The organism is Bradyrhizobium sp. 195 (assembly GCF_023101665.1).
Lineage (GTDB): Bacteria > Pseudomonadota > Alphaproteobacteria > Rhizobiales > Xanthobacteraceae > Bradyrhizobium.
In genome coordinates this window covers 1656418-1771760 of the sequence record NZ_CP082161.1, presented here as the reverse complement: position 1 = coordinate 1771760, position 115343 = coordinate 1656418, and the positions used below count along the sequence as shown (strand labels likewise).

The window sequence follows — 115343 nt, the reverse complement described above, 5'->3', positions numbered from 1 at the left end:
CGGGCGCGCAGCGAATTCAGCATCACCAGGATCGACGATCCGCTCATGGCGGCAGCGGCGATCAGGGGCGTCACGACGCCACTGATCGCGACCGGCACCGCGAGGACGTTGTAGCCGATCGCAAGCCAGAGATTTTGTCGCATCAAGTGCAGCGCCTTGCGCGAAGCATCGATGGCGGCAACGACCGGGGCCAGCGGCCGGCCGAGGAAGACGAGATCGGCGGTGGCCTGGCTCAAATGCGCGGCCGAGATCGGCGACATCGAGACGTGCGCTGCCGCCAGCGACGGCGCATCGTTCATGCCGTCGCCGACCATCAGGACCTTCATGTCCCGCTGCTTCAATTCCTCGATCCGCGCGATCTTGTCGGCCGGCGTGACACCGGCGCGCCATTCGGCGATGCCCAGCGCATGAGCGGCGGCTATCACCGCGGGCTCGCGATCGCCGGAGAGAATTTCCATACCGATGTTGCGCGCCTTCAACGCCGCGATCACAGCCTGCGCATCGGGACGGAGGCCCTGGCGCACCGAGAGGATGAATTTTTCGCTGCCCTTGCTGAAAGCCACGACAGAGGCTTCAGGGTCGAGATCGTCGATCAACCCCACGAGGCCCTCGGCGCCGCAGAAGGATGGACGGCCGAGGCGAAGCTCGATGCCGTCGACCACAGCGCACACGCCCTGCCCTGCTTCGTCCACCGCCCCCACGATCGGCGACCTGGCTCCGGCAGCCTGCGCCACGGCGGCGGCCACTGGATGATGGCTCGACAGCGCCAGCCGGCCAGCGAGTTCAAAGATGTCGGCGGGGATATCGACCGCATTCATCACTTCGAGATCCGGCAGCGTCAGCGTGCCGGTCTTGTCGAAGATGACGTGATCGGCTTCGGCGAGCCGCTCGATGGCATCGCCGGAATTAAGCAGGACGCCGGCTTTGAACATCGCGCCCGAGGCCACCGTCTGCACCGTCGGAATGGCGAGCCCGAGCGCGCAGGGACAGGTGATGATCAGGACCGCGACGCCGGCGACGATGGCATCATGCCAAGGCGCACCCGCGATGACCCAGCCGAGGATGGTGACGAGCGCGGTTGCATGCACCGCCGGCGCGTAGAGTCGCGAGGCGCGGTCGGCAAGCCGCATGTAGCGCGAGCGCGCCTGCAGCGCATTGTCGAGCAGCCGCGTGATCTCGGCGAGCAGCGTCGCCTCTGAGGCCGCCGAGACCCGCACCCGCAAGCTGCCGGAGATGTTCATCGAACCCGCATAGACCGGTGTGCCCTGCCCGGCCGTGACATAGAGCGTCTCGCCGGTAATCAGGCTCTGGTCGATCTCGGAGCGTCCCTCGATCACGGTGCCGTCGACCGCGCAGCGCTCGCCCGGCCGGAGCAGCACGATGTCGCCGGGCTGGATCGCCGCGACCGGCACCTGCGAAATCTCGTCAGGCCCGACGAACTTGGCCGCGGTCTCGGCCTTGAGTGCGGCGAGATTGCCCGCGACCGCGCGCGTCCGCCGCCGCATGTTCTGGTCGAGGACGCGGCCGACCAAAAGAAACGTGAGCAGCATGATCGCCGCGTCGAAATAGGCATGCTCGGCGTGGTGGATGGTCTCCACCACGGACATGCCGAGCGCAAGGCACACGCCGATCGAGATCGGCACGTCCATGTTGGTGGTCTTGTTCGATAGCGCGCGCCAGGCCGAGCGGAAGAACGGCTGCCCCGCATAGGCTGCCGCCGGCAGCGCGATCAGCGCCGACAGCCAGTGGAAGAAGTCGCGCTGCTCCGGCAGCATGTCCGAAACGTTGCCGGACCACACCGGGATCGACAGCATCATCACGTTCATGGTGGCGAACGCGGCGACGCCGAGACAGCGCAGCAGGAAGCGCGATTCGGCAACTTCCGTCGCCTCCGCGCTCTCGGTCTCGTAAGGATAGGCCTTATAGCCGAGCTCTTCCAGCCGATCGATGAAACGGCTTGGATCGAGCGTGCCCTGCTTCCATTCCAGCGCGACGCGCCGGTCGGTGAGGTTCACCCGCGCCAGCGTGACGTCAGGAATCGCCGACAGTCCGCGCTCGATCTTGGCCATGCATCCGGCGCAGTGAACGCCCTCGACGGCGAGATCGATGTGCTGGACGCCTTCGCCCGCGGTCCGGACGTAGTGCGAAAAATCCCGCGTGACCTGCATGACGGATTCCCTCAGTTCAGGATCACGCGGTTGCGCGACAGGAAGACGCGCGTCCCCCGCGCCTCGCCCTCGATCACCAGGTCCCACTGGCCCGGCGCGACGGCCGCGGCGTTGCCGCGATAGATGCCGATGCCGGACTCGGCAAGCTCGACCACGAGATCGGCGCGCTTGTCGGCCGGCCGCTCCAGGCGGCCGCCAAATTTCAGCCCGGTCATCGGCCGGCCGCCGGCGTCGCGCACCTCGACCTCAAGCGTGGCAGCGCCATCGGCGCGGCGCCCGATATGCGCGTTGACCTGCCATTTGCGCGCCGCCTGGTCGTGCGCCGCCGAGATCTCCCGGTCATAGCTAAGGCCCGCCGCATACGGACTGTCGACGTCGGTGCCGGGCAGCGTCGCGATCGCAAGCTTCGCCATGGTCGCGTTGACGCCGATCACGACGCCGAAGAAGGCGACCAGCATCAGGAAGACTTTGGTCCCGGTCAGTGGCTTCGGTGCGGGCGCCATGGCGGTCTCCTGATCTTACGGCGAGACGAAATTGTCGGTGGCATTGGCAACTTCGCCGAGTCCGATGTCGGTGACGTGGAAGCGGACCGGGATTGACTTTTCCGGATTGCTGTCCGCAGGCGCGGTGACCAGCAGCCGCAGCTCGCTGGTGGAGTCGCGGGCGATTACGATCATCGGCCGATCCGGCGTCACGGAATCCACGCCGATGACGTGGATTGTGGCGTTGACCGGACCCTCCGCGTCGATCGCGATGACGCGGTCATAGCCGCTCTTGTTCAGCAGCCGGACCGTATAGGCGTTGCGAATCGAGCCGTCGCTGAGCTTGACCGCGACCGGATTGCGGTCGTGCAGCACGTTGACGTCGAGCAGGCTGCGTGTCGCCAGCGTATAGAGCATGATGCCGCCGACGGCTGCGATGATCGCGCTGTAGACGACGGTGCGGGGCCGGACGATGCGATAGACTGGCGCCTTGCCTTCCTGGCGGCGCTGGATGTTGATGTCATTGTCGTAGCCGATCAGGCGGGTCGGCCGGCCGATCTTGGTCATCACATTGTCGCAGGCGTCGATGCAGAGCCCGCACTGAATGCATTCGAGCTGCGCTCCGTCGCGGATGTCGATGCCGGTCGGACAGACTGCAACGCACTGGTAGCAATCAACGCAGTCGCCGGCGTGCTCACCGAGCGCGCGCAGCTCGGCGGCCTTCTTGACCGAGGTGCGCTTCTCGCCGCGATCGTAGCGGTAGGTGACGTTGAGCGCCCATTCGTCGGTGAGTGCCGCCTGGATCCGCGGCCACGGGCACATATAGGTGCAGACCTGCTCGCGCATGTAGCCGGCGAGGACATAGGTCGTCGCGGTGAGGATGCCGATCCAGGCATAGGCGACCATCGGCCCCTGGAAGGTGACGAGCTGCTTCACCAGCGTCGGCGCGTCGTTGAAATAGAGCACCCAGGCGCCACCGGTCCACCACGCGATCAAGAGCCAGATCGAATGCTTGAGCACGATCTCGGAGATGCGCTGGAGCTTCATCGGGTCGGATGCGGCGTCCTTCTTCATCCGCTCGCGGCGGTCGCCCTCGACCAGGCGCTCGACGGCATAGAACAGGTCGGTCCAGACCGTCTGCGGACAGAGATAGCCGCACCAGATGCGGCCGCCGACGGAGTTCATCAGGAACAGCGCCACGGCGGCGATGATCAAGAGGCCGGTGAAGTAATAGACCTCCTGCGGCCACAGCTCGATGAAAAAGAAATAGAAGCGGCTGTTGGGGAGATCGATCAGGACCGCCTGGCTGGGCGCGCCGAGACCGCGGTTCCAGCGCACGAAGGGCAGGAAGTAGTGGACCCCCAGGCAGAACGCCATCAGGCCCCACTTGATCCGGCGGAACGTGCCGGAGACGCTCTGGGGATAGACCTTCTTGCGGGCGGCGTAGAGCGGCCCGTAATCGTCGTCCGATGTGAGCTCGTTCGGGTTCACGGCCTTGTTCATCGCCTGACATTCTCGATAGGTGCGATTGAGCCTAGACCCGACGCCGCCGCATCAGTTGATCCAGCGCAAGCGAGCGTGTTTTTGTTCGCCCCGGTTTTACGCCGATCCGCTATTTTCCGCCGCCCAGAGAGTGGACGTAGACCGCCATCGCCTTGATGGTGGCGGGATCGAGCCGTCCTTCCCAGGCCGGCATGACACCGGCGCGGCCATTGGCGATGGTCTCGACAAGAGTCACCTCGTCCGAGCCGTAGAGCCAGATCTTGTCGGTCAGGTTCGGCGCGCCGAGCTCCAAATTGCCCTTGCCCGCGTCGCCGTGACAGGCGGCGCAATTGTCGGCGAAGATCTTTTCGCCCTTGGCGGCGTCATAGCCCTTGCGGGTCGAGAGCCCCGACAGCGACCGCACGTAATTGGCGACCGTGACGATCTCGTCCGACTTCAGCACGCCGTCCTTGCCGAAGGCGAGCATCTGGCCCTCATGCGTCTTGGCGTGACCAGCACGAGCGCCGAACTGGATGGTCTGCATGATCTGGTCGAGCGTGCCGCCCCACAGCCAGTCGTCGTCGTTCAGGTTCGGATAGCCCTTGGCGCCGGCGCCGCCGCTGCCGTGACACGGTGCGCAATTGTCGCCGAACACGGTCTTGCCCTTGGCGCGGGCGAGCGCCAGCAGTGCCGGGTCCTTCTCGATCTCGGCGAGCGAGGCCGCGCCCAGCGCCACCATCTTGGCTCCGCGGATCTTCTCGAGGTTGGCGAGCTCGACCGCGACGTCGGCACGTGTCGAGTAACCGAACAGCCCTGTGGTATTGCTGGAGATCAGCGGCCAGGCCGGATAGACGATCCAGTAGCCGATCGCCCAGACGATGGTGAGATAGAAGGTGATCACCCACCAGCGCGGCAGCGGCGTGTTGAGCTCCTTGATGCCGTCCCACTCGTGTCCGGTCGTGGACCTGCCGGAGACAGGATCGATGTCGCTATGATGGTCGGTCATGATGTCTCACTCCTCCCGCAACGGCAGGCGTGCTGCTTCGTCGAAAGCGGCCTTGTTGCGGGGCCAAAATGCGTAGGCGATGATCGCGAGGAAGATCGCGACGAAGACCGGCGTCCAGAGCGTGGTCACGAGACCGGACGCAAGATTGTCGAGTGTCAGGATGGCTTTCATCGTTCATGCCTTCTCAGCGAAGATTGGCTTTCTCGTTGTAGAGCTTGAAGTCGACCAGCGTGCCGAGCATCTGCAAGTACGCGATCAGCGCGTCCATCTCGGTCGGCGTTCCGGTCTTGCCGTCGAAATTGCGCACCACGGCCTTGGCGTAGCGCTTGCCGAAGCCATCGCTGCCGGAATTGTCCGGATCGGCCTGGGCCTTCATGTCGGCGCCTGCATTGGCGATCTGGTCATCGGTGTAGGGCACGCCGACGGTCCTCAGCGTGCGCATGTGATCGGCAATCGTGTCCGGATCGACCTCGGTCCGGCTGAGGAACGGGTAGCCCGGCATCACCGACTGCGGCACGATCGCGCGCGGATTGATCAGATGGGTGACGTGCCAGTCGTCGGAATATTTGGCGCCGACGCGGGCGAGGTCCGGGCCGGTGCGCTTCGAGCCCCACTGGAACGGGTGATCGAACATGCTCTCGGCGGCGAGCGAGAAGTGACCGTAGCGCTCGACCTCGTCGCGCAACGGGCGGATCATCTGCGAATGGCAGAGATAGCAGCCCTCGCGAACATAGACGTTGCGCCCGGCGAGCTCCAGCGGCGTATAGGGCCGCACCCCGTCGACCGCTTCGATCGTGCTCTTGAGGTAGAACAACGGCGTGATCTCGACGAGACCGCCGATCGCGATCACCAGCAGGATGCCGACGATCAGGATAATCGAGTTCTTTTCGAGGACTTGGTGGCGTGTCCAGAACGACATGGGGAAGCTCCTCATTCCGCCGGCTGAAGAGCGACGGGCATCTGGACTTCCGCCTCGCCGACGCGAACGGTCATCCAGAGATTGTAGGCCATGATAAGTGAGCCGATCAGGAACAGCCCGCCGCCGGCCGCACGGATGATGTAGAAGGGATGCATCGCCTCGACGGTCTCGATGAAGGAATATTCGAGGAAGCCGAGCGAGGTGTAGGCGCGCCACATCAGCCCCTGGAGGATGCCGGACACCCACATCGCCGAGATGTAGAGGACGATGCCGAGAGTGGCGATCCAGAAGTGCCAGTTGACGAGCTTCAGGCTGTAGAGGCCCTTGCGATTCCAGACCCACGGCACCAGGCAATAGAGCGCGCCGAAGGAGACGAAGCCGACCCAGCCGAGCGCGCCGGCGTGCACATGGCCGATGGTCCAGTCGGTGTAGTGGCTGAGCGAATTGACCACCTTGATCGACATCATCGGACCCTCGAAGGTGGCCATGCCGTAGAAGGCGACGGAGACGACGAGCATGCGCAGCACGGGATCGGTGCGCAGCTTGTCCCAGGCCCCCGACAGCGTCATCAGGCCGTTGATCATGCCGCCCCAAGAGGGCATCCACAGCATGATCGAGAAGGTCATGCCGAGCGTCTGCGTCCAGTCCGGCAGCGCCGTGTAGTGCAGATGATGCGGACCGGCCCAGATATAGAGAAAGATCAGCGCCCAGAAGTGAATGATCGAGAGACGGTAGGAATAGATCGGCCGCTCGGCACGCTTCGGGATGAAGTAGTACATGATGGCGAGGAAGCCGGCGGTGAGGAAGAAGCCGACCGCGTTGTGGCCGTACCACCACTGGAACATGGCGTCCTGGATGCCACCCCAGGCGACATAGGACTTCGAGCCGAACACCGAAACGGGGAGCGCGGGATTGTTGCCGAGATGCAGCACCGCGATCGTCACGATGAAGGCGAGATAGAACCAGTTCGCGACGAAGATGTGCGGTTCCTTGCGCTTGATGATCGTGACAAGGAAGACGAGCAGATAGGTCACCCAGACGATGGTCAGCAAGAGATCGGCGTACCATTCCGGCTCGGCATATTCCTTGGACTGGGTGACGCCGAGCAGATAGCCCGTGCCGGCGACCAGGATGAAGAAGTTGTATCCGACGACAACGAACCAGGGCGCGAGATCGCCCGCAAGGCGCACGCGGCAGCTCTTCTGAACGACGTAGAAGGATGTCGCGAGCAGCACGTTGCCGCCGAAGGCGAAGATCACGGCCGAGGTGTGCAGCGGCCGCAAGCGGCCGAAGCTGGTCCAGGGCAAATCGAAATTCAGTGCGGGCCACGCCAGTTGCGAGGCGATGATGAGGCCGACGAGGAAACCGGCGATGCCCCAGAACATCGCCATGAAGGAGGAGAACTTGATCGGGCCCATGCTGTAGTTGGGGCGGCCGTTGATCTCGGCAGGCGGCAGCGCCGCCGGCCGATCGTAGCAGCGGTTGATGATGCAGAACACCACAGCCAGGCTCGCCACCGCGCTCAGCGCGGCGTGGAAGGCGAAGGGCGCATCGAGCGCCTTGGCCGCGGCAATCACGCAGAGAAAGGCGGTGACCGCGAACAACGCCGCCAGGCCGCTTTCACCGAAGGTCATGGATTTGGAGATGGAGGGCTGGCTCATGCGGATTCTCTCTGAAAGAACACAAGGCCAGAAACCACATTCACGCTGGCGGGGAATTGATTGAAATCAAGACAAGTGGATTTCCGTTGAGTGAGACCGATGCGGATCAGGGAGTAGTATCAATTGCTTGCGCACGGCACGGCGCACACCACGAAGCATTGCCTCCGGGAAATCACGGAGCTTGAAATCGCGGGAATCAAGGCAGCTTCGTCAGTCCCGCGCGGTGGCCTTGAGCGCCGCGATGACGTCCTCGCGGGCGATGATGCCGACCAGCGTCTGTGCGCCGTCGAGCACGATGATGCTCCTGATGCGATGCTCGACCATGATCTGGAGCACGCGCGTCAGCCTTGTGTCGGGGCTGACATAGCTGAACTCGGGCGTCATGACGTCGCCGATCTTGCGGCTCATCAGGTCGGGATAGCGCGGCAGCATCTGGCTCGGCGTGAAGGCGAAACACTTCAGGATGTCGAATTTGGTGACGATGCCGACCACCTGCCCGTCATCCTCGACTGGATAGGAGTTGAAATCGTCGCGCTCGAACATCTCGCTGAGCTCGAGCAGGTCGAGATCGCACTGAGCCGTCCGTACGTTGCGTGTCATGTAGCCGCCGACGGTCTGTTCAAGAAACTTGTACACGGCGCGTCCTCCTCGATTGGTCTGGATTCGCCGGCCGTCAGTGCGACAGCAACACGCAGCTGGCCGATTGCGTCATCAGATGATGCGTGGCGCCGCCGAGGATCAGCTCGCGGAAGCGCGAATGACCGTAGGCGCCAGCGACGATCAAGCCGGCGCCGATGTTATAGACGATCTTCTCTAATTGCGCGGCGGCGGTTTGGTTTCTCGCGGCTTCCGGGATGCGCGCGATCGCAGCGAGGCCGTGGCGAGCGAGCCATGCGGTAACGTCCGTGACGCGCCCCATCGCGGCCGAGCCGTCGCCAGCGTCTTCCGGAAGCTCGACGATGGTTATGTCCTTCGCCTTGCGCAGCCTCGGCAATGCATCGACAACCGCCCGCCGTGCCTCGGGCGCGTCCTTCCAGACTATGAGCACGCTACGCAGATCGAGCCAGTTGACTCCGTCGGTTACCATCAGGGGCGGCCGGCCAGCCTGCATTACCAGATCCTTCGGGCTTGCAAGCGAAAAGGCATCGGAGAAAGCGGGCTATATCCGCCGCTGACGACGATGTCGGCGCACCGCACCTGCGCCAGGACAAACCGCCTGGGAAAATCCACGGCGCTGCGCCATTCCGAGTGTCCGCCGCGCGCCTTCGTCGCGGCGCGGATTTGCGCCTCCAGCTCGGCAAGGCCTTCCTGACGAAAGCCTGCTCCCGATCAATCAGCCCTAGGGCCTCGGCGCCATCTGCGAAATAGAGCGGCGGAGCGAACTGCGCCGCGGCAACGCCGACAGCTCGAACCGCTCGGCGAGTTCGCCCGCGACCTGAAGACGCGCCTCGTTGGGCTGATCGAGCGCCAGGCTGACCACCAAGGGTCGCATATGTCATCGGGAGCCTCCGGGCAGTACGTTGCTGTGGAAATCTAGCCGCGCCGACGCAAGGCAGGATGAGGTAGATCAATTTTCGCCGGCCAGTTGGGAGAAATCCGCCAGTCAGACATCCGAACTTGCCTCCGGTACGGCCTTGGGCGAAATTGCCGCCACGGGACCCCGCCGCGGGAGAATGGGAGCAATAGCTTGTCGCCGAGCCGCGTAACGCATCAGCCAGACGACGCTCGCGGCGAGCATTTCGGCGTCCGGATCGAAGGCTTTGGCGTCGGCACCTGGGATCTCGATCTCTGGACGCGCGAGCTGGAGTGGTCGGCAACCGCCAGAATGCTGCTGGGCATCGAACGGAATCAACCGGCGAGCTATGAGCTCCTTCTCTCGCGCCTGGGTCCCGCGGACCGCGCGCGCGTGGAGAGCGCGATCGAGCATGTCGTCGACCACGGCGGCGGCTTCGACGTATCCTTCAGAGTTGCCAATGCCTCAGGCCTGGGGCGCTGGATTCGCGCCCGGGCAGGTCTCATTCGGGACGACGCCGGTGCCGCCCGCCATCTCAGCGGCATCTTTCTCGACGTCAACGAGGAGAAACAGGTCGAGGAAGCCCTGCGCACGCGTGAGACCCACCTCCGCTCGATCCTTCACACCATTCCTGATGCAATGATCGTCATCGACGGCCAGGGCATCATCCAGCTCTTCAGCACGGCGGCCGAGCGCCTGTTCGGCTGGCCCGAGCAGGAGGCCATCGGCCAGAACGTCAGCATCCTGATGCCTGAGCCCGACCGCACCCGCCACGACGGCTACATCGCGCGCTACCGCACCACCGGAGATCCGCATATCATCGGCATCGGGCGTATCGTGACAGGCAAGCGCCGCGACGGAACCACCTTTCCGATGCATCTGGCGATCGGCGAGATGCAGTCGGGCGCCGAGCCTTATTTCACCGGATTCATCCGCGACCTCACCGAGCATCAACAGACCCAGGCGCGGCTCCAGGAATTGCAGTCCGAGCTCGTCCATGTCTCGCGGCTGACCGCGATGGGCGAGATGGCCTCTGCGCTCGCCCACGAGCTCAACCAGCCGCTGGCGGCGATCAGCAATTATATGAAGGGCTCGCGACGGCTGCTCGCCGGCAGCAGCGATCCGAACACACGGAAGATCGAAAGCGCGCTGGACCGCGCCGCCGAACAGGCGTTGCGCGCCGGCCAGATCATCCGGCGCTTACGCGACTTCGTGTCTCGCGGCGAGTCCGAGAAGCGGGTCGAGAGCCTGTCCAAGCTGATCGAGGAAGCCGGCGCGCTTGGGCTTGCCGGCGCCCGCGAGCAGAGCGTTCAGCTTCGCTTCAGCCTCGATCCCAACGCCGATCTCGTGCTCGCCGACCGGGTGCAGATCCAGCAGGTGCTGGTCAATCTGTTCCGCAACGCGCTGGAGGCGATGGCGCAGTCGCCACGGCGCGAGCTCGTCCTCGCCAATACCCGCGTCGGCGCTGGCATGATCGAGGTCGAGGTCTCCGACACCGGCTCCGGTTTCCGGGACGACGTCATGCCAAACCTATTCCAGACCTTCTTCACCACCAAAGACACCGGCATGGGCGTGGGACTGTCCATCAGCCGCTCGATCATAGAGGCTCACGGCGGCCGCATGTGGGCCGAGAGCAACGCGTCGGGCGGCGCGACATTCCGCTTCACCCTCCCGGCAGCCGACGAGAACTGATTCATGACAACCAAGGGACATGTCTACGTCATCGACGACGACGAGGCGATGCGGGACTCGCTGAACTTCCTGCTGGATTCCTGCGGCTTCGGCGTCACCCTATTCGACAATGCGCAAGGCTTCCTCGGCGCCCTGCCCGGCCTCGCCTTCGGCTGCGTAGTCTCGGACATCCGCATGCCGGGCCTCGGCGGGATCGAGCTATTGAAGCGGATGAAGGCGCAGCAAAGCCCGTTCCCGATCCTGATCATGACCGGCCATGGCGACGTGCCCCTCGCGGTCGAGGCGATGAAGCTCGGCGCGGTCGACTTTCTCGAGAAGCCGTTCGAGGACGACCGCCTCACCAGCATGATCGAATCGGCGATCCGCCGGGCCGAGCCGGCGGCCAAGAACGAGGCCATCTCGCAGGACGTCACCGCGCGCGTCGCCTCCTTGAGTCCCAGGGAGCGCCAGGTCATGGAGGGGCTGATCGCGGGCCTCTCCAACAAGCTGATCGCCCGCGAATACGACATCAGCCCGCGCACCATCGAGGTGTACCGGGCCAACGTGATGACGAAGATGCAGGCGGGCAGCCTGTCGGAACTGGTGCGGCTGGCGATGCGGGCCGGCATGCTGAAGGATTGAGACAGGTCAAGGGCCCGCCCGCGGCGCTATGCTAACCAAGCCGCATGATTGAGATTAGCCCGCATGGTGAGCGGCTGCCGTCCCCCACAAAACCTATCGTGATTGTGGTGGACGACGACGCTGCCGTCCTGGGGTCCCTGCAGTTCCTGCTGGAGACCGACGGCTTTGCCGTGCGGACCTTCAGGAGCGGCACGGCGCTGCTCAATGCCAGCGGCGCGCCGGGGGCGGACTGCTACGTGATCGACTACAAGATGCCCGACATCAACGGCATCGAGCTGGCCGGCCGCCTGCGCCAGTCTGACGGCGCGACCCCCGTGATCCTGATCACCGGCTATCCGGACGAGAACATCTCGGCCCGTGCCGCCGCAGCGGGCGTAAAAGACGTGGTTTTGAAGCCGCTTCTCGATGAAAACCTGGTCAAGCGCATCCGCCACGCCATCCAGAACAGCCGCGGAAATTGACCTGCGGGATTCTACGTAAGGAATCCCCCTTAAGATATCTCGCGAAATTTTCGAAGCACCCGATACCGCGTACCAAAGCGTCATCACAACGGAGATGGCGCAGATGCTAACCCAGCCGATCAACACCCAGCCGATCAACACCCAGATCGGTCGCAAGATTGCCGCCGCCCATCCCGTCTGCGACCAGTTCGGCGCGATCACCGGCCATGTCGGCCTCGTCGCCACGGAATTCTCCTACCGCAAGGACGAGGAGATCTACGGCGAGGACGAGCCGGCCGAATATGTCTACCAGGTCATCACCGGCGCGGTGCGCAGCTACAAGCTGCTCTGCGACGGCCGCCGCCAGATCGGCTCCTTCCATCTTCCCGGTGACGTGTTCGGCCTCGAACCCGGCCAGACGCATCGCCTTGCGGCCGAAGCGATTATCGCCACCAGCCTACGCCTCGTGGAGCGAGCCAGCCTCGAAAGGTCCGCCAGCATCGACGTACAGGTCGCGCGCAAGCTCTGGGTCATGACGGCGGGCGAGCTGCGTCACGCCGAAGATCACATGTTGCTGCTGGGGCGCAAGACGGCGATGGAGCGTGTTGCAACCTTCCTGCTCGAAATGGATCGCCGCCTCGCCGTCGCCGGCATGATGGCACTGCCGATGTGTCGGCGCGATATCGGCGACTATCTCGGCCTCACGCTCGAGACCGTGTCGCGCGCGCTCTCGCAGCTTCACGCAAAGCGCATACTCGGCTTCTCCGGCGCCCGCCAGATCGTGCTGCGCAACCGCCAGCGCCTGCACAATCTCGATGCCTGATCGCTTTCACCCGGCCGCGTTTCTCCTCTCCGACTTGGCCCGCCGAACGCATTTCGGCGGGCCTTTCTTGCCGCAATCAAGCCGCGGGCTGCGTTTCCGGCCAAGAGGATCAGAGTTGCCAAAACGTGTGCCAACTGCTGCGGCGGAGTTGAAGCCCAAAACGACCAACTAGCAGCCGGCCCGACGTTACCGTGCGCGCAGGCGAATGCGGCGCTGGATGTTGACGTCCTGTAGATCATCCTGATTTTCGCGGCACTGGCCTGCTGGCAGCTCTCGCACCAGTGACCCTGATCTGGATCTCAATCCGGCTCCTTCAATGCCGAATCCTGAAGACAGCTTTGTCGAGCCCGCCGCAATCTCCCCTATGAGGCCGACTGGACGAGAAATAGGACCCTCGGCTTGGACCGACTTTCCGCCGCAAGACGCTGCGGGCGTCCAATCAAGTAGCCTTGAATCTCATCGCAGCCCTCCTGGACAAGGAGCGACATTTGGACCTTCGTTTCGATCCCTTCAGCAAGCACCGGCACACCAACACCCTGAGCGAGCCCGATGACAGCGCGAACGATGGCCAACGATCGCTCGTTCTGTCCAACCGAGGCAACGAATGCCCGATAGATCTTGATCCGGTCGAGAGGGAAGGCCTCGATTTAGGACAACGAGGAATACCCGGTCCCGAAGTCGTCCAGCGCGATCAGGATGCTGAGGCTCTTGAGCGATTGCATCGTCTTCTTCGCGCGCGACATCCTCGATCAGCACGCCTACGGTGATCTCGAGCTCGAGGCCGGCCAGCGACAGCCCGCTTTCGCCCAGCTCCTTGCGGACTTGCACATCGAGGTCCTCCGGAATTGCGCGGCCGAGACGTTGACGGCGATCCTCAAGAGTCGGTTCCACGACGCGGCCTCACGGCAAGCCTCCATCAGCACCCGGTCGTCGATCTGGGCAATCGAACAGCCTCAGAGCGCCGCTCACGGCGCTTAAGCGCGATCAGCCTACCGCCAAAAATGGCCTTGCCGGGGCCGTCGGATCGCGCATGTCGAGGGGGCTTCGCGGAGAGAGCCGATCCGCTCACCATCCCACCAAAGGTGAACGCGAGCGAGCGTTTCGCCCAGAACGAGGCGAGAGGGCCGCTCGGCGGAGCACAACCAGGACACAGAAAGCGAGGGCCGTCGGAGGTGGTACCAGCGGTGGCGCGATGAGTATCGCAACCGCCCGGCCAAGGTCTTCGGCGGGATAGCGACGCTGTGGCCCTGCGGCAATCTTCAAAACACTCAGACGCCCGTAACGCAACCCCGGTGAACTTACCGAGAGAACTGGTCTCCACGAGGTCCTAACCGGTTCTGCACGATATGACCAGTGTTGAATGTCGCTCGCAACCGAGACTAACCTGGAATCTGCACCGGCAGTGCGGAATAACCGTGCACAAAATTGGATTGAACTCGCTCCGGTTCGCCGACCACCTTTACCTCCAGAGATCGCTTCAGCATCTCCTGCCACAGGATTTTCAGCTGCAGCTCTGCAAGATGCCTACCCACGCAACGGTGAATCCCAAAGCCAAAAGAGAGATGTTGCCGTACATTTTTCCGATCGATGATGAAGCTGTTGGGGCTAGCAATAACCTCGTCGTCTCGGTTGCCAGAGATGTACCACATCACAACTTTATCGCCTCGCCTGATTTGCTTGTGCCCTATCGTGAAATCGTCCGCAGCGGTTCGGCGCATATGCGCGATAGGCGTTTGGTATCGTATGATCTCGGATACCGCCCCGGGCACTAGCGAAACATCATCGCGGAGTTTTCGCAGTTGGGACGGATTTTGACTCATGAACAAGACGCCACCGGTAATTGAGTTGCGAGTAGTATCGTTACCTCCAACAATCAGCAGAATGAGGTTGCCCAGGAATTCACATGGCTCCATGTTTCGGGTCGCCGGTGAATGCGCCATCATAGAGATTAGGTCAGCGCGCGGCTCGGATTTTGCCCGTTCGCTCCAAAGCCGTGTGAAATAGTCCAAGCACTCGGACAGCACCGCCTTTCGCTTTTCCCAGCTGTCGATCTGGTGGCCCATTTGTGGACTCAAGGCGGCTACGTCCGACCAGTAGGTCAGCAGCCGTCGATCTTGAAATGGAAAGTCGAACAGCGTGGCCAGCATTTGGGTCGTCAACTCGATCGAGACTCTATCGACCCAGTTGAAGGTATCATTGCGCGGCAAACCGTCCAAGATCTTCCGAACCCGCGAGCGGATCAAGCCTTCAAGCTTGGCCAGGTTCTCCGATGCCGCGATCGGGCTGACAGTCTTACGCTGCTGAGCATGGACAGGAGGACTCATCTTAATAAAACTGGGAGTCCAATACTTCCGCGGCGGGTCCACAATTGTGACGCTTCGCTCTGACGAGAATATTGTGTGATTTGAATCCACGGCTACGATGTCGCGGTATTTTGTTATCGACCAATATGGACCGTACGGGCTGTCTTCGCAATAATGGACGGGATCTTCCCTTCGCAGCCGCTCGAAACAAGGCCAAATGGTATCATCTTCAAAGCGCTTGGGCTCGCTTATATCAAGGCGGCTCAGCGGGATGTCAGCCTCCTCGCAAGCGTTCTCTACCGATAAGTCTGTCATGATTGTCTCGCGGACATTGGCGTGCAATTTTGAAAGCTCGGCTCATGCGCTATTTTTCGCTCGCATGGAAGCTCGGCCGAAACACAACGAGCTCGGCCCTAGAGTAACAATGTGTGACGCATGTCCATGGCTGGGCTTCGCGAGAGCTCGCACAATCGTCAGAACTCTGAAATTATCTTACGGCCGAAGTTACTTGGGAACTTGGTTCGGCCCCGGTCGATGAAGAATAGTGGAACGGCGAGCGAAGCTCCCCTATCAAGATTGGGGAGGCGCGCGAACTCGCTTTTGTGTTAGTCAACATCAGACGCAAGCACTCGCCGCGATGGCACCCAGCGGCACGCCCGGTTCCCACTCGACTACTTATATTGCGCGAGCAGATGGGACCCTAATCACGGTAGGGACTAAGAAGAGAGCGCGGTGTGCCAAGGAGACTCGTTTTTCCTTCACTCGCGATGCGGGCTTTCGTAGAATGAATGAACAGGAGACCAAACCGGCGGTCGTGCGCGAGCCCGGACGAAGAGTAAACTAACCTGACGTCACAACTGGCACTAAAGTATCTTCCATGCGCTGGAATAGAAGAGAATTGGCACAGCTGGAAACGCTCTGGGCCGCGGGACAGAGTGCCGCGCAGATCGCGCGTCATCTCGAGTGCAGTCGCAACGCAGTTTGCGGCAGGCTAGCTCGGTTGGGCCTGACTCGAGGTCACAAGCCACCAACACAAAGCCGAAGATTAGACCCGCCCCGAAGCGAGGCCCGACGGTGATGGCGGCCGGTTGCGATTGCGCCAGAAAGAAGCTGTCGCAAAAGGCGCTAGATAGCCAACCTCAGGAAATGAGCAAGCGGCAGCTTTACGCGATGCTAGCTGAGGCAGTCAGGAATACCGCGTAGAACTATCAGGCGCGCCGCGAACTCCCGGGCTATGCGGCGCACTTGGTCCATCCGGACGATTTGCTTGTTGGATTGCGCGCTTTGTGGCTATCCGACGAACAGTGGCGTCGAGTAGAATGTTCGCGGCGGAGGGATCGATCGTAGGTCAAGTCATCCAATCTCAAGAGGCTGGATGCACTGAATTAGAAGAAGAATGCGTTCTGGTTCTTGAGCCTCGTTTTCGGCTATGCGTCTTCGGGGAAGCGCCCGACGTCCTGGTTTGCGCCGGTGTTTGGAAGTTTCTGCACACGCCGTGCCCGACGAAGTACACGAGCTCGGGTGAAGCCGCTTGACCGTGAGCCTCTCCCGATGGAACCTCCGACAGTTACCGCCCCGGCGTCGGTGACAAGCTCAGCCTTGGAGCAACTTCACGGGACCGCCGAGCTCTCGAGATATTGTCTGACGTCGGTCAAAAATAGACTCCTGCCTACCCGGCTCATTACTTTTTCCATACCAACTCGAGAACACACTCACGCCAACAGCCGTGGCGCCGCGCGACACCGACGATCCTCGCATTGGTGAAGTTCGACTACGTACCGGGATGTCCCCGAGCCGGCGCAGGATCCCTGGGTGGATGGGGAATACGCCAGGCAGAAGTCAACTATCAAACCTTGTCAGTTGATGGAGATTGCGAGGGGTCATATCAATTTTGATCGATGAACCTCCCACGAGTCAGGTCGTGGAGCAGTTCGAGCTCTAGCAGCGTCAACGGCCCTGGTGGATGTCTCGTTGGCGAACGTCGGAGATTAGCGAAGCGGAGTTGAATCTGGAGCCCCGTCGTCGTGGCCGTGTTGATTCGAGTATCTCGCCTGCAGCAGTTGTTCTCTGTCTTCGAGAGGAACGGCTTGCTATCCCACACCGTGTTTCGTCAGCAGATCGGCCGTCACGCAAGCTTCCAATTGTCTAGCGACATTCCGGATTACTGTCGGCAAAAAGGAATGCAAAGACTTCGCTTGCGACCACAAACTTCGTAAACATAGGATACCAATCGTTGCAGACCTCGGTCCTGGAAAAGTATTGCGATGCTCGCCTTCCTTGGTACACCATCTATCCAACTGTAGCCCAGTTCTCCACGGTGGTCGGCGCCGAAGCCTCTGAGAAATGGCTGCAGCGCCTGCCGGTTAATGAGTCCGTGTCGCTCTATTTCCACGTTCCGTTCTGTCGATCGATTTGCTGGTATTGCGGCTTCGCTCGAAGCATTACTCGCCGGGATTCACCCATCCTAGAATTTTTGGCGGTTCTTCGTAAGGAGATCGAGTTGGTCGCGGCGCAGTTGCCGCAACGGCTGCCTGTGAGCGACGTGCACTTCGGCGGCGGAACGCCGACCCTTATCGAGCCCGCGCAGTTCGGGGCACTGATGGAACTTCTGCGCCGCCGCTTTGCGGTTTCGAAAACGGCCGCCATCGCTGTTGAGATCGACCCGCGTACGTTCACGCTCGCCACATCCGAAGCGTTAGCGGCTGCCGGCGTGAACCGCGCGAGCCTGGGCGTCCAGAGCTTCGATCCAATTGTTCAAAAGGCCATTAACCGCGTTCAGAGTGAGGCACAAACAGAGCGCGCTGTCGAAATGCTGCGGCAGCATGGAGTAATGCGCATCAACTTCGACCTCATCTACGGTCTGCCGAATCAGACGGTGCAGTCCTGCGTTCAGACCGCGACTACGGCGGTGGCCATGCGACCAGACCGGTTTGCGGTATTCGGCTATGCGCACGTTCCTTCCTTTAAGAAGAATCAGCGCCTCATCGACGAGGCAGCGCTGCCAGACAACCCTGCCCGTGCAGAACAGGCCGCGGCGATGGCCAATACACTGATTGCTGCGGGCTACCGCCAAATCGGACTCGACCATTTCGCCTTGCCGGACGATGAGCTCGCGCTGGCGCAGAAAGCCGGTCGCCTGCGGCGGAACTCACTGGGTTACTCGGCCGACACCTGCCATAAAGTCATCGGCTTCGGCCCGTCGGCCATCGGCCGACTTGGCGATGGTTACGTCCAGAATGAAGTTGCAGCGGGTTCTTACAGCGGCCAAATCAAAGCCGGCCGTCTGGCGACGTCAAAGGGCTACTGTCTCAGCCTCGAAGACCGCGTCCGGGCCGCAATCATCGAGCGGCTGATGTGCGATTTCGAGGTCGACGTGCCGGCAATTTGCATTGCTCATAGATTTGACCCGGTCCCGTTCCTCGGTTCACCCGAACGCTTGGCAATGCTCGCCGAGGATGGGATCGTGGAGTTGGAAAAGGGATTCATCCGCGTGAGGCAGGAGCATCGTTTTCTAACTCGCGCTGTGGCCGCCGCATTCGATGCTTATCTTGGCGCGCCGCTCTATTAAGACCAGCCGACGAGCGTTGATCGTATGAATGCATTACCTTCCGTTACGCGCCCAGAAGCCCGGGTAACGAGTTTCGCTCACCTGGTGCACTCACGTACAGCGCCAAATTCGTAAAGGACGCCGTGCGCAGCTGCGCGACGAGAGCCGACCCCGCCCTAGCCGCGAAGACAGCTGGGCGAGTTGCTGCCGGGAATTGGACGCCCCCGACTGCAACGCTGTCCGCTCAAGCGGCGTGTCCGACAAAGTTCATCACATCGCCACCATTGCCCGTGTGGCCGCGGGCCTCGACCAGGACGACAACTGGCTGCGGGACGCCCCCAACAAAATGGCTATCGGGGATGGCTTCATCTGGGTCTACCGCGTCGGAGAAGATGAGATCTAGGCGTTCAGCGACTTCTGTATCCAAAACCTGATCGAGCTCGTCCAGATGTACGAAGATATTTCGACCTGGCTCAAGCGCTGGCAGCCCGGGATACCGCAATCAGCCTGCGGTCTACGCCGGATACGAACTCCTAGCAAAGCGGAGCGCTTCGTGGTGATGACACAACGGATCCTATTGATGCGCATGGTCGCCGCTCGACCGGGATCGCTACGGACCGCCGCGTGCAATCCATAGCAGCAACTGGTCCACGCGATGAGCTAGACCAAAGAGCACAAAAGGACCAGCGCCGGCGCGACACGGCGCCAACGACAATCGAGCACCACAGTTAGAACCGGATCCCGCGGGATCACGGCCTCGAAACAATCGTGTCCTGTAAGAGCCTCGCGCAACGGGATCGAAGGGACTTTCCCGAATTGCCCCCTCGATACTGCCATACCGGAGTTCGTCCCTGACGCCGGGACAGTCTCGCGCCGAGCGGCACGATACCTACGATTCGCACAGCGAGGCCGACGTCCCGCGCCCGGTCAACCTACCAAACCTAGCAATTGATGGAGATGACGGACACATGCCAGTCAGTGCCGGTGAAACTCGCTCGGGCCACATCAAGGACGAAGTCGCGATGCGATATAGATCCGGTAAATCCAATCGAGCTGATGGATGTTCTGTCTGGTCCCGCAGCTATCAAAACGCCTCCAATCGCGGTCTCCATCTTCCCATGAGAGCCAATCAAGGCCTCGTGCCGGCCTCAGCGAGCTTACGGGCGTCAAAAGATGTTAGCCCCTTCTGCCCGCCTGTGTATCATCCCATGGACCGAGCTGCGGGCGCTTCTAGGGTCCGGCGTGTTCTTATGCGAGCTCAGCTACTGGCGCGGCTCTCTGTTGAAGAACATCCTCGTGGCAGCGGATTTGTCGCGAGAATCCCTGGGCTCCGTGCGCTGGCCGCCAATCTCTTGCCAGCGAACGCCACATCGAGCAGGCCACTCTCCGTCTCGACACGGTGTAGCAGATGCTTGCACTCGATTAGCGATCGAGCGGCTGGGTTGCGTCGCGCTGGGTACCACCACGTTGGCCAAGCTGCGCCAGCAGTGGTGATAGCGCGGAAGGCTGAGCGGGTCTCGTTGGCATAGAGATGCCCCCTGGCCTCAAGCGTCACCTAGACCGCCTTGAGCCCAAGGATCGCGAACCGCTCTAGGCCGTCAGGTGGACGTGCACCTTATTCAAATCGACGGACGTGGAAATCACGATGCATTGTTGCGGTATAGCGCCAGTATCCATGCGGGCATACTCGGCTGGCGCAGTTGCTTTCATCTCTCGACCAAGTGCGAAGCCAAGAGGGCGTATTCTCCTTTCCCTGATAGCTAGTCTCGCCTGCAGTTCGGCGGAGGCAGAACCTCGTGATATCTCTGGCCCTAGAAGTCACAGCTCCGATGAGCTCGCCGAGGCAAGACGCCAAACAATCTCGAATCCGGCTGTAACCTTCCGAAGCGGCCGGCCCAAAGGAGCAGCGCGCCTTTCTGGGAACTCGCTGCCAAAAGCAGCTAGGTCTACCACAACGCGCGACAGTGCGGAGGTCACCGCCAAGAGCAGAAGTCAAAAGCAGATTGACCCATTCGCAAAATTCGAGAAGCTCCGCGAAAAAGGTGCGGCGTTCACTGGGCCTGGTCCTGCGGACACCATAGATCAGGATACAGCTTCTGTCAGATCCGAGCTTTCGGATCTCGGGATTGGATTCGCTGGCTGGACCCTAAACACGTTTGTCAACAATCAACTCGGTAATGCGGCCAGAAGCACCATCGCCAATCAACAATATGTCGGCCAGGATCCGACATTTAGTACGGTCAACTCTATGATCGTGACCTATGACCTCGCTCGGTTTGGAATTCCCGACGGTCAGATCGTCGTGGGAGCCGAGCATCAATATTGGACATGGAAGAGCGCCGGGCCAGACCGACTGGGAATCAATGCAGTTTCCTACTATCAAACGTTCTTCGAAAGGAAGATCGAACTCAAAGTGGGTTACCTCAGGAACCAACATGAGTTTGCGGGTGCCGGAGAAAAAGTTTTTGGACCCTCGTCGAAGATGCTGTTCCAAGCAGGCATGAGCAACAATTGGGCGCCAACCCCGGCTCTTAATCTGAAGTACAATTTTGACGATCGCTTATATAACAAGCTCTCAATCCAGCGCTCGCTCAGTCCAGCCGGTCAATATACGCATGTAAGCGAAAATCCTACTGGCTTGAACTGGAGCACGCGCGACGCGGGCATTCTTTTACTTGATGAAGTTTGCTATAAGAACAAGCCTACTCCCGGGGTACCCGAGACTTGGCTGCGGGCTGGCGCGGGCTTTAACAACAGCAGCTACACGGACCTACAGCATCCGACGCAACCGACAGCCAAGGCGAACAGCGTCTACTATGTAGCTGCGGATAGGCAATTCTGGCAGTCTGCCGTCCATGGCTCGGCATCTCGCGGAATCTATGGCGGGTTCTCTGCGATGTACGCTCCGCCTGACCTAAATAGGGCTAGTCAGTACTACGAGCTTCGCCTGTATGCGAAGGGCCTGTTTGACAGCCGGCCCACTGATCAGATGAGTCTTGTTGTCAACAACACCATCTGGAGCCATTTCGCGGTGGACGCTGCATTGGCGAAAGAGCAGCTGGCGCACCGGGACAGCACAGCAATTTCGGGACTGTATACGGCGCATCTGGCACCCGGGATATATACAACCGTAGGACTGACGTACATCAATCACCCGACAAGCATTACCTACACGCCGCAAACAGGACACGCCCTGAATATATTGGTATCTACGTCGGTATTCTTCTAGGCTCTCAGGACTGCGCGGACCGTCATGTAGTCGATATCCCACTCGCCCTTTTCAACGGTGTGGGCCACCCATCACGGCGATTTTGGTATCCGCTGTGCTCCTGACGCGAAGCCGGGTACCGCGTAAATTGAGCCGTGATATCCAACGTAGCATGCTGTTGGGAATGGTAGGTTAGAGCCTTTGCTGCTTCGGTCTATGAGCGATAGGCCGACGTCGTACTTGCGCAAGAGCTATACCCTCCGGCCGCGGAATGATCTCCGATGCTCATTTGTTCAATCGAGTGCTGAGCTTGCGGCAGCGACATTGCTTTTGGATGATTGCTGGTGCAGCTCGTCAGACTCGCGTCCGAACTCGTACTCTGCCATGACAAGCCGAAATCGTGCCCTCGGAGCTTAGTTCACGCCGAAGAGGTGGTAAGCGGAACCGCGACACAGATGCCAAAGCTACCCAACTACGGCAATCGCTATATCTGTCCGACGGTCGTGGCGCTGGCCGAAGGGCGATGCGCGAGGTCGGCGGACACGTGCCCCCTTCGGCGGCAAATCGACCGGACGCGGCCGGATGACTTGCGCCACTCGAATGCTGACTCATTTTCGCCGGTCGAGACGAGCTTTAGCATCTTACTCCAGCAAGGAGGCCGCCTCCCGAGTCTGCGGCGCGTTAGCCCTCCCATCCAATTGCGCGTGGCGTTCTGCTGGGTTCACTTCTCTTCTCAAACATCTATTCGCGCGAACATGCGATAAGAGCAGTGCATGATCGGTGAATTTGCCGAGCCTAGCTAGGCAACCTTCGTGGACGGGTGCTTCGTCGTCTTGAGGCGCGTTACACTGCATCGACCGTCGACGCTGACGGGCGCGTCACCATCGATTGTGGCACGATGAACGACGCGATGCTGGTCACCGTAATCGTTGACCGCATAATGCTGCGTTGCGCGGTTATCCCAGATCGCGACATCGCCTTCTTTCCAGCTCCAGCGTACGGTGTTTTCGGGTGCCGTGATATGAGACTGGAATAGATCAAACAGCTTCTGACCGTCGCGTTTTGGGATATCAATAAACCTTTGCACCAGATCGCCGAGCACCAGCGCGCGCTCGCTGGTCTCGGGATGTACACGGACCACCGGGTGCTCCGTCTCATAGATCGTTTTGGTAAAGACCTCATCAAAATGCTTCTGGTCGATTTCGCGAACACGGCAGGTCCCGGCGTAGTCGAAGGCGTTGCTGTGAACAGTCCAGAGTTCGTCGGCAAGCCGTTGGAGCGGCCGCGGCAGATCCAGATAGGCGGCCACAGCGTTCGACCAAATCGTATCGCCACCGGACGATGGGACCACAATGGCTCGCAGCACCGCAAGTCTAGGATACGCCGCGAGAAAGGTTCCATCGGCGTGCCATACATCAGCCCGGCTACCTCCGCGCGCGGAATCAAGCTCGATGATCGAGGTCGTTCCATTGATCGTACCGAGTGTCGGATGCGGCACCAGCCTTCCCAAACAAGCAGCAAAGCGCTCCTGCTCCGCGTCATCAAGATGCCCCTGATCGCGGAAGAAGATCACCTTGTGTTCGAGCAGCAAGCTGTTGATCCCAGCGATGGTTTGGCTCGGTAAATCACCCGAGAGCCTGATATTTCTGATTTCAACACCGATGCGCGCTGCGCGCTTGACGACGTCGGTCAGTGGAATGACACTCTCGGTCGAAGCCGTTTGTTTCATTGCGAATATTTCCAAGCTTTGCGGATTCTTCAAGCGGACAAGGGCGCGTGCGACTCGGTTTCGAAGGCGAGCCTCGCGCTACGGGTACTCTCGAGCAAGCACCATGCCAGTCGGAAAACGGAGCTGTGAACGTCCGTCAAGTACAGGATCGGATTTGAGTCGAACAGTTTGCCAGGAACTCGATGCCACCTCCACCCTATTTCCAACGCCACCGGGCTCGGCGGCGAAAGGCATAGGGCGCATAATGGACAGGAAATGTACCACTCGGCACCCGAAGAGAAAGGCCATACGGTCCTCGTGCAACGTCGGGCAGCCAGCTGTGCGTGCTGTTCTCGTCCAGTACGCGCCCTCCGCTTAACAGTTTGCGGACGTCGGCCAGTCTCGAGCCGCCTCTGCGAACGGGCCATCACCGGCTCTCAAGGTGTCCGGGGCCTGCCCTGGCCGTGACCACTGCCGAAACTTCATCGGCTGGAAATGGAAGAGGAATAGATGACCTTGGAAGAGCTCCAAACGATTGAACTACGGCTTCATCCAGGCGAAAGCCATTGATCCGCGGCACTGGGATCGCGATGTTCTCGATGCACCGACGTCCGAGCACGGTGAGGCAGATGTTCTGCGCGGCCCGGCTGGGTTTTCCCAACAAGCCAAAGATATGTCCACTACCAGTCTTTATAGGTGTTTCAATGTTATCAAAGTAGTTGCCCTCGATCAGTACTTGCACAGATGGTCCAGCATCCACTGCATGGAAGAATCCGCCGCTCTGTTGCGCATTCGTGTTGTGGAAGTAATTGTTAAGGAGATGAATAATAGCCTGCCCACCGTCAATGTGCGGCGCCCGCCCTGAGATCTCATGGAAATAGTTATTTGCGATGGTGATCGTCTGCGGGACACCAAGAAACAGGAGATTCCAATAGTGCTCCCCGTTACAATAGGAGGAATAGGTATCGCTGCCATCGAAGTCGTTCCAGGAAATCGTAATATTCGTCGTAGGGCCAAAGCCGCCGGCAATCATCTGCCGCCCGATATTATGAAATCGGTTGTGATCGATCCAAACCAGGTCGGCTCGTGCAATTGCAATAGCATCGCCGGCAAATATCACGCCTTGATTGATATCACTGATGGTCAGGTTGCGAATAACGACGTTGCTGACCCCATTTAGGCGTAGCCCCTTCCCTTTGATTGTAGCGCTCGGGCCAACGCCGATCACCGTCTTGTTTGAGCCAATCTCCAGCGGGCGCTTGCCGGCCCTGTCGAAGCCGATCAATGTCTTCTCCTTGCCATCGCAATGCGCATCGTTGCCATCCATAAGGAGAAGGGACTCACTCTTGTAAGGTGCCGAACAAGCACGGCCATATTGGCAACCCTGCCCCTCGCCTTGCCCTTCCGTACCGGTAAAGTCTATGGTTCCGGCTACCTGGATCTCGCGCGGACTATTGTCATTGCAGTGCCCGAAGCTGTACGAACGACATAACTCATACTTCAGAGCTTTGGTCGATCTGACCTGAACTACCTCGCCTCCAAGGCCGCCCGTCGCTGCAGAGCCAAAGCCCTTGAGGGCTTCCGATCCCACATTGTTCGATCCGAGCACGGAAGAGACGCCGACGACGACAGCAAGTCCACCGAGCACGCGCAACGACCGTTTGATGTGCTTCATCGCGCCCTTCATAGGCATGTGCTCTCTCTTACCCGGAAAACCCACACGAGGATTTGAACTCTCGAACTCAAATGATGAACTGGAATAGGCCATCAGCATGCGGCGTTAACGCCATCAGATCGTCCTCAATAAGGCAGGATCGGAATATCGGAACCATGCTACGCAACAGCGGAAGTGCGCAGCCGCAGGCTCCGCACCAGCTGTGATGGATCTGGGCAGCCATTGAGCCAATCACGGCCGATGAAAGCAGCGGTCGATGTTTCGAGAGCCCCGTCAGAGGAATACTGTAGCGTGCAACACGTCTGGCCTGGGAGGATGGGCCGTCGATCCTGACGTGCTGGACCGGCGGGAGGCGCTTGAGCTCTTCGGCATTTTCGACCAGCACCAGAACGCGTGGTGCATGATAATTCGCATCCCGCGGGAAACAGATGGGCGGCGCGGCTGGGATCCTCGTCTTCCTGGATTGCACGTCAGATGTCAGGCCCCTTCTTCTGCGATATAGATGGGCCAGATTGGCCCCGTATGTCGCGTGCCAGACACATCACACGGACGGACACCTCCTATCGATTTCATGACCGGCAATCATCACGCCGCCGGAATGGCTACGATTTCCTTGTTTTTGATTGTCCGCCCAGTGCCAGGGGCGGATCTAGCACAGCCAGTCACCGCCAACCTGCGACTCGCGGCGCGGCGAGCTGATGCGGCAGGGCTCAGCCGCAATTCTGGTCGTCCCACTCATAGCCCTAAGGTGAAGCTGCTCATGTGCTGCAGTCATCGCCACGAACAGCCGAATTCGTCTGCAAGCGGCGCATAGAAGGCAACGGCTGACCAGCGTGCAAACGCACCCTCCGAGCTGCACCTGCACCTTTGAGGCATCATAGGTTTACTGCCCCCAGGGGCCTAGCGGGCGCGGAGGAATGAAACTACCCACCAAGACTGATCGTTTTTGTGATCCAGCATGAGGTGTACCCCAGTCCGAATCATGAGTCGCCCGGCTTTCCGTCCGGCTGCCGGGGAGCTTCGCCGATGTACACGCCGCCCTCCTTCCAAGTTGTCGATGTCACCGACGTTCATCGGACGATGCGCCAGGCACGCTCGGCGACACTGATCACCGCTACTCACGAAGGTCTTGTTGGAACGATGCTGCCCGTCGTACTCGACGAGAGCGAAGGCTCCATGGGCACGATTTACGCCCACGTGGCGCGTGCGAATCCGCAGTGGAAGCTGACACCGACTGGCGAGGCGATGGCCATTTTCGCTGGAGCGGAGGCCTATGTCAGCCCCTCCTGGTACGTGACCAAGCACGAGAGAGGCGAGGCCGTACCGACGTGGAACTATGTCGCTGTGCATGCCTACGGGCCGGTCGAATTCTTCGATGATGCCGATCGGCTGCGAAAGGTGGTCACGCGGCTGACCGATGTGCATGAGCGCTCGGGCAAAGACCGCTGGGCGGTGTCTGACGCCTCTGCCGATTTCATCAAAACGGAGCTTAAGGGGATTGTCGGTCTGCGATTGCTAATTACACGGCTCGATGGCACGCGGAAGATGAGCCAGAACCGCAACGCGGCGGATCGCGCCGGCGTCATCGAAGGGTTATCGAAGAGCGACCGTGACAAAGACCGTCGTGTGGCTCACCTCATTACGAAAGGATGACGAACTCGAACGACGTATTGTGAACGACGCGGTATCACCTGGATTTTCTCCATATCCTCGACTGCTCTCCTTCTGCGCAGCGATGCGCCGGCGGCGGTCGGTTCCTGCTCGCGTCAGGCGCTTTTACAGAGCACAGAAAACCATACACGACGCCATCGCTTGCGCGTCAGCTATTGCGATCGGCAGCAGCGGCGCGAGGCCAGCGACAGGCGACGGTTGCATGCAATTAAAGTAAATCTCCGCATTGATATCGCCCTTCCGACTCAAACAAAAATGCTTTGGAGGGCGATCGCCGTCATTCTCTCGAACACTGCGTGTGCAGCTTTCGTCTGATTCCGCTTGACGCCCTGCAAGTCTCAAGAGACTTGCAGGAAGCCCTCAAAGCGTCTCGAATCCGACGTTAGGGTCAGATTGCAGATCTTCTGACAATTCGCGACAATCTGCGCACGCTCCAACACTCCCCGATGGGCAGCAAGAAACGCGAATGTCTCAAATCCTCGAGGTCTCGCCGCTCGCTTCTGTCACGCTGATCGGGGCTCCCGGAGCGCCCTGCTCGATATCGAACTCGAGCCTAAGACGTTGAAGAGACCTGTTCCGACCGATCCACGCCCTCCGGCGCAACCGGCATGCTGAACTGAAAGACGGCCCCGCGAGGATCATTGGCGCCCGCCCACATCCGGCCCCCGTGCGCCTCAATAATAGAATGGCAAATGGCCAGCCCCATGCCCATGCCTTCGGACTTGGTGGTGTAAAACGCCTCGAACACGCGGTCAGCGCTGTTCGGATCGAGTCCTGGACCCGTATCCCGAAAAGTGACCACTACGTTATTCGAGTCATCTGTCCGCGCATTGATGAGTAACTCGCGGTCACCTTCGTTGATCTCGCTCATGGCCTCGATGGCGTTCGTGATCAAATTGAGAATCACCTGCCGGACCTGGACGCGATCTGCGCGGACGAGCGGCAACGCCTCAGTCCGTCGCGTTTGCACCCATACATCATTTTTCGCAAGTTCCGCGCGGACTAGGGCCAGCACCTCTAAGATCAATTCGTCAATTGCGAGAAGCTCCGTTTGCATAGGAGCCTTATTCATAAGAGCGCGGATCCGACGGATCACGTTCCCTGCACGCATACTGTCACGGACAATCAAACCGAAGGTCTGCCGAACTTCTTCCAGATTTGGCGGTTTAGCACCGAGCCAATTTAGCCCCGCCCCCGCATTACTGCTGATCGCGGCAATCGGCTGGTTGACCTCATGGGCGATTGAGGCGGCCAGCTGTCCCATTGTCGTGATCCGATTGGCGTGTGCCAGCCCCATCAGAGTCTCGCGATACCGTCGTTCGCTTTGAAGGGCTTCCGCTTCCGCTCTCTTTCGCTCTGTCAGGTCTAGGACGAAGCCAACACCTTGGTCGTCTCGCGCATCGAAGACGGCGAGGCCAATTAGCACCGGCACGCGGCTGCCATCCTTGCGGACATACTCTTTCTCGAACTGCTGAACAGCTCCAGTCCGTTTTGCTTCTGTTACAGCATCCAGTGTGCGCTCGTGCCATTCTGGCGGCGTCAGGTCGAGACCGTTCACTCGCCCCGCGACGAGATCCTCTCGGTCGTATCCAACCATCGTGAGGAAGGTTTGATTTGCCTCGATGATCTCGCCTCCTTCGCGAATGATAAATATTCCGATGATGTTAGCGTCGAGTAAGCGCCGGATTTTCGACTCCCGTTGCTGAACTTCGCTGTACAACCGGCTGTTTTCCAGCGCTGTTGCAGCTTGCGAGGCAAGCATTTTCAGCACCGAGTTGCGGGCAGCCGAGAATATGCGCGCGGCGAGATTGTTCTCCAGATAAAGTACGCCGATCAGCTTGCCCTGCGTGATCAGTGGCAGGCAAAGAATAGAACGCGCGTTGCGCTCGCGGATATACGGATCTTCCGCAAATGAAGGCTCGGCGGCAGCATCTTCGAGAATGACGTTTTCGCGGACACGTAGGACGAAATGCAGCACGGACTCGGGAAGTGCCATCGGAGTTACGGGCTGTTCATTCACCTTTACAAGCAGCGCATCCGCTACCGTTGTGGCTTCCGCCTCGATCCGCGGCTCGCCTCCATGCAGCAGAATTAACAAACCACGTTCGGCCCCGGCCTGCTCAATGGCAGTCCGCATAAGCGTGTCGATTAGTTTTTGAAGAACAATCTCGCCGGAAATCGCCTGCGACACTTTTGTCACCGTCGCGAGATCAAGATGCTCAACCGGAGCTCCGATCCTCATTCCATTCGCGGCAGGAGTGGTCTCCTCATGGTTGAGATGGGGATTCAGCTCGTCGAGCTGACGCACTTTGCCATCTGCTCCCCAACGAAGGTAGCCGCGCCGCGCGTCCTGCAGGTAGACCCGGGAGATTCTGTCAAAACCGCGCGCAGTATAAAAGCGCGCTGCAAGTTCGCAAGCGATTCCCTCGTGGTGGGCGAAACCGTTACGTGCTGCGGTCTGGATTGAGTGTTCATACAGTCGCATTGCGTCTGTATCGCGGTATTCCCGCCTTGCAATTTCAGCGCCGACCAAGGCAGCCCGATTCTCAAAATTTTCGGGGCAATTCGTCGCCCATATCTGCAGCTGTCTGTAATGGGCATCAATGATATCCCAATGTTGCTGTTGTTCGCTTTCGCCTAGCTTGTCGCAGTAACATGAGTGAGACAGCGCACCATAGAAGTGAAACTCCGCGATCAAGGGCTCTGTCGGCATAGTCCATAATTTGGGCTCCGCCTTGGAGCGAGCATCAACAGCCGCAGCATAATCGCCGGCTAGAAATCGCGCCTGAAGTTTGCGGATCCAGTAGACGGTTTCGCTAGGTGACAGCTCCGGACTCCGTGCCAACGATCGCTCGACCTCTAGCTCGTCAAATTGTTGGTCATCCAAGCAACCGAATGAGCGCGTGAGGCCGCGCATGCTTCTAATGATTGCGAGCTGAGCGGCTACGGTATCAGCAGCAAACTGCACCTTTCTATTCCGTATCGTAGCAAAGCTTTTCTCTATCTCGTTCTGTACCTCTTTCAGGGGATCTCCGGCCATCATCATATTTGAGGTTAGATGAAGCAAGCTGTACGCCTCATAGATGACATCGCCGCTGCTGACCGCAGCTGCGAGCGCTCGCCGAATCAAAACTCGGCTACCTCTTAGGGGCTTCGTCCACGGGATCACGTTGCACCCGAAGGCCAAATAGACGGGAGCCCGAAAGCGGGAGAACTCACCGCGATCAACCAGGTCGCAAGCAAGACGACCAAATTTGTCAGCTGCTTGGTAGTCACCGAAGCGCCCGGCCAAGATTCGGCCTAGCCATGCGTAATGGGCGCAAGAAGCATCAGTGTTGCCGTATTCGAGGCTGATGGTGACAGCTCTGCAGATGACCAAAGCGGATAAATTGGCGTCCGTGAAACCTGCGGGCGGAAGAATGCGCGTCAAGACGGCAAGCGTGGCAAGCGTGGTCTGATCTGTCATTGCAGGCAAACTAGCAAGATCCTCGATTGCGTCGGGCAGCTGTGACCACATCCGCTGATATTCGGCCAATGTTTCCTGGTCCGTCGGATGCTGCGACCACTCGATCCCGACGTCGTGAAGATATTCGAGCCCTGTGAGCACTGCCCGCCCGTGCTGACCGAGCGTCAAGTAAAGATCGACCCGCAAACATGCGACCGTTGCTCGCTGGGGCGCGTTCAAAGCGCGCTTCGACAGTACGGACAGGAGGCTCTCTGCAATGTCCAGCTGGCCTACCAAGAATTCGCATTCAGCCCGGCTTGTCTCCAGTGCAAACGCGAGTTCGTGGCGCCTTCGCCAAGAGTGCTCCGCGAGCAGCGCAGCACCGACGGTGAAATATGTGAGTGCCGAGGCGTAGGCCGCCGACGCCCTGGCACGCTGCCCTGCGACCAAATTCAGCTCTGCGAGCTGCTCACGCTCCTGACCGGAGGCAATTAGCGCGACACCTCGATTGAGTTGGCTGACGATGTCGAAGATAGCCTCTTCGCGTTTGTGCGCAGGGACGTGTGCCGCCAGCATCCGACCGATCCGCAGATGGGCAGGAGCGCGCGAGGATTCCGGCACCAGCAAGTAGGCCGCCTCTTGAACGCGATCGTGGAGGAAGCGGTAGGCTGTTCCGTGGCGCGCGATCAGTTCCTGCCGGATCGCCGGCCACAGGGTCGCATGCACCTGCTCCTGCGAAATTTCGAGCACGATCGCAAGCTCCGCCGTCCCGGCGATGTTGCCGAAACAGGCCAGCTGTTGCAGCGCGTCCTGCGTTTCCTCGGGCAGGCGGATGAGCTTGCCGAGCATCAGCTCTACGACGTTCTCGGTGTACGTTTTTGCGTGAATACGCTCGAGATCCCATCGCCAGCGCGCCGACTCGTGATCGAACGTCAACAGCTGCTCTTCAGCCAGTTCAGAAAGGAATTGAATGGCGAAGAACGGATTACCCATCGTCTTCTGATGCACCAACTTTGCAAGCGGGGCAGCGCGTTTTGGTCCGCAGCGAAGGGTATCCGCGACTAACTGCGCGACATCGTCTGCAGTGAGCGGCGAGAGCGTGATCTCCTCGAAATTTACGTCGGCGCTCCTGATGGAGTCGAGCTTGCGTTTGAGTGGATGGCCTGCATCAAGTTCGTTGCTGCGGTAAGCTCCAATGAGCAGCAGGTGCAGATCCGACTGGGTCAGGAGATCCTCGATCAAGTCGAGCGTTGCGGCATCATGCCACTGCAAATCGTCGAGGAAGAGCACCAAAGGATGGGTTCGCCGGGCGAACACGCCAATAAAGCGGCGAAGCACCAGCTGGAAACGAATTTGCGCTTGCCGGGCTGGAAGCTCAGCAACCGCGGGCTGCTCGCCAATGATCAGGCTCAGATCGGGGATCAATTCGGCCATCAGTCGTCCATTCGCGCCGAGCGCCTCCCGGAGCGCTTGCCGCCAGGTGGCGAGTTCGCCCTCACTTTTGCTGAGAAGAGGACGGACAAGACTCTGAAACGTCTGCACTAGCGTCACATAGGGAACGTCGCGCTTCAGTTGGTCGAATTTGCCTGACACCAACTGCCCGCGCGAGGGCACCAGTGCTTTGTGTAGCTCCTGGACGAGCGAAGACTTACCGACACCGGAGTAACCGGCGACGAGCACCAACCTCGGCGTGCCGCTCTTCACCGCGCGATCGAAAGAGGCAAGCAAAGCCTCGATCTGAAGGGCTCTGCCATAGAGCTTCTCGGGGATGAGCAACCGATCAGGTGTGTCGTCTGTGCCGAGCTCAAACGGGTCGATGCGACCGTGGTTGGCCCATGCTGCGAGACAGTGTTGCAGATCGTGCTCAAGGCCAGCGGCAGTCTGGTAGCGTTCCTCGGCGCTTTTCGCGAGGAGTTTCATCACAATCTGAGATATCGGCTCCGGAAGGTTTTGCGATTTCTCGACGGGCGGTATTGCTTTTCTTGCAATATGACAATGGATCCACTCCAAGGGATCTGAGCCCGTGAACGGCAGCGCGCCGATCAGCATCTGGTAGAATGTCACGCCAAGTGAATAGAGATCACTGCGACAATCGACCGAGCGATTCATTCGTCCGGTCTGTTCGGGCGCCATGTAGGGCAGCGAGCCGGCGATGAACTCGGCAGGCTCAGGCGGCACGCGCTCGCGGGAAAGACGGGAAGCCAGACCAAACCCAGTGAGTCGCACCTGTTCGTCAGGACAATTGACCAGAATGTGAGCGGGCTTCAGGTCCTTGTGGACCAAGCCGTGCCGGTGAAGCTTGCCCACGGCCCTCGCGATACCAACAGCGAGGCGCACGAAGCGCTTGGGCTCCATACGGATCCCGAGTAAATTTAGCAGTGGCTCGCCGCATGGATCCTCCAGGACCAGCATAGTCCGACCAGCTTCCCGGATGAGTTCCAACGGCCGCACCGCCCATGCCTCGTCTAGCTCCTCCCTCAGCTCATACTCATGGGCGAGGCGGTCGAGCGTCGCTGGGTGTTCCGTGATGGGCCGCACGACAAGCACGACAGCCCTGCTGCCGTGGATTTGCCGGCGCCACGCACGGCAGAACGCGCGATCACCGTCCTCCCACAGGGGCTGGATGTCACTGTCGACATTTGAGCCGAACAGAGTTCGGCTGAGGGGGTCCCGCGGCATTTGCCCGCCCGGTCAATAAGGACTGAGCCGAAACCTGACACATATGGGGCGAGCTTGTGAAGGGACTTCGCAAAACGGCGCGAGTACCGATTAAGGCCGCCAAAGAGTGGACCGCGGCACGCCGAGATGCGACTTACACACCCAATACGTGACCCGATCGTGTCGATCCAGCCCAATCCTGCGCGCCGGCCGGGCCTGCACAGCATCGGCAGCGGGCGCTGCCGACTAGCGCAGTGTATGGGCGAAGGATCGTATTCGATAGAGCGGCTCGTGGCCCGTTACCCGACCACGGCCCACTGCCCGACGTGCAGCAGCGCCCAGATCGCTGCTACCGCTCAAGCAGACAATGACATGTGAAAGCTGATCGGTTTGCCCATGATCGGCACAACGCGCGAGGCCATTGGACGCCGGCTTCTGAGCGCTGCATCGGCCTGAGCGTCCGGGCCGCGATGCGCCAACGCCATCCCATGAGCCAATTGCGAGATCTCCTGGCGCGAACTGAAGCCCCGAGCGCCACAACTTGCTTCGCACAACGTCGTCCGAGTATGTCTTGAGCAAGCGACCATACTATCGACGCGCTCAGTCTTCAGCACCAAACTAACATGGCATTGGGCCGAGAAAAGTGTCTAGTTTCGAAGCCGTCCCGGCGCGCGCTGTCAGGGCCTTAGCGTGCGCCCGGTCCGTCCTGGCGTTATCTGTGAAATGTTGATCATGCTGTCCCCATGAAGCAAGCAGCGCGGCGACACTGAGGTCGCGGTACCGAGCTAAGGAAGCACAGAGCTTGTGTATCCGACGCGATATTTGAAGGAGCCCGCCGTACACAATATTGCACTTGAGGAAGGCCGCCCCTTCGACAACGCCTCTCAGACGCTAGTCACGAGGCTGATTCACGATCGCAGCAGAGACCTAACTCCAACGAGACGCATCCAATATGCGGCGGCGCGTTTGGACATTGACTGATCAATAAACCACAACGCCTGATCGAGCGACTTGAGCCAAAGAACTGAAGCAGCTTCCTGGTTAGCATGAGCCCCTCGAAATCGGATGTACTAGGACTGGGAGCGCTCGGTCCATTGCAGCAAATCGAACAGCTGGCTTTCCGCCGCTTCGATGGCTACCCCGCGGACATAAGCGCGGCCGATATTGCTTTTTCGAGCTGAAACCGCACTGGCGCGGTATCAGCTCAGTCTATTCCCCTCGAGGCCCGCACGAAGCTGTCGATCTCCGAGCAGTCCCTAGATCTGAGGTCGATGCCGGCCGAGGAATACCGGACGGCAGGGCACTTACGCTGACCGGAATGTCGCTTCCCTGGTTGACTATTGTGCGAACCGCTCTGAATGCGATCAGACGATCAGGTGAGCTCGGCGATCGCCTTGCTGATATCTGGCATGTCGAACGACCCTTTCTCACAGAAGCCGGTCCCGAGAATTCGCCCACGCTTAACAGCACTGCCGCCAAAGAAGTTTGCTCCACAATCGACCATGAAGTTGTGCCTCTAAGGCCCGAGGAAAAGCAAGATGCTCGGTCGAGTCCCTGAACATAAACGCCGCAAGGGCGCTCAGGCTAGAAATCCGGCCGACAAGCGCGGTGCCGTTTTCGAGATCGACGTTCACTCCTGGCTCCATTGTTGGAAGGCGCCATGCAGTGATCGACTCTGAACCACAGCATCAAGGGCAGATCTGCGAGCCACTGTGAGCGAAACCGCGCTCATAACTATTCTCTTCATTGTTGCTCCCATTGATGGAGCAACTGACCCGCGACAAAGGCACCCCTGATGCTCACCGAGCGCCGTATAGGCCCTCGCTGATCGGAATGCCGCTCGCTGCGGTTCGCAGGAGGGCGAGTGCCGGCCATGCGAAGCCGATAGATCCGAGAGAGTTATCGCTGCTTGAACCGCTGTTCAAGCAAGGCGTAAGCTACCCAAAACCGGTGAAGAGAATTGCAATTAATATGAAGAACAGCGGAACGCCTTCTTTGCCAATTCGATAGATCTACACCGGCATCGTACAACCTGACGCTACCAACGATTCAAGCCCTTCCTGGCCGGTGCGGAAGTAGCAGGGAGTCACTACCTACTCTGCCTTGCTGAGCGAGCCTCAGTTTTGCCGCGCTGGTTTCTTCATTGGAGGCAGCGTCACCACGGATGTACTGGCGATGTGGGGCGAACCCGACGCACTTTCTGCTTAACGGAATGCGTCGGGCCATCTGTAACGCCCCCCTGGACCGTAGGCCCTTAGCGGATCAATGAGCTACTGGCAGGTCTGACAACAGCTTCAGGTTGATCGCTCAGGGCGCGTTTTGTCGTTCCTATGTAGGTCAAAGAGCGAACCTTCAAGGTGCCGGCACGGACCTATGATTTCCGCCAATTCTGGTAGGAGAATGATTCTTTCGCTGGATCAGCGGTTGTTTGGCTGATGGAGAGCAAATGCAACTGCCTTTTGGCGAACTGGTCCGCACCTGGACACCGAATGGAGTGTGTCCCGCCTCTCCATTCAGATTACGCCGCCTTGGGGTGCGAGCCTCGTGAAGGAAGCAACGACACGAACGCACGTGAGCGCCCCTGCAGCAGCTCGAGTTCGAGCATCTTTCCTACAAACATGACGGAAAGGACTTGAATCGCACCTTGCGTCAGGTTGTACGAAGTCGGTGCAAGGTGCTTTCCCCACCCTCGCAAAGAGCAACTCAAAGGCGCTCTGAGGACGGAAAAGAAGAGTTCATGTGCTGATGTCGCTGCTACTCGTTCTGATATCTATTTTCCTTAGTACGGGTGCGATAGTCTACGCCGCTTGCCGATCTCAACGCCGGCGGGATGGGCGCATGCACAGGCACAATCGCGCCAATTCGCTCAGTTCGCGGCCCCGCGTTCAACTACCAAGGCGCCGGGCATTCTGATCCTTCAGCCGCATAATGGGTCGTCCGCTGCAGGCTCATTCGCGAAGGCCAGCCGACACGCGCCGCAATGCTAAAGCGAGCGCCTCAAGTTCTGGATTCGGTGCCTCTCGATCGGCTGCTGATCGTTTGATCGATGCCGCGGGGCCGATCCGACGCGACGGCGGACGAGACCCGAAAGGCAGTTCTCGACCGGTCGGGCGGTTTTTGCTAGACTTTCCTGTAATGCGTCACGCTGGCGCGAATGGCTGACCCGTCACATACCTGGAAAATCTCAAACTTTGCACTGCGCGAAAGTCCTCGAAAGGCTACGCGATCAATCAAAGGTCGTAGTGAGGCGGCGATTCTACTGTAAATCGTACAAGTGAGGCTCTTATCGTGACCAAGCGCTCTGAACCGCGGAAGGAAGCCGCAAATGTCGTAGGGCCGGAGGTGAGGCCGAGCGTCTTCCTCGTCGACGATGACCTCTCAATGCGCGAATCGCTGGTCAACCTATTTCGCTCGATCGGTCTGGATGTCGTTGCTTACGGATCGGCCCGGGAAATGCTCCAGAGCGAGCTCCCTGATGTTCCTAGCTGCCTTGTGCTTGACATCAGGCTGCCGGGATTGAGCGGCCTTGAGCTCCAGAGTGAGTTAGCCAAACTGAAGATTCACATTCCTATTATTTTCATCACCGCTCATGGCGATATTCCGATGACTGTCAAAGCCATGAAGAGTGGAGCAATCGATTTTCTCAGCAAGCCGTTTCGCGATCAGGAACTACTCGATGGAGTAGTCGCAGCTATCGAACAGGATCGGAAGAGACGAGGTGTAGACAAGGTGGTCAGGAGGCTGCAGTCCTTGTTTGAGGCCCTAAGTCCACGAGAGCAGGATGTATTGAAACTAGTCGCCGCCGGCCTATTGAACAAACAGGTAGCCGCGGAACTCGGGCTCGCCGAGATTACAGTCAAAATCTATCGCGGTCACGTGATGAAGAAGATGGGAGCTCGATCGCTGGCCGATTTGATCAGGATGGCTGAGAGGCTGGGAATTGGGACCGACCGTTTCAGGGTACAAACCTAGGTATGATTTTACAATTTCGTCGTACACGCGCATCCTTCTGCTGGCCGTCATGCGTCGGCCAGCGCCTTCGCCCAACTAAGAACGGGTCGTCTTGTCTAGGTATTCAACTGTTTCCGTTGTCGACGACGATCCTTCGATTCGTGCCGCACTGAACAACCTTCTGAAATCGCAGGGCCACATCGTTCGTACGTTTGCATCGGCTGAGGAATTCTTGCGGTCGTCTCAATTGAAGGATACGTCCTGTGTCATTGCAGACGTGCAGATGCCCATGATGAGCGGCTTTGAACTTTTGGAACAGATGCGGGCCCAGGGCCACGCTGCGCCATTCATCCTGATGACTGCCTTCGCAGATGATCGCACGCGAGCCCGCGCGTTGAGCGCCGGCGTAACCGGCTTTTTTGCCAAACCCTTTGCCGGTCTGGAGTTGATCGCCTGCGTCGATGAAGCGCTTCGCGAGCACCGTGGTGGAAAGAACGCGTGAAAGATGGGGAAGCAGTCTGGACCAAGCCGCACCCGCGCGGCGCTTACGATGTCGATCAATCCGCGATTGCCCGTGCTTACCGCGTGCCAGTGGCGAGCCTCGCCTTTGGATCTTGCCGCATTCCTGTCGCTATTGTTGCACTTTCGGCATCTGGTTGAAGCACTTGCAACGTCGCGCTCCTGACAAGGCGCCTCTGGTATGATCGCGCAATCAGACGAGGCGAGGCCCTCCTCGCTTTAACGAAGGAGCGCCCTACGTTCAGTGCCACGATCCCTGCTGAGCTTAGCGCGAAAGTGCCACGGCAGCGGCTTGTCGGCAGGACCTCGTTAGAGCAAAGAATTCACCTGAAACTTGTGCGACCGCTCCAGATAGGTCGGGCACCGAAGTTTGTGGGAGAAAAGACGCGGCGATCGCGGCCAAAATCACGCAGTCGGTCGAGACGATCGCTGGCTGCGGAATTCACAAAAGCCACAAAGACCGCATTATGGCGATGTTGGGCTTTCGAAGGATCGAGTGGTGTACGCCAAACTCGCCAACTTGCGTTCGCTCCCAGCAACCCTTCGGCTGGCCGAAGCACCCGAAACCTACGCATCCGTTGCAGGGCAACACAGATGCCACTGGTCGAAGCGATCTCAAGCCACGCCTTTGCTGCCGAACGCATCCACGCCGACCACTCTCCCGCGCCGGTCCCGGCCAAACGCGGCTCTGGACGCCCGAATAGCCCGCGCGCCGGGCCAGATCCGCGGCGGCCGTGTCTCTTTCTACTCGCCGTGAGCGTGAGCATCCAAGTCCAGCTGGCTCCGCCCGCCGGGAGCGCATCGGCCCCTCTGGTCGCGATGAACTTTTTAGGCCCACATACTTCCCCGTTTCCAAGCTAACCGCGCAGTATGCGCAAATTCTTCGATCGCGCGCGGCTAAGCAAACCTGCCCGCGAAAGACGACTTAGCCGGGGGGCCGTCGCTGGATGGGGATGACACTACTAGACATAGTAGCTTTGTTCCGCCTGGTTCTCAGGTAAGCCGTTGGAACTGATTTTCAGGCGCGCTACGCATAGCCCAAAGGACGCCGAGAGGCGCCGGAACCGCGCGCTCATGATCTGCCAATCCTGTACGATATTGGCCGCGCGCTTGTTCGTCGGGCAGATTTTCTTGTCGAGGAGACGACCACATGGTTGGAGGACACGGGGCGCGCAGAATGAAGACAGTCGAAATGCTAGAGTCCAACGTGCGCTCGTACTCACGTTCCTTTCCTGCTGTGTTCAGCAGGGCGCGCGGCTCGATTATGTTCGCAGAGGGTGGCCGAAAGGTCATTGACTTTCTGTCCGGCGCTGGAGCGCTAAACTATGGCCACAACAATCAGGAGATCAAAGCGGCAATCAGCGAGTATCTGGAGTCGGATGGGGTCGTTCACGGCTTGGACATGGCCACTCCAGCAAAGGTCGAATTCATGGAGACCTTTAGCTCTGTCATCCTTCGTGAACGGAATCTTTCCTACCGCTTTCAATTTACGGGGCCTACGGGAGCTAACGCTATTGAAGCAGCTCTAAAGCTCTCGCGTAAGATCACAGGACGTCACAACGTCATTTCTTTCACGAATGGATATCACGGCCAAAGCTTGGGAGCCATAGCCGCGAGCGGTAACCGCTTTTACCGCTAAGGCAGCAGCATTCCCTTATCCGGCACAACGTTCATGCCCTATGATGGGTATCTTGGCTCCGCTCACAGTGCGGCGGATTACGTGCGAAAGGTATTAATGGACGAGAGCAGTGGCACTGATCTTCCAGCCGCCATTCTCGTCGAAACCGTGCAAGGAGAGGGAGGCATTAACGTCGCCGGTGAGGAATGGTTGCAGTCAATTCAGGCTTTGGCAAAAGAGGTCGGAGCTATTTTCATAGTTGACGATATCCAAATGGGCTGTGGCCGTACAGGCGAGTTCTTCAGTTTCGAGTTCGCCGCGTTGTCGCCAGACATTGTTGTAATGTCGAAATCGCTGAGTGGGTACGGTTTGCCACTATCGATGCTCCTGATCAAAGAAGCGATTGACGCATGGGAACCAGGCGAGCACACGGGGACGTTTCGAGGAAACAACCTTGCACTCGTTGCTGGCAAAGCGGCTTTGAATCTGTATTGGCGCAACCAGACGTTCTCGCAACAGGTCCGACGCTTGGGCGCATTTATGCGGCGTCGACTCGATGCTATCGCGCACCAGCACGGAAACAAGTTTGCTGTTCGTGGACGGGGCATGGTATGCGGATTCGATTGCAAAACGACCGAAATCGCACAGGCGACGTCACATAGAGCGTTTGAAAAGGGATTGATTATCGAGCGATGCGGACCGACCGATCAGGTTGTAAAATTCTTGCCTGCACTTACGATCGACCAAGAAACGTTGGGACAAGGCCTAGACATATTCGAGGGGTCATTGACCGAAACGTTGAATTCAGCCCGAGCAAGCTAAACTTGTAGGCACACAAGAGAAACTGTTGCTAGCCACCGCATCGCCGCACAAGTCACTAGCGTGAGTCCTCGCTTGCCGTTTTGAGGCCATGATCATGAAGGTGACGCCTGAAGGCCAAGGCTATCTGTGATCCGCCGAGTCGGCTGATGCGCGGAGAACGCCTGCTGCCCTCCTCGTCCACAGCACGTGATTGCGAGCAGCACCTTTGACCATAGAACCTCGCATTCGCAAGCGACTCTGGTCGAGCTTGCTTATCTAAGCCTTCAGTCTGAGGTCTGCCGAAGGTGAGCTCGCAGCGGAATGGAGTCAAATGGTGTGGTATGGCTTCTTGGTCGCCACGTGCCCAGCCGCACGGGTGCGGACTTTGTTAGGACCGTAGATTGTGCAGCAGCGATCCAGCCTGCGCCGTTTACAGCATAGGTGCAGCAACAATCACTCCGGCGGCCGGCTTTGCGACGAAAGCCGTCAAGGAACGAGCGGTGGGGATGTCCCGGGTTCTGTTGAATTTCTGAAGAGGTCGGCGTTGCCATTTTGAGCCCGTAGGCTCGGGGTGCTGATTCCAAAGGAGAAATGCCATGACGAGAGATATCACACCGGCTGGTTGGCCGGCGACCGGCGCTGTGGACGAAGCATTTGCGGAAGTGCGGGCGAGTGCCCGAGTTCAGCTATCAGAGGCCCCTATTTGGCGTGAGCGCCTCGACGGCAAGCGAAGGTGACGGACCAAATGTCAACTATGCTGGGCCAACCGAAGAAGCCCGACGCATCTGCCGGGTCTGAGATGCGTCGGGCTGAGTGGGAGACTGAGCGCGACAGTCTTCCACCTAGAACCGCGTCTGCAAGTAGTATGCCGTGCCCCGTACTGCTACACCAATATCTCAAATTGGATATCTGCTCTGCCGCAAAGTTCCGCGAGGCATTCAGAGACGCTCGGCCAGCTCCATCTTCAAGGCCTAACAAGCTGAACTTATTCCCCTTCCAAAAACTTCCGCCATCACCTTTCGTTTGGATCAAAAATGAGGCAGAAGAAGCGGACAACGGCCATCGGCTCATCAACAACAGATATCTAGATGTTTGATATATTGCTACGCGTGACTGGAACGATCGCCCCGAGCTCGCGCACGACAGAGACAAACGATCGAGATCTAAGCTTAGATTTCGCGAAAGGTGCGCTCATTGTTTTGGTGATCGTTGGGCACCTGATTCAGTATGTCGTCTACCGAGACGACGGGTTTTGGTATTCGCCGTACTACAAATCGATCTATATGTTTCACATGCCACTCTTTATGGCGATAAGCGGATATCTTTCTTCTCGATCGCTGCTGCAAAAGTCGTTCACTCGAGCCGCCAGCGACCGTGCGAAGCAGCTCTTGCTGCCGATGCTGTTTTGGTGGACGTTCATGGAGACAGCTAAGCTGGCGGCATTGTGGCGCGCGCCCAGCCTAACGAGCGGACTTTTGGAATTTGTAGACGATTTCGCTGGCACATACTGGTTCATCTGGGCCACGTTTGTTTCCTACCTTCTCCTCAAGATTTCTACCAGGCTAAACCACCAATCGTGGGTCATATCTGGCTTAGCCATAATGGTCGCACTCGCGCCTCTGACATTCTCCATATCACCCCTGATCCGATTCACTTACCCGTTCTTCTGCTTCGGCTTCTTGCTTGCTCAATCGGGAGAACGATGGACGCGCACATCGCGACATCACAAGCCGCTCCTGATTTTATTTCTCTCGATAGTGACTTGCGTATGCTTTCTAGCTTGGGGCAAGGATACCTATGTCTACAATAATCTTGGGGTAATTCACGATTTTGGGTCGGCTAAAAACGTGCTTCTGATGTTTGTTGGCTCTGCAGCTGCCTCAGCAATCGCTATCGAACTCCTGCTGCAATGCTGGAGCGTTGGCCATTCAAATCGAATGGCCCGCTTTATCGCTGTGGAGTTGGGCCAGACCACGCTGCTGCTCTACCTGGTCCAGGGTACCGTGTTCCGTCTCATGGATTTCGTACAGTTCGGAGAACTTTGGGATCTCACGACCCGGTTGATCATCGCGGGTATGCTCGGGGCCGCGATTATTGCGATCGCGCTAACGGTGCGCTCGATTGTCCGCGGCGTTCCATATCTGTCGCAGCTCGTCCTTGGAATGCCGCCACGCCCAGGTCTTCCGCAAGCCAAACCTGCAATGAACTAGCTGTATGCATTTGATTGTTTGAGTACGGCAGGGTATGGCGATAGCATCGACTTGTGACGCCGCGGGAATAGCGTTCGAACCCAGATCCGGCGGCGACGGCGTCCGCCGGTCGAGCCGGTGATCGGCATAAGAGCAACCCCATCGAAGCGTGTATTGCTCAGGGTTTGTATGCCACCGGCGAACTCAGCCCATTGCGTCCGTCCAAATAAGATCGACTGTCGTGAGATTAGCTTCGCTGCACCAGTCGTCTAGCCGCCGGGTTTCGACCCGGATCTGGCGATCGAACCTAATCCAATCACACTCGGCGAGATGTTTCTTCGCGTGCCGTACTGAACCCGAGACGGCTCAGTCGTTCGACACTCCGTCTCGGCCCGCAGCTGCCCGAAGTAAAAGGCCCTCGGCAACGAACAAGCGGTTCTTGTTCGATGAAGTGGCGAGGCGATTGCTCATCGCGAGCCTGTTGTGCTCAGAGATTCAGTCGCTCGCGCAGCGAGCTCGGCCGGGATGCCTTCGAGGACAAGAGCAAAGCATCCGGCCTGCTGTAGCTGGTGCGCATCGTCAAGCAGACGTAGGGCATCGTCCGCGTTCCGACCTTGTACCTTGAAGCCACCCATCGCGTTGACTCTTTGTGGCGTGAGACAAAGATGACCCATCACGGGAATTTCGCAATTCACCAAGGCTCGGATCATCTCGACACGCTTACCCCCTCGCTCAAGCTTGACGGCGTCTGCGCCACGCTGCAGGACGCCTCCAGCGTTGGGTATCGTGTCGTGGGGACTGAGATGAAAGCTGAGAAACGGCATGTCAGCTACAAGCAGGGCACGAGGCCTTGTTCGCGCGACCACCTCCAGGTGGTGATTCATCATCGCCATGCTGACCGGTAAAGTGGTCATGAAACCCACGGCATACGTTGCCGACGCTATCGCCGACAAGAATGACGTCGACGACAGGATCGGCGATACGTGCGTCACCGCATCATAGCCTGGTCATCACGATGGCGCGCCTTTCCTCCTTGCATCGTTGCAGAACTGGACTCGTTGACGCGTTCAACCAACAGCTGCGAAATGTGGCTCATGTCGATCTGATCCGGCCCCGCATGTCTCTGGAAATGGCCTTCCCCTTGAAGAGCGAAAGGTATCTGTCAATGGGGAGGCCGAAAAGGCGCGTCACTGAGAAGTCGGAAGCACGCCAATGATTGGGCGGTCAGCAAATAAGATCTTTCAAGATGTCCTCTGCGCGGTGTTCCAGGGACTGACCATCCGAACATTCTGAGCGTCAAAAACGGCGGCCTGGAGACGAGGCACGCGAGCGGCGATAGTGGATGTGCTTATGAGGCTGCGATCTACGTGTCAAAGCCGCTGTCGGCCCCTTAAGGCGGCATGTCCGATCGTGTCCCGTGGCGTGGTGTAGCTGGCGGCGGGTCACCGCGTTCGCCGGCAGGGGCCGGGTTGATCAGCTGGCGATTGCCGGAAGGCTGACGGTGGGATCATCGCTCAATGGTGCGATGGTTTCCAGCGTCATGTAGCGGGCACGCTGGACGGCCCACTCATCGTTTTGCTCGAGCAGGATCGCACCGATGAGGCGGACGATGGCATCTTCGTTGGGGAAGATGCCGACCACCTCGGTCCGCCGCTTGATCTCGCCGTTGAGGCGCTCGATCGGATTGGTGGAGTGCAGTTTGGTCCGATGCTGTGGCGGGAAGGTCATGTAGGCGAGGACATCGGTCTCGGCCTCGTCGAGGAAGCCGGCAAGCTTGGGCAGCTTGGGACGGAGCTGATCGGAGACCTTGCGCCACTGCGTTCGCGCGGCCTCGGCATCATCCTGGGCAAACGCGGTGGCGATGAAGGCGGAGACGACGCGCCGTCCGCTCTTACCGGCATGCGCCGTGCGTTGCGCATGAAGTGGACGCGGCAGCGCTGCCAGCTGGCGTTGAGCACCTTGGCCACGGTGGCCTTGATGCCCTCATGGACGTCGGAGACGACCAGCTTGACGCCGCGCAGGCCACGGCGGGCGAGCTTGCGCAGGAACGCGGTCCAGAACGTCTCGGCCTCGGAGGGCCCGATGTCCATCCCAAGCACTTCGCGCCGGCCGTCACTGTTGACGCCGACCGCGACGATCACCGCGACAGATATGATACGGCCGTTCTGGCGCACCTTCACGTAGGTGGCGTCGATCCACAGATATGGCCAGTCGCCCTCGATCGGACGGGCGAGGAAGGCCTTCACCTTGTCGTCGATCTCGCCGCACAGCCGGCTGACTTGGCTCCTGGAGATGCCGGTCATGCCCATCGCCTGCACCAGATCGTCCACCGAGCGGGTCGAAACGCCTTGCACATAGGCCTCCTGCACCACGGCGGTGAGCGCCTTCTCGGCCATGCGGCGCGGCTCCAGGAAGCCTGGGCAATAAGAGCCTTTGCGCAGCTTGGGAATGCGCAGTTCGACCGCGCCGGCGCGGGTCTCCCAGATCCGCTCCCGGTAGCCGTTGCGCTGGGCCAGTCGCTCGGGGTTCTTCTCGCCGTAGGCCGCCCGGTCTGGCCTTCGATTTCTAACTCCATCAGGCGCTGGGCGGCAAAGCCGATCATCTCGCGCAACAGATCGGCATCAGGGGTCTTCTCCACGAGCGTGCGCAGGTTCATCATGTCGTCGGTCATCGGTGGTTCCTCGGTTGCGTTGGCGTGTCGCAACCCGATCCTACCGGAGAACCGCCGGTGACCACCGCAAAGCCGCCCGCCCGCTACGGCACTATTGGGGGCGCGCGTCCGGGCGGCTTTGCTCTACCGAGCTACACCACCACCGGGGACACGACCCATGTCTGTCCATTACCTCTCGCTGCTGACAAGGATGGGCTTATGGCGCTTAAAGCCGCGGCTTCTGCGGACTGCAGGCTCCGCAAACGACCGCGACCCAGGCGAGGGAAATAGGAAAGATGCACCAGCGCTCGCACGGCTGCCGCAAACTCCGGAATGCGGATGACGTGTCCAGCATCTCCGCGTCCGTAGAGGCTTGATAAGACCTGCCGTCCAGGCAATCTCATCTAATCGAAATAACGGCGGAACTTCCGCAACAGGCCGTCACCAATGGACGCATAACTTCATGATTTTGTAACAACTTCGCGCAGGCATCCACACAGATGTACGCCCACGATGAAGGCCGCCTTGTTCTGAGAGGCGGATTGAGCACTCATAAGCACGTGTTTAAGAGCGAGCTTAAGAGCGATTGATGGGTCAGATTTCGGTGCTGACGGGTCCGGAACGCCGGCGGCGTTGGAGCGAGGATGAGCGGTGCCGGATCGTTGCGGAGGCCTTTGCGCCGGGATCGTGTGTGGCGCAGGTTGCGCGGGATCACGATATTTCAACGGGGCTGATTTACACCTGGCGGCGTCGGCTTCGCCAGGACCTTGCTGACCAGGGCTTTGTGGAAGCGGCGATGGAAGCGGAGCCGATCAAGGAAGCGGCACCGTCCGGTGAAGTGATCGTGGTGGAATTGACGGGGAGCGGACGGATCAGGATTTGCGGGTCGGCGCCGCCCTTGCTGGTGTCGGCGGTGTTGAAGGCGCTGCGATGATTCCGATCCCCTCTGGCGTGCGGGTATGGCTGGCGACGGGCCATACCGATATGCGGCGCGGCTTTCCGAGCCTGGCTTTGCAGGTGCAGGAGGTCTTGAAGCATGACCCACTGGGGGGTCATTTGTTTTGCTTCAGGGGGCGCCGTTCAGATCTGATAAAAATCATCTGGCACGATTCTCAGGGAGCGTGCCTGTTTACAAAAAGACTCGAAAGAGGAAGATTCATCTGGCCTTCGGCTGCCGGTGAAGCCGTGACGATCTCTCCGGCGCAGCTTTCTTACCTGCTATCTGGGATCGACTGGCGGAATCCTCAAGAAACTGTGCGTCCAACGCGAGTTGGATAGCATTCTGCGATTGAACCTACCGGGAAATCTGATTCACTGGCTTCATGAGTTTGAAGCCGGATGACCTTCCTTCGGATCTCGCCAGCGCCCAGGCGGCGCTGTTGATCGAACGTGAGGCGCTGCGGGCTGAACGCGACGCGCGGCTGAGGGTCGAGGTCGAACGCGATGCGGCCGCGGCGAAGGTCAGCCGGATACAGGCCGAAGCCATCAATTGGCAAGCCGAAGCGGCGAACGCGCGGGCGAAGCTGTCGGACAATGAGGCGCTGATCGCGCATCTCGAGCTGCGGATCGAGAAGCTCAAACGCGAACTGTACGGGCCGCGTTCCGAGCGCACGGCGCGGCTGATCCAGCAGTTGGAATTGGAACTTGAAGAACTCGTCACCACGGCGAGCGAGGATGAGCTCGCCGCGCAGGCCGCGGCGGCAAAGGCGCAGAGCGTACGCGCCTTCACGCGCAAGCGGCCGGTGCGCAAGCCATGGCCGGACGACATCGAACGCGAGCGCGTCGTCATTGAGGCTCCAACGACCTGCGCCTGCTGCGGTGGATCGCGGCTGGCGAAGATCGGTGAGGATGTGACCAAGACGCTGGAGGAGATCCCGCGCCGCTTCAAGCTGATCGAGACGGTACGCGAGAAGTTCACCTGCCGCGATTGCGAGAAGATCAGCCAGCCGCCCGCGCCGTTCCATGCCACGCCGCGCGGCTTCATCGGCCCACAATTGCTGGCGACGATCCTGTTCGACAAGTTCGGCATGCATATCCCGCTCAACCGCCAGAGCGCGCGCTTGAAGGCCGAGGGGATCGACCTGCCGTTGTCGACACTGGCCCACCAGGTCGGCCACGGGACCTTTGCCGTCATGCCGCTCTTCCACTTGATCGAACGCCATGTACTCGCTGCCGAGCGCCTGCATGGCGACGACACCACCATCCGTATCCTGGCGAAGGGCAAGTGCACGACCGGGCGGATCTGGACTTATGTGCGGGATGACCGGCCCTTTGCCGGGCCTGCGCCGCCGGCGGCGGTCTATTACGCCTCGAGCGACCGACGAGGCGAGCACCCCCAGAAGCATCTGGCCGCCTTCGCCGGTATCCTGCAAGCCGATTGCTACAACGGCTTCGAGCCGCTGTTCGACCCGCAAAAGAAAGCGATGCCGATCACACCGGCGTTTTGCCTGGCCCATGCGCGGCGGGGCTTCTTCGAGCTGGCTGACATCGAGAAAAATGCTCGGGAAGGTAAGAAGGGCAAACCGGTCTCTCCGATCGCGCTGGAGGCGGTCAGACGCCTCGATGCGTTGTTCGAGATCGAGCGCGCCATCAACGGCCGCGGCGCCGACGAGCGGCGCGCCGTGCGCCAGGAAAAGAGCAAGCCGCTTCTCGAGGACATGCACGCCTGGTTGCTGCGTGAGCGCGAAACCCTCTCGCGCTCCTCCGAGGTCCTGAAGCCTATGAACTACATGCTCAGGCGCTGGGACGACTTCGCCCGCTTCCTCGACGATGGCAGGATCTGCTTGACCAACAATTGCGCTGAGCGCGCATTGAGGGGCATCGCATTGGGAAGGCGCAACTGGACCTTCGCCGGCAGCCAGCGTGGCGCCGACCGTGCCGCCATCATGCTGACGATGATCACGACCTGTCGCCTCAACGACGTCGATCCCAAGGCCTGGCTCGCCGACGTCCTCGCCCGTATCGCCGATCTTCCCGCGTCGCGTCTGCACGAACTGCTGCCCTGGGAATGGAAGCTCCTGCGCCAAGCCGACAAGCCCGCCGCTCAGCAGGCCGCCTGACCTTCACGCAACGCCATCATAGAGCTCGCCGTGCCCGCGCGCATGCGTCAATCAGGCGGTCCTCGTCGTATGCGTACACACAGATGAACACGCAACCAATCGCGATAACGCGATCGGACTGAAACCGAACGCGCGATGACACTGTGGACCGGCCTGGCGAAGCCCGCGATCTCGCCCGGCCGGCAGCACCCACATTGCAGATGCGAGGTCACAATCGTCCATTTCGTAGGTCTATGGCAAGGCTCTCTCAAGTCGTTCGGGAAGCCGACGACAGCTCAGGATCCTTGATCTTGCGCTGCCGCGCGCGTCTTCAGGCCAGCGCATCGGCAGCGTCACAGATGCCTGCATATATTTCGTCCAGGTCACCTGCTGTTACACAATATGGCGGCATCACATAAATCGTATTACCGAGTGGACGCAGCAAGAGATTACGGTCTTTAAAGAAGGCGTGAAGCCTCGGGCCGACGCCTGCGAGATAGCCGGTATCTCTCGTCTTCAGATCGAGTGCTGTGATGGTGCCGCTACGGCGAACGTTTGCAAAGCGCGGATCGGCGCGGAATGCTTCAATTGCGTGCTCCTGCATGGTTGCGACCGCAGCGATGCGCCGGTGACATTCCTGGTCTTTCCACAGATCCAGGTTAGCCTTGGCGGCGGCACAGGCCACCGGATTTGCCGTATACGAACTCGAGTGAAAGAATGTGCGCGTACGGTCTTTTGAATAATGGGCATCGAAAATCTCCGCCCGGCAGAGTGTCACCGCGAGCGGCAGCGCCCCTCCCGTGAGACCCTTCGAATAGCACGCTATATCTGGCACAACATTGGCCTGCTCACAGGCGAAGATTGTTCCGGTGCGGCCCCAGCCCGTCATGACCTCATCGGCAATGAACAGGACGTCCGACGCCTCGCAGATCCGCTTCATCTCTCTTAGCACCCAAGCTGGGTACATCAGCATTCCGCCTGCCCCTAACACCAGAGGCTCGACAATAAAGGCTGCGGGATTTTCGTTCCGACATGCTGACTCAAGCGCATCAAGCGTCGCCCGCTCACGACCGCTCGCAGGGAACGGGATTGAGGTCACGTCGAACAGGAGAGGCCCGTACGCCACGTTGAAGACACCGCGGGCACCAACTGACATCGCACCGAACGTGTCCCCGTGATAGGAGTGCTGCATGACAACGATGCGTGTTCGCTGTTCGCCTATATTGTGCCAATAACCGAGCGCCATCTTCAAGGCGACTTCCACGCTGGCTGAGCCACTGTCCGAGTAGAACACGTGGTCCAAGCCTCGGGGTGTGAGTTTCAAAAGGAGCCGAGCGACCTCCTCGGCCGGATCATGCGTGTAGCCGGCGAAAATGATTTGGTTCAGCTTGCCGGCCTGTTCCTGAATCGCGCTCACGATCTGCGGATGGCAATGGCCGTGAGTGACGACCCACCAGGATGAGATTGCATCTATGATTCGATGATCATCCGCAGTGTAGAGATAAGCACCGTCGCCACGCACAACCTTTGTCATCTCGTTGTGAAGAGCATGCTGCGTGAATGGATGCCAAATTGGCCACCTCTTGTTTGGCTTCATGGCTTGAAATCGCCGGGAACAAACGAGCCTTTGAAGACATCCCGTAGGCTGTCTGCCGTCAAAGGAGAAATCCAGGGCAGCCGTCCTAACCAACGCACCCGCGCGATGTCACAAATTGCGCTCTCAGTTTCAGAATTTCTTTCCCCGATGAATGCGATCCCAAGAATGTCGATCTGGCGCCTTCGCAGGGCCTCTATCGAGAGCAGGGAGTGATTGATGGTCCCGAGTAGCGTGCCCGCGCAAAGCACGACGGGAAGTCGCCACCGCTGGAAGATATCGATGTAGAGTGCGCTAGAGTTCAGCGGCACCATCAGCCCGCCAGCGCCTTCGATGACGAGCGGTCGCTCCCCGGTATGCGGCAGGACGAGCGAATCGGGGTCGATGCGAATTCCGTCTATTTCGGCGGCATGATGCGGAGAAGCCGGCGTTTTAAGGCGGTAACGCTCCGGAATGATCCGATCGGCCGGAAGACCGCTCAGTCGTGCGACCTGCTGGCTATCGGTCTCTCCTTCAACACCGGCCTGAATTGGTTTCCAGTAATTCGCGCCGAGAAGATGGGCAAGGCCTGCCGAAAAGACAGTTTTGCCGATCCCTGTATCTGTGCCGGTCACCACGATCCGCCGACTCATCGAGATCCGCCCCTCGTCTCCTCAGCGAGGGCATCGAGCATCGCACGCACCTCATCCTCTCCGACGTTGAGCGTCAGTGAAATTCGTAAACGGGCCGTGCCGGCCGGCACCGTTGGCGGTCTGATTCCTCGGATGTCAAATCCGCGAGCCTGTAGCGCGGACGCTAGCCTCATGGCGCGGGCATTCTCGCCAACGATATAGGGCAGGATCTGCGAGTTCGAAGGACTTCTCTCGCCTCGCGCAACCATCTCCCGATGCGTGAACGCGACAAGCTTCGCCAGCCGCTGTTGGCGCTCCGGCTCCTCCTGCAGGATCAACAGAGCCTCCCGTACGGCTACCGCCATTAACGGCGAAGGGGCGGTCGCGAAGATAAACGGGCGACAGCGATTGATTATGAAGTCGCGCAGCACGCCAGAGGCGGTGACAAGCGCGCCGGCAGCTCCCAGCGCCTTGCCGCAGGTATGAATAACCAGGAGATTTTCGCGTCCTTCATAGGCCGCTGTGAGCCCTCGCCCCTGCTCGCCGTAAACGCCGGTGGCATGAGCTTCGTCCACAACCAAGAACGCATCGTGCCGGTCCGCGATCGCGAGCAGGTCTTCAAGCGGTGCGAAATCGCCATCCATGCTGTAGAGGCTCTCGACTACGATCCAGACCCGCCCCGCTCCGCCCGCGGCACGCCAGTCGCAAATTGCGCTTTCGATAACCTGCGGGTCGTTATGGGCGCTGATTCGAAACGCGGCTCGGCCAGCTCGTGCTCCTTCGTGAATGCTGGCATGAACCAGGGAATCAAGGACGAGCAGGTCGTCCTGTCGCGGCAACGTTGTCAGCACCGCAAAATTTGCGACATAACCACCGCCGAAGAAGAGCGCGGTCTGCGCGCCGAAGAACCGCGCCGCTGCTGCTTCGAGGCGTTCGTGCTCCTCGCAGTTGCCGCGCAGAAGCCGTGATCCGCCGGCTCCGATCGGAGTACCGGCTTCGAGCGCGGTGACGATGGCTTTTTTCATGCGCGGCGCGCTCGCCAGGGCCAGATAATCGTTTGATGAAAAGTCAATCCCGGTGCGCGGTCTGAGACTCCGCAGGCGGTCGTCGTCTTTAAGCGCATCTAAGTCTGCCGCATAGCTGGCGACTTTACCCGCAACGATGGAATTCATTCTTCACTCGCTGAGCAAGGATGGACGCCGGAAAACTCCCAACTGGCCGCCAACGACAGAGTCTTACGGCGGTTAGCTTGTTGGATTCAAACCGGAACGATGCGATTTTGTCGATCAACCAGCACAATGCGCGGCCTGAAGATTCTTGCATCCGCCTCGTCAAGTGAGGCGTATGCAACGATACTTATCTTATCTCCGGGCATCGCCAGTCGCGCGGCCGCACCATTCACGTCTACCGTGCCGGACCCTTGTGGCGCTTCTGTCACAAACGTTGCAAAGCGTGCCCCCGTCTCGAGGTTGTAGAGTTCGACGCGTTCGTTAATCAGGATACCGGCCGCGTCCAGCAGTGCGCGATCAATCGAGATCGAGCCTTCAAAGTGCAGGTCGGATTCAGTTACCGAGGCGCAATGAATTTTTCCCTTCATTAGGACAATCTGCATTTCTTACCTATGCTGATGGCTTGCGCGCAGCACGCCGTTGTTCTGATGGCTTAAGCGAGTCCAGACGTAATGCCGAGCCGGGCTAACAAACTTGCATCACGGTCAAGTTGCGGGTTTTTAGTAGTCAGCAACATATCGCCGACAAAGATGGAATTCGCACCCGCCAAGAAGCATAGGGCTTGGAGTTCATCAGTCATGTACTGGCGCCCGGCGGCTAACCGTACGACGCTCTTGGGCATCATGATCCGCGCAGTCGCCACCAGGCGCACCAGTGCAATCGGATCGGGACGCTCCGCCGTGACCTTCACCGGCACGCCATTCACCTCGTTCCACACGTTGATCGGTACACTTTCCGGATGGTTGGGAAGATTGGCGAGCAGTACCAGCATGCCGAGACGGTCGTCGACGTGCTCACCCATGCCAAGAATGCCGCCGCAGCAGACTTTGACCCCCACCTCGCGCACGCGCGTAAGAGTGTCGATCCGATCTTGCAAGGTCCGGGTAGTGATGATGCTGCGGTAGAACTCCGGCGAAGTGTCCACGTTATGATTGTAGAAGTCGAGGCCGGCGTCGGCGAGCCGTGCGGCTTGCTTTGGCGTGAGCATGCCGAGCGTTACGCACGTCTCCATGCCAACACGTTTAACGGCAGCAATCATGTCGCAGACCTGATCGAGGTCGCGGTCCTTTGGACTGCGCCACGCCGCGGCCATGCAGAAGCGACTCGCCCCGGCCGCCTTGGCGCGCTGCGCGGCGGCGACCACATCAGCGCGATCCATCAAGCGGGTCGGCTTCAGGCCAGTGTCGTAATGCACGCTCTGTGCGCAGTAGGCGCAATCTTCAGGACAGCCGCCGGTCTTGATGCTGAGCAGGCTTGCGGTTTCGACGTGGTTTGGGTCAAAATTGCCGCGATGAACTGTCTGGGCCTGAAACAGGAGCTCGGCAAATGGCTGCGCGTAAACCCCTTCCGCCTCGGCACGTTCCCAGTCGCGGCGGACCGGCGCGCCGTTGCGGCCGCTATTGCCTTCGACTTCCACAGCACCCCCAAGATTTTCGCTCGATCATACAGACGACACCGTCGTCGCGTAGCTCCTCAAAGCAACACTCTTGCCCGGTATTGAAGAGAAATATCGCCGAGTTGCGTGGGCATGGCGCTCATATCAGGCTAATCGCCGGCCCCTCATGCAGGATTTCCTCGCAGGGCCGAGGCAAGCGCAACAACGCTCCTCGACGCGCCTCAGTCAGGTAACTAGCCGATGCGTACGGTAGTTGCGCCCCGTGGGAGCCTCTCCTGATACAAATGTATTTGGCCGCGCGCCGTGTAGGATCGACGAATCTGCTCACCTGGCCGATTCCTCGATGGTGTGGTTATGCGCGTCACATTCCGCACAACGGACGAGCCGATCTGCGAGCGTTGCCTCCCGCCGCCTCCAGAAGCGCAGCGGGTTGGACTCTGGGGCGCAGACTAGCGGCCCGCGCGCCTTGGCGGGCCACCTAGGCTTGCCCGCCGCTGCGCTCGTCGCCACTGGCTGTGGTGAGCAACTCCGCTGGACTCTCGATCACGTCGTCGCCGCCCGACTTGGCATCGACGCGGCGAGATCCGCTAAGACGTCGCACTCATCTGCGCAAACAGAATTGCCGCTTCAGACGGCCCGAGCCCGACGATGCCCACGAAGGCTGCCGGAGGCATCGGAATGACCTGACGGGTCGGCCTCCAGAGATGCAGGCAGTAGCGACTATTATTCACATACTGCGAGTGAGGAGGATGCAGCTGCATCACGCATTCCTCTTCATCCCAAAACATATCTTTGGCGAAGCACATCTCCTCCCAGTTTGGAGATCGCCGTGGCGTCGACACAGAGACATGTTCCCATCCCGGACGGACGAAGCCGACGATCTTGAGTTGGCAGCCACAAGGCCCCTGCACGAAGAAGAGACCGGAAGGACCAGACCCCGGTGCAGTGGCGAATCGGCCCTCGCGGACGCGCCCCGCTTCGAGTCTTTCTACACTGTCCTTCCTCATGCGTCCTCCTTCTTTTGGCCGATAGAGTTGCATCCGGCACCACTCGTGTTGTCCGACTCGTACATCGAAGGGCTGGCACCCCGGCATGGGCAGCCCCAGCTACCGCTGATCATCTGCACCGAACCTACTTGGAGAAGAACATCAGTTCTATCCGCATCGTTGACCGGGGAGTTCTCTTGGGTTTGTCTTTCGACATCTGATCGTCTCTTCAATTCTCTTGTCATTCGCGCCTTCGTTGCGAACTCGGCCTCATGCAGACAATCTGCGCAGACATCTATGATGGCTTGTCTTGGCAAGCCGTGCCAGCAGGAGCTTCTGCTCGCCTCGTCGCCTGAACAAGTCCGCAACGTATGGCGTTGGGATAGCCGTGCTTGGTGCAAGATGCCAGAATTCGACTGAAACGCTTAATGGCGGCGGAAGCCAATTCGCGTGGCATGATCCGGCGAACCCGCTACTTTGCCACCCAAACATACGTCGCTGGCTTCAGCACATGATGCAAAGCGACGCCAATGCCTCGGCAATTCATCGAGCGAGAGGCTTCTAATTCGACGATCTGACGGTGGGCTTCATCTCATTCCTTCTCATGTCTAGCGGTTAGCCGGCTTGCCGCCTGAGACACCGTCAATGCGTCATCTATGTGGCCGGCCACCGTGACTCAGAATGGATTCATGGTCAGAGGCTCGCACGCGCGGACCGCACTCGTTCAGCAGCCTCGCTCATTGGCCTTATCGCATGACGCAGTTTCGCAGTTCAGCCCTAGCGGGCTGTGAGCTCCAACGGAGAGACACCCGCGCCGTGGTCACAACGCGTTGACGATCGGTGCAACCGTCCGCCCGGTGGCGATCAGAACTGCCCGTCAACCTCATTTCTTTGCCGCCCCTCCGCGAGGCGAGCCAGCTTATCATATTCCTCAGCGACCTTGATGAGCCTGCATCTGGATGTGTCGTCCTCGAGCGACTCCGCTTTTCTTCGGGTCGCTTCAGCACGGCTTCGCCAATGTTTGGCGTCTGAGAACAGGTTTTTTTGCTTCATGCGGAAGACGATGCAATTTTTAGATCAAGAAAATGCGACACATGCCCTACGTAAGATCCCGTAGGTTGGCTTTCGCAAAAGCACCTCATTTGCCGTTATCTGCCGACCGCTCTTTTAATGTCTGAGATGCGACAAGCCGCTCGCAGCAAGCGCGGCGAGGGGCGCGAAATGCGCGACTCTCGACATTAGGGCTTGAATCGTACGTAGCGTCAGATTGTAGGGTCTTCTTACAGCTGGCGAGTGTGCTTGGCCGTACAACAGCTTCCGGGCGACACAATTTCGAGTCGCACAGCTACGGCTTCCGGCCGGGCCGAGGTGCGCATGACGCCGTCCTCGCGGCGCAGTCATACGTGCAATCGGGCCGCCGGATCGTGGTGGACTGTCATTTGGCTCCCAGATTGCAGAACGCCCGCGTTGTCCCGGACGCCGCAGTGAGGCCGCCTCGGCGAATCATTGCAACGTGTCGCGATGAAGCTGCAGGAGGACCGGATGCTAAGATCGGAGCAGCATCGCCTCGTGGCGATTGCCCGATTTGACAGATTGCTCACGCAGAGGTCGCCGTCCGGAGATCGGGGCCTCGCAACTCAGAGTGGAATGGAAGTTGGAGGCCATACTCATCTTACGTAGCCGTGATGCGGCCGCGGCGAACCTGCAATAGCTTGCTCACGCCGAAACAGGTAGCTGTAGGCATACACGGTTGCCAGCATTCTCGTCAGAGATGCGTCGACTGGTCGCTCATGCCGGAGCCCCCCTTCGGGCGCCTGGATTGCCTCCGCCGCCGCGTCCATCATGTTTTTCGTATCCAAAGACGGGCAACACGGCCTCCGGAGTAGCAATGACTTCTGCAGCTTTGGCGACCAAGCAGTCGTTCAACTGATGGCCATGGAGCGCGCGAGCTCAGACCACAAGGAAATCTCGATCTATGCTCTGTCCGAAATGTCACGCAGATAACTGGTGCGAGATCGCAATGCACGATCCCTGGAGCGGCCGACCAGTGATCAACTGCAATACTTGCGGTGAGTATGCCGAGTACGATTGCCTCCAGCGCAAAACAGCGCACGCGATCATCGCAGCTACCTTGGCCTGTAACGTGAGCAAAGAGGACCAGTGCGATCCGCGGGCGGTGGCTGACAGGATTTTGGATGTGCTGGAGAATGCCGGCCTAACAATCGCTCGCGCCTCAAGATGAATGGAGGACGCCGATCGGCGCCGCTACAAGGCCCCGCCCGCCCATCAGAGCGCATGGCCAACTGCGCCGCTCGTTCCAACAGCCATTTGATTGCCTGCAAAACCGCCGTCTCTCCCCCGGCCGACCTGGAGTTGAAGTCGCCATAGCAACTCTTTGATACCAACAACGATTGTAGCAAACGCGCCAATCTGGACCGAAGTCGCGATGCTCTCAACGGGACCAGGGCGCTGAGTACCGCTTAGGCGCGGCCTTCCAACGGACGACGCCCGGCAGATCTCCCCACAAGTATCGAACCCGCGATGATCGTTGACCCGGCGTGGCCTGCACCTGACGGCGCCTTTCGAGGTCGATAGTTCAAAGTTACCTAGAACGGCGAAGTCACTGTTGGGTGCCCTGACGGGAGTTTGGCTCATTGACCAGATTAACGCGCTCTCGATTGATCTCGTTTCCTATTCTGCTCAGCCGCCGCGGCACCGACAACTCCCGGAAAGCAGCCCCATTATGATGGTGACAGCGGGAGAGCTCGGCTGGATAGACAAAGCCAATTCGCACAGACTCGAGTTAGCATTCAGCCATGGACGATTGATTCCGGCGCCGAGGCAGCTCCTATCCACACATTCAAGTAAGCTTGACTGATTCGCGTGGTCACTTGGCCAGCGACGAGCAGCCTCACAGCTGGGCGTAGCTATGCGCGCACACTCGAGCGGACCCGAGCTGCGCGTTCCGCAGACGACGAATACCGAAAGCCAACTGCCTTGGTGAAGCGCCTCCCGCCCTCCTCGCCTTGCGGCTGGCACCTGGCAAACGAATACGAGTTCGACATATTCACGCGATAAGCCCGCAGGGGGATTGAATCGTACGTAGCGTCAGATTGTAAAGTGCCCCCCTAGGGAGCACCAATGTTCGGTCGCTTCAGAATTCCTGTGCTAAAGCGGAGCAGGCCGGTCGCTTGCGATGAGAGGTCTTCTGCCAAAGCGGCTGAGGATCGCGCTCAGTCCGAAGAACGCTGTTTCTGTCCTGTCCACGCAGATCGCCGGCCCGTATGAAGACAAGATCGCCCACATGTAAGAAGGACCAATCCAGCCTTGGCGGCTTCGAAATACGTTTGCGGGCACTGAGTGCCCAACCAGCCGCCGCGAGATTGATGCGTTATCCCGGAGCGGTCATGTGAGAGGACCCGATGGATCCAACAGGGTCTTGCTCGTCGATCACTGTGAGGGCCAATGCCGGGCCATTGTTGGCTTGAAGAATGGCGATCCTGGAACCGCATATATGTGCGGCGAACCCGTTGTGATGGGACCTCGCCAAAAGCTCTCATCATGGTGCGCTTATCACCATTCCCGAATGCACGTCATGCCATGGTCGGACGGACGCAGCGTCGTTGAAGGAAAGCAGACTAGATGACCAACAGTAATCCGAGACGAGCGCGCGCAATTGCTGGGCATGGACAGCGGTCATCGCGGGAGCAAGAGAGCTGCCGATAGATCCGCGAGCTGGATCTGCGCGACGTGCAGGCCTCACGATTGCCCCAGGGCCGAACGCCGATCCAGGCAATGAGGCCCATCAAGACCTGATGAACGAGTATTGAGAAGCTCATGTGAGGCCTTGGATCAGAAATGATGTGGAAATTTATACCCGCGAGGGACTGAAGACTGATCTCGGCACCTTGATTGAGGGCAACACCGCGTTCGAACCCGATAAGCCGGCGATCCATTTCGAGGGCGCGCCTCTAAAGCTTACGCTGCTTTCGGCGCATGCGAGCGGGGGGCACGTGGTTTAAAGGCCCGGGTCGACCTCTCCACGAGCAGCTCCTCCGACTTCCTTCTGCCGAGGGGCTGCAAATCAAATGCGATAATTGAGGTAGAACGCAGTTGATCCGTCAGCTCAGGCTGCTGTCCGCAGAATGCTTGCTCAAGAACCGGGACTTTGCCGCGGGCATCGATGAGAGAAGGGGCGCTCGGGACCAGCAAACCGCCAGTTTCAATGGCAGCGGCACCTGCTCAAGGCGGCTTATTCACGCACATGCGGGCTTTGCCTAGTCATACTACGGCCGGCCCAAAGACATGCTTGCGAGCGCGGAAAACACCCCCGGCCGAATGGTCGCCGAACCGAGCACTGACCTTCTGAGCCATATCGTCCGCGCGCTAAACGCACCATTGTTGTTGATTCCGTGGCCACTCGCGAGCAATGAACCGCCAGATGCTTTTCGCTACTGAATTCGTCATTCGGAGGCGCAGGGCACACTGATCGTCGCGATAAACCCCTGAGGTCCCATTAGCACTGGCCTCATTCATGCAGCGTTTTTCTGTGAACTCAAACAGCACAGAGTCAATATGCGCGCCTTCACTTTTGCTTGCCAGATCACCAACTTGATTGTCCAGAAATGGATCGATGATGATAAGTACTGCGCGACAGAGAACGAATTTCAATGTTTTGTTTGCCCGGCTTGCTCGCGGTTGCACTGGATGAACAGCAGACTGGAAAACTCTTAGGCAAGGACACGAAATGAGGGAAACTCGCTGGCTCAACGCGCGAGTTGACCACGCAGGGACTGTGGAACGCTTCTCGGCCAAACGGGTCTGCTTACCTCCCATCCGCGCCGCAATTTCATTAGTCGCACCCACGCAATAGAGAAACGCCTGACGAAGGCGGAACGAAATCTTCCGGACTACAAACTTTCGTATAGTCCTTCAAAACCCTTTCGATGTGGAAGGTTACCTCCGTACAGTTGAGCGATTGATGCAATGCCTATACAGAGTCCAGAACTCGGCAGTTCGAGAGCGTGACGCTTCCGCATTCGAAGAGGCCAAACGCGATTGACGTCGTCGATCGGGGACCGACATTAGCCTGCGCAGAGCAACGATTTGTCAAACCAAGAGAGCAAACGGCGGGTCGCTCTAATCACCGGCGTGACTGGACAGGACGGCGCCTATCTCGCCGAACATCTGCTGTCGCTCGGCTATGTCGTGCACGGCATCAAGCGGCGCTCGTCCTCGTTCAACACTGCGCGGGTCGACCATCTCTACCAGGACCCGCATCTCGGGGACGTGCCGTTCCTGATGCACTACGGCGACATGACGGACTCAACCAACCTGATCCGCCTGGTGCAGCAGATCCGGCCGACCGAGATCTATAATCTCGCCGCCCAAAGCCACGTCGCCGTCAGTTTCGAGAGCCCCGAATACACCGCCAATGCCGATGGGATTGGCGTACTGCGGCTGCTCGAGGCGATCCGCATCCTCGGCATGGAGAAGGAAACCCGGTTCTACCAGGCCTCGACCTCCGAGCTCTACGGCCTCGTGCAGGAGATCCCCCAGAAGGAGACGACGCCGTTCTATCCGCGCTCGCCTTACGGCGTCGCCAAGCTCTACGGCTACTGGATCACGGTGAACTACCGCGAAGCCTACGGCATGTTCGCCAGCAACGGCATCCTGTTCAACCATGAGAGCCCGATCCGCGGCGAGACCTTCGTCACCCGCAAGATCACGCGCGGCGTCGCGCGTATCGAGGTCGGGCTCGAACAGACGCTCTATCTCGGCAATCTCTCGGCCAAGCGCGACTGGGGCCATGCCAAGGACTATGTCGAGGGCATGCACATGATCCTCCAGGCCGACAAGCCCGACGACTTCGTGCTGGCGACCGGCGAGATGCGCTCGGTGCGCGAGATGGTCGAGCTGTCCTTTGCGCAAGTCGGCCGCCGCATCGAATGGGGCGGCGCGGGTGTCGCCGAGACCGGCATCGATGCCAAGAGCGGCAAGACGGTGGTGAAGATCGACCCGACCTATTTCCGTCCGACTGAAGTCGATCTCCTCGTCGGCGACGCCAGCAAGGCGCAACAGCTGCTCGGCTGGAAGCCGAAGCGAACCTTTGCCCAGCTCGTCGAGGAGATGATGGCAAGCGATCTGGCGGACGCAAAACGGGAGGCGGCCCATGGCAAACGCACCGTTTGAGCTGACAGGCAAAAGCGTCTACGTCGCAGGTCATCGCGGCATGGTCGGCAGCGCGATTGCGCGCCGGCTCGCGCGGGAGGACGTGCAGCTCGTCACCGTGGACCGGCGCGAGGTCGATCTCTGCAACCAGGCCGCCGTGTTCGACTGGTTCGCGAAAATGCGGCCGCAAGTGATCTTCCTCGCCGCCGCAAAAGTCGGCGGCATCGTCGCCAACGACACGCTGCGCGCCGAGTTCATCTACGACAACATCGCGATCGCCGCGAATGTGATCCAGGCCGCGCATCAAAACGGCGCTGAAAAGCTGATGTTTTTGGGCTCGTCCTGCATCTATCCGAAGCTGGCCCCACAGCCGCTGCGCGAGGATTCGGTGCTATCAGGCTCGCTCGAGCCGACCAACGAGCCCTATGCGATCGCCAAGATCGCCGGCATCAAGATGGCGGAAGCCTATCGCAGCCAGTATGGCAGCGACTTCATCAGCGTGATGCCGACCAATCTCTATGGCCCCGGCGACAATTATCATCCCGAATTGAGCCATGTCGTTGCCGCGCTGATCCGCCGCTTCCACGAGGCGAAGGTCGCGGGCGCAAAGAGTGTCGCCGTGTGGGGCACCGGCACGCCACGGCGCGAGTTCCTGTATGTCGACGACATGGCGGATGCCTGCGTGCACCTGATGAAGAGCTATTCGAGCGCGGATCTTGTCAATATCGGCACTGGCGAGGACATCACAATCGCCGAGTTCGCGCGGATCGTGGCTGAGGTCGTCGGCTACCGCGGCGAGATCAATTTCGACACCTCGCGCCCCGACGGCACGCCGCGCAAGCTGCTCGACGTCAGCCATCTCGCACGCCTCGGCTGGCGCGCGAGGACATGGCTTGTAGATGGAATGCGGCAGACCTACCAGGCCTTCTTGGCGGTATCGGGTACATCGGACAAAACGAGAGACTCATGCAGCTGGTAACTGCTGACGGCGCTCATTGTCCGATTGCCAGAAAGTTGCTTTAGGATCTTCCGGCGAATTCGACTGGGCTCCACGTGTTGCTTGGAGCTCGCGCACCTCCGGGTGCCGCGTGCCCGATGGAGGGCAGGAACGGCCAGATTGGCCGATAACTATAGCGAGCGAATTGGTCAGGCGCGCCTTGCGGGACGCTCCGTTTTGAACTTGAGGTAAACTGATTAAATGTGCGGAATTGTCGGCATCTTGGGGCGCGGTCCGGTCGCGGATCGTCTCATCGATTCACTGAAGCGACTGGAATATCGCGGCTATGACTCCGCGGGCATCGGAACGCTCAAAGGAAACCATATCGAGCTTCGACGCGCCGAGGGCAAGCTGAGGAACCTTGAGACACGCGTTCGCTGCCATCCGCTCTCCGGCCATGTCGGGATTGGGCACACGCGCTGGGCTACTCATGGCAAGCCGACGGAGCACAATGCTCATCCGCATGCAACGGACAATGTTGCAGTCGTCCATAACGGCATAATCGAGAATTTCCGCGAGCTGCGAGCGGAGCTAAAACAGCATGGCGCCTGCTTCGCCTCTGAAACAGACACCGAGGTGGTGACGCATCTCATCGACTTTTATCTGAAAGATGGCTGCTCGCCGCAGGAGGCAGTAAAAGCGTCGCTACCGCGGCTAGTCGGCGCGTTTGCGCTTGCAATCCTGTTCAAGGGTCAACACGACCTCATGATCGGTGCGCGCAAGGGCTCACCACTCGCGATCGGGCATGGCGAAGGCGAAATGTATCTCGGATCGGATGCTATCGCGCTCGCGCCCCTTACCGGCTTGATCACCTACCTTGAGGACGGCGATTGGGCTGTGCTCAACCGCAACTTCAGCGTGGTCTACGACGCACAAGGCACAGTTGTCCGCCGGGAGGTGATGAGATCTGGCGCGTCGTCGTTTCTCGTCGAGAAAGCAAACTACCGCCACTTCATGGCGAAGGAAATCCACGAACAGCCAGAGGTGATCGGGCAGACGCTGGCGCATTACGTCGATATCGCTACCGAGAGCGTGGCACTGCCGCAGGAGCTTCCGTTCGACTTCAACGAGATCGGACATATCTCGATCACGGCTTGCGGTACGGCAGGCTACGCCGGCCATATCGGCAAATACTGGTTCGAGCGGCTGGCTCGTATTCCGGTCGAGCTCGATGTCGCCTCCGAATTTCGGTATCGTGAGGCGCCGATGCGCAAGGGAGATCTTGCTATCTTCATCTCGCAGTCCGGCGAGACGGCCGATACGCTGGCCGCGCTCCGCTATGCCAAATCGCAAGGCCTGCATACCCTCTCGATCGTGAACGTACTGAGTTCGACCATTGCGCGCGAAAGCGGGACAGTGTTGCAGACACTCGCCGGACCTGAAATCGGCGTTGCCTCGACCAAGGCGTTCACATGCCAGCTGGTCGTCCTGGCGGCGCTTGCCGTCGCTGCTGGCAAGGCGCGCGGTGAATTGCCGGAGAGCGACGAGGTCGATCTCGTGCGAGCGCTGATCGAAATTCCGCGGCTAGTTACAGCGGCGCTCGCCAGCGAGCCGCAGATCGAGAAGCTCGCACGCGACATCGCCAAATCGCGTGACGTGCTATATCTTGGTCGCGGCACGTCGTTTCCACTGGCCCTGGAGGGGGCACTGAAGCTGAAGGAGATCTCCTATATTCACGCCGAGGGCTATGCGGCCGGAGAGCTCAAGCACGGCCCGATAGCCTTGATCGACGAGAGCGTTCCCGTAATCGTCATTGCTCCCTGCGACCGGGTGTTCGAAAAGACCATCTCGAACATGCAGGAGGTCGCCGCACGCGGCGGCAAGATTATCTTGATAACGGACGCTCGGGGAGCCGCAGAGGTATCCATGGATTCACTCGCGACGATTGTGCTGCCGGAGATGGGTACGACATTTACGTCGATTGTCTATGCGATTCCGGTGCAGCTTCTGGCCTACCACACGGCCATCCTGATGGGCACGGACGTCGACCAACCCCGAAATCTCGCGAAATCGGTAACCGTCGAATAAGGCAGGGTGATGCGACCTGGAATTGTCGTGGTCAGATTCCGAATGCGCACAAGCCTCGATCAGAAAGAATTGCGATGTGCCGCCCAGCTCCTGGCCCGATGCCACCGCATGGTTTGTGCCGGTTCATAGCCCTTGCTTACGGGCTGAGACTGATGTGCAAAATCTACGGCCAATCAGGTTGCGAGGCTGGCGTGGCGTTGCCTCCGGCAAGAAAGGAGTCGCGTATGGCTTATCACGGCATTCCGATTGCTTGGACCTGGTCATAATTCGTGACGAATACCAGGTTTTTCATACGGCGTGGAAGCCAGATGAACCTGTTCGATTGATCCAAACGAATGCTCGGTTATCGCTGAGGAGGCCCGCTATGTTCCTCCCCCTCAGCACGGGTTTTGGACCGCATTCGGACCGCAGCGCCCCTCGAAGTACGAGGCGCGCCTCGCTTCGAAGGACAACGTGGCACTTGCCGAGCATGGCGATCGGCGCTATCGGACGGGCTCGATCGCCAGCACGCTCACCAAATCTTTTCCATCAAATCTCAGGTTAACTTGAGCAACTCGAGGCCAAATCGCTGGACATCGGGTGAGATGCTAACGCACCTCGGCGCCAATCGCAGGCTCGCGAGCTGTTCTAGCACGACATCTCACGGAGCTCTTCCCTGCCGCTCGTATGCCATGCATCCGATAACCGAGCATTCGTTTGGATCAATCGAACAGGTTCATCTGGCTTCCACCGCTCAACGAGAAATTCGGCCACCCCACAGACAACAACCTTGTCGCCGAGAACTTCCCGAGGTTTCAGTAGCTTGAGAGTCACTCCTGCGGCGCGAGCGGAATAACGCCCGAAAAACTGTGCGAGTTTGCGGCAATTGCCGAAAATATGCCGGAAACGTCAGGCGCTTACGGGTTGGTCGATAGTGCCCTGATGGCAGATTCGCGGCCATGAAACTGCACTCGGCTGGCGTGAGATTTTCTCCGGAACCGGCCATTTCAAACCGAGAGGAAACTCGCCATGTCACCAGCGTCCATCGCGCAAGCGTCAAATGCCAAATCGCGCATTGGCGCCATCTTACGTGCGACGAGCGGCAACTTCCTCGAGCAGTTCGACTTCTTCTTGTTCGGGTTCTACGCCAGTGCCATCGGAAACGCGTTCTTTCCATCAGGAAGCGAAACCGCTTCACTGCTTAACACTTTCGGTGTGTTCTGGCTGGGGGCCTTGATGCGACCTGTTGGCGCGATTGTGCTTGGAGCCTATATTGACCAGATTGGCCGTCGGCAAGGCCTGATCATCACGCTTTCGATCATGGCTATTGGCACCGTCATCATCGCCTTTTGTCCCGGCTATGCAACAATCGGCATTGCCGCACCCGCGATCGTGCTGTTCGGACGGCTGTTGCAGGGCTTTTCTGCCGGCGTTGAGGTTGGCGGCGTTTCCGTCTACCTCTCCGAGATTGCCACTCCGGGCAACCGCGGCTTTTACACATCGTTTCAGTCCTCGAGCCAGCAGGTTGCGATCTTTGTCGCGGCTCTTATCGGATATTTTTTGAGCGAAGCACTTCCGGCCGAAATGGTTGCCGCCTGGGGCTGGCGGATCCCATTCTTCCTTGGCTGCTTGATCGTTCCGCTCATCTTCTTCCTGCGCCGGACGCTGGAGGAAACTCCGGAGTTTCTGGTCATGAAGACCCACCCAACGGCCCGCGAGGTATTTGCCTCCACAGTTGCGAACTGGCGCATTGTCATTCTTGGCATGATGATGGCGATGCTGACGACCACGACCTTCTATTTCGTCACGGTGTACACGCCTACGTTCGGAAAGCACGTATTGCAGCTGTCCTCGCAGAACACGCTCTTGGTAACGCTTTTGGTCGCCGTGACGAACTTCATCTGGAACCCAATTGGCGGCGCGATTTCTGACAGAATCGGCCGGAAGCCGGTCTTGCTGACCATTGCCGGCCTTGCCTTGGTGACTGTATATCCGGCGTTGTCTTGGCTTGTGACCGACCCAAGCTTTGGCAAGATGCTGATAGTGGAGATGATGTTCTCGTTCTACTTTGGCACCTATAGCGGCGCCATGTTGGGCGCTCTGGTCGAAATCGTGCCGAAGCACGTTCGCACAACCTGCTTTTCTTTGGCCTTCGCACTCGCCGCAGCTCTCTTTGGCACCTTTACGCCGCTCGCATCGACTTGGCTGATCGATCGGACCGACGACAAGGCTTCGCCGGGTTTCTGGTTGATGTTTGCAGCTTTGCTCGGCATTATCGCCGCACTCACGATTTATCCAGGAAACACCAAGAGAGTTGCGAAGCTGTCGCGACCCGAGCGGTCTAACCGGGCCGTAAGCGCGCAATTTACCACGCATTAGCAGCGCGCCCACGGGGACCTTCACGTCCAAGACTAACTGAACGGGTGCGTGGCGGTCCTTGCGGTGATCGCGCGGTGGTTCGCGTGCCACTCTGCGGGTCACGGTTCTTCCTATGCAATATCGAGCAGTATCGGGACGAGCCGTCGCTGATGTTGACCGGGAATGGCTGAGCACTACCGCCACGCTCGATTCGTTCTGTGGTCGAGCGGCGCGATGATAATGCTCGCACTTTGCGGTGACGTGAAACACGGCCGAGCTCGCGCGAGGGAGATACATCCCTCGCGCGAGCTCCACGTGCGCTGCCAAGCAAACCTAACGGGCACGTCTTGAGGCTGCATGAATTCCCCAGTGGACCGGGTATCGCAGTTCGCCAAACCTTAGCGAGCGGTCGAAAAGCTTGAATCGTGCCTGGTGCACCGAGCGACGGGCCAATGCATGACCACGACCCAGGCTAGCGCTGGCTCCGCTCGATCAGCCGCGATTTCACGCACCGCTAGTTTGCGCGGATAAGGTACCGCGCGCAAGCTGTGCGAGCTCCGTCTCGAGCGTAGGATTGCGCTTGAACATGGCGTCGATCAACGCTTGCGCCGGCTGCTCGGCCGCTTCCACCCACGTCGCCTTCTCTGCTCGTGCGGAGGGCGCGAAGACACGCTTGACGACGGTCGGCGACCCCCTCAGACCGCATTTGGCCATGTCATCCACGCCGGCAGTTTGAGCGCTCCATTTTACGATTGAGGCACGGGCCGCACGCAAGGCATCGATCATTGCACCGCGGCGAATTTGATTGCTTGCCTCTAACATGCTGACGAGACAAGGAAGCTTGGAACGCAGCACCTGGACTCCTCCTTCGCAGCGCCGTTCCGCATCGATCGTACGTGCTTTGAAGTCCAACGCTTTGATTGTGGAAACATAAGTAAGCTGCTGGACCCCGAGCCTCTTCGCAATGCCAGGTCCCACCTGCGCCGTATCGCCGTCGATAGTCTGCTTGCCAGTGAATATGACGTCTGGTGGGCCATATTCCTTCCCTATATTGCGAATCGCGCACGCCAGCGCGTAACTCGTCGCCAGCGTATCGGAGCCCGCGAAACTACGATCAGTGAGCAGGACAGCACGATCGGCACCAAATGTCAGCGCCTTTCGGAGAGATTCTTCGGCCGACGGCGGCCCCATTGTCAGAACAGTGATTTCGCCGCCGAACTTGTCTCGTAGCTCGAGCGCAGCTTCCAGTGCGAACAGATCATATGGATTGATGATTGTCGGCACGCCCTGACGCATGATCGTATTCGTGACAGGATGCACGCGGATTTGTGCGGAGTCGGGGACCTGTTTGATGCAGACGATGCTGTGCATATGCTTCTCCTAAGATGTTGAGCAGGCTCCTCACGAATAGCAACTGTCATACCACCCCAGGCATTTCGCCGATGAGGGACGAATGCAATGGCTGGCAACTGACGGTGAGACCGTTGTCGGGACTGCGACGGGCTGCGCAAAGCGGACGTGATCTCTCTCTGATCTGAGTCGCGGCAGAAACGGCGCGGCCGCGATCTTGCGCTAGTTCGACACCTAGTCATTTCTCATAGGGCGAATACATTGCAAGCAGACGATGACCAGCACCCGGCTAACGCGAAGAGGGCTTACGCTTCCCGGCATGGCCACCCCCAACCAGAGCACATCGGTTTCGTATCCGCTTCATGGACCAGAGTACCGCCTCTTGCGCACGTTCTCCTACCGCGCCCGGGCGAGCGAGAGAGACGCGAGCCCGACTTTTTATTCAGAAGCGCTTGATCTCGATACCGTGCCTTCTCAAGGCATAGCCAATCTGGCGAGGCGTCAGTCCAAGCAGGCGCGCCGCCTTGGCCTGTACCCACCCGGACCTTTCCATCGCCGCGACTACGCGCTCGCGATCTGTGACCTTGGCGGCACCTATGACAGGTCGGCCGGGTGGCTCTAGCGGCGTCAGTTCGCTACCGACCGGCTGAACGTGTGCCACAGCTTGTGTTGGCGGCATGCTCAGCCTCGCGGGGAGTGAGATCACCGGGCTCGGCTGTCGCGCCACTTGCTCCGGCCCGCACTTCCATAGCGTGGCCGACAGGCATTGCCCGTGGCAGCAGGCAAAATTGTCTCTTACGATCGACGATCCGTGCGCCAGGGTCGCGGTCCGCTGCACACAGTTCTCCAGCTCGCGGACATTACCGGGAAATCCGCAATTCATAAGAACGTCAATCGCACTTGAATCGAAGACCAGAGCACGGCCGTTCTCATTGTTGAAGTTCTTCAAGAATCGAGCGGCGAGAAGCGGAATATCAGTGCGTCTTTCGCGCAGCGGCGGCAGTAGCAGAGGAACCACGCTGATGCGATAATAGAGATCGGCACGAAACTCCTTCCTTGCCACCGCCTCTTCAAGATTCTTATTCGTGGCTGCAATCACGCGGACGTCGACTTTGATCGTCTGATTGCCGCCGACCCGCTCGAACTCCTGCTCCTGAAGCACGCGCAGGAGCTTCGCCTGGAACGACGCCGAGATCTCTCCAATCTCGTCCAGAAACAACGTTCCCTTGTCGGCGAGCTCGAAGCGACCCTTGCGCGCGTTGAATGCGCCCGTAAACGCCCCCTTCTCGTGACCGAACAATTCGGATTCCAGCACCGTCTCGGTGAGGGCTGCGCAATTCAGCTTGATAAAGGGGCGTTTGGCGCGCGCTGAACGCTCGTGAATAGCCTTCGCGACCAGCTCTTTGCCGGTACCCGATTCGCCGCGCAACAGAACGGTGCTATTCGATTTAGCGATCAGCTCGATCTTCTCAAGCAACGCGCGCAGCGCCGGGCTCTCGCCGATCATTCCATCGACTTGGACCCTCTTACGCTCCCGCCCATGAGGCTTGAGCTCGGACAGCTGCTTCTGCAGCCGGAACTCCTCGTCCATAAGCCGCCCGCGATCGCGCACAAAAACGCAATGCAGCTTCGCCGTCTGGCCCAGAAGGCTTGCGACCATCGTTAGCAGGCGGAGGTCGTCCTCGAGCTGCGCATGCGTCCCGTTGTCTGCGATGCGGTCGATGCTCAGCGTACCCACAACTTTCTCGTCAATGTCTATGGGAACGCCGATGAACGCAACACGCGTATTACCGGCGGCGTCCAGCATCTCGACGTCCGAAGAACTGAAGATCGAATGCAGCGCTACGTTCTCGACGATGAGCGGCCGCCCCGTCGCCACAATTTGATCAATTGCTCCTTGCGGCAAGCGCACCCCGCAACGCGCGTCGCGCCCTTCGCTCCGGCCGTCGTCTACGATGATCTCGGGCACCCCGTCATGATCGAACAGACATACGATGCCGCGCCGCATCTGCACGAGCGATGGCAGACGCTCGATGACGCTCGCCAGCTTGGCTTCGAGCCGGCATAGGCCGGTGAGCGCGTGCGCTATTTCAAAGATCGTGCTTAGCGATTTCTCTTGCGACCGCAGAATAGAAGCGGAAGGGTCCGCGTCGGAGGTTGAGTTTGGTTTTTCGCGCAGGGAAACGCTGTCCAGCATAATGTCTTCTCCGTTCCTTTCTTGATCCTCCCCATCACCTCGATCGGACTTGTTGAACTCGTGTTGCATGCCTGCCTCGATCTGACATCCAGTTCTCAGGGCGGGGCGAGAGATGACGCCTCTTCATGGCACGCCGGCAGCACTTACAGTGGCTAGATTTGCCGCTTTATTCTTTCCAACTCGCTGCGCGGATTCGCCCCGGCCAACATGGCTTCCATCGATGAAGCTCAGTTAGCCGGGTTCGCCAGGGACGGATTCACTCACAAGTGTTGCCCGCCATTGATCGGCACTTCGGCGCCAGTGACATAACTTGCCGCATCTGAACATAGGAAGAAAATGACCTTGGCGACCTCTTCGGGTGTACCCACCCGGCGAAGTGGGATCTTTGGCACAAGATGCGCTTCCGTGTCAGGCGACAAAATGTCCGTCTTGATTTCGCCGGGCGCGATCGCATTGACGCGAATGCCATGTGAGGCGTAATCGTGCGCCATTTCGCGCGTGAGACAAGCGAGCGCAGCTTTCGACGTCGCATATGCCGTGCCCGCAAATGGATGCACCCGCGCGCCGGCGATCGAAGTCACATTGACGATCGAGCCTGAAGCCGCTTTTAGCTCATCGAACAGACCTTGAGCGAGCAGGATCGGCGCCACCAGATTGAGGTGGAACACGCTCATCCAGGTATCGACTGAGGTCGCCAGCGACGTCAGCCGGGCACCGTTTGGCGTTTTTGGTGAGTTTCCGGCATTGTTTATCAGTCCCTGCAGCGGTGCGCCGGCAAGGCGCTCCTTTATCTGGGCAATCACGCGCGGCAGCGTTCGATGATCGCTCAGGTCGACTTCGATATAGCTATCCCCCTCTGAGTCCCATGGGCAGCGGACCGCGTCGAATGGTTGGCGCGCGCAAGAAATGATGCGCCAACCGGCTTGCGAAAACAAACTTCCGGTGGCGCGACCGATACCGCGCGATGCCCCGGTCAATACCAGCGTTTTCCGCTCACGCAGCGGACGGCCGGCTCCATCGGCGTGAATTGGACCGCGAGGCACCGTTTCCGATGATTGAGCTGCGACCGCATTGCCATCTGGTAGACCTAGATTCACACGCGACTCCCTTCCGCTCCCCTCGCCTGTGCACCTGGTGCAGGATCCGGGCCAGAGCGATGCAGGGCACAGGTGGCGCGCTTTTACGACGCAAATGGCAGGTTCCGAACATCTGGCCTGTTTGCTTTTCGACACCAGCAACGCCGCAGCAATGGCTGTCGTCGAGCTCCCGGGTGCTGCCCACTGCGTGCGCTAAGCCTTCGAGCCGAGAGGCTGGTGTTTCCATGGCGAGCTGACTGCGTCGCCCTCCACGAGTGGTCTGTGGGTCATGCGGGCTGGACGAGATTGGTTAGCTGCCTTTGGCGGAGATCAGGATTTAATGGCCAGTTCGTCCAAGTTGCTCTCGGCCATGGTACGCGCGGCCGCACATGCGGCTCTTGGGCAATATCGATGGGCCGCCGGCCGCGCGGTTCATCACACCTCCGTCCGAAAGGACTCTGCGAGCGCCGCATGAACAAGGCCGTCGTCCAGAAAACGAGCTGACCGCAAGAGGGTTGCCCAGCAAAGGCGATCCATCTACCGGACGCGCCTCCTTGCTATATTCTGACGTGACTGTCTGTTACGTCAGATTTCCTCGGCGACCCGGACCGCCATTGCCGTGCTTTTCACCGTCTGGCCAGCGATGGCGGATTTGGCCGGAGGATGACAGAACCATAACCTTTCCGCGCGACTCGACTTACACAGGAGGGCCCGAAGCATTGCGGGGCAAGGCCGCCGGCGCCCGCCGGCATTGGCCTTACGCTTCGCAGGCCTTCGCCCTCCCACCGCACCGCATCCGTGGTAGTGCGCCGGTCAGCCGTCGCTTGCGGGACGGAAGTCGCCATCCACCGTTCCTGCGAGACGTTGCGAAACTCGATGGTGTCGAAGCCAGCAGTATCAGACGGATGATTTAGCCCGCCATTGCTCGGGCTCACATTCTGGCGCTTCATGAAGCCGCGAAATGCTCGTATGGGTTATCGATCATGGTCAAATGCTCCGGATTTTTCTGGTCGAATTCAATAATCCGTGGCACGAGCAGACGGGCATAGCGCGTGAAGGCGCTGGTGGGGGGAAAGCGGATCACGGTAGCGCATCGCGCAAGAAGATACATGTCGATGAGAGCGGAAGCTCCACCTTCAATTCCCATTTCCGCACTATGCAACGGCCCTGCCCGATCGGCCTGGAAACGTTTTGGTACGGCGAAGACATCGGGAAACAGACCCAATACGCGATCGAGCACCTGTGCACTGTCCGTGCAAAGGAAGACCTTTACAGGCTTTGGATATGGCAAAGCCTTGGCTTTACGGATTGCCATGCAGACCTGACGAAGGGCGAGCTCCGAATCGGCCCAGTACGGCGCATGCTCCATGATATCTTCGCCATTGCCGTGCCGAACATGAACGCCAATGATGCTATGGCCGCTAAAGTGTTCCTCATACAAGGCGTCGATCCGCGCTTGAATCTCAGGCCTGAGTTTGATGTTCCGAAAGATCAGTCGTTCGGCTTCCTCGCCACAACGCCACATCAGGCAAGCGTCACAGACAATGGTGTTGGCTTCGTTATCTTCTCTTGCCTGGAACAGCTCGGTCAGTTCGTCACGTTCTTTGAAGATCTGCTCATCCGGACGATTGATGCAGTCGATCGATGGCCTATTCCACCACCGCGGGAAGAACGGTCCGGGAAACGAGAGCTGGTTGACCCGGTCATCGCAAATCACCGGGACCCCAGCGATGTCCTCAAGCGGCTCGAAGAACACCGGAAAGGCGTTGCTGAACGGTTGATCGATGTAGCAGGAACCGCGCCAGTCAACGACGAGCGTCCGTCCGGTCCGCTGCGCATACGACCAGGCTGACGCCAGCGACCAGAGGCAGTCACCAAAGCCGGTACGCCTCCGAGAAATAACAAAGCGTTCCTTGGTCAAGTTATCAAACCCTTCTCGTTGCGCAAGATCAGTTTTGTGTGGCGCACCTACTCATCGGCGATTCCGATCCACGCCAATGGGCGGCTAGTCACCTGAACGCAAGGCAATCAACCCGCAAGCCCTCCTCCACGGCACCGCGATTGGCAGGTCATGCAAGAGGCGTCCAAGGAGCCCTCTTCCGCATTGCTCACCTTTTACGACCGCGCAGTCTGTGACGGATGCAGCCGAATACGGCGCAGATCCCAGAGCCCGCGCAGTTCGTTCACGAGAGCTTCTCGCCTAGTCCTGTCAGAGGTGACCCTGGCGAGAAGATCGGCAAGAACAGCTTCCTTCTCAATCTGCATCAGCATGTCGAACAGGTCATGCGAGACGCGCACGCAGTCCTGGCTGGAGTGACCCATGCGGAGCTCGCAGACTGTCTCCTGGCGTTCTCGGCCCGCATGAGCGCGAACCCGATAAAGAGATACATGGGGCGGCAGTGATACAGCGAGTGCAGTCCAGCTTTCGAGCGTTGTTGCCCGCTTCCTGACGAGGAATGAACCGACCACAAGGCCATCCAGCTCGGTTGACAAAAACGCCGTAATCGCATCGGCAACAGAATCCACGATCGGTTCGGCATTGTTGTTGAACGACGTATTAAGCAGAATCGGGACGCCTGTCCGGCTCTTGAACGCATTGATGAGTTCCCAATAGGCGGCATTGTTCGTGCGGGAGACAGTCTGCAGACGAGCCGTACCATCGATATGCGTGATCGCGCCCAGCAAAGCACGCTTGGATTCGCGCACGCGAACGACGAAATTCATGAAGGGATATTCTGCGCGACCATCCGGCAACTCAAAGAAGGCGCCCGCATCCTCCTCCAGAACCGATGGCGCAAATGGTCGATAACTCTCGCGCTTCTTGACCATCGCATTGATCCGATCCTTGTTCGCCGCGGGCCTCGGGTCAGCAAGAATACTGCGGTTGCCGAGCGCGCGAGGGCCGAACTCCGATCGGCCCTGTACCCACCCGATCACGGCGCCATCAGCGATCCACTCGGCTGCTCTGGTTGCGACGTCAGCGGTCCGCTCAATCTGGAGGTGTCCGGCCCATCCCTTCAGTTCCTGTTCGATGCTGTCGTCGCTGCCGACATCTGGCCCCCAATAAACCGCCTGTAGTCGCTCGCGGGGCGCGGGCTGCCCGGCCCCGTTCGACACCATCAGTGCCGCGCCCAATGCGCATCCGGCGTCATGCGCAGCCGGCTGCACGAAGATGTCTTCGAATAGGCCTGAATACAGGAGTTTTCCGTTCAGTGTGCAGTTGTGGGCCACCCCGCCAGCCAGGCACAACCGTTTCATTCCGGTCGACTCACGGTAATGCCGAAGAATGTGAAACACGATCCGCTCCAGCGCCTCCTGCAACGATGCGCTCACATCTCGATGCTGTTGCGTGAACGGCATTCCCTTTCGCCGAACCTCGATATTGCGCAGCAATGCCGGGCCGATACGTTCGAGGTGAACGCGGTAGCCACCGTTTGCGGAGAGCTCATAGAATTGGGAAAAGAGCTCGCGATAGCGTGCGGGATCTCCGTAAGGAGCCAGTCCCATAACCTTATACTCGTCGAACAGGCCGTAGCCGAGATATCGGATCGTCTCCAGATAGAACAGTCCGAGAGAGTTATTCTCTGGAAACGTCATAAGCTCGGTCATTTCGGTGCCCGACCCGACCGCCAAGAGACCCGACAGGAAGTCGCCACAACCATCGATCGCGAGGACCAGGCTTTCTTCAAAACCCGACATCGCCAGAGCGCTCACGGCGTGGGCTTGATGGTGGCCTACGAATGATACCCGCGAAGGATCAACTTGGGTACCGAACTCCGTGGCTAGAAGGTGCCGTAACAGCAGATTCGCATCTAGCGGAATTGAGATTTCCGGTTGTGAGATGAACAACCGTTCGAGCATCGCATTGCAATAGGCTTCAGTAGCGTAGAACGCAATACGATCGACGTCGCGAAGCTCCACACCCGCGGCTGCAAGACAGTATTCAATCGCACTGCTCGGGAGCTTGTTTGAATGTTTGATCCGGTTGAGGCGCTCCTCTTCCACGGCAGCGATCACGCGCCCGTCCTTGACAAGTACCGCGGCGCCGTCGTGCAGAAACGTGTTCGGCAGTCCAAGGGGGTTTTCATAGACCCTGTCGAGGCCGCCACTCAATCCTAGACACAGCATCTTGTTCTCCGTTAATCCTGAGAGGCCTGTTGGCCTATTTCGTATCGCTTGCTTTGGGAGTAGGCCGCACGTCGCCGCGGGGCCGATCGGGCATCGCTAGCGTGACGAGACTCACGTAAGCGTCGCACGCGATCGGAAGTTCGTTACGCCCGATATCTCATCTCGCACACGCGATGCTTCGCTTTAGGTCTTGTTCCTCTCACCGCATCAGGCGCTGCCGAAGCAGCACGGCCGAGACGAGGAAGGGAAACGCTGCGTAGATGCAAAGTGCGCCCACATGCAATCCGACGCTGTCGACCGGCCGACCGAGCATTGCTGGACGAATAAGATCGACCGAATGAGTCAGCGGCAATAAGGCCGCGATGCGTTGAAATGAACCCGGCAACTGGCTCATTGGGAAGATCGTCCCGCTCAAATACATCATGGGCGTGAGAATGAGCGACTGGTAGAAGATGAAATAGTCGTGGCTCGGTGCAAGTGCTGAAACGACCATTGCGAGGCTCGCGAAAGTCACGCCAGTGAGAGCGATGGCTGGTAATGCATAGGGGATGGATGACCACTGTGCGTAACCCAGCGCGACGGCGACAATCGTGATCGCGGTCCCGGCGAGCAAGGCCTTGCTCGCTGCCCATGCCACTTCACCGAGAACAATGTCGCCGAGCGTAAGGGGCGTACAGAGCACTGCCTCCCACGTGCAATTTGTCTGCATGCGAGCGTAAGCCGCGTAGATCGTTTCGAAGGTTGCGGAGACCATCGCGCTTGTGGCGACCATGCCAGCCGCCAGAAACGAGATGTATGAGGTCCCCTCAACACCACCTATGATCATTCCAAGACCAAAACCGAGACCGAACAGAGAGCTCATCGGCTCGGCCAGATTCCCAAGAATCGATGCCAGAGCGACTTTCCGCCAGACCAGAAAATTGCGGCGCCATACCGCGATCCAGTTCCATGGATTAGCAGGGAGCGCCGGCGCAAAACGTTGCCACATCGTTCAGTCCTTTATCTCTCGCCCGGTTAGCCGCAAGAAGACATCCTCCAGATTTGGAGGACGCTGCAGAAAGCGGAGATCCGTGCGGTCGGCAAGCCGGAGGCGCACCTGCTCTGGATCCGTGACATAGCAGAAGAGCGTCTCCCCGCTCACCTCAGCGCGCTGCACTTGGGGTCTGACCAGCGGCAGCAGTTCATGCGGATTACCGCCGTAAATCTCGATCACTTGGGAGCCGATCTGCTGCTCGATCAGCGCGTGAGGCTGACCTTCGGCGATCTTACGGCCGTGCTCAAGCACGCACAGGCGGTCGCACAATCGCTCCGCCTCTTCCATGAAGTGGGTGGTGAGAAGGATCGTTTTGCCGCGCGCTAATAGCGAACGCAAGCGTTCCCAGATCAGGTGACGACCGTGCGGATCAAGGCCGGTCGTCGGCTCATCAAGCACCAAGAGCTGCGGGTCGTTAATGAGGGCCCGTGCCAACGTCAGGCGTCGCCTCATGCCGCCGGACAGTTCGGCGACGCGGGCATCCGCCTTGTTCTCCAGGCGCGCGAATTCGAGCAGTGACGGCGTGACCGCTTTCACCTCAGCCGCGCTCATGGCGAAGTAGCGCCCGAAAACGAGCAAATTTTCGCGCACCGTGAGCTGAAGATCAAGGTTATCGAACTGTGGGACAACCCCGATCCCCCGCCGCGCCAAGCGCGCCCGTGCCGGCACTGGCTCGCCGAGCACGCATATCTTACCTGCGTCGGGCGATGCAACACCCAGGATCAAACGCGCGAGCGTGCTTTTACCCGCGCCGTTTGGTCCCAGCAGACCGAAGCACTCTCCCGGCGAGACCGTAAACGAAAGAGCGTCCACGACGACCCTGTCGTCGTAGAACTTGCTCACCTGGAAAAGGTCGACTGCCGCGGTTGACATTTGCTTACGCCATCGCGACGGCCGTTGTTCGCGCCGCTTCCTCGCTTGCGCGCTTTTTTGTCCAAAGCAGGCCGTCACACCATACGTGATCGACGCGTCCCCACTGGCACGCGGCGGCAGCATCCGGGAAAAAGCCGCGTCCATGCAGATTGGCGCTGGTATTGCAAAGCAGCGGAATGGCTGTCAGCTTCTCGTATTCGACGAGAAGCTCGGCCACTTTATGCTGAGAGGTTCTGGAAACGGTCTGTAGACGAGCAGATCCATCGAGATGCACGACGGCGGGAATCTTCTCCCGCCATTCTGGTCGCGTCTGGTGATCGAACAGCATGTACGGATCGGGTATTCCAGGGCTAAAAATCTCCGCCGCACGATCCTCCAGGCATATCGGCGCTACCGGCCTGAAATGCTCACGAAGTTTGATGTCGTTGAGATGATCTTTCATTCCTTCCCAGCTCGCAGCCGCGAGAATGCTTCTGCCACCCAAGGCTCGCGGTCCGAGCTCGGCACGCCCGGCAAGGAAGACCACGGGCTTGTCGCAAGCGAGGATTGCCGCAAGTTCGCCCATAGTGCAGGGCGCGCCCTCCCATTCGGGTGGGACTTCGCTGGGACGCACGGCCGGTCCGCTGTAGACCGACCATTCCAGAGCTCTAAAGCCTTGCTGTGCCGCCAATGCAGAGCAAGCAGCACCAATGGCTGAGCCGCTGTCGTTCGGAAAGGGCGGCACCCACACGACATCGAACAAGCCGGTCGCACGAAATGCACTATTCCACTTGATATTCAGGCCACAGCCGCCGGCTATGCAGAGGTTACGCACCCCCGCAAGATCCGAATGCCGCTCCACAACATCAGCAATGGTGCGAACCAGCAGACGCTCTAGAAACACGTGAAATGACGCAAGGACGTCTTCGGCTTGCTTTTCCTTCAATCGCATTGCGCACGCATCGAAGAAGTCGTGCAGAGCTTCAAGCGGCGATTGTGAGCTGTTGATCTCTCCAAGCTCAGGACAAGCGCCCTCAGCATCCGTGGCAAAGTGCGCCTCATAAAGCTCATGAAACGTCTTAATACAGTCCTCGTCGGGCGATCCCAGCGCGATATAGGCCATCAGCTTGCCGGCAATACCGAGATCCCAGCTGGTGCGGTCTGCCCGCCTGTAAGGTCCAAAGTGATGTCCTGCCGTCGCATAGGCGTGACCTATCATCGGAAACAGGCACTCGATGAACCGGATGCCATGGGGCTCGACGTAGTAGAGGCGTGGAAACATGCAGCCGTCCCACACCAAGCAGAAAGCAGATTGCGCGGATTTGGCAAACGAGCTGGCGCAGTATGCGGATGCTACGTGCCCGGTGACATGGGGATAGCTTTGATAGGGATATAGCTTCCCATCAAGCATGAGGCCGATGCCATCGCGGGAGGTCAGGGGGCTATCGCCTTGCCGTTCGACATACGGCGCGCCCTTGAGCTTGATGATCGTCGTCCCACTAAGGACTTCAAACTGCGACTCGAACTCTCCATCCCAGCCATCAATAACGAACTGATCAACATCGCTCGGATCCAGCCCGTGCTCCGCCAAGGCGCTAACAACGGCATCCAGGTTGTCAATGGTTTGATAACGCGGATTGTTGTTCAGCTTCTCCTGTTCGACACAAAACACCACCCGGCCGTCCTCGATCAGAGCGACTGCCCCGTCATGCGTCAACTTGATACCGCAGATTCGCATAGTGGCTCCTTTCAAGCTCGGCCGTCCGGAGGGATCGAAGATCGCTCCGGATTGCGAAAGCGGACCAACAAGCAGTCTTCGTCAGCCGACTGCCCCTGGCACTGCACGCGTTCGACCTCAATGAGCGCTTCAGTCAACATCGTGATGACTGTCTCGGCGCCAGCGACATGCCCCCATCGCCTGCAGGTGGCATCACGTGCAGATCCGAAGACCAGATGCCCACCTGGAGCAAGCATCTTCACCATCTTGTCGATTGCGGTACGCATCCGTGTCATGTCTTCGAGATAGTAGAGAACTTCGGCGACCACGATCAGATCGAACAGCTCTTCGGTCGAGAACTGCAGAATATCGGTCGCCGCCCAGCTGATATGCGACCACCTCTTGGTCCGCTGGACCGCTCGACCGATCGCTCGCGGCATAACATCGATGACCGTGAGCCGTTTGCAGTGAGGAGCAAGCTTCTCTGTGAATGCACCGGCCGCGCACCCGATTTCGAGGCCGGTTGAGACGGTGCCGTTTGATAGCGATAGCCGTAGCAATTGGGTGTGACGCTCACGTTCGAACGGATTGTCGTCAAGCCGCCACGGGTCATCATTGGTCAGCTCCCGTTGCAACGATTGATATGTCTTGTCCAGGCTCACCACTAAGTCCCCCTACAAAGCTCTCAGTCAGTCTCGGCCGCAATGCCACCAGACGCGATCAGCTGCGAGGGAGCGCGCGAAAGACCTGCCCCGCGAATTGAGCCAGGCGTTTCCGATGCCGGGTTAAGGCTTGGTCCAGTTGTGGCGTCTTCGATCGAGGCCTTCGATTCATCGACCTCTGATGATTTCGCCACTTTGCGCGAGAGCCAGTCGCTGTTGCTCAAGGTACAGAGCGCATAGGCTTTCATCGGGAGCAGGAGGAAGATGTTGATCGGGGTGTGGAGCGAGAAGCCGATAAATCGAAGCTCGCCGGCACGAAGGGCCGCCACGCTGCATCGAATCATGGTCATCGCGACGATGGTCAGACCGGTCCACCAGGGCACGGTGCCGGTGAGCGCGAGCTGAGCGAGCGCGGCAATCGATGAGATGGCGAGCAGCAGCGGCCCGAGGTTCTGTCCGAGCACGTCGAGCGTAAGGTACCGGTCCAGGCCGGGCAACAGGTGCAAACCCAGCAGCGTGTCGCGGTAAGTGCTCCGCGCCCAGCGGAGCTGTTGCCGCAGATAGGGCAAGAGCCTGTCCGGGACCACCGTGGCGGCGATGGCGTCCGGAACGTACTCGGTTCGAAACCCTGCCTTGAGCATGAGGATCGTCAGATGACGGTCCTCACCGAAGTCGCTCGGCTTTCCCCGGAAGAACTGCGTCTCGTACTGGTCCAGCAGCAACAGCAGCGCGGAGCGGCGGTACATGGCACACGGCCCGCAGCAGCACATGACGGCACCAAAGCGCGTCTGCGCCGCGCGCTCCTCGTTGCAAGCCAACCAGTACTCCATGTCGATCAATCGGGTCAGCCAGCTGTCGTTCCGGTTGCTGGCCGTCAATTGCCCCATGGCCGCGCCGACGGCTGGATCCTGCATCTTGCGTACGAGTTTGCTGACCACGTCGCTGGCGATTTCCGTGTCGGAATCGACATTGAGCACGAGATCGCCGAACGACCGGCGTATCGCTGCGATCTGCGCCTTGCGCTTTCCAACGTTGCTTGGCAGCAGAATGACGTTGAACCTCGGGTCATATGCGTAGCTCCCATGGACCGGGGCCACTGCAGCGACATTTGCAGAGCCGTCATCGACCACATAGACCTGCAATCGCCCTGGGTAGTCCTGGCTTGCGAGAGACTTCAGGCAGGCCGCCAGCGTGCGCGGGTCCTCGTTGAAGCAGGGCACGATGACATCCACGCTAGGCAGAGCATCGGTGTCGACCGGATCGTACGGCGGCAGTGAGGCGTCGGTTCGCAGCGCATAAAGCGCCTGCGCGCTCTTATGGACGCTGGAGAGCAACGCGTAGGAGGCAACAGCAACGGTGCTGATGGTGGCAAGCAGGCTCATGGGAATTGATCTATTCAGTGAGTTTGAGGAAGCGACCGGATTGCGAATCCACGGTCATGCAGTGCTGGAATGAGCTGGGCGAGCGCCGTCACAGTCTGGTCGCGCCGACCAGAGTGAGGGCAGCGTTCCAACTCGTCGGGAGGGCACCCGTCGTGCAGGAGCACGATGGCCCCCGGCCGGACCGAGGCCAGCACCGCGGCAACAATCGCCTCGGCGCCAGGACGAGACCAGTCTTGCGGGTCGACTGACCAGTGCAGGGCTGCCAGTTCGGCCTTCGCCGACGCGGCGTGGGCCTCCTTGGTCCATATCCCATACGGCGCACGCATGTGCCGCACAGAGGCTCGGGGGCAGGCCATTCCGATGACCTTGTTCGTCGTGACGATCTCGTATTCCACCTCATCCGGCATGCATTTGGATAAATCCGGGTGCGTCATTGTGTGGTTTGCGATTTCGTGCCCTTCTGCGATGATGCGTTGGATCAGCTCCGGCTGACCCGCTGCATAAGCACCGATCACGCAGAAGGTGGCGGGGGCCCGATGCTGCGCCAGCACATCTAGGATAGCCGGCGTGCAATGCGGGTTGGGCCCATCATCAAATGTCAGATAGACGCAGTGCTCTCCGCCGGGGTCGGCGTAGTCGCTCCGCGCTTTCGTTTCGTCGTCTGAGGACGTCACAGTTCTGGCCCGTTTCGTTCAATCATCTCACCGTCCGGCCATTCGCTCATTGGCCTCGCAATCGGCAGAACGAGGACGACCACGTCCTCCACGCGCGTCGGAGGCACAGTGAGATAGATATCCGGACGAGCGGACCGGACACGGAGCCCTGGCAGAACAGTCGCCAATCCCTGTCGCCCGAGCAGCCTGGTAATATGTTTCTGCAGGGCGGATCGGACCGTGCCAAAGCCGAACGGCACCCCAAGATCTCGCAATACCGGATACATCACGCGGATGGAGTGGCTGATGCCGAGCCCCTCGAGATCCGGGCGCACCCCGTACAATCCGAGTTCAGCCACAAGCAGATCGACCTCACCAACTTTTATGAAGCGGCGCAGTGCGCCGATGTGAATCGCGACGCCACGATCATCGTAGCCGATTGCCCGAATCTCAGGCCTTGCGCCGGCCCAGCTTCGATGACCTTCAAAGGGCTTTGCATTGAATGCCCCGGTCGGACCATAGGTCTTCCGGAAGAAGTCGGACAATTCAATATGGTCAGCAAGTTGAAGCTCATTCTCCCAGCACAGCCTCCAACGAACTGGAGGGCGCGCCGAAACACCTCGTGTGGATCCGGGCGCGATCATTTTCATAGAGAGTAATTCCTATTCATTATCTGACTCCTGACGCAGGCCAGCAGTTCGCTACGCTGGAAAGGCTTTCTCAAGAACTGGAGTCCAGCTTGCAGAACTCGCCTCATATCGTCTTCGGAGTTGTCTATGAGCAGAACGGTCGGAATCGCGCCTCCGGATGCAGCCAGATGATGGAAAAGCTCAAAGCCACTCATCACGCTCGACTGCATGTCCGCGATCAAGCACGACGTGATCAAACGGCGGCCCGATTTCAAGAACTCGTCTGCGCTCTCGAAGGGTTCGGGTACGTAACCCGCGGAAAACACCATATCTGTCAGAGTTTCACGCACTGACCGATCTGCATTCACAATGGATACGACGTCGAGCGTGTGCGCAACTCGCATCAGATTCGCCAAGGACGCCTTCGCTTGCATGTTCCGCACGATTTCTCCGCAGCAAGGACGCAATCGGATGCGACCAAAAACACATTTGGCACCCGCAACCGAAGGGGTCCAACTGGAGGGAAATCTACGGCCAGGTTGAGCGTTCGCTCAATTCTACGGCGGTACACGGCCGGTATAGAATGGGTTGGCGAAGCCATACAATGGTTTGCTCGTCCTATACGCCCACGCACATTTGCGGATTCCCACCGTGCTAGCTCGCCGAGATATGACTTGCGCAACACGCGCGAAACTGCGACCGCACGCTCCAGATGTCTTGATCGATCCCTGGCGCTGGGCTGAGACGCGGTACGATTTGTAACCATTCTGATAGATCTGACATCTCGCTAAACTATCCTTTGCTATCCTCATTCGGTACAAATGGTAAAATCGATTGTATCGATAGAACACATTCATACGGTGGATCACTCAAGATTATGCGTTTCAAGGGCCTCGATCTGAATCTCCTAGTCGCGTTCGACGCCCTGGTGACGCAAGGCAATCTCACTGCGGCAGCAAGAAGCATCAACCTCAGTCAACCTGCCATGAGCGCTGCCGTCGCGCGGCTTCGCACTTACTTTCGCGATGAGCTATTCACGATGAGGGGCCGGAAGCTTGTCCCAACGCCGCGGGCTCAAGCGCTCGCAGTCCCGATTCGCGAGGCTCTCGCTCACATTCAGCTCTCCATCATTTCTCCGGACGGCTTCACTCCGTCTCAATCGAACCGGCGATTCAGGATCATCCTGTCCGACTTCATGACTGTCGTGTTTCTTCGAAGAATCGTGGACCGCGTCGCGCGGGAAGCTCCGACAATCAATTTCGAGTTGCTGCCGCCCGGAGAGGAACCCGATGAACTTCTCCGGCGCGGTGAAGTCGATTTTCTCATGTATCCGGAGATGTTCATGTCGAGTGCGCATCCCAAGGCGGCACTGTTCGACGACACTTTCGTTTGCGTGGGCTGCCCGATGAACAAGCAGCTGGCGCCGCGACTTACGTTCGAGAAGTACATGTCGATCGGGCACGTGGAAGCCCAGTTCGGGCGCTCCCTGAGGCCCTCCTTCCACGAATGGCTCTTGCTCGAGCATGGTTTCAAGATACGCACCGAGGTCGCTGTGCAGGGTTTTGGTATGATTCCGCCTATGTTATTGGGCACCAACCGTATAGCGAGCATGCCCTCAAGATTGGTCAGCCATTTCGCAAACACGATGCCCCTGCGGGTCATCGAACCTCCGCTGCGACTTCTCACATTCACCGAGGCCGTCCAGTGGCCGGCCATTCATAATACTGATCCTGCAAGCATTTGGATGCGCAACATGTTCTTGCAAGAGGCATCCATGATGGTCTCTCCGTCCGAGACCAACCAATGTCACGGCCCGTTCTAGGATTGTTCGGCCGTTTGCGACCTACTCTTCATTAACCAGATCTACGCCAGGCTCGAAGCTCCGGTCCTTGCTGGTGTTCGGATTGGCGCGCTTGAGCGTAGTTTGATCGGGTCGGCGGCGCTATTGATCTCGCGCTGGCGTGACGATCTTGCGCGTCATACAGCTCGTTCGGCGACGCTCCGCAATGACTTTCCGCTGATCCGACGGGGCTGCATCGCACTGTTCTATATGAGCTGAGCTTAGAGCTCGCGAAATGATCCGGCCAGTCAGGTGAACGAGATCCGGCCTCGGCACTAAAATCCCTTGAATCGCACACCGCGTCAGGTTGTAGACCAAGACCTGCGATCGAGGCTGCAAACGTGGACGCTGCTAGCGCACCCGCACCGCTCTTCGCCTGCCGGTGGGCATTCTCCTTGCCGTCTACTGTCCCGGCGATCGCAGCAGTAATGCCGAAGCACGCCAGAGACGCCTCTTGGCGGGCCGCCCCACAGGGTCGATGCCGGCTCGTTCGCGTCGAACCAACTTGTTCTGCCGAACGCCAACGCTGTCCACAGTCGCGTCCGGAAAGCGCAACGCGAGCTGGCGTAACTCGGGAGAGCGAAACCTGCAAGTGAGAGGTCTGCGCAAGGTTGGCATGGAGGTTTGGACACGTCATCTCAACGGCTTGTCTTACTCTTATACTCAATCCCGCATGACGGAGCGCAACCGCAAACTCGCTGGCCGCAGGATCAACCTGGATCCACCCGCCGTGAGCTCGCGGCATTGTCCCGCTGCGCGCGTGCTTGGGGGATGAGTGTTTATGATGAGAGGACGGCAACTGTGCCAATGTCCGGCGCACGGAAGGGCTCGCCGCTCCCATTCGCCAAGCCCTGCTCCACCTACAGCTTTTGATCGTTTCGGGCGGGTCAATCCAGCCACATCGGATCGTGGGTGCAGGGTCATCCTTTCGGATCTCGCGACAGTCGTGTTCTTTTCGAAAGTGTAGTGGCGCGCGGGATGCCGCCGCCGTTAGCCCCGAGTTGCGGCCCCTCACCGCTGTCCCCGAAGAGCTACTTCGGTGCGGTAACATGATTTGCCTATCTTACCCAAAGCATCTATGTCCAGCGCTCGCACACCAAAGCGATACTGTTCGAGGATGAAAGTGAGTGAGCTTCTGGACGAGCAAGCCATTACCCGCGACAGCTGGACTGTGCTGCGCAACACTGATCCGGCTCACGTCTGGATATGCGAGTTATTGCTGCAGGAGCTATGGCACGTCGTTGTGTTGCCGGGCGCGGCCGCGCGGCGCCCGGGGCCAGCGTGTCGAAAATGCTGTTAGGCGCCGAACGGGCGGCCGCGCCACGATGTGGTGGTACGACTAATCTGCGATGATTGACCAATCAACGCCGGCTCGACGATAGACATCACAGCAAGGATTCGACCGAAAGAGGCCCATCTGATCAGATCAGTAGTGTGTCTGGCCCCCCGTTCGTGAAGCTGTGTCTCAAGAGCAAGCGGGGCTGCATGTATCTGCTTTCGCTTCGCGTGGCGATCAGACAGCAGATGGCCACTGCTGCGGCAGCATCCAGCAGAAATTGCACAGTTTCGGTCAGGGCAGTGTTGGACAAAAGGGAAGCAAACGCCGTGTTGCACAACGGCACCACACGAACGTCCCGTCACATTCTTTCGCGCACGTCGCCGCTCCGTCTCCTTTTTGCCCCACCACAGCCAAACGGCTTCGTCACGTGCGGCGCGGGTGCGACAATCAAAGGAGCTTACTCTTGGATAAGCCGAGCGGAGTCTACGATCCGGAGGATCTCGCGAGCTTGGGAAACCTTTTTGATAGAGCAATCGCGTCTTTACCGACATGCATGCGAACCAGCGAGAATCGCGTGGCGATCGCCAGACTTGTGATGCAACGCGCAGCGAGGGACGAATTGGCGTCGCTGGCGAACTTGATGCTTGCACTTGTCTCGGCCGCTTGATCAACAGCATGCGCTCAGTCCTTCCGGGGGTTCGCAGCAAGAGACCATCATCTAGATCATTGAAATAACTTGATTCTCACGTGACGTCAGGTTGTAGGCTTGCAAATTGAGGACCATGACAAACGCCACACCACGACGGCGCCGATGGCGCATTGGAGAACTTGCAGAGGCGACCGGCGTAACGGTACGCACTCTGCATCACTACGAACATACCGGGTTGTTGACGGTCTCGGAACGTACCGATGGCGGTCACCGCATGTACGATCGTGAAAGCCTACAACGCGTCTCTCAGATTCGCGCGCTACGTGAGCTCGGCTTCTCGCTTCCTGAGATCCGCAAAGCCATCGAGGGGCGAACATCTCTCACGGACCTATTGCGCAACCATCTGGAGCGAATTGAAGTTCAAGTCGCGCGGGCGACACTATTACGGGATCGATTGCGCAATATGACGACGCAAGGTGAGACAGAAGTCAGTGTCGACGAGCTGCCGGCCACGTTAGATGCAATGTCGCGGATTGAGGAGCGTACCCCCTCGGCCATCTGCACGTGCGCCTCTAACGCTAGCCGCGAAGATCGGTGGCGGAAGATTCGGGACGAGCTACGTAGCTGCATGGATCGGGGCGAGCCTCCATGCAGTGAGCGGGCAAATGCGGTCGCGCGTCAGGCCCGTTCGCTGCTGACTGAGATCGCAGGAGTTGACTCGACTGTCTCGATGATACTTAAGGTGCTGACGCGATTGACCGAACCACACAATCTCGCCGGCTGGGATGCGAGCCTCATGCGATACCTGGATCTCGCCCTCGCCGCGCTGGAGGACCAGCTGGGAAAGAGTTGACGCACGCGGTTGCCCGCGACGCGGTTACTGCAATGTCTCTAGACCCAATGAAGTGATGCTGATTCTTGTCTGACTGAGGATCGTTGGCCCGTAGCAATTCGCCTGCGAATCTGCGTTGTCGGCACTCTTTGGGGTTCTTCGCTCTGTGGATTTTGGCAATCAACCTCGACGAGCACCCTTCGAAGTACTTGATTCGCACGTAGCGTCACATTGTACCTTCTAAAAGCATCGACGCAGCGGCAGAGCGCCGGCCAGGCCGACGGAGACTCCAATGATCGGCATCACTTTCGGAAATTCCCGGTGAGAGCGCCGGGCGAGAACAAGTCGGTGGATGATCGTCTTTGGTCATTGCCGGCGACTGCGCAAACGGCACGCTCTTTACCTTTATGCCTGACTCGACGACGAATGCTGCAGGGGCAGCCGCTGTCGCCAAGCTCAAGGGTACGAGCCCATCTGCCGCAGGTTGCACGCTCTAGATGCCGCAGTTCAAGCATGGGCAGGCTCGGTCAAACGGGCACCTTCGATGCCACGCGGGTCGCTGCGGTCCTACTTCGGGCTCAATCGACACGGCCATTGCCACGGTTCGATCCGACTCCAAGGGAGACAATGCCGCTTCTGGGTTCATCGTTACCGCTGGCGCGACAATACCGTCGAAGCGGTCGCGCAGACCTGACCGCCCGCACCAACACCGCACGGAGCGTTCGAATGATGAACCATCCTCGACATAGCGATTACGCGCTGCTCACGTGCGTCGCAGTCGCCGCAGTCGCAGCATTTCTCGCCCTCGCGGCAATGCTATCAAAGCTGTCGTGTACGCCCGAACGGCCGCCCGAAGAGTACGTTCCCATTCGCCTGGTGCCACTAGAGTGAGCATCACTTCCACATTCGTAAGGCCGACGAACATCGGTGACTTCTTCCAGCTAGTGAAACTGATGCGCACCTCGCTCTCGGGAGTGAGCTGCCAGGACCTCTTTAGAAGGAACGTAGCTTGTGGCAAGATGTCAGTCGTGCGCAGTCTGTCTGCGGATTACGCGAGTTCAAGCCAAGCGTTAGCAGCGCTGTTCGGCCGAGTGGACGTGACGTTGCCTCCCCTCGTGAAACAGGTATTCGCTGGAATAACGCCGCGCGCCGCCTGATCCGTGCTGATCGCTGCCGGACTTTGAGACGGGCTCTGATCCGGTGCGGCGCTTAGCTCTGAGCCCGCCTATGGCACCCCACCCCACCCCTCACATTCATGCACGCCTTGCGCTTCCCGGCTCCTAACACAGCGCGCGCATCACGTAGGCTCGATGAAGGGCGTCAACTGCTCTCGCCGACAAAAGGGAGAACACCAAATTGGATGCAAAACTGCAAACTATGCTTTCCTCGCTCTCGCCGGTGGCTCGCGAATTGGATGCTTTGCCGTCCGGGCGACCCACCCTGGATAATGCTTGCGTGAAACTGAACACGAATGAGAACCCATTTCCTTTGCCAGCCATCGTGATGCGAAGCGCAATTGCAGCTCTTGAGGTGCAATACCGCTATCCAGAAGACGATAATGTCAGCTTGAGACAAGCGGCCGCAGCGGCCTATGGGATTGCCACTGATCGCGTGATGGCTGGCAATGGATCGTCTGAACTCCTCAGTCTCATTTACAGAGCCTTTCTTGCCCCGGGCGACGGCGTCGCAATGATGTCGCCCGGCTTCTCATTCAATCGCAAGCTTGCCCTGTTGCAAGGGGCCCGGTTCATTGAAATTCCCTGGTCTGAACCCGACTGCTTGCCGATGGACGAGCTGCTTTTCGGTCGGGCTAAAGATGCCAAGTTCATTCTGCTGGCCAATCCGAACAATCCGACCGGAACCTTTGTTCCGCTCGCTGAGATCGAGCGCCTCATTATACGATCTGACCGATTGATCGTATTGGACGAAGCTTATGTCGATTTCGCACCTGAGGACGGCCTACGCCTCGTTGAGCGCCATTCGAATCTTCTGGTCCTGCGCACGTTTTCCAAGAGTTATTCCGCCGCTGGCATTCGCGTCGGCTTCGGTTTCGGCCATCCCGAGCTGATTGGGCGGCTTCGCAACATCCAGAATGTTTTCAACATGAATGTGGTCGCTCATGCCGTTGGCATGAGCGTCCTTGCGCATCGCGACGCCTACGAGGAGAACCATCGCCACGTCAGGCTTGAGCGTCAGCGCGTAGCGGCCGCCCTCTCGGAACTTGGGTTCTCCGTAACGCCTTCCCACGCGAACTTCCTCCTCGCCCGTGTGCCGGTAGGCCAGGGTGGCAGATGGTGGCAGGCGGCGTTGCAAGACCAGAGCGTTCTCGTTGCCTTCTTTCCGGATGCCGGCCTGCAAGAGTGCATTCGGGTTAGCATCGGTACAACGCGCCAGATGGATGCGTTTCTTGCGGCTGTCGGCAGCATTCTTAAGAAAGTGGGATGCGGTGGCTAGTGACCCCTTCCACTCAGGTCACAGATTCCCGTTCGTCATCGATCCGGACCCACACATGATGCAGCTTCGCGACGCAGCCGGAGTCAGTTTTTGTCCGATCAGCGCATTGCGAGCTGTTGAGAACGGCTTCGAAGCATATGCACCGCAGTGCCAGCGAGCGCCTCTTGCACCCCAAAACCCGGCGGACTCCGGTCCTCTCTATAGGAGATAACTGAGTGAGAAACGTTCTTCCCTCAAACCTGACCTGCGGCATCTTTGATCATCTTGACGAGGACGGCCCCGATATCGCCCGGCAATACGCGGACCGCCTCGCGCTGGCGGAGGCCTACGACCGGCTCGGTTTCTATGCCTATCATCTGGCGGAGCATCATTGCACCCCCCATGGACGCGGTCCATCGCCGAACGTGTTTCTGTCAAGCGTCATACAACGCACACGGCGACTTCGCGTTTGTCCATTGGTCATGCTGCTCAACCTCTACCACCCGTTGCGGGCATTCGAGGAGATCTGCATGTTGGATCACCTGAGCAGCGGCAGGGTCGAGGTCGGTCTTGGTCGCGGCTCCCTACCGATCGAACTGAGTTATTTTGGGGTTGGAGCCGATGTTGCCTCAAGCCGTTACGAGGAAGCTTCCCAAATCTTCGTTAACGCGATGAATGGCGGCCCGCTCTCGTACGAAGGGCAACATTTTGCGCTGAGCGACGTTCCTTTGACGCTTTCACCTCACCAGCGTCCTTGTCCCCCGACATGGATTGCTACAAATCGGCCAGAGTCCGCGCATTGGGCGGCGGCGAATGGCGCTAATCTGGCGTGCATGGGGCCCTCTTCTGCCGTTCGCAAGGTAACAGATCGCTATCGCGCTCATCGAAACGCCAAGCATGACGCCAACGGTTCAGCACCATTTCTCGCATTACTCCGCATGGTCGTAATTGCAAGCTCTGAAGCAGCCGCCCGCGCCCTCGCCGCGCCAGCCTACGAAACATGGCTCAAGAGCTTTAAGTTCCTGTACGAGCTCAATGACATCCCGCCTCCATCCAACCTGCCCCTAACCTTGGATGCCGCAATTGAGAGTGAACTGTGCGTTGTCGGAACGCGCGCTTCGGTGCGCCAGACTCTTCTCGATCACGTGGAAGAGGCAGGCGCCAACTATCTCCTTTGCCAGCTCGCCTTTGGATCTCTGTCACTGGATGCCTGCCTCAACACAGCAACTGCGATTCACTCCGATCTCATAGCGGCAGAGCACTGACGGTGAGCCAACAGCAATAAGTTCGTCCTTGACCAGGCGATAAATGGCAACACCGAGGCCCATGAGCACCGCAGCCGGATGCATTTGTCAGGCCGCTCTTATGGTTCAAATGGCTCTTACGCGCATGAGACCCTTTCGACTACATCACCAAACACTAGTCTCAACGGCAATAAATGCCCTGTCTCTCATTTTGCGTGCGTTGACATTGCCCAAGCAGTGGTTTGCTTGGACAGATGAGTTGGCTCACGCTCATCCCGCTTTGGCGCGCCAGTTCGTCGATCGCATTCCACACGAATCCAAGATGCGGCTTATCGCACGGGCGGGCCTGTCGTGACGCGGTCCCGGCAGCGCTCCGACCAGACGGAGGAGATCGCGCGTAAGCTCGAGATCGTGCTGGCGGAGTTGGCCTCGCTGCGCATTCTGCTGGCTGCGCACGGAATTAGCACCCCTCCACCTCTGCATGAGGACTACCTCACTGTTCAGCGATTCGCAGCGATGAACCACATAAGTCCCGAAGGCGTGCTCTCTCGGATCCGCCGCGGCAAGTTGCGCGCGGAGAAGCGCGGTGGCCGCTGGTGGGTGAAATGCACGGTTTGCACAGCATAGCCGTGCAGTGGCGAGGACAGTAAGACAGACGAAATGAACGATCCGAGATAGGGAATCCAGCACATGGAAATGATCTGCGCGTTTAAGTTGCTAGCTTTTCTGAGCTCGACCGGACGGCCGATGGAGACTCAAGAGATCGATCGAGGTCGACGTGGCGCACGACCAACACACCATTCCAGATCGGGAGGCTCGATGTCGATGCACCCACGCAATCACAAAACGGGTGGGCGCCCCGAGCACCTGGATATCGGATGACCCCTTTCTTTGCGTGACCGGGATCACTCAGTCGATCCGGCCTCGTCAACAGAGCGATCCGAGTGTGAAAGCGAAAGAGCACGGACGTGGCAGAAGTCCAACTCCGATGCCGCTGCATGGTTGTGGCAAATGGAAAGCGGCGCACACCCTCCATGTCAGTTTTGCACGTGAGCCACCGCACGCTACCGGGTTACAGCCTGGAGCACAGGAAAGATAAATGCCTTGCTCGCAAATCGCACAGTTTGTGAGTTCCCCTGAGCATATCTTGAACGTCCGTCTCACGCCCGCTGGGGCGTAGCAGCGGACATGTATCGCAGTCATTCGCCTGTTCAGGGTCGCCTCGCGCGCCGGTGTCAAAGGGAACAGGTCTGATTTCGCTGGGATGGTCGCCAGAATCTGGCTGGAGAAGGAGATGGCCAATGATGTCACCAAGACTGATGTCAGTCCTCGGGTCGATGGTAGCAGTCGAGCGTATGTTTTGGAAACTTCGAGAATTGATCGATGGCGACAGCTCGATCTCACCTGAAGTTCGAGAGACGCTTCATGCAATGTTAGATGCAAAGCTTCTTTCCGCAAAAGATAAGATTATGAGCGATGCGCGCGCTGCGATTGACGCAACTCCTGGTTTGCCGCGGGCGGTCCGCGATCGAGCATACAGGTCGCTCGACTTTGCAATGAAAATGTTCATGACCAGAACCGTGCCCCCCTCAGAATCCTTTTAACGAAGTCGGTATCTGCAGCGCTCATCCCAAAATGCATTGATCCATGCCCCGCTCCAGCGAGCGCTTGCCCGAACACTTTGCTGTGCAGCGTTGATGTTAGCCGGGGGGCTTCGATTGAGCTCCTGAGCAGCTATGAAGCTGATGGGAATGGAGCGACAGCACCTCGCTAGTTGATCAATCTAATCTATCCTGATGGCCTGCAGGCTTGGGTGGGCACCTGCCGAAACGCTGCAGGCTCTGTTTTTCTCGAGCATCCCGAACCAGGCTTCTCTGGCCACCTTTAGCGGTCCGCTGCGTCGAGCCAATGGGCGAGTGCCCCTCAGCTCTGTAACTTGATCATCGAAAGGACCGGCCAGGTCTCGTCATTAGGCGGCGGCGTAGGCTGGACTCTGCTCTGGGGAAGCAGCGCTTGAGTTGATCCAGCTCAAGCATCATGATTCGCGTTCCCGAGATGGCTTCGATGCCTGGCTAGGACCTTCACCGAATGGATGGTCGCATGGTGAGCCATTCTTCCGCATGCGCCTGATCAATTGAATCAAGAGGATCGGCTCACGCACTCAATGTTGATGAATCCCTCTTGACCCATCCGCAGCATGGATACCTCGCATCAAAACAATAGATTTTACCAATATTCTCCAAATCCGCATAGCTAACCGCCGGCTATCAAGGATGATTGAGGAAAAGGCGCGTGATGACGTATTCGCCATTTTCAATGCAATTGGCGGATAACGTGCAAGCGCCAGCACGTGATCAGCTCTTGCGCCCAGATCGAGGCCCGTCTTGGTCGCGCTATCGGACTAGGGCGCAGTGCAACGTGTTCTATTGCATCAGCGAGCCACTGGCGCGCGGGAGCTGCTTGGATGCATCAATCTGGCCCGAACATCAGCCATGAGGCAGCATGGGCAGCTCGCCCTCGGATCTCTGGCCGGCCTTAGCGAGAACGGCGCAGCCCAAGCCAATAGCGACAAGGGCGATCTAGCGTCGCTGGGTGCAGCGCTCTGGCAGGCTGATCCCGGATGGCCGCGCTTGACGCGCATCTGTCCGGTGGCGCGCGGTGAGCCCTTTGCGAGTCAACAAGGAACTGGAGTGTTTTCGATGCGGGCTCGTGGCCGCGGCACATGCGTGCGCCGTATGGGACTTGGACCAAGGAGGCCCACGCTGCGTCGGCGAAGGCCGAACTGGCAGCCCTGCACTGGTCAGTCGACCCGCAAGACTGGTCTCGTCCTGGCGCCGAGGCGATTGTTGCCGCGGTGCTGGCCTCGGTCCGGCCGGGGGCCATCGTGCTCCTGCACGACGGGTGCCCTCCCGACGAGTTGGAACGCTGCCCTCACTCTGGTCGGCGCGACCAGACTGTGACGGCGCTCGCCCAGCTCATTCCAGCACTGCATGACCGTGGATTCGCAATCCGGTCGCTTCCTCAAACTCACTGAATAGATCAATTCCCATGAGCCTGCTTGCCACCATCAGCACCGTTGCTGTTGCCTCCTACGCGTTGCTCTCCAGCGTCCATAAGAGCGCGCAGGCGCTTTATGCGCTGCGAACCGACGCCTCACTGCCGCCGTACGATCCGGTCGACACCGATGCTCTGCCTAGCGTGGATGTCATCGTGCCCTGCTTCAACGAGGACCCGCGCACGCTGGCGGCCTGCCTGAAGTCTCTCGCAAGCCAGGACTACCCAGGGCGATTGCAGGTCTATGTGGTCGATGACGGCTCTGCAAATGTCGCTGCAGTGGCCCCGGTCCATGGGAGCTACGCATATGACCCGAGGTTCAACGTCATTCTGCTGCCAAGCAACGTTGGAAAGCGCAAGGCGCAGATCGCAGCGATACGCCGGTCGTTCGGCGATCTCGTGCTCAATGTCGATTCCGACACGGAAATCGCCAGCGACGTGGTCAGCAAACTCGTACGCAAGATGCAGGATCCAGCCGTCGGCGCGGCCATGGGGCAATTGACGGCCAGCAACCGGAACGACAGCTGGCTGACCCGATTGATCGACATGGAGTACTGGTTGGCTTGCAACGAGGAGCGCGCGGCGCAGACGCGCTTTGGTGCCGTCATGTGCTGCTGCGGGCCGTGTGCCATGTACCGCCGCTCCGCGCTGCTGTTGCTGCTGGACCAGTACGAGACGCAGTTCTTCCGGGGAAAGCCGAGCGACTTCGGTGAGGACCGTCATCTGACGATCCTCATGCTCAAGGCAGGGTTTCGAACCGAGTACGTTCCGGACGCCATCGCCGCCACGGTGGTCCCGGACAGGCTCTTGCCCTATCTGCGGCAACAGCTCCGCTGGGCGCGGAGCACTTACCGCGACACGCTGCTGGGTTTGCACCTGTTGCCCGGCCTGGACCGGTACCTTACGCTCGACGTGCTCGGACAGAACCTCGGGCCGCTGCTGCTCGCCATCTCATCGATTGCCGCGCTCGCTCAGCTCGCGCTCACCGGCACCGTGCCCTGGTGGACCGGTCTGACCATCGTCGCGATGACCATGATTCGATGCAGCGTGGCGGCCCTTCGTGCCGGCGAGCTTCGATTTATCGGCTTCTCGCTCCACACCCCGATCAACATCTTCCTCCTGCTCCCGATGAAAGCCTATGCGCTCTGTACCTTGAGCAACAGCGACTGGCTCTCGCGCAGACCAGCCGATTTGCCTGACGGAAATGGAACGCATGGCAAGCTTTTGTGCCCGGGCCCGACAACCGACAAGCCGAAGGAGATTGTTTGCACGTCGCGCATTGAGCACCTTCAGCACCGCATTGCTCTACAATTGGAGGTCGTTGCTCAACTGATCTGCCAGGACAAATTCGCGCTCCGAGCGGTCAAGCTGCTCGACGAACTCACAAGCGAACTGGTCGCGGCGAAGCTTGACCTCGGCGCAATAGGCGAGGCGAGCGCCAGCGGACCCAGCAGGCGAACAGTCCCGGCGAAACAATACGGTGACCTCTTCTATCCAGAAGACCTCCGCATCCTAGCTGACATTTTCGACCAGGCAGTCGCAGCTTTACCGCCAGATCGCCGTACTATCGCCAATCGTACGCAAATCGCCAAACTTGTTCTAGCTCGGGGAACGACACGTGAAGCCAAGTCCGACCCGACCCATGGCGCCTGCGCTCTTGGCGATTTGCTCGATCAGACGATCAACTCTTACTCGTCTAATCAAATCGAGGCTCCGCCTAGCACCTGGCGGAATTCTGCATAAGGCGAAGGTTAGATCGCTCGATCGGGTAATAAGAAGACATCGTCCTGGTTTTGAGAGCCGGCGGTCCTTTCGAGATCGCCCAGCGATGGGTATACAGGCAGCCTGCTTTTCCCTAACAGTTTCGTCTCGTCAGCAGGCGTGCCGCGGGACAGGTGGCAGGACCACTTCTTCGGCATCGTCAAGGCAAGAACCGTGTATTCAAGCGCTCGGTCTCAGAGCATGAGTACGGTACCCCTTGCACTGCAATGCGACCGCCCGCCGGCCGCCGCGGCGCGCAAATAGTCCAGGTCCTAACGGCACTCCGAGTGCGCCGCGAGACGGCTAGTCACGTCCACGTTTCAGCTGCGACCGAACGTCTTCCTCGTTGCCCCCGGCGGGTGGGGCAATGCCGCCCAGAGAAGCGCAGCACTCTGACCAAACCAAAGGTATCAGCCATCACGAATGTCGCATTCCTGCAACGATCACGGCGTGGGCCACTCCGCGGATCAGCATACCATGCCTGGCTCCACGCACACTGCTGCTGCAGGCCATCTCAAGTGGCAGGGAGTAGCTTGCGGCGCGGCAATCAGGATGGAAGTGCGTCCCAGCCAGATTGTCGCGCTATAGTCGCCGAAGGGATTTGACTCGTACGTAGCGTCACGTTGTAGGAACCAGGCATCCGCCGCCTCGCGCCGACCAACTAGTCAACGACCGATGGCGGGGGTGTGACGTAACACATCAAAGCAATCCTCCGGATTAGACATCGAGATGACGACACCGCTTCTTTTCTCACTATGAACTTCTTCGGCGGCTTTGGATGAGGATACGCTATGCGCAGCTGGCGTTCCCAACCGACGTGAGCACGCCCGGCTCTATGGCGCTTACTTTCATTCCGGCAGTTCTGCTCCGCCGCCGCTCCGAGTTCCTAATGCTGCATTCGGCCTTGCTCAAGCAAGGAAATTGCCGATATGCCACACGAGAGCGAACGCTGACCGCCGTCAGTTCGTCGAGCACAGAATCGGAAGGCGGCGTGGAGGGCACGCGCGTGCTCGCGTTGAGTCAGTCCAACAGCGCGGTGTAACGTGTGACTGATGGCCGATTTGGCCCGAGACACTGACGGTGAAGACTGAGGCACCGCGGAGAAGATATGTCTGGCACGCGAGTTAGCGCTTGAACTGAATGCGACGGCGAGCACGATTGCGGACAGCATCGACAAGGAGCACCTTCACTCTCCTGCGGCATCTATACCGATTCGATGCCCGTGGCGATCTGCACTGGGTGAGAAGAGCGATCCAGAGCCATCGCACGACTTCGCATTTCGTCTCGCGCAGGATCAGCGCCGCATTGACCGTGACAAATGCTTCCTGGCCGAGTTCGATTCGCTGAACTCGCCTACCTAAACTGAGAGGTTTCGAAGGTGAGGCTTCCCTCCTAGAACTCGATCCGCGATAGTCAGTACAGCGGATGCATCATGAAACCTGACGAGCGCCTCGCCGAGGTCCTTGAGAATAGCGCGTGTTTTGATGATGAGGCATGGGAGGTGTGGGCACAGTGCCTCTCACCCACTGAGCGGCTGGCGTATATTCGCAAGCATCGCTCTCACTTCCGGTTCGCAGATTACGATGAAGTGATAGCTGTTGTACGAGGTCGGCGCTTCACCGGTTGCTCATCGCAGCTCCTTCGATGGCGTCACAGGATAAGAGCAAGGACGTTGCAAAGCGCTTTGCTCTTTTCGGTTGCGGTGTGGCTTGGCGTCATCTGGCTTGCGGTGCGCTTCATCCGCTGAGATCAGCAGCCCGCTTTTTGCCCACCCCTACGCAATCTACGTTCGCGCGCGAAGGAGCATTGCGAGGCAGTTGAACATGATCCGCAACGCCGCAACCTAACGCAGGGTTCGGTTCAAGCATTCCTTTCGGCCCAAATGTTGCGATGCAGTTACAGCTATTCGCGCGGATGTTGTTAAGACGCGCGAGGCTCGGGGCACTCAAGACATGAGAGTAGAAATGAAGAACTTGTTGCTTGCGACTGTAAGCATTGTGGCGCTTGGCGCGGTGGCGCCCGCATTCGGCGCGGATCTGGCTGCGCAGCCCGTCCAGCCTCTCTATACCAAAGCTCCGCAGCCTGTTGCAGCTACGATCCACGACTGGAGCGGCTACTACATCGGCATGAACGGCGGCTTGGGCTCAAGCTCGAATTGCTGGGACTTCAATGGCGGCACGCCTGAGGGCTGCCATGATGCGACCGGCGGTACTGTGGGTGGCCAGATCGGCTATCGAAGGCAGATGGGCCAGATCGTGCTTGGTGTTGAAGGCCAGGGGAACTGGGCTGATTTGACTGGCTCGAATGACAGCATAGCGTTTGCGGATATCAACCAGACCAAGATTGATGCGTTCGGCGTGGTAACGGGGCAGATCGGTTATGCCGTGGACAACGTATTATTTTACGCCAAAGGTGGTGCCGCAGTGACGAGCAATACCTATCAGATTAGCTCGACCCTCACGGGCGCGCAGCTTGGGAAGAGCGACCACATTCTTTGGGGTGGTGCATTGGGAGCTGGGATTGAGTACGGTTTCACGCCGAGCTGGTCGGTCAGCCTCGAGTACGACCACCTATTCATGCAGCCCGGAGCGGTGCACTTCCCCGCGCCCGCAGGCGGAACCGATCGCGTCCGCCAGGATTTCGATCTTCTGACTGCACGGCTCAACTATAAGTTCGGCGGCCCGTTTCTTCTGAAATACTGATCCGCAGTACGAACCGCGGATCGAAAGCCCCGGCCCATGGCCGGGGCTTGTTTTTGCGAGGGCGGGATTGCTGCATCAGGCAATACTGTTATCCCAGGCGACTAGGTCGTCGCAATCCAAACCCAAAAACCGCTCCCATATTGGAAGAGTGGCGCCATCCACAATCGACCACGGTTGCGCTGAAGATCACTGTCATCGCACGCGCGTCAGCAATGCGGCGAATGGTCTTCCGTCATGGCCAGTCCACGTCGGATTTAGGCAATCGTGCGAACCTCTCCCGCATCGAAAACACGACCAACCCTCGGCGGGATGCGCATCTATGCTCCCGAAGACGATCGAGATGACAGGCTTGTCAGCTATTCGCGGCAACAGCATCTTCTGCACCTTGGGCTGAACGTGTCCTCGCTGCTGTTGTCATGTTGTCACGCTGATCAGATCGCTCGCTCGTGACTTCGGCATAGGCCAATACGCGGCAGCGGCGACGAACGTCAGATAAGACCGAGGCGAATCGCCTTAGCAACGCAATGGGTACGGCTGTTCGTCTCTAGCTTTCGCATTGCGTTCTTCAGGTGAAAGTTCACCGTATTCTCGCTGACTGTCAGGATGACTCCGATTTCCCAGGATGATTTCCCCTCTTCCACCCAGCGGAGGCAATCCTTTTCTCGTTCTGATAGCGCCACTTGCATATGGCATCTGTCCTCCGATGACGGCGCGATCTCTGCAAATGCATGATGAACCTGCCAAGCCAATGCGTTGAGACGACTGAGACGATACTCAGGGTCGTCATCGTCGAACCTGGATGCAAAGGATGCGACAGATAGCTGTCCAAATGGTCCGAACAGTGGGCCATGCTTCAGACCGGCCTCTTTGGCCTCGTTCAACACACGCATTTCGCTTGGCTGCAATTGATATTTGTGAGCGAGTTGATCCCATAGAAACGGCGCCGACTGCATCGTCGTACGCCGAACCACGGGATCGATGGCATTGTATCGGCGTTCAGCATAGCGCTCGCACCACGCGGAAGGACAGTTCGCTGTCACCGCGGCTGGCAGATACTCTGGCCGGCGGGTTGGCTCCGCGTCCGTCAGCGCCACGTAAGCGACTTGACTGAAGCCCTGTTCGCTCGAACAGCTCACAAGCAGATCGAACAACACCTCGGGAGATCGACTCTGTTTTGCGCATTCGATGAAGCAAAATAGGTCCATTTGGTGCCTCCCGCCACCGACTTAGGCAAACCGGTGCTGCGTCTTTTGAGTGGTTCGATTTTGGCAGGGGCACTGCGCCACTTCAGCCTCCTCGTGCTTGCGAAGTGCGCGACCGAACGCGACAATCATACTTCTCGTGATGAGCTGCAATCGAGTTGCCTCAGATCGGATAGTTGCTCGATAGAGAACATTGTGCATGCGCTTCTTCGGGAGGAGGCGGACCTGAAGCGTCCAGCAAATGTCGTACCAGCTGAGGCGTTGAGAGCAGTGCCGCAAAAGCACGAGTGCTGGAGAACTGGAGACGCGACGTTCACTGCTAGAATTCGGACATTCGTCGCAAGAGAGACAATCTTGTTGGCGCTAGCTGAAGAATATATGTTGCATCGGCACGTACGCGAACGATCGTTTACGCGTTGGTCAGCCTCCCGCCTCTGCCCCGGGGGCCAAGCCGAGCTAGCGTAGACCCAGCCCCCGCGTCATAGGGCGCAGAGGCAATTAGACGCAGAAATGGCATGCATCCGCTGCGATACCCGTTTGCCATGGCGGTCGCGCCGTACCGAACGGAACGCCGGAGATCCCCGGTTGCGCGATCGCGTATTGCTGAGCGCTCGCGTTCAAAAGCACCCGGACATGTTTGGGCGAGCGAATCATCCGAATACGGCAATGGCAGCTGCGGCTTAAATGACATCCAACTGACCGCAGATCATGGGCGTTGTGCTCACGCACATTGACGGACAGAAGCCGTGCGCATGGTCCTCCTGCACGGGACTGGTGCTCCACCTCGCAGATGCACGGCCATAAGTCCGCTTTACAAATTGTAGATCATCGGTCCGTGTCAGCCGACATGCCCAAAACTCGCAGTCTGCACGACTGATCTCTGCTCGGGTTCCAGTTGCCGCGTTTCGGGCGGAGACGAGTTCGGGCGTGATCTCGCGACGATAGTGGCTCGTTGTACGGTAAGCATCGCGCCCCAAGCGTCGCTTTTATCGGTCTCCTCCGCGCCATCAATACTGCCCTTGAAACCACCCGCCTCTGCTCTCATCCTGGTAAGCAGCGTCGCTCACGCAGTGTTCGCAGGCGGCTCGCAGCGCCTGATGCATGTCCGCAATGAGATCACTCGGCCCCTCCATGCCGGCGTGAATACGAATCAACGGTCCATCAAATGAAACCATTGCTTCCGTTCGTGGAGGATCATCGACAGGCAGCACAAGACTTTCGTACCCACCCCATGACAATCCGATTCCAAAAAGGCGCAGTTTCTGGAAGAAAACCGAAAGCTGGGCCTTGGACATAGGCTTCAGAACGACGCCGAACAGGCCACTTGCACCCAAGAAATCCCGCTTCCAAATATTGTAGCCGGGATGGTTTGGGAGCGCAGGGTGTAGAACCTGGCCCACTGCCGGGTGGTCTTCCAGGCTTTGAGCCAGCTTCAGGCCATTTTCGTAATGCTGCCTCATGCGAACGGCTAGTGTGCGCAGTCCACGAAGAGCTAAATAGATGTCATCTGGCCCAGCAATCTCCCCGAAATGATGAGCGCTTGGCTGCAGGAGCGGCCACGCCTCCTTGTTAGCGGTAGCAATGCCCAGAAGGGCGTCGGAATGACCAACGATATACTTGGTCGCGGCATGGATCGAGATGTCGACGCCATGGAGAAAGGGTTTGAAATAGAGCGGCGTCGCCCAAGTATTGTCCATGAGCACGAGCGCACCCGATTGATGTGCGATCGCGCACAGCGCGGGCAGATCCTGTACCTCAAACGTCATGGACCCCGGGGACTCCAGGTACACAGCTCGCGTTTTTGTCCCAATCTTCGCGAGTAGATCCGAAGGCTGTGTGGGATGGAAGTACTCCACCTTGACCTCAAATCTAGTTAGAACCTGGTTCGCGAACATCCTCACCGGTTCATAGACGTTATCGCAGATCAAAACATGATCCCCGGCCTTCAGGATCCCGAGAAGCGCGTGGGAGCACGCAGAGAGTCCCGAAGGGAACAAGATCGAACGATACCCGCCCTCCAGTTCACAAATGGCACCCTCGAGAGCACGAGACAGCGGTGAGCCGAATCGTCCGTAGTTCGTCACTGGATTCTGCTTGCGTCTATCCCAGTCTTCGAGGTTTTCCGAAACGATCGTGGAGCCTCGATAGACAGGAACATTGACCATCCCGGCGTGTTCAGCCGGCGCGCGACCGAGATGAGACAATTGCGTATCGGGCTCTGGCCAGCGTTCATCCCAGGCGATGCGATCCATACCTCTCCTATCTGGGATCGCGTCGCTTAAATGCGCGGCGAATGCCCACTACTATCGATCTGCAACTCGTCTCCGGCGCGACGACTCGAGAACTCTGTATCGACGGCCTCTTTCGTCATCATATCCCAACCTTAGGGCAGCTCTCCTCCCAGATCGAAAGCGCGGTCGACCGCACAGTGAGACCGCGCCGGACCGCGCTCCCGAAAATCGGTGGTCAGCTTCATGCACTTCTAGGTCCATCACTACAGCAAAGGCTGGGCCAGACGCGCGGGCAGCGCGCTGCAGGCGGATTAATCCGGATTGGTCGGATGCCTCGGCACCAGGCGGATTTCTTGTCGGACAAAAGACGCTGCATGTCGGCTCCTTGCCAAATCGGTTAAATCGGGGTGATCTCGATGTGCGTCGACAATTGCACTTCTTATGAACTCGCGCATGGCGTTGTTTTTGCAGCTTCCCAGTGAGAGGCCTAGTTGCGGCACGCTTATACTTATATCGAAGCGGGGAGCCTGATCTGCAGCACCGATTGCGCTCGTTACGCGGCCGTCATGCAAGTTCGTGGTGCAAAAGAATTGCGCAGGCCCACTACGGTGAATGATCACAACTTACACGAACCGACACCTGACTAAATCGAGAGCGGCCCTTAACAGGCTTGAATCGTACCTAGCGTCAAGTTGCACTAACTAGCGGTTCGATTCTCCGGAGACTAATTCCGGCCTCAAGATGCCGGCACGGCACATTTAGGATCTGCGAGGCGCGCTTGAGATGATGGTGGCAGCTCTTATTGTCTTTTCGATTGTCGCCGCCGGTGGGCTCGGCTACGGCGTCGGCACTCGGCGTTTTCGCAGCCGACGAGAGCGCGCGCGGCTGGATATTGCTACGGCCCACTCCGCAGAGAGCTGCAGTAGTCATGCGCCGTCGCGCAACTCGCTCGAGCACCCCGCCTGCTGGCAACCAGAACCAGATCTTGCGGACCAGAAGCGCTCGACAATAGCCCGCGAGGGCTAAACAATTCACGCGCCCGGGATCACCTCTCACCTGCAGAATTCGCTGCCGGCCCCCTCGGCAAAGGTGCAGCTGAAGCGCGAGTTCTTACGTTGTGCTGCGGCGTGTCGCGGCTCGAGAACTACGACAGATGCGTTTCTTCGGCGGGGACGTCCGAACGGAGCGGCGTGCCGCCAGCGGCACGCGTTTCGACGCGCTAAGTTCAAATAATTTGAAACGCAAATGAGTCAGATGATACTGCGAAGCAGAACCGCAATCCAAGATCGTATGATGGCTGGAGCCAGGCGTGTCTATTCGATTGCCTGCATGCTAACGGAGGTTATGCGCAGTGCGAGGCTTGTTCGCCGATCCTTGCGCTGCACGATCCTCGATCCGCTTTCGGAAGCCTTAACATTCGGGCTCATCAGCCTCATACTGTCAATACCCCGTCTTTCAGAAAACAGGTGATCAGGATTGCAGCGAGGGCGCCGATCCCACACTCTGTCTGCCGGAATGCCGCACGGGTCTGACCAGCGCATGCGCGACGTACAGCTCGATTTCAGTGAAGGAGCTTCCGGACATCCTAGTCAAGGCGACGTCACGACCCGTTGGCCGACCGGCATCCGGGCAGGCGCCGAGTTCGTGATGCCGACGATGTCCTGATCTTCCCAAATGGAAGGCCGTGGCAGCTCCACGGCCTTCTCACCCTCCAATTGGCGCAGGCCTCAACTGGTGAACTCCGGCGCATCGGCGCCAGAGAGGTCGATTCGGCCGATCAATCTGTGAGTATCGCCCAACACCCAGAGATCTTTCACCTTCGGTCCCTCGAAAGTGAATACGGGCGCTCCGTACTACCAAAGATCGCACCCGCAGGGTGGACGCCAAACAGGGGCTTGCGGTGCAGGCCATGGAAACGAAGCTTGGCCGCCACGTGATTGCCTTCCTCGACCATGCCGAGGAATTCGACCACCTCTCCGATGAGAGGGATCGCCGCCTGGATCATTCCAGAGTAACTCGATCGTCCCCTGAAGCACTACGACATCGCCAACAACAAAGTCGACAAAAAGCAGTCCCGCCCTGGGATTTGGCACAAAATTGGCGAGCGTGTTTAAAAAGGAATTACCCGCAAAGCCCGGAACGGTGATCTGGTTGCCCGCCACGTCGATGAAGCCCGCCTTGCCGCCGCGGTGAGAGATATCGCAATCGAACGATGATCCGTCATCTGAAGGCGCACATGACGCGACGAAGAACGTCGCTGGCTGGCGGATCAGCTCTCGCGCCGCATCGTCCAAGACCTCGAACGCCTCCACCTCGCCGGGACCGATTTTCTCCAATGAAGCGGATCATGCGGAGTCGATATGGCGCGAGCGATCGAGAGAAGTTCGGACCCGATTGACAGGCCCAGTTGCTTCTCGCTCTCTATGACCGCCTGAGTTGGCTATCAGGAACGCGAAAGGCGCCCTTGATCGTGTCCGGATTGCAAACGCAGATCTGAACGTGAGTTTTCTGGAAGAACCCCGAGGTCGGATAGATGCGCTCACCCTCGATGAATATACCTCGCACTGTGTCAACGAGAGCTTCTCCGGCGTCCCGTCGAATTCGATGGAACATCTCGATCACAGCACAATCAAAGTTGCGGCGGAGACCATCCGAGTGGTTTTGCGGAAGCTCGAACTTGGCCTTCGCTGATATCGATAAGAGCTCGTCGTAGGCGATCTTGAGCTGAGCGATACCTGCAGCCGTAGTCAGATCCAAACACAGGCCTAGATCGATAGCGGCCCCTACGACCGCGGGTTACCGATGCGACCAGCACCAGCATCGCGGAGGCGCTGGCGAGACGAATGCGGACAAAGATGTTCGGAAGCGCCGCCGGAAGGATGACCTTGCGGAATAACTATTGCGGCGTCGCCCCCATCGTCCGGGCCGACTTGATCAGGAGCGGGTCGACTTGTTTGACCGCCCCGATGGTGTAGGAGCTGATGCAGGGGTCGGATCGTTGGCTGCTGGGTGGGACAAAAATGGAAAGTGTGGTCAGCCGCAACCCCGATCATAGGTTCTTCGGAACAAATGGTGTGCGCTGGTCACAAGGAGATTCGTACCAACCGGGCAAGCAGTCTCGACCCGTTACGCCCCTGCTCAAGGCACCTGATAAGGCCGCACAACGACATCTGCAGCGGCTGCCAGGTCCTTTCAGATTTTTTGATGCGGGGATTGGTCCGCACTATCCTGACAACGAATTTCGATGCGTCTCTGTCTGACGCTCTGAAGGCGCGGCAGCCTCACATCGGTGATGGTTCACGAAGTCAACCGCCCCCCGGTAATTACGACCAGTTCAACGTCTTCAATAAATGTCAGCTCTTCTGGTTGCACGGATGCGCTGAGCAATATTCCGGACAAGAACGCCGCCGGCGAAGTCGGCGTTCCCGATACCTCGTATCACTGTTCAGGCCAGTGCTCGACGGCGCGCCGATCATTCTCATCGGCTCTCGCGGAGCCGAGCCATCGATCATGGAAGGCATCTTTGCACAGAACAAAGAAGGGTGGCTCGACTTCCTCACGGCATACATATAAGGGTGCATACGTGATGGCGCAACGCTGCGTCCTTATGCCGAGTCGCTCGCACGGAGGCTCGGCACAAATTTCCGCCTGTTGAAGATAGATGGATTCGACGAACTATTTGCCGACCTCGGCAAAGACCTGGTAGGGCACGACCGCTACACAGCCGTTAGCGATGCGTCTGCGCAAGTTTCGCAGGTGCAGGCGTTTGACGAACGCGTGGTCGCAGGCGCTTCGCTTGACGATCTCGATCCGGATCTAACGCCATCCGTCCTGCGGGATTACTGCGAAAAACTCGGGCGCGCGCCGGTTACGCGCGACACCTGCGCACGCTTATGCCTGAGCAAGGTCTTTTGGTAAGCGGACCCGACAATGAGCAGCTGACGGCCGGTGCGCTCATCCTGTTCGGCAAGCGGCTGAAGGATTTTTTTCGCACGCCGTCATGTCAGTGACAGAGGCGGGCAAGAAAAGCGAAATCTACGAGGCAGTCTGATCAGCTACTACCGGAAGCTTCTGGAAAAGATCGAAAATCCCGAGGTCAATCCGCTCTTGAAGGTGAAAAAGCGCCGTCAACCTGACGAGCGGAAGGCTGGACGTGGGATATCGCTCTTTGGCTGGAGAAGTGGAGGCGTCAAGCCCGCACGATGTGCCGCCCTTCTGATTTTCTCCATCACCAATTTTCGGCGAGGGCGCCGGCCCGGTGGATCGCGGCCGTCCAAAGAGTGCCTTGGCACGAGGCGCCGATCCGTCAGTTGCCCTGCGAACGGTCATCAGCTGCAAGATCAATCGACAACCCCTGGGTGGAATTTTCCTCCGCTGTTGATACGCGCGTTCTGCGCGTAGCACGGTTTCCGGCATGGCTCGTCAGCCTCGCCAATCAGGTGCTCAGCAAGGAATCACAAGTAATTCCTTCAACTAGGATCTCGCCAATCAGCGCGGGTGATCGACGTTATGGGAAATTGAAATAGACCGCACAGGCTATCGCCGCGCTGGCAATGCTTGATCACCTTCTTTCCTATACAACTCCGCGCGACCCAAGCTTCTCCCATAACGAGTCAACGGTGTACTGAGGCAGTCGGAGCCCGAAGACATTGGCCAAGACCTGCTGCAGTTCGCTCTTCGTTTCGAGTGTTTGCGCTTCCTTAAGTTGGCTGCGAGTCAATCTGAGCTTCTTGTTAAGCAAGTTTGCACGCCCCTCGGATGTCAACACACTCATCATGAGGACGGATGGAAACGGCATACGGTCCCAGCGTGCGCAGATGAAGTTGGCGCCCTCGAAATCTGGTGGCAGGGCAACGGCTCGGTCGATACCGAAAAGAGCGAACCATTCATCTTCGTTCTTGCGTTCAAGCACGAGCTCTCCACTGGCCGGGTCGGCCCGCAGCCGAAACACGTCATCGCCAACTATTTGCTGCTCCTCCGTATCGATTCGTAGCGGTGCAATCGGTGCCGGACCGGGAAAGCCGGCATCGGCAAGCCACTCGGAGCCCTCTATGGTCACGATCAATGCATGATGTGTGCGTGGGCCACCTTCCGGAGTCCCCATGCGCACCCTGCAAAGAATGGGTTGGACCGTGAAATCGAGTGCTCCGAGCGCCAAGCCAAACAACTTGTTCAATTCGAAGCAATAGCCGCCTCGCCGGGCATCGATCAGTTTGGCCCAGATCGCATTTTCAGTCAGATCGGGGATATCGCCCAGCAGAACATCAATGTTCTCATAGGGGATCGCACGCATTTGAGCCTGCTGGAGCGCAAGAAGGCCATCAACCGTTGTCGGGACTTGAGCAAGGCCGATCCGATCGAGATAGGTCGCAATTTTAAATGCCATGGCACGTCCTTGATATCTGGATTCGTTTGATTAAGCGGCCGGAAGCGCGATGACTTCGCAGGGCAACGTGTAGCAGCGTAAAGGTGGCCATCTCTCCTATAGAAATGAAACAGCCCGAGCACTCCGGCGACAGCCTCAGTGCCGGTATCGAGCCACCGGCACGGCCGGAACAGCCCGTAGGGCTTCCGATCCGCGGCGGTTTGCAACGGCGCTCTTCCAGCCTTGCGAATCTTTTCGTCTCGCCTTGCCGCGAACGCTCCGCGTTTCCAGATTCACCGTCGCCGGCGATCCGCCATCGCTGAGTAGAGAACGGCGACAGCTAGAAGCTGAGGAATCGCTCTCAGCTACACCAGCAGTTTCCGCCGCGTTCAACATGACATCGCCCTTGATCAATCGTAGTTACGAAATTGCAGCACTTGCGCTACTAACGAGCGGCTGTCGCTCTTTTCACCGAGAAACTTCTGTGTTTGAATGATAACGCGCTCAGTCGCGTGCAGTCACCTCCTGAATGCTCAGCTCCGCTGCCTTCCGGGCTTGGCTCAACGATTGCATCCATATTGCTGGCTTGGTCGCCCCACCGATGTTGAGGGTTAGTAGTTGGTCGATATCGACAAGCTTGTCGACGGGCGCTTGACCTCGTTGACAAGGGTCTGGGCTTTATCCAAAACCGTTAACCCGCCGTGACGGCGAGACACCGCTGTTCTTGAAATGCGTCTTTCACCGTCGCTGCAATCAACATGCCGAAAACCGCTATGCTAGTCTTGCTGCAAGACAACAACACCATGTGCTTTGCGAGCGCGCGCGGAAACCTTTTACGCGCTGATGTCAGGGGCCGGACATGAACGTCTTCAAGACGACACGGCTGAAAACAAACATAGGGGCGTCAAAACATGATACGGTCCCCTTGCCGACCTCGCTCGCATCTGCGCCATGTGCCTGAAACTACATTCTGTGAGGTCTAGCCCAATCGCGCGGCTTCGTTCACAAACGCCTCCTCATTTATGTGACGCTTCAATAGCCTTCACTTTGCGCGTCGATGCCGTCACGGAGCGTCTACCCCTTCAAAGCCGCAACAACGGCGGACAGCGCTGTTCGCTTCCTGACGTCAAGGAGATCGGAGCGCGCACGAATTCAATCAGCAAACAGGGCCCGACGGTCCCTTGGTGGGGCGTCCAGTTCACTTAACGTCTTCGTTCTTCAGCGTACGGTTCGGAGGATTGGACAAAGACATTCCCACCGCGGCAACAGTCGCGTAACGTTCTTTGCTGCGGCTTCCAGGCGGAGCACTGCGGGATAGCCCCATCAGGCACCATCCCACCAAAGCTGATTTTGGCGGCCGCGTTCTCGTAAGTCCGGCAGCCGGATCAGGGCGGCTTTTTCGAATCACACACTTCATTTGCCAATCTCGGCGAAGCCTCATGCGCACGAAAGAGGACTTGGTACGAGGCTTGCTTGCTGAGGCGCAAAACCATGTGCTTCGCGCGAGCCGACGGATTACCTCCGCTCGGTGTCGGTTCCAGACATTGGATGTCTGCAACCGGACAGGGTTGAAAACAACAACTCGCAACGGGCGACATCCATCGTCCGTCAAGGAGACATAGCATGTCCGGTGTTGCAGGCGCATTTCTATTGCCTTCAAGCCGCTCACAAAGGACGGTTTACGATCAGCTCAAGCACATGGTGCCGAAGCTTGAAAACCGTGGACAGGAGGGGTTCGGCGTTGCCGCGTTTATGCATGAAGAACGGTTTCAACATACAAAGTCAGGCCGGCCAGCAGGCAAACTAGCAAGTGTTGATTTCACTGAGCAGGACGCGCATTTCAGACCCCATGTAGCTATAGCACACGTTCGCACTCCCTCTCACAGAGAGAAGAGTGACGCCGACTTCCAGCCCTTTGACAATCATAGAGCCTCCTGCCGCCGTTTGACGGTTTGTTTAAACGGGGCTCTGGTCAACGCTGATGAACTTAGGAAAGAACTGCACGCCGAAGGTCATTCCATCCGCAGCAAAACCGATGCGGAGCTCTTGCTCAAGCTTATCGAGAGTATTTGTCAAAGAGATTATTGGCAGCACGGTCTGCCGGTTAACTACGAGAAAGTCTTTCAAGACATTGATAAGGGTGTTGACGGAGCCGTCAGTGCACTCTTGTTGGATGGCCTAGGAAATCTGACCGCCTTCCGCAATCGCAGGGGTTTGCGGCCTTTGGAATTCATGCAAACCGAAGATGGTTTTCTACTTTTTGCCTCAGAAAACAGTGCTTTCTCTGGGCTACAAGGCCGAGTCGACGAAATCCGGCCAAGTCACATCAAGCATGTGAACGGCAGAACGGGAGACTGCCTTGATCACTTTGTGGGCCAGGCTCGACACAGCCCAAGCTTTGCGCCTACGAAACGCTTTATCTGGGAAATGCAAGAACGTTGGTGCAAGGGCAATCTCATCTAGCAACTCGTCATGATATAGGCATGGCCTTGGGCCGAATTGTCTGGCCGCGATTAGCAGTCGAAACAAGCTCCGCTCCCATAATCGTTTCTTCCATGCCGCGCACCGGGACACCGTATGCCGACGGTCTATTTGCATCGCTGGCCAAACAGCAAAGTGCACTCGTCCAACGGCACGAGGTGATCGCAGTAAACCGTTCTCAGCGCACACTTATCGGGTCTCTTGGCGAACGCAAATCGCTCATCTGGCAAAAGTACCGCGTCGCAACGAACGACGTCGCGGATAGAATCATCGTCGTAGCCGATGAAGCTCTTATTCGTGGCGATACAAGCCGCGCAGTGACGGAGATGCTCCTTGCCGCTGGGGCAAAGGCTGTGCATTGGGCAATTGGTTCGCCGCCTATCGTTGCACCAAATTACTACGGCATGGGTATCGAGACCATAGATGAGCTAGGGTTCTGGAAAATATGGAAAAGCCTGCCACCCGAAACGCGGCAGGACAGCCTGCGCTCTCATAGGATCGCGCCGCAAACGCTCCGGGTGATCGAACGCAAAATTGCTCTATCGATCAACGCTGCTACCATCACGTATTTGCCCTTTGAAGATCTGCTTTCCTTGCTGCCGCGGGGACATGAGGGAATCGATCTTTCTGCGTTTACGTTCGAGATGCCGACCCCTGGCGGGCAAAAACGTGCAGACGAGAATTTGAATAGATTGATCTCCGATCTCACCTCAACGAAAACGTCTGCAGCATGAGGCCATGATGAAACTTGCTCTTGTATTCGACTGGAACGGCACTCTCCTCGACGACGCCGACGCCTTGCTACAAACAACGAACACCATTTTGGGTCGCTTCGGCCGAGCTGCCATCGATATGCAAACTTTTCGGGATCATTTCGATGTCCCACTTTCCGTTTTTTTCCGCAATCTAGGAATGTCGGAGAGCGAAATCGAAACGGTGGATAGCCATGACAGCGCTATTTTTCACGACACCTACGAACCGCTGGCGAGTAAAGCCGATCTGCGCGAAGGCGCGCGCTGCATTTTGGAAACGGCACGTCAACAAGACGTTTCCAGCATTATTGTCAGTAACCATATAGTCGACCCCCTTATTACCCAATTACGACGACATGGAATCGAAGATTGTGTCGCGGAGGTTCTGGCGTTTGAAAGCCGCGCTACTCAATATAAAGGCATAAGCAAAGGAGAGCGGCTTCGTCTGTATATGCGGGCATACAATCTGAACCCCAGCTCAACTTTCATCGTCGGGGACATGCCGGTCGAAACGGATATTGCACGCGATCTTGGCTTGATCAGCGTAGCCATTACGGGCGGATTTGTTTCCGAGACGCGTCTGCGAGCGGCGCAGCCGGATTATCTCATCCAGGACCATCATAAGCTGCTGCCCATTCTGCAGGAGCGTGGTCTTTTTCAGAACTCATAACGACGCAGAGCATGACTGAAACTCCGTCAACTGCAACGCCTGGGAAAGTCGGACAACGAATCGGCCTAATCGGCGCAGGGCGCATGGGAACAGGCATAGGAATCAGTCTTTTGCGCCATGGCACTGAACTGCATATCAAAGTCAACAGAACCCGTGTTGGCGCGGAACGCTTGACTGGCATGGGTGCTCATGAGCACACCGCAATTTCTGAATTGGCCCGGCATGTAAGTGCCGTCGTTTTATCCCTGCCCTCAAGTTGCGAGGTCGAGGAAGTCTGCCTTGGGCAACATGGGCTATTTGCACGTTTGCCCCGACAGAGTTTGATACTTGACTGCACCACGTCCTATCCTGCTTCAACCCTCACTCTAGCCGAACAGGCCAAAAAGCATGCATTGCACTTCATAGATGCCCCCGTAACACGAAGCCCTGAACAAGCAGAGCAAGGGCGTCTCAACGCCATCGTTGGATCGGATCAGAACACGTTTCCTATCGCGGCTCGTGTTCTTACCGCATTTTGCGAGAACATCGTCCATGTGGGTGATATTGGACAGGGCCATAAGCTCAAACTTGTCTATAATAGCATGACGATGGGCATGGCGGCGGTGGTAGCCGAAGCTTGCCAGCTTGCCGATGCCATTGACGTCGACCTTGCAACCTTACGCTCCTTGGTCAGTCGCGGCGCGCCCAACAGCGGGATATTCCAAAACTTTGCAGCCTTTTTGTTGGACGAAAAGCCGGATGCTTTGGCAATATCGATCAGAAACGCTAAAAAGGATATTGACTGCGGCGTGCGATTAGCGAACGAAACCGCGTTGAAGGTACCAGTTCTGACTGCCGCCGCGCAAAAGTTTCAAACCTGTCTCGCCGAAGGCAAAGGTGAATTGACCTTGCCTCATCTTGCGCTTTCCTCAAGGGATGACGAATCACGGCAGAATTAGCGGCAACGTGTGAAGCCCATTCGACGATGTTCTTCATTCAGAACTAGCTCTTGAGGGATGGGTCCTAAACGAGGGTGCGCGCTTAATCTTCCTAGTATTGGCCGATACGGGACTTCAGTCGTCTGAGTTTGTCAATCTGCAACCTCACGCAGTCCGACTCAACCACCCATTCCCTACGTCGAGATCCTTCCAGACGGGCTGCGGTCTTGAAGACGTAAGACCCGCGCCGAGAAATTCCTCTTGTCGGTTCCGCGCTTGCCGCGGCCCTGCCGTCGAGTTTTCATCCAGGAGCGGTTAGAGCCTCGGAGTTGTGCAGCGACGCGCATGCCTGAAAGCGCCCGCAAAGCTGCCCAGATTACTCGCGGACCCGTGCGGCAAGTTCCGCTTCAAGCTAGGCTGGTGCTTGAAGATCGCGTCGATCAAAGCTTGCGCCGGCTGCTCGGAAGGCAGCGCCCGCTTTGTCACCGCGCGCCGAGGGAGCGAAGACCCGCTTGATCACGGTCGGCGAGCCTTTAAGACCACACTTGGAAAGGTCCTCGACGCCCGCGTCCTGTGCCTTCCATTTCACGAATGGCGCGCGGGCGGCTCGTAGCGCATCCGCCATGGCGCCGCGGCGAATCTAGTTGGTGGCCTCGAGAATGGTAATGAGACACAGCAGCCTGGTAGGCAGAACCTGGACACCGCCTTCGGCGCGTCGTTCCGTTTCAATTTGCGCACGGTCGGATCTAGTGCTCTAAACTTGCCGACGTAGGTCAGCTATAGCATGCCAAGTCGCTTCACAATGCCGGGTCCCACCTGCGCGGTGTCACCGTCGATGGTTTGCCTGCCGGTAAAGATGAGGTCGGGCGGTCCATGCTCCTTACCGACTTTTCGGATGGCGGCTGCCAATGCGTAAGTTGTTACCAGAGTATCGGAGCCAGCGAAGCAGCGGTCACTGAGCAGAATGGCTCGATCGGCGCCGAATGTCAGCGCCTTGCGTAAGGAGTCTTCGGATGACATTGGCCCGATTGTAAGCACGGTGATTTCGCCGTCAAACCGATCGCGCAATTCCAGCGCTGCCTCGAGCGCGAAGAGATCGTATGGATTGATGATCGTCGGCACGCCCTGACGCATGATGGTGTTGGTCACGGGGGGCACGCGGATCTGCGCGGAGCCGGGAACCTGCTTGATGCAGACGACGAGCGCCCGCCTTCGAAGTCGTATAGGCGCTGCCAGCAAACGGGTGCACCCGCGAGCCTGCGATTGAGGTCACGTTGACAATCGATCCTGCCGCGGCTTTTAGCTCGCCAAAAAAAGCCCTGCGCAAGCAGGATCGCAGCCACCAGAGTGAGATGGAACACACTCATCCACGTTTCGATCAACGTCGTCAACGATGTCTGCGGCGCGCCATTTTGCGCTTTCGGCGAAACGCCGGCATTGTTGATCAATGCGTACAAGGACGCACCTGCGAGCGTTGTTTGACCTCAGAGATTGTGCGCGGCAGCATTCGATGATCACTGAGATCGACTTGGATATCCGTCCGCTGGCCCATCATCGATGCGTCAAGCCCATGATTGCGCAGCTCGGGGGTCGTTCCGACAGGCAACCTTCGGAAGCGTCTGATGCCTTCGACGCGATTCCGAGGTTAGTCAAGGATGCCCAAGATCGCAACCCGCTGCTCACGGACCGTGGACGCGCATTTCGTTCTCGGGTGCTTTGCCGAGATCTGCACTAGTCGCTCGCTTCAATCAATTTGCAAGGACATGGATTTCATGATTCGATTCCGTCGCGAGGCAAGCGACGGAGAGGATCATGGCTGCGAAGGAGATTTCGGTAAAGAAGTATGTTGTGCGGCTGAGCGTTGAGGAGCGCGAGCTACTCGAAGCGTTGATACGAAAAGGCAAGAGCGCGGCCCAGCGCTTGCTGAAGGCGCGGATATTGTTGAAGGCCGATGTGTCGGAAGCCGGTGAAGGCTGGAGTGACAACCGGATCATCAAGGCGCTGGAGACCAGCGCATCGATGGTTTACCGGGTCCGGAAGCAACTGGTGGAAGAAGGCTTCGAGGCTGTGTTGAGCCGCAAGCAACGAGCCACACCGGCGGTTGCCCGGATTTTTGACGGCGAGAAAGAAGCCAAACTGATTGCGCTGGCTTGTTCCAAGCCGCCCAAGGGACGCGCGCGCTGGACCTTGCGGCTGTTGGAGAAAAAAGTCGTGGAACTCCAAATTGTCGATCACGCCAGTGACTCGACGATTGGGCGGGCGCTAAAAAAAAACATTCTCCAGCCCATCGCCGGCAGTGCTGGGTCATCCCGCCGAAGGCCAATGGCGCGTTCGTAGCCGCCATGGAAGACGTGCTGACGGTCTACACGCGGCCACGCGATGCCGATTACCCACTGGTGTGCCTGGACGAGACCTCCAAGCAGTTCCTTGCCGAGACGCGCCTGCCAATCCCAATGAAGCCGGGACGCCCGGCCCGCTGCGATTACGAGTACGAGCGCAACGGCACCGCCAACATCTTCATGATGTTTGCACCGCTCGAAGGCTGGCGCCACGTCAAGGTCACCGATCGCCATACCGCCGTGGACTACGCTCACGTGTTGAAGGAACTGGCCGATCGCTACTTCGCCAACGCCAAGACCGTCGTACTGGTCCAGGACAATCTCAACATCCACGGCAAGGGATCACTCGAAGCGTTTCCAGCCGCCGGGCCAGGCGGCTGGTCGAGCGCTTCGAATGGCACTACACGCCGAAACACGGCAGTTGGCTTGACTTGGCCGAGTCCGAACTCGGCGTCCTCACGTCCCAGTGCCTCGATCGTCGGATTGCCGATAAACAGACCCTCGTTGAGGAAATCGCCGCATGGGAGCACGACCGCAACGCAAACCACGCCAAGGCCAATTGGCAATTCTCAACCTCCAATGCCCGTATCAAACTCAAGCACCTCTACCCCGCAATCTGAATGAATCGGGCGACTAGCCGCTCTTTGATGCGAGCAGCCCTCCAAGTTGGACAGCTAACTCCCACGTGCTTGAACCAATACGCGCATCAACGCTAACATTCTGGATGGCGGGATTTCTAGCTCCAGTACCTAACGCAACGTGAGATTAGAGCGATTTCTTCCTGAGGAATGTTGTGCTGAAGTTACAGCAATTCACGATGATGTTGCCAAGACGCGCAGAGCCGGGGTTCAAGTGAGGAATAACACTCCAATGAAGAATTTGCCGCTTCTGACTGCAAGCATCGTCGCAATCAACGCGGCGGTCCCGCATTTTGCGCGGATCTCGCTCCACAGCCTGTCCAATCCAACGCGCCGCAGCTCTCGGTCGCTCCCGCGATCTGTGACTGGACCGGTTACTATATGGCATTAACGGCGGCTGGGGCTCGAGCCATAACTGCTGGGATTTCGCAGGCGTTACTCCCGAAGGCTGCCATGGTATGACCGCCGGCACTATCGGTGGCCAGATTGGCTATCGCTGGCAGACGTTCAATGTGGTCTACGGCGTTGAAGGCCTGGACGACTGGGCAGAGTTCAGCGGCTCCAATATCAGCACCGCTTTCCCGTCGAACATCAATCGAACCAAGACGGATGCGTTCGGCTTGCTCACCGGCCAGATCGGCTACGCTTTCAAAACCGTGCTGCTTTGGGCCAAGCGCGGTGCTGTGGTGACCAGCAACACAGACCAGACCAACTCGACGGTCACTGGGGCGGAGCTTGCTAAAAGCGATATTGTCCATTGGGGCGCGCCGTAGGCGCTGGCCTGGAAGTTAACTTCGCCCCCAGCTGGTCAGTTGGCGTCGAGTATGATCACCTGTTCATCCCGGAGAGCAACGTGACCTTCCCCGCTGCCGGGTCGGATCGCATTCACCAGGATGTCGATATGGTAACCCTTCGGCTTAACTACAAGCTGTTTCCGGTGGTTAGAAATAGCGATCTCAACACGTTTGCGGCGGATTGAGGAGCCCCGACCTTCGGTCGGGGCTTTTTCTTCGGAGTGCTCTTCCGCGCAGCGCTGACTGGCCGCCTTTGCAGAAGCGCCGCCTTTGCAAGTTACGCAAGGGACATGATCTTCTGCACTGGGCCTTGCGATATGCGCCTCGTCGGCAGCGGCACACTGGGTGCACGCGCCAGATCCCAGCCTTCCACCTCTGAAATGCGCGTGGTGTGTACGGTCAAGGATAACGACACGATTGTCAGGTTCGAGATATCGTTGTTTCCAATCTGACGCGCCCGCGCAACATGAGGCGACTAGAGAACCTTCAGTTTTCAAGCGGCACGCTGCTTGCTTCATTTCGTACCGCCGTCACGATGCCGGCTTCACGGCGCTTGGCTAAAAACCGGATGCGCGCAATGGAGTGTTTGATGTGACTCTGGAGTTCGTTTCTTCAGGAGCCGCGATGATTGCGCCCATCGCTAGCTGCGAGGTCAATTCGGCAGGCCTTGGCCCAGCAATAAAGCTGACGCCCGTTCTGTGGAGCTGGTCAGAGGATAAGTTGGCGCGCAGGCCGGCGACGGTTGCGGCCGGTCGTCTTTCATTAATCCTTCGCCGATGTATAGCGACGTCGCCACCTGTTTCTAGCCGGTCGGTCTGCTCGACAAGATGAAGGTCAGGCGCAGTGTGCGAACTGATTCGAAGTAGAAACTGCCACCCGGATCTCTCACCCCGTACAGCCAACGCTCGGATCATAGTCCGGTTTGAGGCGCTGCTGCGCTGGAACGATCCACTGCTTGTCCAAACCGCGCTCTCGAAGCACATGCGAAACTGCTCTTTAAAAGGAAGAGGCTTGATGGCAAGTCGCTACATGCCACATATCGGGATGGTTGCGTTGGCCAGTCAGCAGTATCTGGCGATCGCGTTGATCTATTCGGCCATTCCGGTGATCCTTCGGGGCAACGGCGCCAGCCTGGAACTGGTCGGCTTGTATGGCACGGTCTTCTTTGCCTTCATCGTTAACTTTCTTTGGGCCCCCGTCGTGGATCGATGGAGCCTCAATCGTCTCGGGCTGAGGCGGTCATGGATCCTGTTGACCCAAATCGCCACTACCACTGCGCTGGCAGCGATGGCATTTTTGAACCCAAAGACCGATTTCGTGCCGGTTTTTCTTGTTTCTCTCGCC

General features: G+C 58.8%; 70 protein-coding genes and 11 pseudogenes (2 of these 81 only partly in view). 40 read left to right on the top strand and 41 right to left on the bottom strand.

Going from position 1 to position 115343, the window contains the following annotated elements:
- The 9 genes and pseudogenes from IVB26_RS08170 to IVB26_RS08130 all read right to left on the bottom strand — a co-directional run.
- Positions 1 to 2168 carry the 5' portion of a cation-translocating P-type ATPase gene (locus IVB26_RS08170; protein ID WP_247971218.1) on the bottom strand. 25 nt of this gene lie to the left of the window's left edge, so the window shows 2168 of its 2193 coding nt (coding positions 1-2168); its start codon is at positions 2166 to 2168; its stop codon lies off the left edge, out of view.
- An 11-nt stretch (positions 2169 to 2179) separates the two neighbouring features.
- Entirely contained in the window at positions 2180 to 2671 is a 492-nt protein-coding gene (locus IVB26_RS08165; RefSeq protein ID WP_247971217.1) for a FixH family protein, read from the bottom strand.
- A 15-nt stretch (positions 2672 to 2686) separates the two neighbouring features.
- On the bottom strand, positions 2687 to 4153 hold the full coding sequence (ccoG, locus tag IVB26_RS08160) for a cytochrome c oxidase accessory protein CcoG (RefSeq protein ID WP_247971216.1): 1467 nt from the start codon (positions 4151 to 4153) through the stop codon (positions 2687 to 2689).
- 109 nt (positions 4154 to 4262) lie between these two features.
- Positions 4263 to 5138 (bottom strand): cytochrome-c oxidase, cbb3-type subunit III, encoded by an 876-nt coding sequence (gene ccoP / locus IVB26_RS08155; protein ID WP_247971215.1) that lies wholly within the window; start codon positions 5136 to 5138, stop codon positions 4263 to 4265.
- A 6-nt stretch (positions 5139 to 5144) separates the two neighbouring features.
- Positions 5145 to 5309, bottom strand: a complete 165-nt coding sequence (locus IVB26_RS08150) for a cbb3-type cytochrome oxidase subunit 3 (RefSeq protein ID WP_247971214.1) — start codon at positions 5307 to 5309, stop codon at positions 5145 to 5147.
- Positions 5310 to 5322: 13 nt separating this feature from the next.
- The gene (gene ccoO, locus IVB26_RS08145) at positions 5323 to 6057 is read right to left on the bottom strand and encodes a cytochrome-c oxidase, cbb3-type subunit II (RefSeq protein WP_247971213.1); all 735 of its coding nucleotides are present in this window, start codon (positions 6055 to 6057) and stop codon (positions 5323 to 5325) included.
- An 11-nt stretch (positions 6058 to 6068) separates the two neighbouring features.
- A complete protein-coding gene (ccoN, locus tag IVB26_RS08140) occupies positions 6069 to 7718 on the bottom strand; it encodes a cytochrome-c oxidase, cbb3-type subunit I (RefSeq protein WP_247971212.1) in 1650 nt (549 codons plus the stop codon).
- A gap of 210 nt (positions 7719 to 7928) precedes the next feature.
- Positions 7929 to 8354 (bottom strand): CBS domain-containing protein, encoded by a 426-nt coding sequence (locus tag IVB26_RS08135; protein ID WP_247971211.1) that lies wholly within the window; start codon positions 8352 to 8354, stop codon positions 7929 to 7931.
- A 37-nt stretch (positions 8355 to 8391) separates the two neighbouring features.
- Positions 8392 to 9217 (bottom strand): annotated as a pseudogene (locus IVB26_RS08130) (universal stress protein).
- 188 nt (positions 9218 to 9405) lie between these two features.
- On the opposite strand from IVB26_RS08130, the gene fixL reads away from it, so the two are divergent.
- The 4 genes from fixL to IVB26_RS08110 all read left to right on the top strand — a co-directional run bounded on the left by fixL (position 9406) and on the right by IVB26_RS08110 (position 12807).
- The gene (gene fixL / locus IVB26_RS08125) at positions 9406 to 10923 is read left to right on the top strand and encodes a sensor protein FixL (protein ID WP_247971210.1); all 1518 of its coding nucleotides are present in this window, start codon (positions 9406 to 9408) and stop codon (positions 10921 to 10923) included.
- A 3-nt stretch (positions 10924 to 10926) separates the two neighbouring features.
- On the top strand, positions 10927 to 11544 hold the full coding sequence (fixJ, locus tag IVB26_RS08120; protein WP_247971209.1) for a response regulator FixJ: 618 nt from the start codon (positions 10927 to 10929) through the stop codon (positions 11542 to 11544).
- A gap of 44 nt (positions 11545 to 11588) precedes the next feature.
- Complete coding sequence (locus IVB26_RS08115) at positions 11589 to 12005, top strand: response regulator transcription factor (RefSeq protein ID WP_247971208.1); 417 nt, start codon at positions 11589 to 11591, stop codon at positions 12003 to 12005.
- Between the two features lie 103 nt (positions 12006 to 12108).
- Positions 12109 to 12807, top strand: coding sequence for a helix-turn-helix domain-containing protein (locus IVB26_RS08110; RefSeq protein WP_247971207.1), 699 nt, complete (start codon positions 12109 to 12111; stop codon positions 12805 to 12807).
- A gap of 362 nt (positions 12808 to 13169) precedes the next feature.
- Here IVB26_RS08110 and IVB26_RS08105 read toward each other — a convergent pair whose 3' ends face one another.
- Positions 13170 to 13424, bottom strand: coding sequence for an EAL domain-containing protein (locus IVB26_RS08105; protein ID WP_247973110.1), 255 nt, complete (start codon positions 13422 to 13424; stop codon positions 13170 to 13172).
- A 79-nt stretch (positions 13425 to 13503) separates the two neighbouring features.
- Here IVB26_RS08105 and IVB26_RS08100 point away from each other — a divergent pair, with 79 nt between their 5' ends.
- Positions 13504 to 13785 (top strand): hypothetical protein, encoded by a 282-nt coding sequence (locus IVB26_RS08100; RefSeq protein WP_247971206.1) that lies wholly within the window; start codon positions 13504 to 13506, stop codon positions 13783 to 13785.
- Positions 13786 to 14186: 401 nt separating this feature from the next.
- Here IVB26_RS08100 and IVB26_RS08095 read toward each other — a convergent pair whose 3' ends face one another.
- Positions 14187 to 15425: a cytochrome P450 gene (locus IVB26_RS08095; protein ID WP_247971205.1), complete on the bottom strand. Its 1239-nt coding sequence runs from the start codon at positions 15423 to 15425 to the stop codon at positions 14187 to 14189.
- 562 nt (positions 15426 to 15987) lie between these two features.
- Here IVB26_RS08095 and IVB26_RS08090 point away from each other — a divergent pair.
- From IVB26_RS08090 to IVB26_RS08075, 4 genes are all read left to right on the top strand, one after another.
- Positions 15988 to 16188 (top strand): GcrA family cell cycle regulator, encoded by a 201-nt coding sequence (locus tag IVB26_RS08090; RefSeq protein ID WP_247971204.1) that lies wholly within the window; start codon positions 15988 to 15990, stop codon positions 16186 to 16188.
- Between the two features lie 1155 nt (positions 16189 to 17343).
- Complete coding sequence (gene hemN / locus IVB26_RS08085; protein ID WP_247971203.1) at positions 17344 to 18678, top strand: oxygen-independent coproporphyrinogen III oxidase; 1335 nt, start codon at positions 17344 to 17346, stop codon at positions 18676 to 18678.
- Positions 18679 to 18871: 193 nt separating this feature from the next.
- Positions 18872 to 19060 carry a hypothetical protein gene (locus IVB26_RS08080; protein ID WP_247971202.1) on the top strand — a complete coding sequence of 63 codons (189 nt, stop codon included), beginning with the start codon at positions 18872 to 18874 and terminating at the stop codon, positions 19058 to 19060.
- 1845 nt (positions 19061 to 20905) lie between these two features.
- A complete protein-coding gene (locus tag IVB26_RS08075) occupies positions 20906 to 21886 on the top strand; it encodes a carbohydrate porin (RefSeq protein WP_247390788.1) in 981 nt (326 codons plus the stop codon).
- 778 nt (positions 21887 to 22664) lie between these two features.
- Here the strand turns inward: IVB26_RS08075 and IVB26_RS08070 are convergent.
- A complete protein-coding gene (locus IVB26_RS08070) occupies positions 22665 to 23594 on the bottom strand; it encodes a TauD/TfdA dioxygenase family protein (RefSeq protein ID WP_247439068.1) in 930 nt (309 codons plus the stop codon).
- 406 nt (positions 23595 to 24000) lie between these two features.
- On the bottom strand, positions 24001 to 25347 hold the full coding sequence (locus IVB26_RS08065) for a pectate lyase family protein (protein WP_247971201.1): 1347 nt from the start codon (positions 25345 to 25347) through the stop codon (positions 24001 to 24003).
- Positions 25348 to 26274: 927 nt separating this feature from the next.
- Between IVB26_RS08065 and IVB26_RS08060 the strand changes: the two genes are divergently transcribed.
- On the top strand, positions 26275 to 26901 hold the full coding sequence (locus IVB26_RS08060; RefSeq protein ID WP_247971200.1) for an FMN-binding negative transcriptional regulator: 627 nt from the start codon (positions 26275 to 26277) through the stop codon (positions 26899 to 26901).
- Between the two features lie 571 nt (positions 26902 to 27472).
- On the opposite strand, the gene IVB26_RS08055 is transcribed toward IVB26_RS08060, so the two are convergent.
- Positions 27473 to 33043 carry a trifunctional serine/threonine-protein kinase/ATP-binding protein/sensor histidine kinase gene (locus tag IVB26_RS08055; RefSeq protein WP_247971199.1) on the bottom strand — a complete coding sequence of 1857 codons (5571 nt, stop codon included), beginning with the start codon at positions 33041 to 33043 and terminating at the stop codon, positions 27473 to 27475.
- 3267 nt (positions 33044 to 36310) lie between these two features.
- On the opposite strand from IVB26_RS08055, the gene IVB26_RS08050 reads away from it, so the two are divergent.
- From IVB26_RS08050 to nolL, 4 genes and pseudogenes are all read left to right on the top strand, one after another.
- Positions 36311 to 36994, top strand: coding sequence for a response regulator transcription factor (locus IVB26_RS08050; RefSeq protein ID WP_247388731.1), 684 nt, complete (start codon positions 36311 to 36313; stop codon positions 36992 to 36994).
- A 91-nt stretch (positions 36995 to 37085) separates the two neighbouring features.
- Positions 37086 to 37475 (top strand): response regulator transcription factor, encoded by a 390-nt coding sequence (locus IVB26_RS08045; RefSeq protein WP_247971198.1) that lies wholly within the window; start codon positions 37086 to 37088, stop codon positions 37473 to 37475.
- Positions 37476 to 38669: 1194 nt separating this feature from the next.
- Positions 38670 to 39932 (top strand): annotated as a pseudogene (gene ectB, locus IVB26_RS08040) (diaminobutyrate--2-oxoglutarate transaminase).
- Positions 39933 to 40999: 1067 nt separating this feature from the next.
- A complete protein-coding gene (gene nolL / locus IVB26_RS08035; protein WP_247971197.1) occupies positions 41000 to 42121 on the top strand; it encodes a nodulation factor fucose acetyltransferase NolL in 1122 nt (373 codons plus the stop codon).
- 464 nt (positions 42122 to 42585) lie between these two features.
- On the opposite strand, the pseudogene IVB26_RS08030 reads toward nolL, so the two are convergent.
- A pseudogene (locus IVB26_RS08030) lies at positions 42586 to 43196 on the bottom strand (3-methyl-2-oxobutanoate hydroxymethyltransferase); the annotation flags it as partial.
- Between the two features lie 377 nt (positions 43197 to 43573).
- Positions 43574 to 44771 (bottom strand): annotated as a pseudogene (locus tag IVB26_RS08025) (IS256 family transposase).
- 568 nt (positions 44772 to 45339) lie between these two features.
- On the opposite strand from IVB26_RS08025, the gene tnpA reads away from it, so the two are divergent.
- The 3 genes from tnpA to tnpC are packed head-to-tail and all read left to right on the top strand — an operon-like array spanning position 45340 to position 47809.
- Positions 45340 to 45684 carry an IS66-like element accessory protein TnpA gene (tnpA, locus tag IVB26_RS08020; protein ID WP_188106852.1) on the top strand — a complete coding sequence of 115 codons (345 nt, stop codon included), beginning with the start codon at positions 45340 to 45342 and terminating at the stop codon, positions 45682 to 45684.
- Positions 45681 to 46028, top strand: a complete 348-nt coding sequence (gene tnpB, locus IVB26_RS08015) for an IS66 family insertion sequence element accessory protein TnpB (RefSeq protein ID WP_247971196.1) — start codon at positions 45681 to 45683, stop codon at positions 46026 to 46028. Before tnpA ends, tnpB begins: the two co-directional genes overlap by 4 nt.
- Before the next feature lie 44 nt (positions 46029 to 46072).
- Complete coding sequence (tnpC, locus tag IVB26_RS08010) at positions 46073 to 47809, top strand: IS66 family transposase (protein ID WP_247971195.1); 1737 nt, start codon at positions 46073 to 46075, stop codon at positions 47807 to 47809.
- A 310-nt stretch (positions 47810 to 48119) separates the two neighbouring features.
- Here tnpC and IVB26_RS08005 read toward each other — a convergent pair whose 3' ends face one another.
- The 6 genes from IVB26_RS08005 to IVB26_RS07980 all read right to left on the bottom strand — a co-directional run bounded on the left by IVB26_RS08005 (position 48120) and on the right by IVB26_RS07980 (position 53625).
- Positions 48120 to 49385, bottom strand: coding sequence for an adenosylmethionine--8-amino-7-oxononanoate transaminase (locus tag IVB26_RS08005; protein ID WP_247971194.1), 1266 nt, complete (start codon positions 49383 to 49385; stop codon positions 48120 to 48122).
- Entirely contained in the window at positions 49382 to 50014 is a 633-nt protein-coding gene (gene bioD / locus IVB26_RS08000) for a dethiobiotin synthase (protein ID WP_247971193.1), read from the bottom strand. The genes IVB26_RS08005 and bioD overlap by 4 nt, the downstream gene beginning before the upstream one ends.
- Positions 50011 to 51165, bottom strand: coding sequence for an 8-amino-7-oxononanoate synthase (locus IVB26_RS07995; RefSeq protein ID WP_247971192.1), 1155 nt, complete (start codon positions 51163 to 51165; stop codon positions 50011 to 50013). The genes bioD and IVB26_RS07995 overlap by 4 nt, the downstream gene beginning before the upstream one ends.
- Before the next feature lie 86 nt (positions 51166 to 51251).
- Entirely contained in the window at positions 51252 to 51605 is a 354-nt protein-coding gene (gene panD, locus IVB26_RS07990; protein WP_247385745.1) for an aspartate 1-decarboxylase, read from the bottom strand.
- A gap of 50 nt (positions 51606 to 51655) precedes the next feature.
- Entirely contained in the window at positions 51656 to 52639 is a 984-nt protein-coding gene (gene bioB / locus IVB26_RS07985) for a biotin synthase BioB (RefSeq protein ID WP_247971191.1), read from the bottom strand.
- 566 nt (positions 52640 to 53205) lie between these two features.
- Positions 53206 to 53625 (bottom strand): DUF7694 domain-containing protein, encoded by a 420-nt coding sequence (locus IVB26_RS07980; RefSeq protein ID WP_247971190.1) that lies wholly within the window; start codon positions 53623 to 53625, stop codon positions 53206 to 53208.
- Between the two features lie 1310 nt (positions 53626 to 54935).
- Here IVB26_RS07980 and IVB26_RS43470 point away from each other — a divergent pair.
- From IVB26_RS43470 to tcuC, 5 genes and pseudogenes are all read left to right on the top strand, one after another.
- Positions 54936 to 55046, top strand: a pseudogene (locus tag IVB26_RS43470) (reverse transcriptase domain-containing protein); the annotation flags it as partial.
- A gap of 3664 nt (positions 55047 to 58710) precedes the next feature.
- On the top strand, positions 58711 to 59796 hold the full coding sequence (gene gmd / locus IVB26_RS07975) for a GDP-mannose 4,6-dehydratase (RefSeq protein WP_247971189.1): 1086 nt from the start codon (positions 58711 to 58713) through the stop codon (positions 59794 to 59796).
- Complete coding sequence (gene fcl / locus IVB26_RS07970) at positions 59777 to 60754, top strand: GDP-L-fucose synthase (RefSeq protein ID WP_276578715.1); 978 nt, start codon at positions 59777 to 59779, stop codon at positions 60752 to 60754. The genes gmd and fcl overlap by 20 nt, the downstream gene beginning before the upstream one ends.
- Before the next feature lie 219 nt (positions 60755 to 60973).
- The gene (gene glmS / locus IVB26_RS07965; protein WP_247971188.1) at positions 60974 to 62800 is read left to right on the top strand and encodes a glutamine--fructose-6-phosphate transaminase (isomerizing); all 1827 of its coding nucleotides are present in this window, start codon (positions 60974 to 60976) and stop codon (positions 62798 to 62800) included.
- Between the two features lie 1008 nt (positions 62801 to 63808).
- Positions 63809 to 65158, top strand: a complete 1350-nt coding sequence (gene tcuC, locus IVB26_RS07960; RefSeq protein ID WP_276578714.1) for an MFS transporter — start codon at positions 63809 to 63811, stop codon at positions 65156 to 65158.
- Positions 65159 to 65641: 483 nt separating this feature from the next.
- On the opposite strand, the gene IVB26_RS07955 is transcribed toward tcuC, so the two are convergent.
- The 13 genes from IVB26_RS07955 to IVB26_RS07895 form a co-directional block, all read right to left on the bottom strand.
- The gene (locus IVB26_RS07955; RefSeq protein WP_247971187.1) at positions 65642 to 66508 is read right to left on the bottom strand and encodes an electron transfer flavoprotein subunit beta/FixA family protein; all 867 of its coding nucleotides are present in this window, start codon (positions 66506 to 66508) and stop codon (positions 65642 to 65644) included.
- 421 nt (positions 66509 to 66929) lie between these two features.
- Positions 66930 to 68753: a nif-specific transcriptional activator NifA gene (nifA, locus tag IVB26_RS07950; RefSeq protein ID WP_247971186.1), complete on the bottom strand. Its 1824-nt coding sequence runs from the start codon at positions 68751 to 68753 to the stop codon at positions 66930 to 66932.
- 191 nt (positions 68754 to 68944) lie between these two features.
- A complete protein-coding gene (locus IVB26_RS07945; RefSeq protein WP_247973107.1) occupies positions 68945 to 69727 on the bottom strand; it encodes an SDR family NAD(P)-dependent oxidoreductase in 783 nt (260 codons plus the stop codon).
- A gap of 979 nt (positions 69728 to 70706) precedes the next feature.
- Complete coding sequence (locus tag IVB26_RS07940; protein ID WP_247971185.1) at positions 70707 to 71681, bottom strand: nodulation protein NodZ; 975 nt, start codon at positions 71679 to 71681, stop codon at positions 70707 to 70709.
- 194 nt (positions 71682 to 71875) lie between these two features.
- The gene (locus IVB26_RS07935; RefSeq protein WP_247971184.1) at positions 71876 to 73888 is read right to left on the bottom strand and encodes a carbamoyltransferase family protein; all 2013 of its coding nucleotides are present in this window, start codon (positions 73886 to 73888) and stop codon (positions 71876 to 71878) included.
- 199 nt (positions 73889 to 74087) lie between these two features.
- Positions 74088 to 74876 (bottom strand): ABC transporter permease, encoded by a 789-nt coding sequence (locus tag IVB26_RS07930; protein ID WP_247971183.1) that lies wholly within the window; start codon positions 74874 to 74876, stop codon positions 74088 to 74090.
- Positions 74877 to 74879: 3 nt separating this feature from the next.
- Complete coding sequence (nodI, locus tag IVB26_RS07925; RefSeq protein ID WP_247971182.1) at positions 74880 to 75794, bottom strand: nodulation factor ABC transporter ATP-binding protein NodI; 915 nt, start codon at positions 75792 to 75794, stop codon at positions 74880 to 74882.
- Between the two features lie 4 nt (positions 75795 to 75798).
- Positions 75799 to 77511, bottom strand: a complete 1713-nt coding sequence (gene nodU, locus IVB26_RS07920; RefSeq protein ID WP_247973106.1) for a nodulation protein NodU — start codon at positions 77509 to 77511, stop codon at positions 75799 to 75801.
- Positions 77512 to 77522: 11 nt separating this feature from the next.
- Positions 77523 to 78152, bottom strand: coding sequence for a nodulation methyltransferase NodS (gene nodS, locus IVB26_RS07915; RefSeq protein ID WP_247971181.1), 630 nt, complete (start codon positions 78150 to 78152; stop codon positions 77523 to 77525).
- Positions 78153 to 78175: 23 nt separating this feature from the next.
- The gene (nodC, locus tag IVB26_RS07910; RefSeq protein ID WP_247971180.1) at positions 78176 to 79534 is read right to left on the bottom strand and encodes a chitooligosaccharide synthase NodC; all 1359 of its coding nucleotides are present in this window, start codon (positions 79532 to 79534) and stop codon (positions 78176 to 78178) included.
- 14 nt (positions 79535 to 79548) lie between these two features.
- Positions 79549 to 80208 (bottom strand): chitooligosaccharide deacetylase NodB, encoded by a 660-nt coding sequence (nodB, locus tag IVB26_RS07905; protein WP_247971179.1) that lies wholly within the window; start codon positions 80206 to 80208, stop codon positions 79549 to 79551.
- On the bottom strand, positions 80205 to 80837 hold the full coding sequence (locus tag IVB26_RS07900) for a NodA family N-acyltransferase (protein WP_247971178.1): 633 nt from the start codon (positions 80835 to 80837) through the stop codon (positions 80205 to 80207). Before IVB26_RS07900 ends, nodB begins: the two co-directional genes overlap by 4 nt.
- A complete protein-coding gene (locus tag IVB26_RS07895; protein WP_247973105.1) occupies positions 80834 to 81250 on the bottom strand; it encodes a response regulator transcription factor in 417 nt (138 codons plus the stop codon). The genes IVB26_RS07900 and IVB26_RS07895 overlap by 4 nt, the downstream gene beginning before the upstream one ends.
- A 443-nt stretch (positions 81251 to 81693) precedes the next feature.
- Between IVB26_RS07895 and IVB26_RS07890 the strand changes: the two genes are divergently transcribed.
- The 10 genes and pseudogenes from IVB26_RS07890 (at position 81694) to IVB26_RS07845 (ending at position 96610) form a co-directional block, all read left to right on the top strand.
- Positions 81694 to 82638 carry a LysR family transcriptional regulator gene (locus IVB26_RS07890; RefSeq protein ID WP_247971177.1) on the top strand — a complete coding sequence of 315 codons (945 nt, stop codon included), beginning with the start codon at positions 81694 to 81696 and terminating at the stop codon, positions 82636 to 82638.
- 2079 nt (positions 82639 to 84717) lie between these two features.
- Positions 84718 to 85437: a MerR family transcriptional regulator gene (locus IVB26_RS07885; RefSeq protein WP_247333180.1), complete on the top strand. Its 720-nt coding sequence runs from the start codon at positions 84718 to 84720 to the stop codon at positions 85435 to 85437.
- A gap of 1356 nt (positions 85438 to 86793) precedes the next feature.
- Positions 86794 to 87870 (top strand): histidinol-phosphate transaminase, encoded by a 1077-nt coding sequence (hisC, locus tag IVB26_RS07880; protein WP_247973104.1) that lies wholly within the window; start codon positions 86794 to 86796, stop codon positions 87868 to 87870.
- 215 nt (positions 87871 to 88085) lie between these two features.
- Positions 88086 to 89114, top strand: a complete 1029-nt coding sequence (locus IVB26_RS07875; RefSeq protein ID WP_247971176.1) for an LLM class flavin-dependent oxidoreductase — start codon at positions 88086 to 88088, stop codon at positions 89112 to 89114.
- Positions 89115 to 90394: 1280 nt separating this feature from the next.
- Positions 90395 to 90697 carry a hypothetical protein gene (locus IVB26_RS07870; RefSeq protein ID WP_247971175.1) on the top strand — a complete coding sequence of 101 codons (303 nt, stop codon included), beginning with the start codon at positions 90395 to 90397 and terminating at the stop codon, positions 90695 to 90697.
- Positions 90698 to 91809: 1112 nt separating this feature from the next.
- Positions 91810 to 92127: pseudogene (locus IVB26_RS07865) on the top strand (chitooligosaccharide deacetylase NodB); the annotation flags it as partial.
- A gap of 14 nt (positions 92128 to 92141) precedes the next feature.
- Positions 92142 to 93380: pseudogene (gene nodC / locus IVB26_RS07860) on the top strand (chitooligosaccharide synthase NodC); the annotation flags it as partial.
- A 1306-nt stretch (positions 93381 to 94686) separates the two neighbouring features.
- On the top strand, positions 94687 to 94950 hold the full coding sequence (locus IVB26_RS07855; RefSeq protein ID WP_247971174.1) for a hypothetical protein: 264 nt from the start codon (positions 94687 to 94689) through the stop codon (positions 94948 to 94950).
- 390 nt (positions 94951 to 95340) lie between these two features.
- Positions 95341 to 95655: a hypothetical protein gene (locus IVB26_RS07850; RefSeq protein WP_247971173.1), complete on the top strand. Its 315-nt coding sequence runs from the start codon at positions 95341 to 95343 to the stop codon at positions 95653 to 95655.
- Between the two features lie 217 nt (positions 95656 to 95872).
- A complete protein-coding gene (locus IVB26_RS07845; protein ID WP_247971172.1) occupies positions 95873 to 96610 on the top strand; it encodes an outer membrane protein in 738 nt (245 codons plus the stop codon).
- A gap of 488 nt (positions 96611 to 97098) precedes the next feature.
- On the opposite strand, the gene IVB26_RS07840 is transcribed toward IVB26_RS07845, so the two are convergent.
- The 3 genes from IVB26_RS07840 to IVB26_RS07830 form a co-directional block, all read right to left on the bottom strand.
- The gene (locus IVB26_RS07840) at positions 97099 to 97815 is read right to left on the bottom strand and encodes an autoinducer binding domain-containing protein (protein WP_247971171.1); all 717 of its coding nucleotides are present in this window, start codon (positions 97813 to 97815) and stop codon (positions 97099 to 97101) included.
- A gap of 1004 nt (positions 97816 to 98819) precedes the next feature.
- The gene (metC, locus tag IVB26_RS07835) at positions 98820 to 100064 is read right to left on the bottom strand and encodes a cystathionine beta-lyase (RefSeq protein ID WP_247971170.1); all 1245 of its coding nucleotides are present in this window, start codon (positions 100062 to 100064) and stop codon (positions 98820 to 98822) included.
- Positions 100065 to 101896: 1832 nt separating this feature from the next.
- A complete protein-coding gene (locus IVB26_RS07830) occupies positions 101897 to 102379 on the bottom strand; it encodes a pyridoxamine 5'-phosphate oxidase family protein (protein WP_247971169.1) in 483 nt (160 codons plus the stop codon).
- Between the two features lie 1315 nt (positions 102380 to 103694).
- On the opposite strand from IVB26_RS07830, the gene IVB26_RS07825 reads away from it, so the two are divergent.
- Positions 103695 to 103961 (top strand): hypothetical protein, encoded by a 267-nt coding sequence (locus IVB26_RS07825; RefSeq protein WP_247971168.1) that lies wholly within the window; start codon positions 103695 to 103697, stop codon positions 103959 to 103961.
- A 655-nt stretch (positions 103962 to 104616) separates the two neighbouring features.
- Here IVB26_RS07825 and IVB26_RS07820 read toward each other — a convergent pair.
- Positions 104617 to 105429: an arylamine N-acetyltransferase family protein gene (locus IVB26_RS07820; protein WP_247971167.1), complete on the bottom strand. Its 813-nt coding sequence runs from the start codon at positions 105427 to 105429 to the stop codon at positions 104617 to 104619.
- 1602 nt (positions 105430 to 107031) lie between these two features.
- Between IVB26_RS07820 and IVB26_RS07815 the strand changes: the two genes are divergently transcribed.
- From IVB26_RS07815 to IVB26_RS07800, 4 genes are read left to right on the top strand one after another with little or no spacing between them, the layout of a single operon-like run.
- A complete protein-coding gene (locus tag IVB26_RS07815) occupies positions 107032 to 107871 on the top strand; it encodes a class II glutamine amidotransferase (protein ID WP_247971166.1) in 840 nt (279 codons plus the stop codon).
- Positions 107872 to 107891: 20 nt separating this feature from the next.
- Positions 107892 to 108623: an amidophosphoribosyltransferase gene (locus IVB26_RS07810; protein ID WP_247971165.1), complete on the top strand. Its 732-nt coding sequence runs from the start codon at positions 107892 to 107894 to the stop codon at positions 108621 to 108623.
- Between the two features lie 4 nt (positions 108624 to 108627).
- Complete coding sequence (locus IVB26_RS07805; RefSeq protein ID WP_247971164.1) at positions 108628 to 109311, top strand: HAD family hydrolase; 684 nt, start codon at positions 108628 to 108630, stop codon at positions 109309 to 109311.
- 11 nt (positions 109312 to 109322) lie between these two features.
- On the top strand, positions 109323 to 110249 hold the full coding sequence (locus IVB26_RS07800; protein ID WP_247971163.1) for an NAD(P)-dependent oxidoreductase: 927 nt from the start codon (positions 109323 to 109325) through the stop codon (positions 110247 to 110249).
- Positions 110250 to 110543: 294 nt separating this feature from the next.
- Here IVB26_RS07800 and IVB26_RS07795 read toward each other — a convergent pair.
- A pseudogene (locus tag IVB26_RS07795) lies at positions 110544 to 111377 on the bottom strand (electron transfer flavoprotein subunit beta/FixA family protein).
- A gap of 43 nt (positions 111378 to 111420) precedes the next feature.
- Positions 111421 to 111762, bottom strand: a pseudogene (locus IVB26_RS07790) (SDR family NAD(P)-dependent oxidoreductase); the annotation flags it as partial.
- A gap of 278 nt (positions 111763 to 112040) precedes the next feature.
- Here IVB26_RS07790 and IVB26_RS07785 point away from each other — a divergent pair.
- The 3 genes and pseudogenes from IVB26_RS07785 to IVB26_RS07775 form a co-directional block, all read left to right on the top strand.
- Positions 112041 to 113187: pseudogene (locus tag IVB26_RS07785) on the top strand (IS630 family transposase).
- A gap of 250 nt (positions 113188 to 113437) precedes the next feature.
- Positions 113438 to 114184, top strand: a pseudogene (locus IVB26_RS07780) (outer membrane protein).
- 829 nt (positions 114185 to 115013) lie between these two features.
- Positions 115014 to 115343, top strand: the 5' portion of a protein-coding gene (locus IVB26_RS07775) for an MFS transporter (RefSeq protein WP_247971162.1). It continues 888 nt past the right edge of the window; only the first 330 of its 1218 coding nucleotides appear in the window; its start codon is at positions 115014 to 115016; its stop codon lies off the right edge, out of view.

Coding starts and splice junctions, on each gene's coding strand:
- panD (WP_247385745.1), bottom strand. CDS start 51,605: ATGCAGATTGTCCTAATGAAGGGAAAAATTCATTGCGCCTCGGTAACT.
- IVB26_RS07885 (WP_247333180.1), top strand. CDS start 84,718: ATGACAAACGCCACACCACGACGGCGCCGATGGCGCATTGGAGAACTT.
- IVB26_RS07810 (WP_247971165.1), top strand. CDS start 107,892: ATGGCCTTGGGCCGAATTGTCTGGCCGCGATTAGCAGTCGAAACAAGC.
- ccoO (WP_247971213.1), bottom strand. CDS start 6,057: ATGTCGTTCTGGACACGCCACCAAGTCCTCGAAAAGAACTCGATTATC.
- IVB26_RS07995 (WP_247971192.1), bottom strand. CDS start 51,165: ATGAATTCCATCGTTGCGGGTAAAGTCGCCAGCTATGCGGCAGACTTA.
- IVB26_RS07900 (WP_247971178.1), bottom strand. CDS start 80,837: ATGAAAATGATCGCGCCCGGATCCACACGAGGTGTTTCGGCGCGCCCT.
- tnpC (WP_247971195.1), top strand. CDS start 46,073: ATGAGTTTGAAGCCGGATGACCTTCCTTCGGATCTCGCCAGCGCCCAG.
- metC (WP_247971170.1), bottom strand. CDS start 100,064: ATGGATCGCATCGCCTGGGATGAACGCTGGCCAGAGCCCGATACGCAA.
- IVB26_RS07855 (WP_247971174.1), top strand. CDS start 94,687: ATGAGGATACGCTATGCGCAGCTGGCGTTCCCAACCGACGTGAGCACG.
- IVB26_RS08090 (WP_247971204.1), top strand. CDS start 15,988: ATGCGCTGGAATAGAAGAGAATTGGCACAGCTGGAAACGCTCTGGGCC.
- IVB26_RS07870 (WP_247971175.1), top strand. CDS start 90,395: ATGATGTCACCAAGACTGATGTCAGTCCTCGGGTCGATGGTAGCAGTC.
- ccoG (WP_247971216.1), bottom strand. CDS start 4,153: ATGAACAAGGCCGTGAACCCGAACGAGCTCACATCGGACGACGATTAC.
- IVB26_RS07845 (WP_247971172.1), top strand. CDS start 95,873: ATGAAGAACTTGTTGCTTGCGACTGTAAGCATTGTGGCGCTTGGCGCG.
- IVB26_RS07955 (WP_247971187.1), bottom strand. CDS start 66,508: ATGCACAGCATCGTCTGCATCAAACAGGTCCCCGACTCCGCACAAATC.
- IVB26_RS07930 (WP_247971183.1), bottom strand. CDS start 74,876: ATGTGGCAACGTTTTGCGCCGGCGCTCCCTGCTAATCCATGGAACTGG.
- IVB26_RS07935 (WP_247971184.1), bottom strand. CDS start 73,888: ATGCTGTGTCTAGGATTGAGTGGCGGCCTCGACAGGGTCTATGAAAAC.
- ccoN (WP_247971212.1), bottom strand. CDS start 7,718: ATGAGCCAGCCCTCCATCTCCAAATCCATGACCTTCGGTGAAAGCGGC.
- ccoP (WP_247971215.1), bottom strand. CDS start 5,138: ATGACCGACCATCATAGCGACATCGATCCTGTCTCCGGCAGGTCCACG.
- tcuC (WP_276578714.1), top strand. CDS start 63,809: ATGTCACCAGCGTCCATCGCGCAAGCGTCAAATGCCAAATCGCGCATT.
- IVB26_RS07850 (WP_247971173.1), top strand. CDS start 95,341: ATGAAACCTGACGAGCGCCTCGCCGAGGTCCTTGAGAATAGCGCGTGT.
- IVB26_RS08055 (WP_247971199.1), bottom strand. CDS start 33,043: ATGCCGCGGGACCCCCTCAGCCGAACTCTGTTCGGCTCAAATGTCGAC.
- tnpB (WP_247971196.1), top strand. CDS start 45,681: ATGATTCCGATCCCCTCTGGCGTGCGGGTATGGCTGGCGACGGGCCAT.
- nifA (WP_247971186.1), bottom strand. CDS start 68,753: ATGCAACACGAGTTCAACAAGTCCGATCGAGGTGATGGGGAGGATCAA.
- IVB26_RS07895 (WP_247973105.1), bottom strand. CDS start 81,250: ATGCAAGCGAAGGCGTCCTTGGCGAATCTGATGCGAGTTGCGCACACG.
- IVB26_RS08060 (WP_247971200.1), top strand. CDS start 26,275: ATGTACACGCCGCCCTCCTTCCAAGTTGTCGATGTCACCGACGTTCAT.
- nolL (WP_247971197.1), top strand. CDS start 41,000: ATGTTTGATATATTGCTACGCGTGACTGGAACGATCGCCCCGAGCTCG.
- IVB26_RS08005 (WP_247971194.1), bottom strand. CDS start 49,385: ATGAAGCCAAACAAGAGGTGGCCAATTTGGCATCCATTCACGCAGCAT.
- nodU (WP_247973106.1), bottom strand. CDS start 77,511: ATGCGAATCTGCGGTATCAAGTTGACGCATGACGGGGCAGTCGCTCTG.
- IVB26_RS08115 (WP_247971208.1), top strand. CDS start 11,589: ATGATTGAGATTAGCCCGCATGGTGAGCGGCTGCCGTCCCCCACAAAA.
- nodI (WP_247971182.1), bottom strand. CDS start 75,794: ATGTCAACCGCGGCAGTCGACCTTTTCCAGGTGAGCAAGTTCTACGAC.
- IVB26_RS07890 (WP_247971177.1), top strand. CDS start 81,694: ATGCGTTTCAAGGGCCTCGATCTGAATCTCCTAGTCGCGTTCGACGCC.
- IVB26_RS08165 (WP_247971217.1), bottom strand. CDS start 2,671: ATGGCGCCCGCACCGAAGCCACTGACCGGGACCAAAGTCTTCCTGATG.
- IVB26_RS07840 (WP_247971171.1), bottom strand. CDS start 97,815: ATGGACCTATTTTGCTTCATCGAATGCGCAAAACAGAGTCGATCTCCC.
- fcl (WP_276578715.1), top strand. CDS start 59,777: ATGGCAAACGCACCGTTTGAGCTGACAGGCAAAAGCGTCTACGTCGCA.
- IVB26_RS08065 (WP_247971201.1), bottom strand. CDS start 25,347: ATGCTGATGGCCTATTCCAGTTCATCATTTGAGTTCGAGAGTTCAAAT.
- nodC (WP_247971180.1), bottom strand. CDS start 79,534: ATGAGCCTGCTTGCCACCATCAGCACCGTTGCTGTTGCCTCCTACGCG.
- IVB26_RS08100 (WP_247971206.1), top strand. CDS start 13,504: ATGCTGAGGCTCTTGAGCGATTGCATCGTCTTCTTCGCGCGCGACATC.
- hisC (WP_247973104.1), top strand. CDS start 86,794: ATGCTTTCCTCGCTCTCGCCGGTGGCTCGCGAATTGGATGCTTTGCCG.
- IVB26_RS08110 (WP_247971207.1), top strand. CDS start 12,109: ATGCTAACCCAGCCGATCAACACCCAGCCGATCAACACCCAGATCGGT.
- IVB26_RS07820 (WP_247971167.1), bottom strand. CDS start 105,429: ATGGCATTTAAAATTGCGACCTATCTCGATCGGATCGGCCTTGCTCAA.
- tnpA (WP_188106852.1), top strand. CDS start 45,340: ATGGGTCAGATTTCGGTGCTGACGGGTCCGGAACGCCGGCGGCGTTGG.
- glmS (WP_247971188.1), top strand. CDS start 60,974: ATGTGCGGAATTGTCGGCATCTTGGGGCGCGGTCCGGTCGCGGATCGT.
- bioD (WP_247971193.1), bottom strand. CDS start 50,014: ATGAGTCGGCGGATCGTGGTGACCGGCACAGATACAGGGATCGGCAAA.
- IVB26_RS08095 (WP_247971205.1), bottom strand. CDS start 15,425: ATGACAGACTTATCGGTAGAGAACGCTTGCGAGGAGGCTGACATCCCG.
- IVB26_RS07980 (WP_247971190.1), bottom strand. CDS start 53,625: ATGAGGAAGGACAGTGTAGAAAGACTCGAAGCGGGGCGCGTCCGCGAG.
- IVB26_RS08150 (WP_247971214.1), bottom strand. CDS start 5,309: ATGAAAGCCATCCTGACACTCGACAATCTTGCGTCCGGTCTCGTGACC.
- IVB26_RS08070 (WP_247439068.1), bottom strand. CDS start 23,594: ATGAAACAAACGGCTTCGACCGAGAGTGTCATTCCACTGACCGACGTC.
- IVB26_RS07805 (WP_247971164.1), top strand. CDS start 108,628: ATGATGAAACTTGCTCTTGTATTCGACTGGAACGGCACTCTCCTCGAC.
- IVB26_RS08075 (WP_247390788.1), top strand. CDS start 20,906: ATGATCGTGACCTATGACCTCGCTCGGTTTGGAATTCCCGACGGTCAG.
- IVB26_RS07800 (WP_247971163.1), top strand. CDS start 109,323: ATGACTGAAACTCCGTCAACTGCAACGCCTGGGAAAGTCGGACAACGA.
- IVB26_RS07815 (WP_247971166.1), top strand. CDS start 107,032: ATGTCCGGTGTTGCAGGCGCATTTCTATTGCCTTCAAGCCGCTCACAA.
- fixJ (WP_247971209.1), top strand. CDS start 10,927: ATGACAACCAAGGGACATGTCTACGTCATCGACGACGACGAGGCGATG.